The 115,343-nt window shown below is 54.4% G+C and carries 105 protein-coding genes, 2 tRNA genes, 4 pseudogenes and 1 other annotated feature (2 of these 112 cut by a window edge); of the genes and pseudogenes, 68 read left to right on the top strand and 43 right to left on the bottom strand.

Features of this window, described 5'->3' with window-relative positions:
• Both FFS28_RS03455 and FFS28_RS03450 read right to left on the bottom strand, forming a co-directional pair.
• On the bottom strand, positions 1–1,006 hold the 5' portion of the coding sequence (locus tag FFS28_RS03455; RefSeq protein ID WP_137848780.1) for a methyl-accepting chemotaxis protein. The gene continues 779 nt to the left of window position 1, outside the view; only the first 1,006 of its 1,785 coding nucleotides appear in the window; the start codon lies at positions 1,004–1,006; its stop codon lies beyond the left edge, outside the window.
• Positions 1,007–1,112: 106 nt separating this feature from the next.
• Positions 1,113–1,466, bottom strand: a complete 354-nt coding sequence (locus tag FFS28_RS03450) for a DsrE/DsrF/TusD sulfur relay family protein (protein ID WP_006175879.1) — start codon at positions 1,464–1,466, stop codon at positions 1,113–1,115.
• 72 nt (positions 1,467–1,538) lie between these two features.
• Between FFS28_RS03450 and nasR the strand changes: the two genes are divergently transcribed.
• From nasR to FFS28_RS03415, 7 genes are all read left to right on the top strand, one after another.
• Positions 1,539–2,723 carry a nitrate regulatory protein NasR gene (nasR, locus tag FFS28_RS03445; protein WP_137848779.1) on the top strand — a complete coding sequence of 395 codons (1,185 nt, stop codon included), beginning with the start codon at positions 1,539–1,541 and terminating at the stop codon, positions 2,721–2,723.
• 228 nt (positions 2,724–2,951) lie between these two features.
• The gene (locus FFS28_RS03440; protein WP_137848778.1) at positions 2,952–4,199 is read left to right on the top strand and encodes a CmpA/NrtA family ABC transporter substrate-binding protein; all 1,248 of its coding nucleotides are present in this window, start codon (positions 2,952–2,954) and stop codon (positions 4,197–4,199) included.
• Positions 4,200–4,201: 2 nt separating this feature from the next.
• On the top strand, positions 4,202–5,080 hold the full coding sequence (gene ntrB, locus FFS28_RS03435) for a nitrate ABC transporter permease (RefSeq protein WP_137848777.1): 879 nt from the start codon (positions 4,202–4,204) through the stop codon (positions 5,078–5,080).
• Between the two features lie 9 nt (positions 5,081–5,089).
• Positions 5,090–5,878, top strand: coding sequence for an ABC transporter ATP-binding protein (locus FFS28_RS03430; RefSeq protein WP_006175874.1), 789 nt, complete (start codon positions 5,090–5,092; stop codon positions 5,876–5,878).
• Positions 5,879–5,891: 13 nt separating this feature from the next.
• On the top strand, positions 5,892–9,881 hold the full coding sequence (gene nirB, locus FFS28_RS03425; RefSeq protein WP_137848776.1) for a nitrite reductase large subunit NirB: 3,990 nt from the start codon (positions 5,892–5,894) through the stop codon (positions 9,879–9,881).
• Positions 9,878–12,364, top strand: coding sequence for a nitrate reductase (locus FFS28_RS03420; protein ID WP_137848775.1), 2,487 nt, complete (start codon positions 9,878–9,880; stop codon positions 12,362–12,364). The genes nirB and FFS28_RS03420 overlap by 4 nt, the downstream gene beginning before the upstream one ends.
• A gap of 114 nt (positions 12,365–12,478) precedes the next feature.
• Positions 12,479–13,885 carry a YchO/YchP family invasin gene (locus FFS28_RS03415; protein ID WP_137848774.1) on the top strand — a complete coding sequence of 469 codons (1,407 nt, stop codon included), beginning with the start codon at positions 12,479–12,481 and terminating at the stop codon, positions 13,883–13,885.
• A gap of 2 nt (positions 13,886–13,887) precedes the next feature.
• On the opposite strand, the gene narL is transcribed toward FFS28_RS03415, so the two are convergent.
• Together narL and narX are read right to left on the bottom strand one after the other, a co-directional pair.
• Complete coding sequence (gene narL / locus FFS28_RS03410) at positions 13,888–14,538, bottom strand: two-component system response regulator NarL (RefSeq protein ID WP_003856701.1); 651 nt, start codon at positions 14,536–14,538, stop codon at positions 13,888–13,890.
• Positions 14,531–16,327 carry a nitrate/nitrite two-component system sensor histidine kinase NarX gene (gene narX, locus FFS28_RS03405; RefSeq protein ID WP_137848773.1) on the bottom strand — a complete coding sequence of 599 codons (1,797 nt, stop codon included), beginning with the start codon at positions 16,325–16,327 and terminating at the stop codon, positions 14,531–14,533. Before narX ends, narL begins: the two co-directional genes overlap by 8 nt.
• Before the next feature lie 309 nt (positions 16,328–16,636).
• Here narX and FFS28_RS03400 point away from each other — a divergent pair, with 309 nt between their 5' ends.
• The 15 genes from FFS28_RS03400 to FFS28_RS03325 all read left to right on the top strand — a co-directional run bounded on the left by FFS28_RS03400 (position 16,637) and on the right by FFS28_RS03325 (position 35,944).
• On the top strand, positions 16,637–18,034 hold the full coding sequence (locus tag FFS28_RS03400; protein ID WP_137848772.1) for a NarK family nitrate/nitrite MFS transporter: 1,398 nt from the start codon (positions 16,637–16,639) through the stop codon (positions 18,032–18,034).
• A gap of 380 nt (positions 18,035–18,414) precedes the next feature.
• On the top strand, positions 18,415–22,158 hold the full coding sequence (locus tag FFS28_RS03395; protein ID WP_137848771.1) for a nitrate reductase subunit alpha: 3,744 nt from the start codon (positions 18,415–18,417) through the stop codon (positions 22,156–22,158).
• Positions 22,155–23,690 carry a nitrate reductase subunit beta gene (gene narH, locus FFS28_RS03390; protein ID WP_058610246.1) on the top strand — a complete coding sequence of 512 codons (1,536 nt, stop codon included), beginning with the start codon at positions 22,155–22,157 and terminating at the stop codon, positions 23,688–23,690. The genes FFS28_RS03395 and narH overlap by 4 nt, the downstream gene beginning before the upstream one ends.
• The gene (gene narJ / locus FFS28_RS03385; protein WP_137848770.1) at positions 23,687–24,397 is read left to right on the top strand and encodes a nitrate reductase molybdenum cofactor assembly chaperone; all 711 of its coding nucleotides are present in this window, start codon (positions 23,687–23,689) and stop codon (positions 24,395–24,397) included. The genes narH and narJ overlap by 4 nt, the downstream gene beginning before the upstream one ends.
• On the top strand, positions 24,397–25,074 hold the full coding sequence (gene narI / locus FFS28_RS03380; RefSeq protein WP_006175857.1) for a respiratory nitrate reductase subunit gamma: 678 nt from the start codon (positions 24,397–24,399) through the stop codon (positions 25,072–25,074). The genes narJ and narI overlap by 1 nt, the downstream gene beginning before the upstream one ends.
• Before the next feature lie 110 nt (positions 25,075–25,184).
• Positions 25,185–26,192, top strand: coding sequence for a 3-oxoacyl-[acyl-carrier-protein] synthase III C-terminal domain-containing protein (locus FFS28_RS03375; protein WP_137848769.1), 1,008 nt, complete (start codon positions 25,185–25,187; stop codon positions 26,190–26,192).
• Entirely contained in the window at positions 26,189–27,205 is a 1,017-nt protein-coding gene (locus FFS28_RS03370) for an NAD-dependent epimerase/dehydratase family protein (protein ID WP_137848768.1), read from the top strand. Before FFS28_RS03375 ends, FFS28_RS03370 begins: the two co-directional genes overlap by 4 nt.
• Entirely contained in the window at positions 27,183–27,989 is an 807-nt protein-coding gene (locus FFS28_RS03365) for an MBL fold metallo-hydrolase (protein WP_137848767.1), read from the top strand. Before FFS28_RS03370 ends, FFS28_RS03365 begins: the two co-directional genes overlap by 23 nt.
• A gap of 8 nt (positions 27,990–27,997) precedes the next feature.
• Entirely contained in the window at positions 27,998–29,272 is a 1,275-nt protein-coding gene (locus FFS28_RS03360) for a F390 synthetase-related protein (RefSeq protein ID WP_474210461.1), read from the top strand.
• On the top strand, positions 29,269–29,886 hold the full coding sequence (locus tag FFS28_RS03355) for a phosphatase PAP2 family protein (protein WP_137848765.1): 618 nt from the start codon (positions 29,269–29,271) through the stop codon (positions 29,884–29,886). Before FFS28_RS03360 ends, FFS28_RS03355 begins: the two co-directional genes overlap by 4 nt.
• Positions 29,879–31,006 (top strand): sterol desaturase family protein, encoded by a 1,128-nt coding sequence (locus FFS28_RS03350; RefSeq protein ID WP_137848764.1) that lies wholly within the window; start codon positions 29,879–29,881, stop codon positions 31,004–31,006. The genes FFS28_RS03355 and FFS28_RS03350 overlap by 8 nt, the downstream gene beginning before the upstream one ends.
• The gene (locus FFS28_RS03345) at positions 30,993–32,105 is read left to right on the top strand and encodes a fatty acid desaturase family protein (RefSeq protein ID WP_137848763.1); all 1,113 of its coding nucleotides are present in this window, start codon (positions 30,993–30,995) and stop codon (positions 32,103–32,105) included. Before FFS28_RS03350 ends, FFS28_RS03345 begins: the two co-directional genes overlap by 14 nt.
• 5 nt (positions 32,106–32,110) lie before the next feature.
• The gene (locus FFS28_RS03340; protein WP_171007380.1) at positions 32,111–33,070 is read left to right on the top strand and encodes an NAD-dependent epimerase/dehydratase family protein; all 960 of its coding nucleotides are present in this window, start codon (positions 32,111–32,113) and stop codon (positions 33,068–33,070) included.
• Entirely contained in the window at positions 33,064–34,188 is a 1,125-nt protein-coding gene (locus FFS28_RS03335) for a glycosyltransferase (protein WP_137848761.1), read from the top strand. The genes FFS28_RS03340 and FFS28_RS03335 overlap by 7 nt, the downstream gene beginning before the upstream one ends.
• 565 nt (positions 34,189–34,753) lie before the next feature.
• Complete coding sequence (locus FFS28_RS03325; RefSeq protein WP_171007379.1) at positions 34,754–35,944, top strand: glycosyltransferase; 1,191 nt, start codon at positions 34,754–34,756, stop codon at positions 35,942–35,944.
• Between the two features lie 17 nt (positions 35,945–35,961).
• Here FFS28_RS03325 and FFS28_RS03320 read toward each other — a convergent pair whose 3' ends face one another.
• Positions 35,962–36,858: a DMT family transporter gene (locus tag FFS28_RS03320; RefSeq protein ID WP_137848758.1), complete on the bottom strand. Its 897-nt coding sequence runs from the start codon at positions 36,856–36,858 to the stop codon at positions 35,962–35,964.
• 106 nt (positions 36,859–36,964) lie between these two features.
• Here FFS28_RS03320 and FFS28_RS03315 point away from each other — a divergent pair, with 106 nt between their 5' ends.
• Complete coding sequence (locus tag FFS28_RS03315; RefSeq protein WP_058610256.1) at positions 36,965–37,408, top strand: Lrp/AsnC family transcriptional regulator; 444 nt, start codon at positions 36,965–36,967, stop codon at positions 37,406–37,408.
• Positions 37,409–37,474: 66 nt separating this feature from the next.
• On the opposite strand, the gene FFS28_RS03310 is transcribed toward FFS28_RS03315, so the two are convergent.
• The 4 genes from FFS28_RS03310 to FFS28_RS03295 all read right to left on the bottom strand — a co-directional run bounded on the left by FFS28_RS03310 (position 37,475) and on the right by FFS28_RS03295 (position 39,183).
• Positions 37,475–37,559 (bottom strand) — tRNA-Tyr (locus FFS28_RS03310).
• A gap of 34 nt (positions 37,560–37,593) precedes the next feature.
• Positions 37,594–37,678: transfer RNA gene (locus tag FFS28_RS03305), tRNA-Tyr, on the bottom strand.
• A gap of 156 nt (positions 37,679–37,834) precedes the next feature.
• Positions 37,835–38,677 (bottom strand): formyltetrahydrofolate deformylase, encoded by an 843-nt coding sequence (purU, locus tag FFS28_RS03300; protein ID WP_006175852.1) that lies wholly within the window; start codon positions 38,675–38,677, stop codon positions 37,835–37,837.
• A 47-nt stretch (positions 38,678–38,724) separates the two neighbouring features.
• Positions 38,725–39,183 carry a YchJ family protein gene (locus FFS28_RS03295; protein WP_137848757.1) on the bottom strand — a complete coding sequence of 153 codons (459 nt, stop codon included), beginning with the start codon at positions 39,181–39,183 and terminating at the stop codon, positions 38,725–38,727.
• A gap of 113 nt (positions 39,184–39,296) precedes the next feature.
• Here FFS28_RS03295 and rssA point away from each other — a divergent pair, with 113 nt between their 5' ends.
• The 3 genes from rssA (at position 39,297) to galU (ending at position 42,409) form a co-directional block, all read left to right on the top strand.
• A complete protein-coding gene (gene rssA, locus FFS28_RS03290) occupies positions 39,297–40,199 on the top strand; it encodes a patatin-like phospholipase RssA (RefSeq protein WP_137848756.1) in 903 nt (300 codons plus the stop codon).
• Between the two features lie 91 nt (positions 40,200–40,290).
• Positions 40,291–41,304: a two-component system response regulator RssB gene (rssB, locus tag FFS28_RS03285; protein WP_137848755.1), complete on the top strand. Its 1,014-nt coding sequence runs from the start codon at positions 40,291–40,293 to the stop codon at positions 41,302–41,304.
• 199 nt (positions 41,305–41,503) lie between these two features.
• Entirely contained in the window at positions 41,504–42,409 is a 906-nt protein-coding gene (gene galU / locus FFS28_RS03280) for a UTP--glucose-1-phosphate uridylyltransferase GalU (protein ID WP_137848754.1), read from the top strand.
• Positions 42,410–42,616: 207 nt separating this feature from the next.
• Here galU and hns read toward each other — a convergent pair whose 3' ends face one another.
• A complete protein-coding gene (gene hns, locus FFS28_RS03275; RefSeq protein WP_006175843.1) occupies positions 42,617–43,030 on the bottom strand; it encodes a histone-like nucleoid-structuring protein H-NS in 414 nt (137 codons plus the stop codon).
• A 548-nt stretch (positions 43,031–43,578) separates the two neighbouring features.
• On the opposite strand from hns, the gene tdk reads away from it, so the two are divergent.
• Positions 43,579–44,193, top strand: a complete 615-nt coding sequence (gene tdk / locus FFS28_RS03270; protein ID WP_006175839.1) for a thymidine kinase — start codon at positions 43,579–43,581, stop codon at positions 44,191–44,193.
• A gap of 71 nt (positions 44,194–44,264) precedes the next feature.
• On the opposite strand, the gene adhE is transcribed toward tdk, so the two are convergent.
• Positions 44,265–46,943 carry a bifunctional acetaldehyde-CoA/alcohol dehydrogenase gene (adhE, locus tag FFS28_RS03265; protein WP_137848753.1) on the bottom strand — a complete coding sequence of 893 codons (2,679 nt, stop codon included), beginning with the start codon at positions 46,941–46,943 and terminating at the stop codon, positions 44,265–44,267.
• A gap of 479 nt (positions 46,944–47,422) precedes the next feature.
• Between adhE and FFS28_RS03260 the strand changes: the two genes are divergently transcribed.
• The 7 genes from FFS28_RS03260 (at position 47,423) to FFS28_RS03230 (ending at position 55,307) form a co-directional block, all read left to right on the top strand.
• Entirely contained in the window at positions 47,423–48,070 is a 648-nt protein-coding gene (locus FFS28_RS03260; RefSeq protein WP_137848752.1) for a YchE family NAAT transporter, read from the top strand.
• Between the two features lie 772 nt (positions 48,071–48,842).
• Positions 48,843–50,474: an oligopeptide ABC transporter substrate-binding protein OppA gene (oppA, locus tag FFS28_RS03255; RefSeq protein ID WP_137848751.1), complete on the top strand. Its 1,632-nt coding sequence runs from the start codon at positions 48,843–48,845 to the stop codon at positions 50,472–50,474.
• A gap of 81 nt (positions 50,475–50,555) precedes the next feature.
• On the top strand, positions 50,556–51,476 hold the full coding sequence (gene oppB / locus FFS28_RS03250; protein WP_006175829.1) for an oligopeptide ABC transporter permease OppB: 921 nt from the start codon (positions 50,556–50,558) through the stop codon (positions 51,474–51,476).
• A gap of 12 nt (positions 51,477–51,488) precedes the next feature.
• Positions 51,489–52,397 (top strand): oligopeptide ABC transporter permease OppC, encoded by a 909-nt coding sequence (gene oppC, locus FFS28_RS03245; RefSeq protein ID WP_006175828.1) that lies wholly within the window; start codon positions 51,489–51,491, stop codon positions 52,395–52,397.
• A gap of 11 nt (positions 52,398–52,408) precedes the next feature.
• The gene (locus tag FFS28_RS03240) at positions 52,409–53,422 is read left to right on the top strand and encodes an ABC transporter ATP-binding protein (RefSeq protein ID WP_137848750.1); all 1,014 of its coding nucleotides are present in this window, start codon (positions 52,409–52,411) and stop codon (positions 53,420–53,422) included.
• A complete protein-coding gene (gene oppF, locus FFS28_RS03235; RefSeq protein ID WP_006175824.1) occupies positions 53,419–54,423 on the top strand; it encodes a murein tripeptide/oligopeptide ABC transporter ATP-binding protein OppF in 1,005 nt (334 codons plus the stop codon). Before FFS28_RS03240 ends, oppF begins: the two co-directional genes overlap by 4 nt.
• 14 nt (positions 54,424–54,437) lie before the next feature.
• Positions 54,438–55,307, top strand: a complete 870-nt coding sequence (locus tag FFS28_RS03230; protein ID WP_171007373.1) for an ion transporter — start codon at positions 54,438–54,440, stop codon at positions 55,305–55,307.
• 32 nt (positions 55,308–55,339) lie between these two features.
• Here FFS28_RS03230 and FFS28_RS03225 read toward each other — a convergent pair whose 3' ends face one another.
• Both FFS28_RS03225 and cls read right to left on the bottom strand, forming a co-directional pair.
• Entirely contained in the window at positions 55,340–55,669 is a 330-nt protein-coding gene (locus FFS28_RS03225; protein ID WP_137848748.1) for an HI1450 family dsDNA-mimic protein, read from the bottom strand.
• Positions 55,670–55,702: 33 nt separating this feature from the next.
• Complete coding sequence (gene cls / locus FFS28_RS03220; protein ID WP_137848747.1) at positions 55,703–57,163, bottom strand: cardiolipin synthase; 1,461 nt, start codon at positions 57,161–57,163, stop codon at positions 55,703–55,705.
• Between the two features lie 143 nt (positions 57,164–57,306).
• Between cls and FFS28_RS03215 the strand changes: the two genes are divergently transcribed.
• The 4 genes from FFS28_RS03215 (at position 57,307) to leuE (ending at position 58,852) form a co-directional block, all read left to right on the top strand.
• Positions 57,307–57,480: a YciY family protein gene (locus tag FFS28_RS03215; protein ID WP_137848746.1), complete on the top strand. Its 174-nt coding sequence runs from the start codon at positions 57,307–57,309 to the stop codon at positions 57,478–57,480.
• Between the two features lie 118 nt (positions 57,481–57,598).
• Entirely contained in the window at positions 57,599–57,727 is a 129-nt protein-coding gene (locus FFS28_RS21930; RefSeq protein ID WP_212743965.1) for a KPN_01571 family protein, read from the top strand.
• A gap of 12 nt (positions 57,728–57,739) precedes the next feature.
• The gene (locus tag FFS28_RS03210) at positions 57,740–58,150 is read left to right on the top strand and encodes an Exc2 family lipoprotein (RefSeq protein ID WP_137848745.1); all 411 of its coding nucleotides are present in this window, start codon (positions 57,740–57,742) and stop codon (positions 58,148–58,150) included.
• Positions 58,151–58,216: 66 nt separating this feature from the next.
• Positions 58,217–58,852 (top strand): leucine efflux protein LeuE, encoded by a 636-nt coding sequence (gene leuE / locus FFS28_RS03205; RefSeq protein ID WP_137848744.1) that lies wholly within the window; start codon positions 58,217–58,219, stop codon positions 58,850–58,852.
• A 44-nt stretch (positions 58,853–58,896) separates the two neighbouring features.
• Here leuE and FFS28_RS03200 read toward each other — a convergent pair whose 3' ends face one another.
• Complete coding sequence (locus tag FFS28_RS03200) at positions 58,897–59,193, bottom strand: YciI family protein (RefSeq protein WP_058610417.1); 297 nt, start codon at positions 59,191–59,193, stop codon at positions 58,897–58,899.
• Between the two features lie 222 nt (positions 59,194–59,415).
• Here FFS28_RS03200 and tonB point away from each other — a divergent pair, with 222 nt between their 5' ends.
• Complete coding sequence (gene tonB / locus FFS28_RS03195; RefSeq protein WP_058610418.1) at positions 59,416–60,141, top strand: TonB system transport protein TonB; 726 nt, start codon at positions 59,416–59,418, stop codon at positions 60,139–60,141.
• 41 nt (positions 60,142–60,182) lie between these two features.
• On the opposite strand, the gene yciA is transcribed toward tonB, so the two are convergent.
• From yciA to FFS28_RS03175, 4 genes and pseudogenes are all read right to left on the bottom strand, one after another.
• On the bottom strand, positions 60,183–60,578 hold the full coding sequence (yciA, locus tag FFS28_RS03190; RefSeq protein ID WP_006175758.1) for an acyl-CoA thioester hydrolase YciA: 396 nt from the start codon (positions 60,576–60,578) through the stop codon (positions 60,183–60,185).
• 102 nt (positions 60,579–60,680) lie between these two features.
• Complete coding sequence (locus FFS28_RS03185; RefSeq protein WP_006175757.1) at positions 60,681–61,220, bottom strand: septation protein A; 540 nt, start codon at positions 61,218–61,220, stop codon at positions 60,681–60,683.
• 57 nt (positions 61,221–61,277) lie between these two features.
• Positions 61,278–62,021: a YciC family protein gene (locus tag FFS28_RS03180; protein WP_137848743.1), complete on the bottom strand. Its 744-nt coding sequence runs from the start codon at positions 62,019–62,021 to the stop codon at positions 61,278–61,280.
• Positions 62,022–62,046: 25 nt separating this feature from the next.
• Positions 62,047–62,136 (bottom strand): annotated as a pseudogene (locus tag FFS28_RS03175) (YkgJ family cysteine cluster protein); the annotation flags it as partial.
• 252 nt (positions 62,137–62,388) lie between these two features.
• Between FFS28_RS03175 and ompW the strand changes: the two are divergent.
• From ompW to ymcF, 3 genes are all read left to right on the top strand, one after another.
• On the top strand, positions 62,389–63,021 hold the full coding sequence (gene ompW / locus FFS28_RS03170) for an outer membrane protein OmpW (RefSeq protein ID WP_137848742.1): 633 nt from the start codon (positions 62,389–62,391) through the stop codon (positions 63,019–63,021).
• A gap of 136 nt (positions 63,022–63,157) precedes the next feature.
• Entirely contained in the window at positions 63,158–63,313 is a 156-nt protein-coding gene (locus FFS28_RS21670; RefSeq protein ID WP_171007372.1) for a hypothetical protein, read from the top strand.
• A 271-nt stretch (positions 63,314–63,584) separates the two neighbouring features.
• Positions 63,585–63,779, top strand: a complete 195-nt coding sequence (gene ymcF, locus FFS28_RS21925; protein WP_502704962.1) for a cold shock small protein YmcF — start codon at positions 63,585–63,587, stop codon at positions 63,777–63,779.
• 35 nt (positions 63,780–63,814) lie between these two features.
• Here ymcF and yedF read toward each other — a convergent pair whose 3' ends face one another.
• The 3 genes from yedF to FFS28_RS03150 form a co-directional block, all read right to left on the bottom strand.
• A complete protein-coding gene (yedF, locus tag FFS28_RS03160; RefSeq protein WP_006175744.1) occupies positions 63,815–64,048 on the bottom strand; it encodes a sulfurtransferase-like selenium metabolism protein YedF in 234 nt (77 codons plus the stop codon).
• Positions 64,045–65,256 (bottom strand): selenium metabolism membrane protein YedE/FdhT, encoded by a 1,212-nt coding sequence (gene yedE / locus FFS28_RS03155; RefSeq protein ID WP_137848740.1) that lies wholly within the window; start codon positions 65,254–65,256, stop codon positions 64,045–64,047. Before yedE ends, yedF begins: the two co-directional genes overlap by 4 nt.
• Positions 65,257–65,472: 216 nt before the next feature.
• Complete coding sequence (locus tag FFS28_RS03150; protein WP_137848739.1) at positions 65,473–66,372, bottom strand: LysR family transcriptional regulator; 900 nt, start codon at positions 66,370–66,372, stop codon at positions 65,473–65,475.
• Between the two features lie 227 nt (positions 66,373–66,599).
• On the opposite strand from FFS28_RS03150, the gene FFS28_RS03145 reads away from it, so the two are divergent.
• From FFS28_RS03145 to FFS28_RS03125, 5 genes are all read left to right on the top strand, one after another.
• A complete protein-coding gene (locus tag FFS28_RS03145; RefSeq protein WP_137848738.1) occupies positions 66,600–66,950 on the top strand; it encodes a cyclophilin-like fold protein in 351 nt (116 codons plus the stop codon).
• A gap of 132 nt (positions 66,951–67,082) precedes the next feature.
• On the top strand, positions 67,083–68,300 hold the full coding sequence (locus FFS28_RS03140; protein WP_137848737.1) for an MFS transporter: 1,218 nt from the start codon (positions 67,083–67,085) through the stop codon (positions 68,298–68,300).
• A gap of 16 nt (positions 68,301–68,316) precedes the next feature.
• A complete protein-coding gene (locus FFS28_RS03135; protein ID WP_137848736.1) occupies positions 68,317–69,363 on the top strand; it encodes an NAD(P)-dependent alcohol dehydrogenase in 1,047 nt (348 codons plus the stop codon).
• Between the two features lie 16 nt (positions 69,364–69,379).
• Complete coding sequence (locus FFS28_RS03130) at positions 69,380–70,408, top strand: alpha/beta hydrolase (protein WP_137848735.1); 1,029 nt, start codon at positions 69,380–69,382, stop codon at positions 70,406–70,408.
• 25 nt (positions 70,409–70,433) lie between these two features.
• Positions 70,434–71,420 carry an aldo/keto reductase gene (locus tag FFS28_RS03125; protein WP_040171884.1) on the top strand — a complete coding sequence of 329 codons (987 nt, stop codon included), beginning with the start codon at positions 70,434–70,436 and terminating at the stop codon, positions 71,418–71,420.
• A gap of 205 nt (positions 71,421–71,625) precedes the next feature.
• Here the strand turns inward: FFS28_RS03125 and FFS28_RS03120 are convergent.
• From FFS28_RS03120 to ecpR, 7 genes and pseudogenes are all read right to left on the bottom strand, one after another.
• A pseudogene (locus FFS28_RS03120) lies at positions 71,626–71,873 on the bottom strand (NUDIX hydrolase); the annotation flags it as partial.
• A gap of 257 nt (positions 71,874–72,130) precedes the next feature.
• A complete protein-coding gene (locus FFS28_RS03115; protein WP_137848734.1) occupies positions 72,131–72,841 on the bottom strand; it encodes a fimbrial biogenesis chaperone in 711 nt (236 codons plus the stop codon).
• Positions 72,810–74,453, bottom strand: coding sequence for a fimbrial adhesin EcpD (gene ecpD, locus FFS28_RS03110; protein ID WP_137848733.1), 1,644 nt, complete (start codon positions 74,451–74,453; stop codon positions 72,810–72,812). The genes FFS28_RS03115 and ecpD overlap by 32 nt, the downstream gene beginning before the upstream one ends.
• Positions 74,443–76,968, bottom strand: coding sequence for a fimbrial biogenesis outer membrane usher protein (locus tag FFS28_RS03105; protein ID WP_137848732.1), 2,526 nt, complete (start codon positions 76,966–76,968; stop codon positions 74,443–74,445). Before FFS28_RS03105 ends, ecpD begins: the two co-directional genes overlap by 11 nt.
• Positions 76,969–76,993: 25 nt before the next feature.
• Entirely contained in the window at positions 76,994–77,662 is a 669-nt protein-coding gene (locus FFS28_RS03100) for an EcpB family pilus assembly chaperone (protein WP_137273305.1), read from the bottom strand.
• 57 nt (positions 77,663–77,719) lie between these two features.
• The gene (gene ecpA, locus FFS28_RS03095; protein ID WP_101737596.1) at positions 77,720–78,307 is read right to left on the bottom strand and encodes a common pilus major fimbrillin subunit EcpA; all 588 of its coding nucleotides are present in this window, start codon (positions 78,305–78,307) and stop codon (positions 77,720–77,722) included.
• 73 nt (positions 78,308–78,380) lie between these two features.
• Positions 78,381–78,920 (bottom strand): ECP biosynthesis operon DNA-binding transcriptional regulator EcpR, encoded by a 540-nt coding sequence (ecpR, locus tag FFS28_RS03090; protein ID WP_137848902.1) that lies wholly within the window; start codon positions 78,918–78,920, stop codon positions 78,381–78,383.
• Between the two features lie 937 nt (positions 78,921–79,857).
• On the opposite strand from ecpR, the gene FFS28_RS03085 reads away from it, so the two are divergent.
• The gene (locus FFS28_RS03085) at positions 79,858–80,619 is read left to right on the top strand and encodes an OBAP family protein (protein WP_137848731.1); all 762 of its coding nucleotides are present in this window, start codon (positions 79,858–79,860) and stop codon (positions 80,617–80,619) included.
• Positions 80,620–80,721: 102 nt separating this feature from the next.
• Here the strand turns inward: FFS28_RS03085 and FFS28_RS03080 are convergent, their stop codons facing one another.
• Together FFS28_RS03080 and FFS28_RS03075 are read right to left on the bottom strand one after the other, a co-directional pair.
• Positions 80,722–84,030, bottom strand: coding sequence for an autotransporter outer membrane beta-barrel domain-containing protein (locus tag FFS28_RS03080; RefSeq protein ID WP_249357419.1), 3,309 nt, complete (start codon positions 84,028–84,030; stop codon positions 80,722–80,724).
• Positions 84,031–84,854: 824 nt separating this feature from the next.
• Complete coding sequence (locus FFS28_RS03075) at positions 84,855–85,982, bottom strand: Bcr/CflA family efflux MFS transporter (protein ID WP_137848729.1); 1,128 nt, start codon at positions 85,980–85,982, stop codon at positions 84,855–84,857.
• Positions 85,983–86,084: 102 nt separating this feature from the next.
• On the opposite strand from FFS28_RS03075, the gene FFS28_RS03070 reads away from it, so the two are divergent.
• From FFS28_RS03070 to FFS28_RS03055, 4 genes and pseudogenes are all read left to right on the top strand, one after another.
• Complete coding sequence (locus tag FFS28_RS03070; RefSeq protein WP_137848901.1) at positions 86,085–86,879, top strand: helix-turn-helix domain-containing protein; 795 nt, start codon at positions 86,085–86,087, stop codon at positions 86,877–86,879.
• A 287-nt stretch (positions 86,880–87,166) separates the two neighbouring features.
• Positions 87,167–87,271 (top strand): annotated as a pseudogene (locus FFS28_RS03065) (integrase); the annotation flags it as partial.
• A 75-nt stretch (positions 87,272–87,346) separates the two neighbouring features.
• Positions 87,347–87,928 carry a TetR/AcrR family transcriptional regulator gene (locus FFS28_RS03060; protein ID WP_115239769.1) on the top strand — a complete coding sequence of 194 codons (582 nt, stop codon included), beginning with the start codon at positions 87,347–87,349 and terminating at the stop codon, positions 87,926–87,928.
• A 73-nt stretch (positions 87,929–88,001) separates the two neighbouring features.
• Positions 88,002–88,844, top strand: coding sequence for a nitroreductase family protein (locus FFS28_RS03055; protein WP_137848728.1), 843 nt, complete (start codon positions 88,002–88,004; stop codon positions 88,842–88,844).
• A 146-nt stretch (positions 88,845–88,990) separates the two neighbouring features.
• Here FFS28_RS03055 and FFS28_RS03050 read toward each other — a convergent pair.
• Both FFS28_RS03050 and FFS28_RS03045 read right to left on the bottom strand, forming a co-directional pair.
• Positions 88,991–89,227 (bottom strand): annotated as a pseudogene (locus tag FFS28_RS03050) (putative quinol monooxygenase); the annotation flags it as partial.
• 110 nt (positions 89,228–89,337) lie between these two features.
• Positions 89,338–89,736, bottom strand: a complete 399-nt coding sequence (locus tag FFS28_RS03045) for a RidA family protein (protein WP_137848727.1) — start codon at positions 89,734–89,736, stop codon at positions 89,338–89,340.
• A gap of 140 nt (positions 89,737–89,876) precedes the next feature.
• Between FFS28_RS03045 and FFS28_RS03040 the strand changes: the two genes are divergently transcribed.
• On the top strand, positions 89,877–90,479 hold the full coding sequence (locus FFS28_RS03040; RefSeq protein ID WP_137848726.1) for a TetR/AcrR family transcriptional regulator: 603 nt from the start codon (positions 89,877–89,879) through the stop codon (positions 90,477–90,479).
• Between the two features lie 73 nt (positions 90,480–90,552).
• Here FFS28_RS03040 and trpA read toward each other — a convergent pair whose 3' ends face one another.
• From trpA to trpL, 6 genes are all read right to left on the bottom strand, one after another.
• Entirely contained in the window at positions 90,553–91,362 is an 810-nt protein-coding gene (gene trpA, locus FFS28_RS03035) for a tryptophan synthase subunit alpha (RefSeq protein WP_058608661.1), read from the bottom strand.
• Positions 91,362–92,555 (bottom strand): tryptophan synthase subunit beta, encoded by a 1,194-nt coding sequence (trpB, locus tag FFS28_RS03030; RefSeq protein WP_137848725.1) that lies wholly within the window; start codon positions 92,553–92,555, stop codon positions 91,362–91,364. Before trpB ends, trpA begins: the two co-directional genes overlap by 1 nt.
• A 10-nt stretch (positions 92,556–92,565) precedes the next feature.
• The gene (trpCF, locus tag FFS28_RS03025) at positions 92,566–93,924 is read right to left on the bottom strand and encodes a bifunctional indole-3-glycerol-phosphate synthase TrpC/phosphoribosylanthranilate isomerase TrpF (protein WP_137848724.1); all 1,359 of its coding nucleotides are present in this window, start codon (positions 93,922–93,924) and stop codon (positions 92,566–92,568) included.
• Between the two features lie 3 nt (positions 93,925–93,927).
• Entirely contained in the window at positions 93,928–95,523 is a 1,596-nt protein-coding gene (gene trpD, locus FFS28_RS03020) for a bifunctional anthranilate synthase glutamate amidotransferase component TrpG/anthranilate phosphoribosyltransferase TrpD (RefSeq protein WP_006175694.1), read from the bottom strand.
• The gene (locus FFS28_RS03015; protein ID WP_137848723.1) at positions 95,523–97,085 is read right to left on the bottom strand and encodes an anthranilate synthase component 1; all 1,563 of its coding nucleotides are present in this window, start codon (positions 97,083–97,085) and stop codon (positions 95,523–95,525) included. Before FFS28_RS03015 ends, trpD begins: the two co-directional genes overlap by 1 nt.
• Positions 97,086–97,111: 26 nt before the next feature.
• Positions 97,112–97,206, bottom strand: a sequence feature (Trp leader region).
• Positions 97,183–97,227, bottom strand: a complete 45-nt coding sequence (gene trpL, locus FFS28_RS03010; RefSeq protein WP_071524153.1) for a trp operon leader peptide — start codon at positions 97,225–97,227, stop codon at positions 97,183–97,185. (Overlaps the previous feature by 24 nt.)
• Positions 97,228–97,366: 139 nt before the next feature.
• Between trpL and rnm the strand changes: the two genes are divergently transcribed.
• The 3 genes from rnm (at position 97,367) to rluB (ending at position 99,837) form a co-directional block, all read left to right on the top strand.
• Positions 97,367–98,248: an RNase RNM gene (gene rnm, locus FFS28_RS03005; RefSeq protein ID WP_137848722.1), complete on the top strand. Its 882-nt coding sequence runs from the start codon at positions 97,367–97,369 to the stop codon at positions 98,246–98,248.
• Positions 98,245–98,865: an L-threonylcarbamoyladenylate synthase gene (locus FFS28_RS03000; protein ID WP_006175691.1), complete on the top strand. Its 621-nt coding sequence runs from the start codon at positions 98,245–98,247 to the stop codon at positions 98,863–98,865. Before rnm ends, FFS28_RS03000 begins: the two co-directional genes overlap by 4 nt.
• Before the next feature lie 96 nt (positions 98,866–98,961).
• Positions 98,962–99,837: a 23S rRNA pseudouridine(2605) synthase RluB gene (gene rluB / locus FFS28_RS02995; RefSeq protein ID WP_006175690.1), complete on the top strand. Its 876-nt coding sequence runs from the start codon at positions 98,962–98,964 to the stop codon at positions 99,835–99,837.
• A gap of 36 nt (positions 99,838–99,873) precedes the next feature.
• Here the strand turns inward: rluB and cobO are convergent, their stop codons facing one another.
• Complete coding sequence (gene cobO / locus FFS28_RS02990) at positions 99,874–100,464, bottom strand: cob(I)yrinic acid a,c-diamide adenosyltransferase (RefSeq protein ID WP_058608666.1); 591 nt, start codon at positions 100,462–100,464, stop codon at positions 99,874–99,876.
• Complete coding sequence (locus tag FFS28_RS02985) at positions 100,461–101,222, bottom strand: YciK family oxidoreductase (RefSeq protein WP_058608667.1); 762 nt, start codon at positions 101,220–101,222, stop codon at positions 100,461–100,463. The genes cobO and FFS28_RS02985 overlap by 4 nt, the downstream gene beginning before the upstream one ends.
• A gap of 253 nt (positions 101,223–101,475) precedes the next feature.
• On the opposite strand from FFS28_RS02985, the gene sohB reads away from it, so the two are divergent.
• Positions 101,476–102,522 (top strand): protease SohB, encoded by a 1,047-nt coding sequence (sohB, locus tag FFS28_RS02980; protein ID WP_137848721.1) that lies wholly within the window; start codon positions 101,476–101,478, stop codon positions 102,520–102,522.
• Positions 102,523–102,556: 34 nt separating this feature from the next.
• Here the strand turns inward: sohB and FFS28_RS02975 are convergent, their stop codons facing one another.
• A complete protein-coding gene (locus FFS28_RS02975) occupies positions 102,557–102,808 on the bottom strand; it encodes a YciN family protein (RefSeq protein WP_006175686.1) in 252 nt (83 codons plus the stop codon).
• A 400-nt stretch (positions 102,809–103,208) separates the two neighbouring features.
• Here FFS28_RS02975 and topA point away from each other — a divergent pair, with 400 nt between their 5' ends.
• The 6 genes from topA (at position 103,209) to acnA (ending at position 110,691) form a co-directional block, all read left to right on the top strand.
• Complete coding sequence (topA, locus tag FFS28_RS02970) at positions 103,209–105,806, top strand: type I DNA topoisomerase (protein WP_058608669.1); 2,598 nt, start codon at positions 103,209–103,211, stop codon at positions 105,804–105,806.
• A 185-nt stretch (positions 105,807–105,991) separates the two neighbouring features.
• On the top strand, positions 105,992–106,966 hold the full coding sequence (gene cysB / locus FFS28_RS02965) for an HTH-type transcriptional regulator CysB (RefSeq protein WP_006175683.1): 975 nt from the start codon (positions 105,992–105,994) through the stop codon (positions 106,964–106,966).
• Between the two features lie 338 nt (positions 106,967–107,304).
• Complete coding sequence (locus tag FFS28_RS02960) at positions 107,305–107,445, top strand: YmiA family putative membrane protein (RefSeq protein WP_216647795.1); 141 nt, start codon at positions 107,305–107,307, stop codon at positions 107,443–107,445.
• Between the two features lie 2 nt (positions 107,446–107,447).
• Entirely contained in the window at positions 107,448–107,618 is a 171-nt protein-coding gene (locus FFS28_RS21920; RefSeq protein WP_042319929.1) for a YciX family protein, read from the top strand.
• Between the two features lie 136 nt (positions 107,619–107,754).
• Positions 107,755–107,853, top strand: a complete 99-nt coding sequence (gene ymiC, locus FFS28_RS21805) for a small membrane protein YmiC (protein ID WP_042320567.1) — start codon at positions 107,755–107,757, stop codon at positions 107,851–107,853.
• A 162-nt stretch (positions 107,854–108,015) separates the two neighbouring features.
• Positions 108,016–110,691 (top strand): aconitate hydratase AcnA, encoded by a 2,676-nt coding sequence (gene acnA, locus FFS28_RS02955; RefSeq protein ID WP_006175676.1) that lies wholly within the window; start codon positions 108,016–108,018, stop codon positions 110,689–110,691.
• Between the two features lie 36 nt (positions 110,692–110,727).
• On the opposite strand, the gene ribA is transcribed toward acnA, so the two are convergent.
• On the bottom strand, positions 110,728–111,318 hold the full coding sequence (ribA, locus tag FFS28_RS02950) for a GTP cyclohydrolase II (RefSeq protein WP_003856813.1): 591 nt from the start codon (positions 111,316–111,318) through the stop codon (positions 110,728–110,730).
• A gap of 198 nt (positions 111,319–111,516) precedes the next feature.
• Between ribA and pgpB the strand changes: the two genes are divergently transcribed.
• The 5 genes from pgpB to yciH all read left to right on the top strand — a co-directional run bounded on the left by pgpB (position 111,517) and on the right by yciH (position 115,165).
• Complete coding sequence (gene pgpB / locus FFS28_RS02945; RefSeq protein WP_137848720.1) at positions 111,517–112,284, top strand: phosphatidylglycerophosphatase B; 768 nt, start codon at positions 111,517–111,519, stop codon at positions 112,282–112,284.
• 148 nt (positions 112,285–112,432) lie between these two features.
• Positions 112,433–112,741 (top strand): LapA family protein, encoded by a 309-nt coding sequence (locus FFS28_RS02940; protein WP_006175670.1) that lies wholly within the window; start codon positions 112,433–112,435, stop codon positions 112,739–112,741.
• 6 nt (positions 112,742–112,747) lie between these two features.
• Positions 112,748–113,917: a lipopolysaccharide assembly protein LapB gene (gene lapB, locus FFS28_RS02935; RefSeq protein WP_137848719.1), complete on the top strand. Its 1,170-nt coding sequence runs from the start codon at positions 112,748–112,750 to the stop codon at positions 113,915–113,917.
• 184 nt (positions 113,918–114,101) lie between these two features.
• Positions 114,102–114,839 carry an orotidine-5'-phosphate decarboxylase gene (gene pyrF, locus FFS28_RS02930; protein WP_137848718.1) on the top strand — a complete coding sequence of 246 codons (738 nt, stop codon included), beginning with the start codon at positions 114,102–114,104 and terminating at the stop codon, positions 114,837–114,839.
• Positions 114,839–115,165, top strand: coding sequence for a stress response translation initiation inhibitor YciH (yciH, locus tag FFS28_RS02925; protein ID WP_058608675.1), 327 nt, complete (start codon positions 114,839–114,841; stop codon positions 115,163–115,165). The genes pyrF and yciH overlap by 1 nt, the downstream gene beginning before the upstream one ends.
• Positions 115,166–115,269: 104 nt before the next feature.
• On the opposite strand, the gene osmB is transcribed toward yciH, so the two are convergent.
• Positions 115,270–115,343, bottom strand: the 3' end of a protein-coding gene (gene osmB, locus FFS28_RS02920; protein ID WP_006175660.1) for an osmotically-inducible lipoprotein OsmB. 145 nt of this gene lie beyond the right edge of the window; the window shows 74 of its 219 coding nt (coding positions 146–219); the start codon falls outside the window, past its right edge — the gene reads right to left on this strand; it ends in the stop codon at positions 115,270–115,272.

Below are 115,343 nucleotides of genomic sequence, written 5' to 3'. Positions count from 1 at the left end.
AGGCGTTAAACGCTTGGGCGATTTGCGCTACCTCATCGTCGCCGTTGTCCGGCAGACGCTGGGACAGGTCATTGGTGCCGTTGGCGATGCTGTGCATCGCGTCGCGGATATCCGACAGCCTTTTCAGCAGACGGGCGATGGCAATGTGAACCACCGCGCCGCTCAGCAAGACCAGGATCACCAGCGACAGCGCAGAGGCCTTCAGCAGCGCGCGCATGCCGGAAGTGGCATCGTTGTTGTCCAGCGCTACAATCAGCATCCAGTGCGTGCCGGGAATGGCCGTCGCCACAAAGGTTTTCGCTATGCCGTTAAACGTGCCGTCGACGGGCGCACCGTTTTTCAGGGCGGCAAAATCAATCCCTTTAACGGATTCACCGAGCGGTTTGAGCGTGAGCGCCGCGTCGTTGGCGGCAATCACGGTGCCATCGCTGTCGACCAAAAGCCCGCTGCTCTCAGGCGTCGGATGAATGCCGCGCACGTTCGCCACCACGCTGTCCATGGCTACATCACCGGCAACAACCGCTTTCAGCACGCCATTCTCTTTCACCGGGACGGCAAACGTCACCACCAGCTTACCGGTGCCGGCGTCGACGTACGGGGCGGTAACCACAGGCGCGTCGGCGCTGACCACCTGCTGATACCACGGGCGGATGGTCGGGTCGTAATCCGCCGGAACCCCCGCAGGATCCGAGAACTTTGCCGTTTTGCTGGCATAGCCAACATAGACGTTTGTAAATCCACCCGCCTGCGCGAGCTGCTTAAAGGTCGGAACCGGATCGTCGCTCAGCGCCACGCTCTGCGCGGAAGCGATCACGGTCATTTTACCCTTTACCCACTCCGCAATGGCCATGTTATGGCTGGCGCTGGTGCTGGCGAGGATATCCCGCTGCGACTGCTGGTTATCCTGACGCGTGACCTGAAAGTTGATGATGGTGTTGAGAAGAAGGGCGACGACGAGACAACCCGTCGTCGCGGCGATAATGCGAGCGCGAATGGATCTGAACATAAGTGAAATACCTGCTGTGTTGTTTCCATGCCTATCGGCAATGTGGCAGGCAAACTTGATGCTGAAACCGCGTCCATTAGAAAATAATATTAAACCGGGTTTATTATTAAAAAGTTAATACTTTATCGGCGGACAGAGTCCAGTCTGCCAGCTCAACAAGCGTGCCAATTTCCACCCCGTCAATCAGCGGCAGCCCGGTGATGCCGCGCCCGTCGGTGCAGGTTTTACACAGCTTAACCGGCACGTTTTGCGCCGTCAGGATCTCGAGCATTTGCTGAATGTTGTACCCCTCGGCAGGTTTTTGCCCCTTCAGCCCGGCGGTGACCGCATCCGACATCAAAAAGAGGCGCAGTTCAGGGCGATGCTCTTTCTCGCACAGGGCGATTGCCAGGCGCAGGCTGTTAAAAAGGGATTCACTGCCGTAGGCCGCTCCGTTGGCGACAATCGTAATCTTCTGCATGGAAACTCCTGTTCGGTTAAAAGGCATGAATATTGCTTAGCTCTACGGGGAATAGGGAACCGGAGAGCGAGTATGACGATAAAGGCTGACAGTTTATCGGGCGCAAATGAATGGCTTCATCGTGCCACGGTGATGCGCCGCGAGCAGCTTAATACCCTGGCGGTTCTGGGGGCGCTGGTCAACGGCATCAGCCGACTGGTGCATATGCTACAGTGCGAGCGCGGGGCGTCAAACGTCTGGCTCTGCTCCCGGGGGCAGCTCTACGGCCCGGAATGTCGGGCCAGCAAGGCGCTGGTCGATGAAAATCTGACGGCGTTCAACCGTCAGCTTAACCTGCAAACGCCGATGCCCGGCAGCGCGGTGTGCGAACGCATTGCCGGTGCGCTGCACGCGCTGGCGTCGCTTCCGGCGCTGCGTGACGACGTCGAACGGCAAAACGTGACGGCCCCGCAGGCGATGGAACGCTACAGCCGGATACTTCGCCATCTGCTCAGTATCATTCCTCAGCTCAATGACAGCATTGACGATCCGCAAATCGCGGGCCGGTTTGTCGCACTTTATAGCCTGATGCAGGGCAAAGAGTGGGTAGGGCAGGAGCGTGCGCTGGGCGCAACGGGCTTCACGCAGGGCTTTTTTGATGATGAAACCCGCCAGCGGCTGGTGGACCGTATCGACGGGCAGCAGGCCTGCTTTGAGGTTTTTTTGTCTTACAGCCGGGCCGATGTGCAGGAGACGTTTGCGCTTAACTGTATGCCGGACCTCGAAACAGAGCAGCTCAGGCGCGTGGCCTGTACCCGTCAGCCGGCGGCGGACAAGGGAAACACTGCCCTGAGGTGGTTTGCGTTGCAGACGGCACGCCTGGAACACCTGCGCACGCTGGAGGAATTAGCCATCGCCGATCTCATGGCGATGGTGGATGAACGTATTCACGGGGCGGATGAACGCACGCTGCGGGTCTGCGAGGACAACGAGGCGTTTACCCATTTCCCGGATAAACCTCTGCTGCCGCTGGTGCGCGAGCAGGCACGTGAGATCGACAGTCTTTCCCGTCAGTTGGCCTCCCTGCGCGAAACGCTGGAGGAGCGCAAGACCATCGACAAAGCCAAAAGCATCCTGATGACGCATCACGCCATGAGCGAAGAGCAGGCGTGGACAACGCTGCGCAAAATGGCGATGGACAAAAATCAGCGCATGGTGGATATCGCCCATGCGCTGCTCACCGTGAAGAACCTCTGGCAGCCCGCGCCGAAGGCGTAGTTGCACAATCAGCGGGCATGTCATGCCTGATTGAGGTGCGCCGTGAGAGGGCAACGGGCGGGGAAGCCCTGAAAACAACAGCTTAAAACCTGGCATCCCCTTTGCATTATCAGATTAACAAAGATTGACGGTGCGCCAACGGCGGCGCATGCGTTTTCAGGATAAAGGCGTCCAGCGGTGCTCCGGCATCGACGGGCGCTTTTTTTTGGCTTTTTTTCGGGAGTGGTTATGGCGGATTTGTCGAGACGACGGTTTTTGCAGGCCAGCATGCTGGCGAGCGGCGCAATGCTGTTACCCGGCATCATGCAGGCCGCGTGGGCGGCGGGGTCGGACAGGCCGGAGCAGCAGACGGTGCGGATCGGGTTTATCCCGCTCACCGACTGCGCGCCGGTGGTTATCGCGGCGCTGAAGGGGTTTGATAAAAAGTACGGCATCACCATCGTGCCGACCAAAGAGGCGAGCTGGGCGGCTGTACGCGACAAACTGGTTGCCGGTGAACTGGATGCCGCACACATTCTTTACGGCCTGCTGTACGGGCTTGAGCTGGGCATCGCCGGCAAGCCGCAGGAGATGGCAAACCTGATGACCCTTAACCAGAACGGCCAGGCGATCACGCTCTCAAGCGATCTGGCAGAGAAGGGCGTGCGCGATCTCGACGGGCTGAAAAAGCGGGTCGCTCAGCAGCCTCCCGGCACTTACACCTTTGCCCACACCTTCCCGACGGGCACCCACGCCATGTGGCTGTACTATTGGCTGGCAAGCGCCGGGATCAATCCGTTTGACGATGTGCGTACCGTGGTGGTGCCGCCCCCGCAAATGGTGATGAACATGCGCATTGGCAACATGGTCGGTTTTTGCGTCGGTGAGCCGTGGAACGCGCGCGCCATTAATGACCGCATCGGGTTTACCGCCGCCACCTCCCAGTCCATCTGGGCCGATCACCCGGAAAAAATCCTCGGCACCCGCCGCGCCTGGGTGGAGAAGAACCCGCATACCGCACGGGCGCTGGTGAGCGCGGTGCTGGAAGCCGCCCGCTGGATAGACGCCTCGCCGGAAAACAAACGCGAAACCGCGCAGATCCTCTCCCGTCGGGCATGGCTTAACTGCAAAGAGCAGTATCTCACCGGGCGAATGCTGGGCGAGTACGACAACGGACTGGGGCAGCGCTGGCAGGATGACCACCCGATTCGCTTCTTCAATGACGGGGCCGTCAGCTACCCGTATCTCTCCGACGGCACCTGGTTCTTAACCCAGTTCCGCCGCTGGGGCTTGCTAAAGTCCGCCCCGGACTATAACGCCATCGCGCAACGCATCAACCAGACCGCGGTCTGGCAGGACGCGGCAACCGCCGTCGGCGGCATCTCCACGCCGTCATCACCGCTTCGCAGCAGCACGTTGATGGACGGTACCGTCTGGAACGGCACCGATCCGGACGGTTACGCCAACCGCTTCGCTATTCACCGTAAAGGGGCCTGATTATGTCGCATCTGCAAAATACACAGCCACAAGAGACGCCGGTCAGCGCTGAGGTGATCGCGCTGCCACCGGTGCCGGTTCGCCGCCGTGGACCGGGGTTTACGCGCCGGATGAATGACCTCCTGCAACGTGTTATCCCGGCATTTCTCGGTCTCGGGCTGATGGTGGTGCTCTGGCAGCTCGCCGCCATTAACAGTAAAGGCTTTCCGACGCCGCTCAGCACCCTGGATTCAGCGTTAACCCTGTTTGCCGATCCTTTCTACCGCGACGGACCGAATGATATGGGCATCGGCTGGAACGTGCTGGCCTCGCTCCAGCGCGTGGCCGTGGGCTTTGGCCTGGCGGCGATAGCCGGTATTCCGCTGGGCTTTCTGATTGGCCGCTTCACCTTTTTCTCGCGCATGTTCAACCCGCTGATTGCGCTGCTGCGCCCCGTCAGCCCGCTGGCCTGGCTGCCCATCGGCCTGCTGCTGTTCCAGAAAGCGGAGCCTGCCTCCAGCTGGACCATTTTCATCTGCTCCATCTGGCCGATGGTGATCAACACCGCCGAAGGGGTGCGCCGGATCCCGCAGGATTACCTTAACGTCGCCCGCGTGCTGCAGCTTTCCGAATGGACCATCCTGCGCCGCATTCTTTTCCCAGCGGTATTGCCTGCGGTACTGACCGGCGTGCGTCTGTCGATAGGGATCGCCTGGCTGGTGATTGTCGCCGCCGAAATGCTGTCCGGTGGTGTGGGGATCGGCTTCTGGATCTGGAACGAGTGGAACAACCTCAACGTTGAAAACATTCTCATCGCCATCGTCATCATTGGTGTGGTCGGGCTGATGCTGGAGCAGGGGCTGATGCTGATCGCCCGCCGTTTTAGCTGGCAGGAAAAATAAGGAGTGACTATGAAACCGTTAATTCAGGTGCAGGCCGTGAGCCAGCGCTTTTCCACCGCCAGCGGTGAGTTTCTGGCGCTGCAAAACGTCTCGTTTGATATCCATGAAGGGGAAACCGTCAGCCTGATTGGTCACTCCGGGTGCGGTAAATCCACGCTGCTGAACCTTATCGCGGGGATCGCATTGCCGACGGAGGGCGGGATTATCTGCGATAACCGTGAAATCGCCGGGCCGGGGCCAGAGCGGGCGGTGGTGTTTCAGAACCACTCGCTGCTGCCGTGGCTCACCTGCTTCGACAACGTGGCGCTGGCGGTGGACCAGGTGTTTCGCCGCACCATGAGTAAGGCCGAGCGCAGGGAGTGGATCGAACACAATCTCGATCGCGTGCAGATGGGCCATGCGCTGCACAAGCGTCCGTCGGAGATCTCCGGTGGGATGAAACAGCGCGTTGGTATCGCCCGCGCGCTGGCGATGAAGCCCAAAGTGTTGCTGATGGATGAGCCTTTCGGCGCGCTGGATGCCCTGACCCGCGCGCACCTTCAGGACTCGGTGATGAAAATTCAGCAGGCGCTGAACACCACCATCGTGCTTATCACCCATGATGTCGACGAGGCGGTGCTGCTCTCCGACCGTGTGCTGATGATGACCAACGGCCCGGCGGCCACCGTCGGGGAGATCCTCCAGGTTGACCTGCCGCGTCCGCGAAACCGGGTGCAGCTGGCTGACGACAGCCGCTATCACCACATGCGCCAGCAGATCCTGCATTTCCTCTATGAAAAACAGCCTAAGGCGGCGTAACGAGGAGGCCACGATGCGACTGGTGATTATCGGTAATGGAATGGCAGCAACGCGGCTGATTGCCTCCCTGACGGAGCGCGCGCCCGGTCGCTTTGCCATCACGGTCATTGGCGACGAGCCTGAGCACGCCTACAACCGCATCCAGCTTTCGCCGGTGCTTGGCGGGGAAAAACAGGCGGCGACCCTTCGCCTGCAGGACGATGACTGGTATCGCCAGCGCGGCGTCACCGTCCACAGAGGGGAAAAGGCAATTGCAGTGGACAGGGTGCGGCGGGAAGTGCACACCCGGCACCAGACCCTGCGTTGGGATGAACTGGTCTTTGCCACCGGGTCACAGCCCTTTGTGCCGCCGATACCCGGGCTTGAGGCGCCGCACGTCTTCACGTTTCGCACCCTTGAGGATACCCGCGCGATTCTCGCCACGGACGGTCCTTCGGTGGTGTTGGGCGGCGGCGTGCTGGGCGTCGAGGCGGCTGCCGCGCTGGCGCGAAACGGTGACAACGTCACGCTGGTGCATCGCGGGCCGTGGCTGATGGATCAGCAGCTTGACCAGCAGGCAGGGCTGTTGCTGGAAGAGGCGCTGGCGGCGCGCGGCGTTCGCTGCGAACTCTCAACCGGGATCGCAGCCGTGGCTGCCGACTCCGTCACGTTGCTTAACCAGCGGCGACTTGATGCCGCTCGCGTTGTTCTCGCCACCGGCGTTCAGCCCGACGTCGCCCTGGCAAAGGCCAGCGGTCTGCGCTGCGCCCGGGGCATTGTGGTTAACCATCAGATGCAAACCTCCGTCCCGCAGGTGAGCGCCATAGGCGAATGCTGCGAAATTGACGGGCAGACGTTTGGCCTGGTCGCCCCCTGTCTAGCCCAGGCGGATATCCTCGCCGCCCGGCTTGCCGGAGAGGTGGCGTCACCCTTTGCGCTGACCGACGGCGGCATGCGCCTCAAGGTTACCGGCGTGGAGTTGTTCACCGCCGGACGCGCGGCCATGCAGCCTGACGATGTGGTCTGGAGCACGTGGGACCCGCTGACCCGGCACTACCGGCGTTTACTGATCCATCGCGGCGCGCTGGCAGGGGTGCTGCTGATGGGGGACTGCCGCAGCGCGGCGACATTTACCGATTTACTGGCTACGGCTGCTCCCGCACGCGTGGACTGGCTGTTCGATCAATTCACGACGACGCAACCGCAGGTTGCAGGACACAACGCTATGACAAAACCTACGCTGGTGGTGGTTGGACACGGTATGGTCGGCCATCATTTCCTTGAAGAGTGCGTTAACCGTAACGTGCACACGGCTTATCAGATTGTGGTCTTTGGCGAAGAGCGCCATGCCGCTTACGACCGCGTCCACTTGTCAGAGTATTTTGGCGGGCGCAGCGCCGACTCCCTCTCGCTGGTTGAAGGCAATTTCTTTGCCGATAACGGCATTGAGCTGCGCCTGTCGCAGCAGGTGGTGGCTATCGATCGCGACGCGCGCGTAGTGCGAACCGCCAGCGGGCACGAAACCCACTGGGACAAACTGGTGCTCGCCACCGGCTCGTATCCGTTCGTCCCGCCGGTGCCGGGCAACGATCTGCCGGGCTGCTTTGTCTACCGCACCCTCGACGACCTCGATAGTATTGCCGCACGGGCTAAGCATGCGCGTCGTGGTGTGGTGATCGGCGGCGGCCTGCTGGGGCTGGAGGCCGCCAACGCCCTCAGGCAGCTTGGGCTTAAGACCGACGTGGTGGAGTTCGCGCCCAATCTGATGGCGGTGCAGCTCGATAACGACGGCGCGGCAATGCTGCGTAAGAAAATAGAGGCGCTCGGCGTAGGAGTCTACACCGGGAAAGCCACCACTGAGATTGCGCGCACCGATGACGGTCTGGCTCTGCGTTTCGCCGACGGTGGCACGCTTGAAACGGATATCGTGGTCTTTTCCGCCGGGATCCGCCCGCAGGATGCGCTGGCGCGCAGCAGCGGCCTGACGACAGGCGAGCGCGGAGGGATTGGCATTGATGACCAGTGCCGGACATCCGATCCCGATGTGTTCGCCGTCGGGGAGTGCGCGCTGTGGGAGGGTAAAATCTTCGGCCTGGTGGCACCGGGATACCAGATGGCGCGCGTCGCGGCGGCGGCGCTGGCAGGAGAAGAAACACAGTTTACGGGTGCCGACATGAGCACCAAACTGAAGCTGCTCGGCGTGGACGTGGCCTCGTTTGGCGATGCCCATGGCCGTACGTCGGGGGCGTTAAGCTACCAGTGGACCCACGGCCCGCAGCAAGTCTATAAAAAAATTGTGGTCAGCCACGACGGGAAAACCCTGCTCGGTGGCGTGCTGGTGGGCGATGCCGGTGAATATGCCACCCTGGTGCAGATGATGCTTAACGGGATTAGCCTGCCGAAAGAGCCGGAAACGCTGATTCTGCCTGCGTTGTCCGGCAGTGCGCCAAAAGCGCTGGGCGTCGCGGCGCTGCCGGAAAACGCGCAGATCTGTTCCTGCCATAACGTCAGCAAAGGTGATATCTGCCGGGCCGTGAGCGACGGCGCGATGGATATGGGAGCCATTAAACAGTGCACCAAAGCGGCTACGGGCTGCGGCGGCTGTAGTGCCCTGGTTAAACAGGTGATGGAGTTCCAGCTTGCCGGGCAGGGCGTGGAGGTGAAAAAGGATATCTGCGAACACTTCCCGTACTCGCGACAGGAGATCTACCACCTCGTTCGCGTGAATCATATACGCACCTTCGAACAACTGATTGGTCGCTATGGTCACGGGCACGGGTGTGAAATTTGCAAACCGCTGGTCGGCTCGGTGCTGGCCTCGTGCTGGAACGAGTATCTGCTTAAACCGGCACATCTGCCGCTGCAGGACACCAACGACCGCTACTTTGCCAACATCCAGAAAGACGGTACCTACTCCATCGTGCCGCGTATGCCTGCCGGGGAGGTCTCTGCCGACGGGCTGATTGCCATCGGCCAGATTGCGAAGCGCTACAGCCTGTACAGTAAGATCACCGGCGGGCAGCGTATCGACCTGTTTGGCGCGACGCTCGACCAGCTGCCGGCGATCTGGCAGGCGCTGGTGGAGGCCGGGTTTGAGACCGGGCACGCCTACGGTAAGTCGCTGCGCACGGTGAAATCCTGCGTGGGGTCCACCTGGTGTCGCTACGGCGTGCAGGACTCCACGGGTCTCGCGGTAAAACTGGAGCACCGCTACAAAGGCCTGCGGGCACCGCATAAGATAAAAATGGCGGTTTCCGGCTGTACCCGCGAGTGCGCCGAGGCGCAGAGCAAAGATGTCGGGGTGATCGCCACGGACAAAGGCTGGAATCTCTACCTTTGCGGCAACGGCGGGATGAAACCGCGCCACGCGGATCTCTTCGCCAGCGACCTGGATGAAGAGACGCTGATCCGCACCGTCGACCGCTTCCTGATGTTCTATATCCGCACGGCGGATCGCCTGCAGCGCACCAGCACCTGGATGGACAATCTTGAGGGCGGCCTCGACTATCTGCGCCAGGTCATTCTTGATGACAGCCTTGGCATTGCGCACGAACTGGAGCAGGAGATGGCCCGCGTGGTGGACACCTACCAGTGCGAATGGCAAACCACGCTCAGCGATCCAAACCGCCTGGCGCTGTTCCGCACCGAAGTGAACAGTCAGCCCACGGATGAAAACAAACGCTGGCAGGCGATCTGCGGACTGGAGGATATTCCCGAGCAGGCGGGGATCGGCGCGCGCCTGGGGCGGAAATCGATCGCGCTGTTCCGCTTTGGTCAGTCGGTTTATGCCCTTGATGACCGCGAGCCGGGCAGCCGCGCCAACGTGCTCTCGCGCGGTATTCTGGGCGATGCGGGCGGCGAACCCGTGGTGATCTCGCCCCTGTATAAGCTGCGTATTCGCCTGCGCGACGGGCGTCAGTTTGACAGCGGCGAGCCTGCCGTGCGCGCGTGGCCGGTAAAAATTGAGAACGGCAAAGTGTGGGTGGGCAACGAAGAGCTGGTTATGCGCGCGGAGGCATCATGAACGAGACCCGGACCACGTGCCCCTACTGCGGGGTGGGCTGCGGGGTGATTGCCCGAACGGAAGGTGAAAAGGTTACCGTGCGCGGCGACGAGCGCCATCCCGCCAACTATGGCAGGCTCTGCGTGAAAGGCTCGGCGTTAGGGGAAACCACCGGCCTGCAGGGGCGCTTATTGCGGCCCGTCGTCGACGGCCAGGAGGCCGACTGGCCGCAGGCGGTGCACAACGCGGGCGAGCGGTTGCGGGACATTATCGACCGCTATGGCCCTCAGGCGGTGGCCTTTTACGCCTCCGGCCAGTTGCTCACCGAAGATTACTACGCGGCCAACAAGCTGATGAAGGGGTTTATCGGCGCGGCCAATATCGATACCAACTCCCGCCTGTGTATGTCCTCCGCCGTCGTGGGCTACAAGCGGGCGTTTGGCGAAGACGTGGTGCCGTGCAGTTACGAGGACATCGAAAACAGCGATCTGGTGGTGCTGGTCGGGTCGAACGCGGCCTGGACGCATCCGGTGCTGTATCAGCGGCTGGTGCAGGCGCGCCAGAGTCATCCGGCGATGAGGGTGGTGGTGATCGATCCGCGTAAAACCGCCACCTGCGATATCGCCGACCTGCATCTGGCGCTCAGACCCGGCAGCGACGCCGGGCTGTTCGTCGGCCTGCTCAATCGCATCCAGGGAACCGCTGACTGGCCGGCTGAGCGGGTAGCGGAATTTTGCGATCTTTCAGCCGCAGCGATTAACCAGTTTTACGACATGTTTATCACCGCACCCCGCGTCATCACGCTTTACACCATGGGGATCAACCAGTCGGCCAGCGGCAGTGATAAATGTAACGCCATCATTAACGTGCATCTCGCCAGCGGCAAATTCGCCCGGCAGGGCTGCGGCCCGTTTTCTCTGACCGGTCAGCCAAATGCCATGGGGGGCCGGGAAGTGGGCGGGCTGGCGAATCAACTGGCGGCACATATGCATTTCGAATCGGACGATCTCGCGCGGGTCGCCCGCTTCTGGGGAACGGAACGGCTGGCGCAAACGCCGGGGCTGATGGCGGTGGAGTTATTCGACGCCATCGCGCGAGGGGAGGTGAAAGCGGTGTGGATCATGGGCACCAACCCTGCGGTGTCGATGCCGGACAGCCACGCCGTGTGTCAGGCGCTGGCAGCCTGCCCGCTGGTAATCGTTTCTGAGGTCATGCAGGAGACAGATACCAGCCGGTTCGCCCACATTCGCTTCCCGGCGCTGGGATGGGGAGAGAAAAACGGAACGGTGACCAACTCGGAGCGTCGCATCTCGCGCCAGCGTTCCTTTCTGCCCGCACCCGGCGAGGCGAAAGCAGACTGGTGGATTATCGCGCAGGTGGCCACGGCCCTCGGCCACGGCGCGGCGTTTGGCTGGGAACATCCCCATGAGATTTTTTGCGAGCATGCCGCGCTGACCGCCTTTGAGAACAACGGCAAGCGGGCGCTAAACCTGCAGGCGCTTGTCGCCCTGACGCGCGAGGCGTGGGATGACCTGGAACCGTACCAGTGGCCGACAGGGGCGTTCCCGCGCCGGGACATCGTACCGGTAGAGCCTCAGCCACACGGCGCAACGCCGGATGTGCTCTATCCGCTGGTGCTGAACACCGGACGCATCCGCGATCAGTGGCATACCATGACCCGCACGGGCCACGTCCCCAGGCTGATGCAGCACATTGCCGAGCCGCAGGTTGAGGTGTGTCCGACCGACGCGTTGCGTTTTGCCCTGCACGACGGCGGGCTGGCGCGGATCAGCTCGCCGCGCGGTGTGATGGTCGCCAGAGTGTGCATCACTACCCACCCGCGCGAAGGGGAACTGTTTGCCCCGATGCACTGGAACAACCAGTTTGCCCGGCAGGGCAAGGTGAACGCCCTTATTGCCGGGCGTTGCGACCCGTTATCCGGCCAGCCGGAGAGCAAGCAAACCGCCGTGCGGATCGCGCCCTGGCAGCCCGCCTGGCAGGGCGAGTTGTATGCCCGCGAAATGCCCGCGCTGCCGCCTTTCGTACACGGGTGGCGCAAGGCAACACGGCTGACGGTCGCGGGAGATAAGCCGCTGCTGGCGTGGGCTATTGATTACAGCACCGCGCAGGGCTGGCAGGTACAAATTGCCCGTGCCGGTGAGCGGGGGAGCGTACTGGCCTGGCACGACGGGGCACTGATGCTCGGCTTCTGGGAAAGCACCCGTTTACCGGAACTGGCGCACGGGTTTATCGAAGAGGCGTTCCGCGCCGCCCCCGTTCAGCTGGCGGAACGTCATGCGTTGCTCCACGGCCAGCCGCCCGGCGCACGCCTGGATCCGGGGCGCATCATCTGTAGCTGTTTTAACGTCGGCGAAAACACCATTCGCGAGGCGATTGCTGGTGGCTGCGATTCCGCTGCGGCGCTGGGGGTAAAGCTGCGCTGTGGGACCAACTGCGGATCCTGCGTGCCGGAGCTGAAAGGCTTCTTTGGGGTGAAGGCGTAAAGGCGGTGGGCGTTTCAGGTTATTCCTGAAATTCGCGTTCAGGCTGTATTTCTTCGCCCGGGACGTTAAGCTATAACCGTCTTCTTACTCAAACAGGCGCTTATCACGACGTTGATGGTTGTATCGCCCCGCATTCGTTCGCTGTTTTTCCTTCCTCTCCTGTCGGCCGGAGCCGTTTACGGTGCGCCGAATTCCTTTGTCCAGCAGGCGCAAAATCCGTTTGATAACAACGGAGATTCGCTGCCGGACCTCGGACTTGCCAAACCCACCTCAGAAGGCGAAAAGCACCTCGCCGAAATGGCAAAGGCGTTTGGCGAGGCCAGCATGACCGATAACGGCTTGACGACGAGCGAGCAGGCCCGGCAGTTTGCGTTTGGCAAGGTGCGTGATGCGGTGAGCGGCGAGGTGAATGAGCAGATTGAATCCTGGCTTTCGCCCTGGGGCAACGCCAGCGTCAATGTGCGGGTGGACGATAACGGAACCTTCAACGGCAGCAGCGGGAGCTGGTTTATCCCCTGGAACGATAACAACCGCTATCTGAGCTGGAGTCAGCTTGGCCTGACGCAGCAAACCGACGGGCTGGTAAGCAACGCCGGGGTCGGCCAGCGCTGGGTCGCCGGAAACTGGCTGCTGGGCTACAACACCTTTTATGACAACCTGCTGGACGAAAATCTTCAGCGCGCCGGGCTGGGGGCAGAGGCCTGGGGGCAAAACCTGCGGCTTTCCGCCAACTACTATCAGCCGTTTGCCGGCTGGCGAGACGATTCAGACGTGCAGGAGCAGCGTATGGCCCGCGGGTACGACGTCACGGCCAAAGCCTGGCTGCCGTGGTTCCATCATCTGAATACCAGCGTCAGCTTCGAGCAGTATTTTGGCGACAGCGTGGATCTCTTTAACAGCGGAACCGGCTATCACAATCCGATGGCGGTCAATCTGGGGCTGGACTACACCCCCGTGCCGCTGGTGACAATCTCTGCCGCCCACAAGCAGGGGGAGAGCGGGGTCAGCCAGAACAACCTTGGGCTGAAGCTCAACTATCGGTTTGGCGTACCGCTGGCGAAGCAGTTGTCTGCCGGAGAGGTGGCGGCAACGCGATCGCTTCGGGGCAGCCGCTATGATCCTGCCGAACGTAACAGCCTGCCGGTAATGGAGTTCCGCCAGCGCAAAACGCTGTCGGTCTACCTGGCGACGCCGCCGTGGGATTTAAAAGGTGGCGAAACGGTGATGCTCAAGCTGCAGATCCGCAGCACGCACGGTATTCGTCAGCTTCACTGGCAGGGAGATACGCAGGCGCTGAGCCTGACGTCGCCGGCCAACAGTACCAGCAGCGACGGCTGGAGCATTATTATCCCGGCATGGGACGCGCGCGAAGGGGCGACCAACCGCTGGCGGCTGTCGGTAGTGGCGGAAGATAAAGACGGGCAGCGCGTCTCTTCCAATGAGATCACGCTAACGGTGGTGCAGCCGCTTGTGGTCATGCCTGACGACGACCCGCGGTGGAAGCTGCTGCCGGATGACTGAAATTAAAAAATACGCTCCTGATGAACCCACACGGCGGCTTCAACGCGGGATTTTAACTTCATTTTTTTCAGCATGTGCTTCACATGCACTTTAACCGTGCTTTCGGTGATGTCGAGGCGACGAGCGATCATCTTGTTCGGCAGCCCCTGGGCAATCAGCTTGAGGATGTCGCGCTCGCGCGGGGTAAGCTGGCTGACGTCGCGGTCAGAGGTGGCGCGGTTCGCGCGTAAGCTGGCGGCCAGCACCGGGGTTAACGCTTCGCTCAGAACCATTTCACCGGCGGCGGCCTGCTGCAGCGCCTTGAGCAGATCTTCTGGCTCCATATCTTTCAGCAGATAACCGTCCGCGCCGCGCTTCAGCGCCGTGACCACGTCTTCTTCATGGTTCGACACGCTGAACACCACCACGCGCCCGGAAAGCGATTTTTCACGCAGCTTGTCGAGCGTCTCCAGGCCGTTCATGCCTGGCATATTAAGATCGAGCAGGATCAAATCAGGATCGAGCGATTCGGCAAGCTCAATACCCTGTTCGCCGTTGCTGGCTTCGCCGACGACGGTAATATCCGGTGCCATGCTGACGAGCTGTTTCACGCCGGTACGCAGCATCGGATGATCGTCGATCAACAGGATAGAGGCCGGTTCCTGATTAGTCATGGTTTTCTCCTTGAGAAGTGATAAGGGACTTTTCGGGTATAAAAGTGACCACTACTTCGGTACCACCAGACTCTCCCCGGCGAACCTGGCAATCACCGCGCAGGCTTTGCGCGCGGTCTCGCATGATGATTAAACCATAGTGGTTAGTTCTCTCGGCATTTTCCGGCACGCCGCAGCCGTTATCCTGAACCGTGAGCCTGACCTGATTATCATGCGGGCTGACGGTGACGGTGACCGCCGTCGCGTTAGCATGTTTGAGCACGTTGCTCAGCGCTTCACGGGCGATTTGCAGTAAATGGATGGCCTGATGGGATGGCACAAACCGCGGCGGCAGCTGGTAATCCAGTTTCACCGGAAACCCCAGTCGGGCGCTAAATTCCTGGCAGCTGGACTCCAGCGCGGGGCGCAGGCCAGGCTCGGTGAGTTGCAGGCGGAACGTGGTAAGCAGTTCTCGCAACTGCACCCAGGAGGTGTTCAGCTCGTTGCGGATCTGGCTCAGGAGCTGTTTGTTGCTCTCGGGCATCCCGGTGTCCTGCATCTGCAGACAGCTTACCTGCATTTTCATGCAGGAGAGAGACTGGGCGATAGAGTCGTGCAGCTCGCGGGCGATGGTGGCACGCTCCTCCATTACGATCAGCTGCTGCTGTTTTTCCTGATGCCGGTCAAGCGCCAGGGTGGCCGTCAGCTGTTCCACCAGCGTATCAACCAGCTGCTGCTGATCGTGGCTGAGATGTCGGCCTGCCGGCAGCGTAGCCAGTAAGATCCCGTATTGCGTATGGCTGTCGGTCAGACGCCACTTCAGCGTGGTCCCGCTGGTGGAGAGCGGCGGCAGACCGCGCGGGCAGAGGTGACACCCTTTCTCATCGCAGGAGAGATCGGACTGGCAGGTGAACTCCTGATGGTTTTCTTCGTCTTCCACGTCGTAAACGCGCAGTTCGAGGTCGTGGAGCATCGTCAGGTTTTGCAGGCCGTTAAGCACCGGCGAGAGCCGCTCGCACAGCGGAACCTGCATATGCAGGCGACGGTTTGCCTGCCACAGAAACGAGAGGATTTCGTTTTTCTGCTCAAGCCCGGCTGTTTTTTCCTGCACGCGCTGCTCCAGCACGGCGTAACTCTCGGACAGCTCCTCGGACATGGTGTTGAGGGCCTGTCCCAGCATCGCCATTTCGTTACGGCCACTGATGTGGGCGCGCTGGGAAAAATCGCGCTCGGCAACCGCCCGGGCCATCGCCAGCAGCTGTTTCCAGGGATTCAGCAGGCGCGCGCGCAGCCAGACGATGGTGAAGATCAGCAGCAGGCCCATAAATGCCGCCATCGCCCGGTGGACCATGACCACCCGGTCAATACGCAGTTCGGTCGTTTGATCAAAAGAGGAGACCAGCTTATCAATGCGTGAGACAAAACCGGCCACGTCCTGGGCCACGGTTTCGGGGCTTTTTGCCCGCTTTAACCCTGGCTCCAGCTGGGAGTGCCAGTAGTGTTGTAAGGATTTCAGCTGCGGCTCTTGCCCGTCGCGGATCGCGGCTTTTTCCAGTTCAGGGCTAAAGGCCGTGCGCTCCATGTCGTCGATCAGCGTCTGGTGCGCAGGCTTCAGCGGCACCGAGGCCAGCAGACGGTAACTCTGCATGCGTAGCGAGCCTGCCTCGTTGATGGCATGCGCATTACCCTGTACCCCCTGTACCAGCCAGCCAGAGATAGCCATGCCGGTCACGCCAATGGCGGTAGACAGCAAAACGATAAGCGCAAGCTGGTTGACCAGCGTCAGCGGGGATAAACATCTTTTTAACATAGGCTTGCCGGGCTCCTGACGTGACCTGACTGCAGGAATGGCGCTATTCTGTTCCATACCCTGGAGTATACCCATACCAATAAAGGATTACCCCTAAATTGCCAACGGAGTAAGGGCAGGGAGGAGGGGATGAACGTAAAACGTCATTACCGTGAAAAACCACACCTTTTTTGCCGAAAACCTCTACTCACTAAGGGTAATGACTTTTTTTTCGCCGCAAATCCACCCACTTTTCCTTTGATTTATATCAACTTACCGCCGCCCTAAAACCCTAATGTTTGCAGCATCATTCGAGAATCAGAGGTGTCTATGAGTCACTCATCCGCTCCCGAAAGGGAAACCGGTGCCGTCATTACTGAATGGCGTCCGGAGGATCCGGCGTTCTGGCAACAGCGCGGCCATCGTATTGCAAGCCGAAATCTGTGGATTTCCGTTCCGTGTCTGCTGTTAGCATTTTGCGTATGGATGTTGTTCAGTGCTGTGGCGGTTAACCTGCCGAAAGTCGGCTTTACGTTTACCACCGATCAGCTGTTTATGTTAACCGCGCTGCCGTCGCTCTCAGGCGCATTGCTGCGTGTGCCTTACGCCTTTATGGTTCCTGTTTTTGGCGGTCGTCGCTGGACGGCATTCAGCACCGGCATCATGATCGTTCCCTGCGTCTGGCTCGGCTTTGCGGTGCAGGACACGTCCACGCCGTTTAGCGTCTTCGTGGTAATCTCTCTGCTGTGCGGCTTTGCTGGCGCAAACTTTGCTTCCAGTATGGCAAACATCAGCTTCTTCTTCCCGAAAGCGAAGCAGGGCGGCGCGCTGGGTATTAACGGCGGTCTGGGCAACATGGGCGTGAGCGTCATGCAGCTGATCGCGCCGCTGGCGATCTCCGTTTCCATCTTCGCGGCCTTCGGCGGCGGTGGCGTAACGCAGCCGGACGGCTCATCGCTGTTCCTGCAGAACGCGGCCTGGATCTGGGTACCGTTCCTGGTGATCTTCACCCTGGCGGCCTGGTTCTTTATGAACGATCTGTCCGCGTCTAAAGCATCGCTGAGCGAGCAGCTGCCGGTGCTGAAGCGCGGCCACCTGTGGGTGATGGCGCTGCTGTATCTGGCAACCTTCGGTTCATTCATCGGTTTCTCCGCGGGCTTTGCGATGCTGTCCAAGACCCAGTTCCCGGATATTCAGATCCTGCAGTTCGCCTTCTTCGGTCCGTTCGTTGGTGCCCTGGCACGTTCTGTCGGTGGGATGATTTCCGACCGTCTGGGCGGGACGCGCGTGACGCTGGTGAACTTTGTGGTGATGGCTGTCTTCTGTGCGCTGTTGTTCCTGACGCTGCCAGCTGATGGTCAGGGCGGGAACTTCACTGCCTTCTTCGGCGTGTTCATGGTGCTGTTCCTGACGGCCGGGCTGGGCAGTGCGTCCACCTTCCAGATGATCTCCGTTATCTTCCGTAAGCTGACGATGGATCGTGTGAAAGCGCAGGGCGGAAGCGAAGAGCAGGCCATGCGTGAAGCCGCAACCGACACCGCTGCCGCGCTGGGCTTTATCTCTGCGATTGGCGCGATTGGTGGCTTCTTCATTCCGAAGGCGTTCGGTATCTCTCTGGACCTGACCGGGTCGCCAGCGGGCGCAATGAAAGTATTCCTCGTATTCTATATCGCCTGCGTGGCTATCACGTGGCTGGTATACGGCCGTAATACTAAGAAAAATAAGTAAGTTTGATTATCCGTTAACGCGGCCAGCGTGCCGCGTTTTTTTTGACCACTCATTAGTTACAACATACTTATCAGGTCTCATTGATACGCCCAGGGTAATACCGCGATCGCCATCACTTTGCAGGAGTGTCTACCCCCTAATACCTAAGATGTTAAAAAATGCCAAGTGAAGCAGAGGATAAAAGTATTTTTATCTTAATAATCAGTTACATAAAAAATAAAAAATCCTACCGCTTTGGTGGTAGTTGGTCTAATACCACCCCCGGAAGACCCCGCCTGCCTTGATCGTTATCAATTCTTGTCATCTATCAGAGCGTTACCTTCGCTGCAAATCAGCAATGTCGATTTAGAGAGCCACAGGCTCCACACAGGAGATACCCGATGAGCAAATTTTTGGACCGGTTTCGCTACTTCAAACAGAAGGGTGAAACTTTTGCCGATGGGCACGGCCAGGTTCTGGAGACTAACCGGGACTGGGAAGACGGTTACCGTCAGCGCTGGCAGCATGACAAAGTCGTGCGTTCTACCCACGGCGTAAACTGCACAGGTTCATGTAGCTGGAAGATTTTCGTCAAAAATGGTCTGGTGACCTGGGAAGTTCAGCAAACCGATTATCCACGCACGCGTCCTGACCTGCCGAACCATGAACCGCGCGGCTGTCCACGTGGTGCCAGCTACTCCTGGTACCTCTACAGCGCTAACCGCCTGAAATACCCGCTGATGCGTAAACGCCTGATGAAAATGTGGCGTGAGGCGAAGGTTCAGCATAGCGATCCCGTTGCGGCGTGGGCGTCCATTATTGAAGACGCAGATAAAGCGAGAAGCTTTAAGCAGGCGCGTGGTCGCGGCGGCTTCGTGCGTTCCTCCTGGAAAGAAGTCAACGAGCTGATTGCCGCCTCTAACGTCTATACCGTTAAGACCTACGGCCCGGACCGCGTGGCAGGCTTCTCGCCGATCCCGGCGATGTCGATGGTCTCTTATGCGTCCGGTGCGCGCTATCTCTCCCTGATTGGCGGTACCTGTCTGAGCTTCTACGACTGGTATTGCGATTTACCGCCAGCGTCTCCGCAGACCTGGGGTGAGCAGACTGACGTTCCTGAATCTGCAGACTGGTATAACTCCAGCTACATCCTCGCCTGGGGTTCAAACGTACCGCAGACCCGTACCCCGGATGCCCACTTCTTTACCGAAGTGCGTTACAAAGGCACCAAAACCGTTGCCATCACCCCGGACTACGCTGAAATCGCCAAGCTGTGCGACCTGTGGCTGGCACCGAAGCAGGGTACCGATGCCGCGATGGCGCTGGCGATGGGCCACGTCATGCTGCGTGAGTTCCACCTCGATAAACCGAGCCAGTACTTCACCGACTACGTGCGTCGCTACACCGATTTCCCGATGCTGGTCATGCTCGAAGAGCGTGATGGCTACTATGCCGCGGGCCGCATGCTGCGCGCCGCCGATCTGGTGGATGCTCTCGGTCAGGAAAATAACCCTGAGTGGAAAACCGTTGCCTGTAACAGCAATGGCGAGCTGGTTGCGCCAAACGGCTCTATCGGCTTCCGCTGGGGCGAAAAAGGCAAGTGGAACCTGGAGCAGCGCGACGGCACGTCTGGTGAAGAAACCGAGCTGCGTCTCAGCATGCTGGGTAGCCAGGATGAGATCGCTGACGTTGGCTTCCCGTACTTCGGCGGCGAAGGCACCGAGCACTTCAACAAGGTTGCGCTGCAGGACGTGCTGATGCACAAACTGCCGGTGAAACGCCTGCAGCTGGCGGATGGCTCCACCGCGCTGGTCACGACCGTATACGACCTGACCATGGCGAACTACGGTCTGGAACGCGGTCTGAACGATGAAAACTGCGCAACCAGCTATGACGACGTGAAAGCGTACACCCCGGCCTGGGCTGAGCAGATCACCGGCGTTCCGCGCGCGCAAATCACCCGCATCGCCCGTGAGTTTGCGGAGAATGCGGATAAGACCCACGGTCGTTCAATGATTATCGTTGGCGCAGGTCTGAACCACTGGTACCACCTCGATATGAACTATCGTGGTCTTATCAACATGCTGATCTTCTGTGGCTGTGTAGGCCAGAGCGGCGGCGGTTGGGCACACTATGTTGGTCAGGAAAAACTGCGTCCGCAGACCGGATGGCAGCCGCTGGCGTTTGCGCTTGACTGGCAGCGTCCGGCTCGCCACATGAACAGCACCTCCTACTTCTATAACCACTCCAGCCAGTGGCGCTACGAGACGGTGACCGCACAGGAACTGCTGTCGCCAATGGCGGATAAATCCCGCTACAGCGGCCATCTGATTGACTTCAACGTGCGCGCCGAGCGTATGGGCTGGCTGCCGTCTGCGCCACAGCTGGGTACCAACCCGCTGCGTATCGCAGAAGAGGCGAAAAAAGCGGGCATGTCGCCGGTAGATTACACCGTCAAATCCCTGAAGGAAGGCTCCATTCGCTTCGCGGCGGAACAGCCTGAAAACGGTAAAAACCATCCGCGTAACCTGTTTATCTGGCGCTCCAACCTGCTGGGCTCTTCCGGTAAAGGTCACGAGTTCATGCTGAAATACCTGCTCGGTACCGACCACGGTATCCAGGGCAAGGATCTCGGCAAGCAGGGCGGCGTGAAGCCTGAAGAAGTTGAATGGAAAGATAACGGTCTGGACGGCAAACTGGATCTGGTGGTGACGCTGGACTTCCGTCTGTCGAGCACCTGCCTGTATTCCGATATCGTTCTGCCAACCGCGACCTGGTACGAAAAAGACGACATGAATACGTCGGATATGCATCCGTTTATTCATCCGCTGTCTGCCGCCGTTGACCCGGCATGGGAATCGAAAAGCGACTGGGAAATCTACAAAGGCATCGCCGAGAAGTTCTCTGAAGTGTGCGTGGGTCACCTGGGTAAAGAGACCGACGTGGTTACGCTGCCAATTCAGCACGACTCCGCAGCCGAACTGGCGCAGCCGCTGGACGTGAAGGACTGGAAAAAAGGCGAGTGTGACCTGATCCCGGGCGTCACCGCGCCGCACATCATTCCGGTTGAACGTGACTACCCGGCTACCTACGAACGCTTTACCTCTATCGGCCCGCTGATGGAGAAAATCGGTAACGGCGGGAAAGGGATCGCCTGGAACACCCAGAGCGAAATGGATCTGCTGCGTAAGCTCAATTACACCAAAGCAGACGGCCCGGCCAAAGGCCAGCCAATGTTGAACACTGCCATTGATGCCGCAGAGATGATCCTGACGCTGGCACCGGAAACGAACGGTCAGGTTGCCGTGAAGGCCTGGGCTGCGCTCAGCGAGTTCACCGGTCGTGACCATAAGCACCTGGCGCTGAACAAAGAAGACGAAAAAATCCGCTTCCGCGATATTCAGGCCCAGCCGCGCAAAATCATCTCCAGCCCGACCTGGTCAGGCCTTGAAGATGAGCATGTTTCTTACAACGCGGGTTACACCAACGTTCACGAGCTGATCCCATGGCGCACCCTGACCGGACGTCAGTCCCTGTATCAGGATCACCAGTGGATGCGCGACTTCGGTGAAAGCCTGCTGGTGTACCGTCCGCCAATCGACACCCGTTCGGTGAAAGCGGTGATGGGTGAGAAATCCAACGGTAACCCTGAGAAAGCGCTGAACTTCCTGACGCCGCACCAGAAATGGGGTATCCACTCCACCTACAGCGACAACCTGCTGATGCTGACGCTGGGTCGTGGTGGGCCAATTGTGTGGATGAGCGAAGCGGATGCCAAAGATCTGGGTATTAAAGATAACGACTGGATCGAAGTGTTCAACAGCAACGGTTCATTAACCGCCCGTGCGGTAGTGAGCCAGCGTGTACCCGCAGGTATGACCATGATGTACCACGCGCAGGAACGTATCGTGAACATTCCTGGCTCAGAAATAACCGAGCAGCGCGGCGGTATTCATAACTCCGTCACCCGTATTACGCCGAAGCCAACCCACATGATCGGTGGCTATGCGCAGCTGGCCTACGGCTTTAACTACTACGGCACGGTAGGGTCTAACCGCGATGAGTTCGTGGTGGTTCGTAAGATGAAGAATATTAACTGGTTAGATGGCGAAGGTAATGACCAGGTACAGGAGAGCGTAAAATGAAAATTCGTTCACAAGTCGGCATGGTGCTGAATCTGGATAAATGCATCGGCTGTCATACCTGCTCAGTCACCTGTAAAAACGTCTGGACCAGCCGTGAAGGTACGGAATATGCCTGGTTCAACAACGTTGAAACCAAGCCAGGCACCGGTTTCCCGACCAACTGGGAAGACCAGGAAAAATACAAGGGCGGCTGGATCCGCAAAATCAACGGCAAAATTCAGCCGCGCATGGGTAACCGTGCCATGCTGCTGGGTAAAATCTTCGCTAACCCGCATCTGCCGGGCATCGACGATTACTACGAGCCGTTTGATTTTGACTATCAGAACCTGCATAACGCCGCAGAAGGTAAACATCAGCCGATTGCGCGCCCTCGCTCCCTCATCACCGGGCAGCGCATGGATAAGATCGAGAAAGGCCCGAACTGGGAAGACGATCTGGGCGGTGAGTTCGAGAAGCTGTCGAAAGACAAAAACTTCGAGAACATGCAGAAGGCGATGTACGGCCAGTTTGAAAACACCTTCATGATGTACCTGCCGCGTCTGTGCGAACACTGCCTGAACCCGGCATGTGTGGCGACCTGTCCGAGCGGTGCTATCTACAAGCGTGAAGAAGACGGCATCGTGCTGATTGACCAGGACAAGTGCCGCGGCTGGCGTATGTGTATCACCGGTTGCCCGTACAAAAAAATCTACTTCAACTGGAAGAGCGGTAAGTCCGAGAAGTGCATCTTCTGCTATCCGCGTATTGAAGCCGGTATGCCGACGGTCTGTTCCGAAAGCTGCGTGGGCCGTATCCGTTACCTCGGCGTGCTGTTGTACGACGCGGACGCGATTGAAACCGCAGCCAGCACCGAAAACGAAAAAGATCTGTATCAGCGCCAGCTGGACGTGTTCCTCGATCCGAACGATCCGAAAGTGATCGAGCAAGCGCTGAAAGACGGCGTACCGCAGAGCGTGATCGACGCGGCGCAGCAGTCTCCGGTGTACAAAATGGCGATGGACTGGAAGCTGGCACTGCCGCTGCATCCGGAATACCGCACGCTGCCGATGGTCTGGTATGTGCCACCTCTGTCTCCGATTCAGTCTGCGGCTGACGCAGGTGAACTGGGCAGCAATGGCATCCTGCCGGACGTGGAAAGCCTGCGTATCCCGGTTCAGTACCTGGCGAACCTGCTCACCGCAGGGGATACCCAGCCGGTCCTGCTGGCGCTGAAACGTATGCTGGCGATGCGTCACTTCAAACGCGCTGAAACCGTTGACGGCGTAACGGATACCCGTGCGCTGGAAGAGGTGGGTCTGACGGAAGCGCAGGCGCAGGAGATGTACCGCTATCTGGCGATTGCGAACTACGAAGACCGTTTCGTGGTACCAAGCAGCCACCGTGAGCAGGCTCGCGAAGCCTTCCCGGAAAAAAGCGGATGTGGCTTTACCTTTGGCGACGGTTGCCACGGGTCTGACACCAAATTCAACCTGTTCAACAGCCGCCGCATCGATGCTATGGATGTGACCAGCAAAACGGAGCCGCACCAATGATTGAACTCGTCATTGTTTCGCGTCTGCTCGAGTACCCGGATGCTGCGCTTGCGCAGCATCAACAGGAACTCTTTGATGCACTCGCGTCATCTGAAAACCTGGATAAAGAGGATGCCCAGAAGCTGGGCGTTTTCCTGCGCGATCTGCTTGCGCGCGATCTGCTTGATGCGCAGGCAGACTACAGCCAGTTGTTCGACCGTGGCCGCGCAACGTCGCTGCTGCTGTTCGAACACGTACACGGTGAATCCCGCGACCGCGGTCAGGCGATGGTAGACCTGATGGCGCAGTACGAGCAGCATGGCCTGCAGCTCGACAGCCGCGAGCTGCCGGATCATCTGCCGCTGTATCTGGAGTATCTGGCGCAGCTGCCAAAGGAAGAGGCGCTGGGCGGCCTGCAGGATATCGCCCCGATTCTGGCGCTGCTGAACGCGCGTCTGCAACAGCGTGAAAGCGCGTATGCCATTCTGTTCGAACTGCTGGTGAAACTGGCAAAAGCGGCAATCGACACGGAAAAAGTGGCGGAAAAAATCGCGGAAGAAGCCCGCGATGACACCCCACAGGCGCTGGATGCCGTCTGGGAAGAAGAGCAGGTGAAATTCTTTGCTGACCAGAGCTGCGGTGAGTCAGAAATTTCTGCTCACCAGCGTCGTTTCGCCGGAGCAGTTGCCCCGCAATATTTGAATATCTCTAACGGAGGACGGCAATAATGCACTTCCTGAATATGTTCTTCTTTGACATTTACCCGTACATTGCGGGCACCGTGTTCCTGGTGGGAAGCTGGCTGCGCTATGACTATGGTCAGTACACCTGGCGTGCGGCCTCCAGCCAGATGCTGGATCGCAAGGGAATGAACCTGGCCTCGAACCTGTTCCACATCGGTATTCTCGGGGTGATCGCCGGGCATGCCTTCGGGATGCTGACGCCACACTGGGTGTATGAATCCTGGCTGCCGCTGGACGTGAAACAGAAGATGGCGATGTTTGGTGGCGGTGCTGCGGGCCTGATGTGCCTGGTGGGCGGCTTGCTGCTGCTGAAACGCCGCCTCTTCAGCCCGCGCATCCGTGCGACGACAACCGCAGCCGATATTCTGGTGATGTCAGTGCTGGTTATCCAGTGCGCGCTGGGCCTGATGACCATTCCGTTCTCTGCGCAGCACATGGACGGCAGCGAGATGATGAAGCTGGTCGGCTGGGCGCAGTCTGTGGTGACCTTCCACGGCGGTGCGTCTGAGCATCTCGACGGCGTAGCGTTTATCTTCCGCATGCACCTGGTGCTGGGGATGACCCTGTTTGTGCTGTTCCCGTTCTCCCGCCTGGTCCATATCTGGAGCGTGCCGGTAGAGTACCTGACGCGCAAATACCAGGTTGTCCGCGCGCGTCGCTAATTGACTGAAAACAGACACGGGAGCAACACGCTCCCGTTATTTTCAGATTGTGTAAAGAAGGGGCTCCTATATCATTAGCGGCTGGAATAGCTAGTGAAGGGAGCACTGGTGTGGGTCAATCAACAGAGCCGGAAATTTCGGCCGCAATAAAAATAATCTCAACAGGCATTGCCTTGCCTGCTGAAAGACTGACGTCCAGCGAACTGGATTCATGGTTGGGAAAACCGCCTGGCTACGTTGAAAAACGGTCCGGTATTCTTACCCGCTACCACGCTTCTCATACCGCCAGTCAAGCCGAGTTGGCCGCACAGGCGCTACATAACGCGCTAAATTCCGGGACGATATCACCTGCTTCCATAGACCTTTTGATATGTGCATCGGCTGTTGCCATACAGGCGCTTCCCTGCAGTGCCGTACATATTATCAAGGCGGCTGGAATGCCCGCTGGTATAGCGGGTTTCGATATTAATAGCAGTTGTGTCAGCTTTATTTCCGCTTTAGAAGTTGCTGCAGGTTTACTGAATACTGGCACATATCGTCGCATCGCTATTGTTTCTGCTGATTTAGCATCGCGGGGCATTGACTGGAGCCACGAAGAATCTTCGTTGATTTTCGGGGATGGTGCGGCGTGTGCGATCGTGGAACGTGGTGACGGCAACAGCGGGATTATAACCAGTCTGATCGAGATGTACCCGGATGGCAGCGAACTTTGTGAAATCCGTGCGGGAGGAACGCGTCGCAACCCCAGAGCGGGCTTGAACGACAGTGATTTTATGTTCCATATGCAGGGAAAGGCGCTGTTCCGGTACGCCTCCTCGCTGATTGATGACTACTTCGCGCGACTGCTGGGAAAATGCGGTCTGCACCTGTCGGAGATTGGTACCGTCATTCCACATCAGGCCAGCCATCTTTCTCTTGAACACATGCGTAAGCGGTTGGGCGTCCCTGAGTCCATCTTAATTGACATTTACCGTCACTACGGCAATCAGGTTGCCGCCTCCATCCCCACGGCGCTGCATGAAGCGGTAAGCCGTGGCCGTTTCACACCGGGTAAACCTGCGATGCTTATCGGTACTGCCGCAGGTCTTACGCTTGCAGGCATGGTACTTATGCCATGAAAATTCTGGTTACAGGGGCAACCAGCGGGCTGGGGCGTAACGCTGTTCACTATTTGCTGGAACGTGGCTTTAGCGTAGTGGCGACGGGGCGCAATCACGTCGAAGGTGAACATTTAAAGCATGTGGGCGCGACCTTTATCTCTCTCGACTTGTCCCTGGCGTCTCTGGACCAATGCGCCAGGCTCATGGAAGGATGCGACGCAGTGTGGCATTGCGCAGCGAAATCTTCTCCCTGGGGTGATCGGGACGCTTTCTGGCGGGCCAACGTCATTGCAACAAAAAAACTGGCGATGGCTGCGGGCAATGCGGGTATTTCGCGCTTTGTCCATATTTCTACCCCTGCGGTCTACTTTGATTTTGAACATCACTATGATCTTCCTGAAACCTACCTGGCGAACACATTTTCCAGCCACTACGCCAGCAGCAAACGGGCAGCCGAACGCATCATTGAAGATGCGGCGGCAAGTTACAGTTCGACAACTTTCATCATTTTGCGTCCGCGTGGGCTTTTCGGTCCCCATGATAAAGTGATCGTACCTCGCCTGCTGCGTCAGTTACATCAGGACGGCGGGATACTGCGCCTGCCCAGGGGAGGAGAAGCTCTTCTCGATTTGACCTTTGTACAAAACGTGGTCTTTGCCATGGAACGTGCGACCTGTGGTCAGCATCTTTTTTCCGGCAGCATCTATAACGTGACCAATCACCAGCCGCAGCGGCTAGTCGATATGCTTGACGCGCTGTTGCGTCAGGAACTTGGGTTACGCTATCAGATCCGGTCAATACCCTGGCCGATGTTGTCACTGGCCGCGCGTGGCATGGAATTAATAGGAAAGTGTATCAACAAGGAACCTCCCGTCACCCGTTACAGTGCGGGAACGGTTTGTTTCGATATGACACTGAGCGCTAAAAAAGCCGTAGAGGAGTTGGGCTATACCCCTCGTTTTTCTATGGCAGAAGGCATCGCGATAACGGGAGAATGGCTGAGGACGAATGGCAAAGATTATCGCGTTTGAAACAGGATATTGCACCCATATCGGCTGCATGGCTCTAAAAGGCGCTGGTCTCAGAGTGTGCAAATTTCCCTCCCGAGCCTGGCTTCTGGAGGTCGGTTCACACCGGTGGCTATGGGATACTGGGTACTCCTCCTGGTTTGAACACTACACGCGCTCGGGCATTTTTCGCATTTACCGGCAAGTCACGCCGGTTTATTTCGACGCCAAACAATCTCTGGCTCAACAGCTTTACGCGGCAGGCCTGGCCGGGGGCGATATCGATGCGATTATCTTGTCGCATTTCCATGCCGATCACGTAGCAGGGCTGCGTGATTTCCCCGATGTTAGCTGTATTTGTTCTGGTGAGGGCTGGCAGCAGGTGAGAGCGCTAAGAGGATTTGCCGCCCTGCGTCAGGCATTTGTGCCTGGACTTTTCCCCTCCGATTTTGAGTCGTCGTTACGTTTCATAGAAGGTTTTGAAGCCCTGAGGCTGCCCGATGCGCTGGCTCCGTTTGAGTGGGGTTATGTTTTGCCAGACAGTCAGGGAGAAATTATTTTGATCCCACTTGCGGGCCATGCTGCCGGACACTTCGGTGCATTCGTACTGACAGAGGACGGCTGGACACTGTTGGCTGCAGATGCGGCCTGGTCTCCTGACAACTACCGGGAGATGCGCGGACCTTCGCGGCTTGCCAATCTGGTGATGTCTGATCCTTCTGCTTATTACCAGACGCTCCAGCGACTCAATCAGCTCTGGAAAAACGGTAAAGTGGATATCCATCTGTGTCATGAGGGCGATTTGTGAACATCCTTATGCTGATGTGGCGCTATTTCTGCACCCGCAGACGGCGTTTTACCGAACGTGAAAAACTGGAGAAATGGCAGGAAAAAAAACTGTATCGCTTCAGGCGGAACGTGTTATCGAAAAGCCCATGGTTTCAGCGCTTTCTCGCGGTGCCATTCGAACAGTGGCCGCTGATGAACAAGGCGCTGATGATGACGCATTTCGATGAAATGAATACTGAAGGTCTTAAGCGTGACGAGCTTATGGCTTGCGCGCTTGAAAGTGAGCAGAGCCGGGACTTCAGTTCGAAAATAGGCCGATTTAGCGTTGGCCTGTCATCTGGCACTTCCGGCAGACGTGGGTTATTTGTTGTCAGTCCGAAGGAGCAGCAAATTTGGGCTGCGGGTATGCTTGCCAGGGCCCTACCGGACGGTCTTTTTGCTCGAGAACGGGTTGCACTGTTTCTGCGGGCAAACAATAACCTTTACCAGAGTGTAAACAGCCGCTGGTTATGCCTGGAGTTTTACGATTTACTGGCACCGTTTCCGCAGCAATTACTCCACGCAGAACAATTTTCTCCAACGATCATTGTTGCCCCCTCACAGGTATTACGTGCGCTGGCGCTGGCGGTAATGGAAGGAAAACTGCAGTTGAATGTCAAAAAGGTGATTTCTGTCGCCGAAGTTCTGGAGGAACAGGACAGGGCACTTATCCACCAGGTTTTTGGTAGCGTGGGCGAAATCTATCAGGCAACAGAGGGGTTTTTAGCCTCAACCTGTTCCTTTGGTACGTTACATCTGAACGAGGAATTTATTCACGTTGAGCCCCAATGGCTGGATGAGCGGCGTTTTACTCCTGTTATCACTGATTTCACCCGCAGCACGCAGCCCATCGTCCGTTATCGCCTTGATGACATACTGGTTGCCCGCGATACGCGATGCCCCTGCGGGAGTGCGACGCGCGCGATTGAGCGTATTGAGGGGCGACAGGACGATCAGCTTCTTCTCCCTGATTGCACGGGCAAACCTCAGGTTATTTTTGCCGACCCCTGCAGTCGCGTGCTGGCCGTCACACTCCCCCTTACCGCAGACTATCGCCTGGTACAAACAGAAGCAGAGAAACTGTGTCTTACAGCGGATTGCGACGCAGAAATACTTCATCACTGCCGCGACGCGCTGAATGATCTGTTTACATTACAGGGCATAGATACTTCCCGGCTGGTCTGGGTGCTACTGTCCCGAAACGTATCACCGAACTTTGACGCAAAACGGCGACGCATTGTTCGCGAATGGGGAAAAGGATGAGTGAGTTTCTGCAACGCCTCTGGCAGATGCTGTTGGGGTGGGGAGCAGTCGGGGTCGTTTATTCGCTTTGCGACAGGTTACAGGGTGAAGGTTATCGTTTAACGCCATTACGGGTTGACGCGTTAATTCCCTTTTCGCCTGATGCGGTGTGGCTCTACTTGTCCTTTTTCTTGATTGTCCCGTTGGGATATTTATTAACCCCGTATGACCGAGTGCGGTGGCTTGCCCGGTCCATGCAATTTTCGGCGCTGGGGGCGGGCGTCATATATCTGTTATGGCCGACCACCATGGTGTATCCCACGCTGGCAGGAGAGGGGATTTCTTCAAAAGTATTAGAATGGCTGGTCTATGTCGATTCCAGCCAAAATTGTTTTCCTTCTTTGCACGCTGCGCTGACGGCGCTCGCCGTCTGGGCGATAGCGGCAGCGCGTTTACGCTGGATGGCGGTTGCAAGCGTCATTTGGGCGTGTGCTATTGCCTTTTCGATCCTTCAACTGAGAAGGCATCTGTTCATTGATTTAATTGCTGGCGTTTTGCTGGCCGGGGCCAGTGTGTGGCTGGCAGGGCAACTGGACGTGCGCAGACAAAAATATAAAGGAATATCCTGTGAGTGAACTCCTGTTTCCCATTCTTTTCATGTTGTTTTTCGTTTGTGCAGAAGCTTGTGTTCTTCAGTTCACCCGGCGGCAAAATGTTGATTGGCTCGATATCATTTTCAACCTCAATTCCGGGCACATTATACTGTGGTCTTTCCGGTGCCTGGAGGTGCTTTGCTACGGATTTGTGCTGAAACACTATAGCCTGAATCTTTTGGAGGATTGGTCTGTAGTCGGATTATGGCTCTTCACATTGTTAATATGGGACTTCGGTTTCTATTGGCTTCATCGTCTCCATCACCAGTTTCGGCTACTGTGGGCTGTTCACGTTGTTCATCATCAGGGGGAGAACTATAACCTGTCGCTGGGGATGCGAAATTCATGGTACTCATCATTAACGTCTATCCCTTTCTTTTGGGTTTTAGCCCTGGCTGGCGTACCGCTGAGTGTCTTTCTGACGGTTTCCATCGTGCATTACAGCATTCAGTTTTTTAACCATAACGCGTTAACGCCAAAGCTGGGGTGGCTTGAAAAGGTATTTGTTACCCCGACGCATCACCGCGTTCATCATCTTAATAACAAGCGCTATGCCGACACCAACTACGGTGGCACTTTTATTTTCTGGGATAAATTATTCGGCACGTTCTGCGAGACGCCCTCGCAGGAGAAGTCGACCTATGGGGTAAAAGGCAGAAAGCCCTCGTTAAACCCTATGCAGGAAAGTAATCTTCCTTTTTTGCAAATGGCAGGTATTTTAAAAACGGTTCGTCTCCGACCTCGCCAGTCTGACTGCCCGATATTCATGACAGGTGTCGGGGCTATTTTGTTGTTTGCGGTCGTTTTGTGCTACATCCAGCGCTACGGATATAGCATAGATAACGTGGACGCTGCGCAGTCCATGCTATTTATCTTGTTGGCAGCCGGCTCTGTCGCATTGGGAGGGATCAGCGAGGGTCAGCGCTGGGGAGTGATGGTGTGGTGTCTGGTCACACTGTCTTTACCGCTCCTTTTCTTAGGCTTGTGGGGCTGGAATCACGCGTATTGGGTTGCTGTTATGGCGGCACTGGCCGTGCACGGTATTTTACTCACCTATGGCCTTGGGCGCAGGATAAAAAGGGGGATAAGTGAACCCGTTTAATCCTGAAAGGCGGTTGACCTTTCCTGCCGATTCACCCCGGCTGGTTACAGCGCTTCACAGCGAAACACGCACGCTCTTAACAGAACGGGGCGATCATCGCTATGCCGATGGGCGAATGCTGGTTAAAACAGTGATGCTGGCTGGCGCCTTTATTGCAAGTTATGTGTTAGCGCTTCATCAGAGCGTCCTGTCCCTTTATTTTTCATGGTATTTTGCCGCCATCGTTTTCGCGATGTTGCTTGCTGTGAACGTCGTGCATGATGCGTCTCATAATGCCTTTCTAAAAAGTAAAAAAGCTAACGCATGGTTAAACCGTATTGCCGCTATCCCCCTCGGCCTGGATCCCGATTGCTGGCGCGTTCGCCATGTCAGATTTCATCATGGATTCACCAATATAGAATGTTACGATCCGGACACCGCAGAAAATGGTTTTATCCGTCAGACGCCCTGGCAGCGTTGGCGACCTTTTATGCGGATGCAGCGTTACTACTGGCCATTGGTCGCCGCATTGACCTTTCCTTGGTATATCTGGTTTATTGACTGGATCGACAGAGGAGGATATACACCGGTGGCACCTCATCTGGCGCAGCAGGGTATTATCGGCTGGACGCTCTTTTTAACGGGTAAAGCGTTGCACATAGCGTTCAGCCTCGTGTTACCCATGTGGTTGTTGGCCGACAGATTTAGTACAGGCTCAATTTTGCTGACCTATATACTCTGTCAGATGATCTCTTCTCTAATATTCGTCATGCTCATCATCGGGACGCACTGGGCAAAGGGCTGCGCTCAACTCCCCCCCGAAGGGGGCAAAATGGCTCAAGGCAGGCTTTTCCATACCTTTGCAACGACCTTTGACTGGTCGACACGTCCCGCCTTCATTGGCTACTGGCTGGGTGGCCTCAATCTTCATCTGACCCACCATCTTTTCCCGCACTGGAGTCATCGCCATTATTCTCAGTTGAGTCGGATCATTGAGGATGTCGCCGCGCGAGAAGGGCTGGATTATCGTCGACTCACCTTCGCCGAATTAATGTCTCTCCAGCAGCGTTTTCTCAGGCGCATGGGTGAACGCCCTGAGCGTCAGGGAGAGTTGCCGTGAAGATTATGGTAACCGGAGCATCGGGTTTCATTGGCGGGGCTTTTATCCGGCGTTTTGCCGAGGCTGACGGCGTTTCGCTGTGTGGCGTCGGGCGCCGTGTAAATGTCGATTTACCCGCATCCGTTGAGTATTACGCAATGGGGTTAGACCAACTCGATACGCTCGATTTAGTACCCGATGTGGTTATTCATGCGGCAGGAAGGACATCGCCCTGGGGTACTGAGCATGATTATTACCGGGATAATGTTGAGACGACCCGGCACGTTATCGATTTTTGCCGTCATCGTGGCTTCCCACGACTCATATTTATTTCAAGCGCTGCGGTTTACTACCGTTTTGCGCACCAGCCTGGACTGCGTGAATGTGATGCTATTGGCCCCGAATTTAGCAGCATATATGGGCGCACAAAACGTCAGGCTGAGTGCCTTGTTGAGACGTATCAGGGGGAGAAAACCATTTTTCGCCCTTGTGCCGTATTTGGTGAGGGTGATCGCTTGCTATTACCGCCTTTGTTGGCTGCGGCTAAAAAAGGAAAGCTGCCCTCTATCCTTAGCCGTGGTGTAAAAGTGCATGCCGACATTATGCACGTCAATGTGCTATGTGATTACCTGATGCGCGCAGTGAGACGCAGTCATCTCAGTCCATGCTATAACATCTCCGCCAGCCAAACTGTCGAAACCCATCGACTGTTATCTGAAGTTTTGCAACAGCTTGGCTTGCCTCAACCGCATAAAACCGTGCGCCTGGAAACGGCACTGTGTTTTGCTGGCATACTCGAGGGGCTGTGGCGCTGGCTACCGTTACCGGGAGAACCGCCGATTACCCGTTTTGGCGTAGCCGTCTTTGGCTACACTAATACCCTGAATGTTACGCGTATGCTGGATGACTTTGGTCCACCATCAATGGATTTTGACGCCAGCCTGCGTACGTTTTTACAACAAATCAAGGAAGAGCGCCTGTGTTGATTATCGCAATGGTATGGCTGGCCATTCTGCTTTTCAAAGTCGGCATGACGCTGAAAATGCTTACAGCCCCAAGGGATGATAGTTCCTGCACTTTCAACGACATTACGGTCATGCAACCCATACTCAGCGGTGACCCTGCGCTGGAGACGGTGCTGGCCGCGAATCTACGGAATTTGCCTGGTGCAACCTTTCTTTGGCTGACTGACGTGGACGACGCTAAGGCCGCCAGGGTAACGCAGCGGTTACAGGCGCGTTACCCTCAGAGCACCATTCGTATCTGCGCATATCCTGAAGCGCCGGAAGGGATTAATCCAAAGTTATATAAGCTTGAGCAGGGTAGAGAGCTGGTTAAGACCCTGACAGTCCTGATTTTAGATGACGATGCGGTACTGACGGCGTCATCGCTGGGTACGATGCTTGCCGCGCTCGATGATAATTCGCTTGTCACCGCGCTGCCCAGGTATGTGGCGACCGACAACTTACCGTCACGATTGCTGGCACAATTTGTTAATGACAACTCAGCGCTGACGTATCTGCCGTTGTTGCCTTTTGTCAGACCGTTAACGCTAAATGGCATGTGCTATCTGTTACCTTTGCGTGTGCTGGAAAATATAGGGGGATTTTCGCCCATCCTTAGACATCTAACAGATGATCTCGCGCTGGCAACGCTTCTTACTCAGCAAGGGGTGAACATTGTACAGTCTGTCGCGCCGGTGAGCGTGCAAACCAGCGTGCCTGACTTCAGACGATATTTCCGTCAGATGCACCGCTGGTTTTTGTTTGCCACATTGTTAATGCGTGAGAAGCCTGCCGGTACGAATCTGGCAATCGTTCTTCTTCAGGGTATACACCCGTTACTGCTTTGGACGATGGTGTTGCTTGCATTCAATGGAGGGATAAATAGCGTATTACTGGCGGTGGTCCTGCTCGTTCGCCACGTTGCCTTGCGCCGTATACAGCGTTTAGTGTCAGAGACTATTTCCGCAAGGCCGATGATGTCGGTTTTATCAGAACTATTACAGCCTGTGCATTTGATCCACGCCTTGCTCAACCGAAATATTCACTGGCGTTCGCGTCGTTATCGCGTTTTCAGTAATGACCGCTTCAGCTCATTGTGACTGGTATGCAACTTAACATCGCTTTTATCACGGGAAGAAGTCGTCCCGGCAATCTTGCGCTCAGCCCGGTGCAGAGTGTGTTCCTACAGTCTTTGCAGACGGAGGGGATCATACCTGTCACAGAAAATTTCCCGTGGATACCCCAAACCCGGTCATGGTGTGATACTGGTTTATTGCGGGCAAGTTGCAGCAACGCGCGAGACTATCTCACTTCTCGCAGAGCAGCATTTGGCGAGCGCCATCAAAATATTGCGATAGCGTTGCTGGAATCGGCGGATCACACGCTATTACTATCCGGAAGTTGTGGATTGGAACTCTTTAATAATCTTCACCTGCCGTCCTCAGTCCTGTCTCGCGTGAGTCTTTTTGCGTACGGACCCGTGGCTCGCCGGCGTCCTGACTGTCATCATCTTTTGGTTCAGGGGCAGCAAGACTGGATTTCTCGCCTTTGGTTTCACCAGGTGGATGAGCTCATACCCTGCGGTCATATGGACTATCTCTCACGACCGGAGCTGGTCTGTTTATGTCAGCGATTTATAAATCAAATACGGAAATAGATTCTGATATGCAACGTTTGTTTGATTTGATTCCTGACAATGTCACGCGAATTGATTTGCTGGCCCCGCCATTTTCCGGACATTTGCATCCCGTACTGGCAATGGGAAGAGCGCTTTCAGCGCATTATCAGGTCCGGATTATCAGTACTCGCGGTGCCAGTGCGCGGATTGCGGCGTCCGGTCTGCAAGGACTCATTCTTGACGGTGAGTTCGATACACCGTTAGTGTCGATCGCCAATCCAAAATATGCTGTACAGTCCCATCCTGTGAGGCTTTATCGTCAGTTTCGTTCAGTCGTGGGGCTGCTTAAAAGTTTTGCTGATGAACTGGAGAGTGCGTGGCACCGAGAAGGTGTGCCGGATTTAGCCATCGCTGACTTTACGCTTCCCGTCGTGGGGCCAGTATGTACCCGAATGAACGTTCTCTGGTGGAGTAGCTTGCCGTCGCCGTGCGTGCTTGAAGCGCTGGACGGTCCACCAGCTTATTGTGGTGGGCTGATGCCGGCCATCTCTATGTGGGAAAGGATAAGTCACCTGATCCACAGGAAAAAAGTCAGGTTGTTCAAGAGCCTTGTTTTTTGGCTTTTTCGCGGTGCGATTCGTCAGACGGGTATAACCCGACTTTATCGGTCTGATGGCAGGGAATTCGCATATTCACCTTTGCGTATTCTCGCTTTGGGCGAAAAAAAGATGGAATTTGAGCGGACCTGGCCTGAGTCGGTAGTATTTATTGGGCCTGCGCTATACACACCGCCCGCAGATGGAGAAAAACCGATCTTCATTGATGGAAAGCGTCATGTCTTGATTACGCTCGGCACACATCTGGACTGGCATAAAGATGACGTAGCGAAAGCAGCAATAGCTCTGGCGAAAACAATGCCAGACTGGGAGTTCCATTTCACGGATGGCAGCATCGAAGGCACGGAATGTGAACGGACAGGGAATTTCTGGCGTATGCCGTGGGTTGATTATGATTCATGTTTGTCTCGTTACGATGTCGTGATACACCATGGCGGGGCGGGGATTATGTGGCACTGTATTCAGAAAGGCATCCCAGCCCTGGTTTACCCGGTCGACTATGATCAGTTCGATCATGCTGCCAGGGTCGAATTTTTCAGAAAAGGTATCTGGCTGCGCGGAGGACTCAGGCAACTTGAACAGGCACGCGAACAACTCCTCACATTAATCCGCAAGGATTAGTCAGTTCGCGTGTGACGCTAATTTGCTGATTTTATCCCAACCCCGCACCCGCGGGGCTTTTTCTCGCCCCATCCCAGATTATTACCTGCCGCCGCAAACAGTATCAATGCACCACCCGCCAGTTGCGTAATGTTCAGCGAGTGTCCGAACACCACGGTATCGACAATTATGGCCACCACTGGATAGATAAAAGACAGAGAACCGGTAATGGGCGTCGGGAGCTTCTGGATCGCGCTATACAGCAACTGATACATGATTCCGGTGTGGACAACACCTAACGTCAGTAACATCGGCCATGGAAAATCAGCTGAAAATGCCGGCTGGTTGACGAAAGGTAAAAGCATGATCACGCCAGTCACTACCTGAATAAAGGCGATATGCTGGGGCGCAACTGATTTAAGTCTGCGGGCGATTATGGCTGTGAGTGCGTAGAAGAAAGCGGCCCCCATTGCCAGACCGATTCCTGCAAGCCAGCCTTCTCCATGTTCGCCGTCTAGTTCGCTGGAGAGCAAAATGACCACGCCCGCAAAGGCAAGAAGCAGCCAGCCCCATTTCACCAGGCTGACGCGTTCTCCTAAAAGCATCCCCATCATTACCAGCATGAACGGCTGAGTGTTATACACCACGGTCGACAGGCCGATTGAGATGCGCGTATAGGCCGCGAAAAGCAGTAACCAGTTCACCACCAGGGCAACCCCGCCGATCACCGCCAGCGCCAGCGAGGCCCGGGAAAGCGCGCTGAACGGCTTTTTGCTGAACCGAATAAAAGTAAAGAGCGTAACGGCGCCGATTGCGCAGCGCCAGAAAACGACATCCGTCACCGGCAGGCCTGAAAGCAGCACAAACGCCCCGATGGAGCCTGAAATGAGCATCGCCAGACCCATCTGCCAGACGCCTTTATGAATATCTTGCATCGCACACCTCCTGAATGAGGCTCTATTGTCGAAAAAGTCTGATATGTTTTACAGAGAGGAAATAAGGCGAATCAGGTTAAATGCTTTTTTAAATAAGGTGAAAATGATGGAAAGCCTTCTTGATGAAATCGATCGGCAAATACTGGCTTGTCTTGTTGAAGATGCCCGCATGTCGTTGAAGGTGCTCAGCAGTCGGGTTGGTCTGACATCGCCCAGCACGGCCGAGCGACTGAAGCGGCTGGAAGAGCGTGGCGTGATTCAGGGTTATGGTGCGCGCGTGGATCTCGCGGCGTTAGGGTATACCTTGCAGGCGCTGGTGCGCGTGCGGCCGCTGCCAGGGTTGCTGCACAAGGTCGATAAGTATATTCAGGCCATGCCTGAGTGCATTGAAAGCGATAAGGTCACGGGGGAGGATTGCTTTGTGATCAGACTGGTGGTGCGCTCTATCGGGCAGCTGGATACGCTGCTGGACGGTCTGGCAGAACATGCCCAGTGCAACACGTCGATTGTAAAGAGTTCGCCGGTGACGCGAAGATTGCCGCCGATGTAGGTTTCTGTCGCCGGGTGGCGGCTGCGCCTTACCCGGCCTACAAAGGCTGGATTGGCTTTAAGGTGATGGTGGTGGGGGAAGGATTCGAACCTTCGAAGTCGATGACGGCAGATTTACAGTCTGCTCCCTTTGGCCGCTCGGGAACCCCACCAGGGGTAATACTGTTTTGAGGTACAACGTGAAGATGGTGGTGGGGGAAGGATTCGAACCTTCGAAGTCGATGACGGCAGATTTACAGTCTGCTCCCTTTGGCCGCTCGGGAACCCCACCACGGGGTAATGCTATTACTGGCCTGCTTCCTGTTGGAAGCGGGGCGCATCATATCAAATGAGACGCCCCTGTAAAGCATTCCTTTAGGTAAATGACGCTGTTTGGCTGCTTTTTATCCGTAAAGGTGCAAAGCTAATCAATTCATTTTCCGAAGGATTAAAGAATAATCGTTCTGTTACCGTAGACAAACACGCGCTGCGCCAGCACCTGATACAGCGCACGGCTTAAAACGTTTTTCTCTACGTCGCGTCCGGCACGCATCATATCTTCTGCCGTGTAGGTGTGATCCACATGGATGACGTCCTGCATGATGATTGGGCCTTCATCCAGGTTATCGTTCACATAGTGCGCGGTCGCACCGATGATCTTCACGCCACGTTCATACGCCTGATGATACGGACGTGCGCCGATGAAGGCTGGCAGGAACGAGTGGTGAATATTGATGATCTTGTTCGGGAAGCGCGACACGAAGGATGGTGTCAGTACGCGCATGTATTTAGCCAGCACCACGTAATCCGGGTTATGCGCTTCAATGGCCTGTGCCATCAGATTATCGTGCTCCTCGCGGGTGTGACCTTCATGGCTGACCAGCTCAAACGGAATATCAAAACGCTCAACCAGCGTACGCAGCGTGTCGTGGTTGCCAATGACGGCGGCGATCTCAACGTCCAGTCCGCCATAGTTGGCTTTCATCAGTAAATCGCCCAGGCAGTGGGCCTCTTTAGTGACCAGAATAACGATGCGGCGGCGACCCGCAGGCGTTAACTCACGCACAGAACCGTCGGGCAGGGCGCTATCAAGATCGGCCAGCAGGGTCGTATCGTTGAAAATACCTTCAAGCTCAGTGCGCATAAAGAAGCGGCCCGTACGGTGATCGACGAACTCGTTGTTCTGCACGATATTCAGTTCATGCTTGTAGCAAATGTTGGTAATTCGTGCGATTAGCCCTTTCTGGTCGGGACAAATGGTGCGCAGAACTTTACGTTGGAGTGATTGCATCGCCGGAAATCCTGTTTGTGTATTTGCGAAGTCTCGGTTGTCAGGCGTTACTGCCCGCAACACTTTTTAAATTTTTTACCTGAACCGCAGGGGCAGGGATCGTTACGACCGAATTGAGGGCGTGTTCCGTCAATATAATACCATTGCCCGCTTTCTTTTAAGAACCGGGAAAGCTCGATAATCGCGCCGGGTTTGCCTTGCTCTGTAAAACGCGCCACAAAGCTGACGTAACCTTCGTTATCATCACGGCCTGGTGCGGCGTCATTAACGGTCAGGCCGAGCCACTGAGTGTGAGCAAAGCCCGTTTCTATATCCTGGCGAAATTCAGCTGCATGACAGGACGGATGCCAGGTCCTGATAAGATAGTCTGCGTCTTTGATCACAAAAGCAGTATACCGCGAACGCATTAGGTGTGACGGGTCTGGTGCAACCTGCTCGCCAGAAAGATATCGCTGGCAACATAGGCTATACTCCAGAGCGCTACCGCAGGGGCAGAGTTGAGACACGATTCTCTTCCTGGAAAAAAATTAAGGGCGTAAAACGCTTAGGGTAGCACCATGTTAACTGAGCAGTTGCGTTGACGCTATGTCGGGAATCCAGGGGAAGTAAAACAGGGCTAATGAGAAAGGTAAAAATTGGACTGGCGTTGGGCTCAGGTGCCGCCCGGGGCTGGTCGCATATCGGTGTCATCAATGCGTTAAAAAAGATGGGGATAGACATCGATATTGTTGCAGGATGTTCAATTGGTTCGCTGGTTGGGGCGGCCTGTGCCTGCGATAAGTTGCCGGAGCTGGAAGGGTGGGTTCGTTCCTTCAGCTACTGGGATGTACTGCGCCTGATGGACCTCTCCTGGCAACGAGGCGGATTGCTGCGCGGCGAACGCGTATTTAATCAGTTCCGCCAGATAATGCCACTCAACGACTTTAGCCACTGCAAGATGCCTTTTGGTGCCGTCGCGACGAACCTCAGCACGGGGCGAGAGCTATGGCTGACCGAAGGCGACCTCCACCTCGCCGTGCGCGCCTCGTGCAGTATGCCGGGATTAATGGCACCCGTACCGCATAACGGCTACTGGCTGGTCGATGGCGGCGTGGTGAACCCGGTCCCCATCTCGCTGACCCGTGCAATGGGAGCCGACATTGTGATCGCCGTGGATTTACAACACGACGCCCACCTGATGCAGCACGACCTTATGCCTGTTAATCTTCACAGCGATGATGCGAAAGGTGAGAAGCTCGCCTGGCATGCGCGTTTACGCGGCAAAATAGGGCGTATCGCCGCGCGTCGCTCGGTTGCGGCACCTACTGCCATGGAGATCATGACCACCTCAATACAGGTGCTTGAGAACCGCCTGAAACGCAACCGCATGGCCGGTGATCCACCGGATATTTTGATCCAACCGTATTGCCCACAAATTTCGACCCTCGATTTCCATCGGGCAGACGCCGCTATTGCAGCAGGCTCGTTAGCCGTCGAAAAGAAAATAGATGAACTGTTACCTTTTGTGCGAACAGCACATTGAGAACCTTTTTAAGCACACTTCAGCAAAATCTGACAGGCGATAGTGTCGATACCATGCCACTATTTAGTCATTGTCAGCCAGGGGAGGAACCATGACGCAGCCATTGGCCGGAAAACACATTTTAATCGTTGAAGACGAGCCCGTTTTCCGCTCGCTGCTGGATTCCTGGTTATCTTCACTAGGAGCAGCCACTTCACTCGCTCAAGACGGCGTTGATGCTATTGAGAAAATGGCATCTGCCACACCGGATCTGATGATCTGCGATCTCGAAATGCCCCGAATGAATGGCCTGAAGCTGGTCGAGCATTTGCGCAATGAGGGCAACCAAACCCCCATTCTGGTGATTTCAGCGACCGAAAACATGGCGGATATCGCTAAAGCGCTGCGTCTCGGCGTCCAGGATATCTTGCTGAAACCCGTAAAAGATCTGAACCGGCTGCGTGAAACGGTGCTGGCCTGCCTCTATCCCAATATGTTCAATTCCCGCGTGGAAGAGGAAGAGCGTTTATTCCAGGACTGGGATGCGTTAGTCAGCAACCCGCTTGCCGCGGCAAAATTGCTTCAGGAGCTTCAGCCGCCGGTGCAACAATCCATTTCACATTGTCGCGTCAATTATCGTCAGCTCGTTGCGGCCGATCAGCCGGGTTTAGTGCTGGATATTGCGCCTCTCTCTGATGCCGATCTCGCATTTTATTGTCTGGATGTTACACGCGCAGGGGATAATGGTGTTTTAGCCGCGTTATTACTTCGTGCGCTTTTTAATGGGCTGCTTCAGGAACAGTTATCACATCAGGGGCAACGTTTGCCGGAGTTAGGCAGTTTACTTAAACAAGTGAATCAACTTTTCCGTCAGGCCAATTTACCGGGTCAGTTCCCGCTTTTGGTTGGATATTATCACAGCGGCTTGAACAATCTTATCCTGGTATCCGCAGGGTTAAATGCCACGTTGAATACCGGTGAGCATCATATACAGGTGAGCAACGGTGTCCCGCTGGGCACATTAGGAACAGCTTACCTTAATCAAATTAGCCACCGTTGCTCCTCCTGGCAGTGCCAAATTTGGGGAAGCGGGGGACGGCTGCGTTTAATGTTGTCCACGGAATAAGCAGTTGGATTTTAAACGACACATTGCTTTACCTGTGTTTTGCAGGCGGTGCTACTATCACTGCCAGAATCATACGTATTAATCCTAATTGATCGGCAACGCGCGCTTTTCGGACCCGCCCTTCAGGATGTGGCTGATATACTTAACGCGTTAATTAATGCATAAAAGTTCAAAACTTGAACAGTTCAGGAGAATTTCAATGGCTGCCCTAAATTCGAAAGTGAGAAAGGCCGTTATCCCGGTAGCGGGATTGGGGACCAGGATGTTGCCAGCGACAAAGGCAATCCCTAAAGAGATGCTGCCTTTGGTTGATAAGCCATTAATCCAGTATGTCGTCAATGAATGCATTGCTGCAGGAATTACGGAAATTGTGCTGGTCACGCATTCCTCAAAAAACTCTATCGAAAACCATTTCGATACAAGTTTTGAACTCGAAGCGATGCTGGAAAAACGTGTTAAGCGTCAGCTGCTGGCCGAGGTTCAGTCTATTTGTCCACCGCACGTGACTATTATGCAGGTGCGTCAGGGTCTGGCTAAAGGTCTGGGTCATGCCGTTCTGTGCGCGCATCCTGTTGTGGGGAATGAACCTGTTGCCGTTATCCTGCCTGACGTTATTCTGGATGAATACGAATCCGATCTTTCCCAGGACAACCTGGCTGAGATGATTAAGCGCTTCGACGACACCGGCAGCAGCCAGATTATGGTTGAGCCTGTTGAAGACGTTACCGCCTACGGCGTTGTTGACTGCAAGGGCGTTAACCTTGAGCCGGGCGAAAGCGTGCCTATGGTAGGCGTCGTTGAGAAGCCTAAAGCGGATAGCGCGCCTTCAAACCTCGCTGTCGTAGGCCGTTATGTCCTGAGCGCAGAGATTTGGCCGCTGCTGGCAAAAACGCCTCCAGGTGCGGGGGATGAGATCCAGTTGACTGACGCCATCGACATGCTGATCGAGAAAGAAACGGTTGAAGCCTACCACATGAAAGGCAAGAGCCATGACTGCGGCAATAAGCTCGGTTATATGCAGGCATTTGTCGAATATGGCATTCGTCATAATACGTTGGGTGAAGAATTTAAAGGCTGGCTCAAAGAAAGCATGGGTATTAAGTAATATTCTGAATTTCATGCGAACAAAACCGGTGAGGCAATGCCCACCGGTTTTTTTATACCGCAAAAACAACCCTGCCGGGAAAAGGGTTTGTCAGATAGCTTAAATAAGCTTCTGTCGCGATATGACAGTCTGTAAGGGGATGTTTGTGGGGAATTACAGGCATAAAAAATCCCGCATATAGCGGGATTTTTGAAACAGGGAACAAGATTAATCCTTGATCAGGAAGTCATCCAGTTGTTTACCCTGCTCGTCCATCGCTTTCTTGATTACAGCTGGAGTACGGCCCTGGCCGGTCCAGGTTTTAGATTCGCCGTTTTCATCAATGTAGCTGTATTTAGCAGGACGCGCAGCGCGTTTAGCTTTGGTACCAGTTTTTGCTGCAGCCATGCTGTTCAGCAATTCATTTGGATCGATACCATCAGCAATCAGCATTTCACGGTATTGCTGCAGTTTACGCGTGCGTTCTTCGATTTCAGCAGCAGCTACGCTTTCTTCTTCACGACGTTCGTTAACTACAACTTCTAATTTTTCCAGCATTTCTTCAAGCGTTTCAAGGGTGCATTCTCTTGCCTGCGCACGAAGAGTACGGATGTTGTTCAGAATTTTAAGTGCTTCGCTCATTGTAGTAATCTCAAACTTATAATGGGGGTGGTTTGTTGTCCTAATAATAGAGCGATAAATTGAGTTGTGCAATAGGTGGGAATGTAAGGAATTCAAAAAATACTAAATACTTGCCGCTATTATTAATAGCGCTAACTTAAATTCCACAGCGTATCTGGCTGACGCGTTATCACACCCAGGCGGCAAAAACGGCCCGTTGCGTCTTTTTTTGTGACATTTCCCTCAGGAATTATAGTTGCGGCGGATAAATATCAGCCTTTTGTATTACTTTGCAATAGAGAGGATAAGGCAAAAATAGTTAATAATTAGTGAATGTTAATGTCCGTTCATTCCAGTATAAAAAGAAGTGTTATGCCTGCTCAGGGGCCTCTCATAATGAGGGGGTTAAACGTGTTTACTCTCTGTTTTAACGTATTATTTTTGCAACGAGACCGTGCCTGGCCTTCCTTCTGGCTCCCGGGTCAGCGAGGTGTATCGCTGATGATAAGGCAAAATATGGTACAATGACTCATCGGGAATATTACACATTGATTAGGGTTTAACGGCCAATGGCACAGCTTTATTTCTACTATTCGGCAATGAATGCAGGGAAATCCACAGCGTTACTGCAGTCCTCTTACAATTATCAGGAACGGGGCATGCGAACCGTTGTTTATACTGCCGAGATCGACGACAGATTTGGTGCCGGTAAGGTCAGCTCGAGAATCGGCCTCTCGTCGCCTGCCAGGCTCTACAACCCCGAGACGGACCTGCTGGAAGATATTCGCTCAGAACACGCTAAAAAGCCCATACACTGCGTGCTGGTGGACGAAAGTCAGTTTCTCACCCGCGAACAGGTTCATGCGTTATCTGAGGTTGTAGACAATCTGGATATCCCGGTCCTTTGCTACGGACTGCGTACTGATTTTCGGGGCGAGCTCTTTGCCGGCAGCCAATATTTACTCGCCTGGTCAGATAAGCTTGTCGAACTGAAAACAATTTGTTTCTGTGGCCGTAAAGCCAGCATGGTGCTTCGTCTCGATCAGTCCGGAAAACCTTTCGCAGACGGCGAACAGGTGGTGATAGGGGGCAATGAGCGCTATGTCTCCGTGTGCCGTAAACATTATAAAGAAGCGCTTGCCCTGGGGTCTCTGGCCGTGCTCCAGGATGAAAACCGCAAATAGCCTTGCTTAGTGTTCAAAACCATCAGACATAAAAAAACCCGCCAATGGCGGGTTTTTTCTTAGGCTGTCAATCAGGCGTGTTTCTTCGCTTTTTTGTCAGCTTTTACCACCGGCGCTGCAACTTGTGCAGTATCAGCTTCACCTTCTTTGTACTCACGTCCGTAGAAGGTATCCAGCAGGATCTGTTTCAGCTCGGCAATCAGTGGGTAGCGTGGGTTAGCACCGGTACACTGGTCATCGAAGGCATCTTCAGACAGCTTATCTACGTGAGCGAGGAAGTCAGCTTCCTGAACGCCTGCTTCGCGGATAGATTTAGGAATACCCAGCTCAGCTTTGATGCTGTCCAGCCATGCCAGCAGTTTCTCAATCTTCGCCGCAGTGCGATCGCCCGGTGCGGACAGACCCAGGTGGTCAGCGATTTCAGCATAACGACGACGCGCTTGCGGACGGTCGTACTGGCTGAAAGCAGTCTGCTTGGTTGGGTTGTCGTTGGCGTTATAGCGGATAACGTTGCTGATCAACAGGGCGTTCGCCAGACCGTGAGGAATGTGGAACTGGGAGCCCAGTTTGTGCGCCATTGAGTGACACACGCCCAGGAAGGCGTTCGCAAACGCGATGCCCGCGATGGTCGCAGCACTGTGTACACGCTCACGCGCTACCGGGTTTTTAGACCCTTCGTTGTAAGATGCTGGCAGGTTTTCTTTAAGCAGCTTCAGCGCCTGCAGAGCCTGACCGTCGGAGAACTCAGATGCCAGTACGGAAACGTAAGCTTCCAGGGCGTGAGTGACCGCATCAAGACCACCGAACGCGCACAGTGACTTCGGCATATCCATGACCAGGTTGGCATCAACGATAGCCATGTCCGGCGTCAGCGCGTAGTCAGCCAGCGGGTATTTCTGACCGGTTGCATCGTCAGTTACAACAGCAAACGGCGTCACTTCTGAACCGGTACCGGAAGTGGTGGTAACCGCGATCATTTTCGCTTTTACGCCCATTTTCGGGAACTTGTAGATACGTTTACGGATGTCCATAAAGCGCAGCGCCAGTTCTTCAAAGTGAGTTTCAGGATGTTCGTACATCACCCACATGATTTTCGCGGCATCCATTGGGGAACCACCGCCCAGTGCGATAATCACATCTGGTTTGAAGGAGTTTGCCAGCTCGGCACCTTTGCGAACCACGCTCAGCGTTGGATCAGCTTCAACTTCAAAGAAGACTTCAGTTTCTACACCAGACGCTTTCAGAACAGAGGTAATCTGGTCTGCATAGCCGTTGTTGAACAGGAAACGGTCAGTCACGATGAGCGCACGTTTGTGGCCATCAGTAATCACTTCATCCAGCGCGATTGGCAGTGAGCCGCGGCGGAAGTAGATAGATTTCGGAAGTTTGTGCCACAACATGTTTTCAGCTCGCTTAGCAACGGTTTTCTTGTTGATCAGGTGTTTTGGACCAACGTTTTCAGAGATGGAGTTACCACCCCAGGAACCACAACCCAGAGTCAGGGAAGGTGCGAGTTTGAAGTTATACAGGTCGCCGATACCACCCTGAGAAGCAGGGGTGTTGATCAGAATACGGGCGGTTTTCATCATCTGACCGAAGTGGGCAACACGTTCTGGCTGGTTATCCTGGTCGGTGTACAGGCAAGAGGTGTGACCGATACCGCCCATCGCGACCAGTTTTTCCGCTTTTTCTACCGCGTCTTCGAAATCTTTCGCGCGGTACATTGCAAGCGTAGGAGACAGTTTTTCGTGTGCAAACGGTTCGCTTTCGTCAACAACAGTGACTTCACCGATCAGGATCTTGGTGCTTGCCGGCACGGTAAAGCCTGCGAGTTCAGCGATTTTGTAAGCTGGCTGACCTACGATAGCGGCGTTCAGCGCGCCATTTTTCAGGATGATGTTCTGAACCGCTTTCAGTTCCTGGCCCTGCAGCATGTAGCCGCCATGGCTGGCGAAACGTTCACGAACGGCATCATATACGGAATCCACCACAACAACAGACTGCTCAGATGCACAGATAACGCCGTTATCGAAGGTTTTGGACATCAGTACGGAAGCCACAGCACGTTTGATATCTGCGGTTTCATCGATAACAACAGGGGTGTTGCCTGCGCCAACGCCGATGGCTGGTTTACCGGAGCTGTATGCCGCTTTAACCATGCCAGGACCACCGGTCGCCAGAATCAGGTTAATGTCCGGGTGATGCATCAGCGCGTTGGACAGTTCAACGGAAGGTTGGTCAATCCAGCCAATAAGATCTTTTGGCGCACCCGCCGCGATTGCAGCCTGCAGGACGATGTCAGCTGCTTTGTTGGTGGCATCTTTCGCACGTGGGTGCGGGGAGAAGATGATTGCGTTACGGGTCTTCAGGCTGATAAGGGATTTGAAGATTGCGGTGGACGTTGGGTTGGTGGTTGGAACGATACCGCAAATGATGCCGATAGGTTCTGCGATGGTGATGGTACCGAAGGTGTCGTCTTCAGACAGCACGCCGCAGGTTTTCTCATCTTTATAGGCGTTGTAGATATACTCAGAAGCAAAGTGGTTTTTGATCACTTTATCTTCAACGATACCCATGCCGGATTCGGCAACGGCCATTTTAGCGAGAGGGATTCGAGCATCTGCAGCAGCCAGAGCGGCCGCGCGGAAGATTTTATCAACCTGTTCTTGGGTGAAATTGGCATATTCACGCTGGGCTTTTTTCACGCGCTCGACGAGGGCGTTCAGTTCAGCGATATTGGTAACAGCCATAATGCTCTCCTGATAATGTTTAAACTCTTTTAGTAAACCAGCGCTCGATACGTCACACAGTATAGTCAGAGCCGTACATGCTTGCGTAACACACAATAAAACAAAGGGTTACTGACCGCCTGAACGCACTAATTTACTAAAAGAGCCTTACCTTAGCATCATCCCTTTTTGATAGGTGATATCCCTGGGGGCGTAACCAAGATTACTCACTTCTGAGTATGAAAATTATGATCTGCGTCAATTTTTCCATAAGCTGATACCTTTCAGCAGGGTTATTTTGTAGACATTATTCTACTGTTAAATAATTAAGTAACTATTGAAAGCGAAGCTGTCATAGGTAATACAAATAATTAACATCATGAAATGCTACTATTTTGCCGCAGATTTCTGATGAAGAATGCGTTTAAAAAGCGTATCTTCAGCGCGGTTTTATCAGGATCCTTTTTCAGCCCAGGCCATGCGCATTAGCGGAGCACCTCGTGATTCATACGCTCTTTGATTTCCCTACATATTTTAAGTTTTTTATTGGTTTGTTTGCCCTCGTGAACCCGGTGGGTATCATTCCTGTCTTCATTAGCATGACCAGCTACCAGACGGCGGCCGCCAGAAATAAGACTAACCTCACTGCAAACCTGTCGGTTGCCATTATTTTGCTGACCTCCCTTTATCTGGGTGACGCCATTCTGCAGCTGTTTGGTATCTCGATTGATTCCTTCAGAATTGCAGGCGGGATCCTGGTCGTTACCATCGCCATGTCGATGATCAGCGGTAAGCTCGGTGAAGATAAACAGAATAAACAGGAGAAATCAGAGACTGCCATTCGCGAAAGCATCGGCGTGGTGCCGCTGGCGCTGCCTTTGATGGCCGGACCGGGTGCAATCAGCTCAACGATCGTATGGGGTACGCGCTACCACAACGTGATGCACCTGATTGGGTTTTCGGTGGCGATAGCCCTGTTTGCGCTTTGCTGCTGGGGCTTATTCCGTATGGCACCGTGGCTGGTTCGTCTGCTTGGCCAGACGGGCATTAACGTCATTACGCGTATTATGGGTCTTTTGCTGATGGCGCTGGGCATTGAGTTTATCGTCACCGGCATTAAAAGCATTTTCCCCGGATTGTTGCATTAACGGTTTCATATGAAAGAACGGTGCCAGTGGCGCCGTTTTTTTTACGTTATTATCAGTAAAAAATATTAATAAAGTTGAAATGCGCACACGTCATAATAAATTCTACTAATAATCCCCGCTTTATACATTTCAATGGGTTAGATATTCGCTCTCACAACCTCTGCACATAAATCCTGCAATCGATCTGTTATTTTTCTTACATGATACTCTGGGGCTTGCTGAGAGATAACCGAAATGATATTAGTAATTTCAACGTTCCCCCAGAGGAATGTGCTAAATAATAATCAATTGTTAATTTTTTGTACAAAACCAGTCGAACGAAGCGCAGCGACGCGCTCGCAGAAGTATTTTTCTGTATCGTATTGAATAGCAGGGCATTTCCCTGATGTTTGATCTCAGGCAAGGCAGCCCCCTAAAAGACGGTCTCTACCGTAAAAGAGAATTGCTTAACAAATTTGCAAAATGTATTGGCGAGAGCTGACGCCATTTGGTACTTTCCGGCCTTATATTTTGCAGCAGTAAAGAAGTAGATGAGAATTATTTTCAAATAGTTTTCTTCTCAAATATCTCAGGCACGTCGCGGACAGGGCGGCGTACCCGGAATCGACGCAAGACCGCCACACGAGCGGTCAGTAATAAAGAAGTCGGTGATAGCAAGAAGTAAAAAAGAACCTGACAGCAGCAAAAAAAAACTCCTGCGCTGTACAGGCCCCAGAAGGGGATTACACAACTGGCGAAGGCCGGTCATTATAATGAGTGGAGTACCAACACAATGTCCATCATCACAAAAAAAAGTCTGGTCGCGGCGGGAATTTTAACTGCGCTAATCGCGGGCAACGCTGCAATGGCAGCAGACGTGCCGGCAGGGGTTCAACTCGCCGAGAAGCAAACGCTGGTTCGTAATAACGGCGCTGAAGTTCAGTCTCTCGATCCGCATAAAATCGAAGGTGTTCCTGAGTCAAACGTTAACCGCGACCTGTTTGAAGGTCTGCTGGTGACCGACGTTGACGGCCACCCGGCGCCGGGTGTTGCTGAGAAATGGGAAAATAAAGATTTCAAAGTCTGGACCTTCCATCTGCGTAAAGATGCAAAATGGTCCGACGGTACACCGGTTACCGCTGAAGATTTCGTTTATAGCTGGCAGCGTCTGGCAAATCCTAATACCGCCTCTCCGTATGCGAGCTATCTGCAGTATGGTCACATCGCCAATATCGATGACATCATCACGGGTAAAAAACCGGTGACTGACCTTGGCGTAAAAGCCATTGATGCAAACACATTTGAAGTGACGTTGAGCGAGCCTGTTCCGTACTTCTACAAACTGCTGGTTCACCCGTCCGTCTCCCCGGTTCCAAAAGCGGCCATCGAGAAGTTCGGTGAAAAATGGACCCAGCCTGCGAATATCGTGACCAACGGCGCTTATAAGCTGAAAGACTGGGTGGTCAACGAGCGTATGGTGCTGGAGCGTAACACCAACTACTGGGATAACGCGAAGACCGTCATTAACCAGGTGACCTATCTGCCAATCGCTTCTGAAGTGACGGACGTTAACCGCTACCGCAGCGGTGAAATCGACATGACCTATAACAACATGCCGATTGAACTGTTCCAGAAGCTGAAAAAAGAAATTCCGAAAGAAGTGCATGTCGATCCTTACCTCTGCACTTACTACTATGAAATCAACAACCAGAAAGCACCGTTTACCGACGTGCGCGTTCGTACCGCGCTTAAGCTGGCGCTGGACCGCGATATCATCGTTAACAAAGTGAAAAACCAGGGCGATCTTCCGGCCTACAGCTACACCCCACCTTATACCGACGGCATGAAGCTGGATAAACCAGAGTGGTTTGGCTGGACGCAGGAAAAACGTAACGAAGAGGCGAAAAAGCTGCTGGCCGAAGCGGGTTATACTTCAGACAAGCCGCTGACCTTCAGCCTGCTGTACAACACCTCCGATCTGCATAAAAAACTGGCTATCGCCGTCGCATCCATCTGGAAGAAGAACCTGGGCGCAAACGTGAAGCTGGAAAATCAGGAGTGGAAGACCTTCCTCGACACGCGTCACCAGGGCACCTTTGACGTTGCGCGCGCAGGCTGGTGTGCGGACTATAACGAACCGACGTCCTTCCTGAATACCATGCTGAGCGACAGCTCCAACAACACCGCGCACTATAAGAGCCCGGCGTTTGACAAGCTGATCGGCGATACGCTGAAAACCACTGACGACGCGCAGCGCGCTGAACTCTATTCAAAAGCGGAGCAGCAGCTGGATAAAGATTCCGCGATCGTGCCGGTTTACTACTACGTGAACGCCCGTCTGGTTAAGCCATGGGTTGGGGGTTACACAGGTAAAGACCCGATGGATAATATCTCTGTCAAAAACTTGTATATTATCAAGCATTAATGGCAATGAGTGGGGCGGGTATACTCGCCCCACGGTGTCTAATCATCATCACATAAAGGCACACGCCAGAAGGTACGGGCAATGTTGAAATTCATCCTGCGTCGCTGTTTAGAAGCGATTCCAACGCTATTTATTCTTATTACAATTTCCTTCTTTATGATGCGTTTGGCCCCGGGCAGTCCTTTTACCGGTGAGCGCACGCTGCCGCCAGAAGTCATGGCCAACATCGAAGCGAAATATCATTTAAACGATCCTATCACCACCCAATACTTCAATTATCTGAAGCAGCTGGCGCACGGGGATTTTGGGCCGTCATTCAAATATAAAGACTATTCCGTTAACGACCTGGTGGCCTCCAGCTTCCCGGTATCGGCGAAATTAGGCGCGGCGGCATTTATTCTGGCCGTGGTTCTCGGCGTCACGGCGGGCGTTATCGCCGCGTTGAAACAAAATACCCGATGGGATTATGCCGTGATGGGGGTGGCAATGACCGGGGTGGTCATACCCAGCTTCGTAGTCGCGCCATTACTGGTCATGATATTCGCGATCACGCTGAAATGGCTGCCCGGGGGCGGCTGGAACGGTGGGGCAATACAATTTATGATTTTGCCGATGGTGGCGCTCTCGCTGGCCTACATCGCCAGCATCGCGCGTATCACCCGTGGTTCGATGATTGAAGTATTGCACTCAAACTTCATCCGTACCGCGCGCGCAAAAGGTCTGCCGATGCGCCGCATCATCTTCCGCCATGCGCTTAAGCCTGCGCTGTTACCGGTGCTGTCGTACATGGGCCCGGCCTTCGTGGGGATCATCACCGGTTCAATGGTTATAGAAACCATTTATGGCTTGCCGGGTATTGGTCAGCTGTTTGTTAACGGTGCACTTAACCGTGACTATTCACTCGTTCTCAGCCTCACCATCCTTGTGGGGGCACTGACCATTCTCTTTAATGCCGTTGTCGATGTGCTGTATGCCGTTATCGACCCGAAAATCCGTTACTAACTGGAGCTCGCCATGATGTTGAGTAAGAAAAACAGCGAGGCGCTGGAAAACTTCAGTGAAAAACTGGAAGTCGAAGGTCGTAGCCTCTGGCAGGACGCCCGGCGGCGTTTTATGCATAACCGTGCAGCGGTTGCCAGCCTGATTGTGCTGGTGATTATTGCACTGTTTGTCACCCTGGCACCTATGCTGTCGCAGTTCAGCTATTTCGATACTGACTGGGGCATGATGTCGAGCGCGCCGGATATGGAATCCGGCCACTATTTCGGTACCGACTCCTCAGGGCGTGACCTGCTGGTCCGCGTGGCTATCGGTGGGCGCATTTCGCTGATGGTCGGGATCGCCGCCGCGCTGGTGGCCGTGATCCTGGGCACGCTCTACGGTTCGCTTTCCGGCTACCTGGGCGGCAAAGTGGATTCCGTGATGATGCGTCTGCTTGAGATCCTCAACTCCTTCCCGTTCATGTTCTTCGTTATTCTGCTGGTGACCTTCTTTGGTCAGAATATCCTGCTGATCTTCGTGGCCATTGGGATGGTCTCCTGGCTGGACATGGCGCGTATTGTGCGTGGGCAAACGCTTAGCCTGAAGCGAAAAGAGTTTATCGAAGCCGCCCAGGTGGGTGGGGTTTCCACCGGGAACATCGTTGTTCGCCACATCGTTCCAAACGTGCTGGGCGTCGTTGTGGTCTATGCCTCGCTGCTGGTGCCAAGCATGATCTTGTTTGAATCTTTCCTGAGCTTCCTGGGACTGGGTACGCAAGAGCCACTGAGCAGCTGGGGTGCGCTGCTGAGCGATGGGGCAAACTCAATGGAAGTCTCTCCATGGCTGCTGCTGTATCCGGCGGGCTTCCTGGTTGTCACCCTGTTCTGTTTCAACTTTATCGGCGATGGCCTGCGTGATGCCCTCGACCCGAAAGACCGTTAAGGAGCGCCGTCATGACAATTATTGAAACGGCATCTGTGCCGCAGGCGCAACAGCAGGAAAGCATTCTGCTGGACGTCAAAGATCTCCGCGTGACGTTTAACACGCCAGACGGCGATGTTACCGCTGTAAACGATCTGAACTTCAGCCTGCGGGCCGGTGAAACCCTCGGTATTGTGGGCGAGTCCGGTTCAGGTAAATCGCAAACGGCGTTTGCGCTGATGGGCCTGCTGGCGCAAAACGGGCGTATCGGAGGGTCTGCCACCTTCAACGGAAAAGAGATCCTCAACCTGCCGGAGCATCAGCTGAACAGGCTGCGCGCCGAGCAAATCTCAATGATTTTCCAGGACCCAATGACCTCCCTGAACCCGTATATGCGCGTGGGCGAGCAACTGATGGAAGTGCTGATGCTGCATAAAGGGCTGGGTAAAGCGGAAGCGTTTGAGGAGTCCGTAAAAATGCTCGATGCGGTAAAAATGCCGGAAGCGCGCAAGCGCATGCGCATGTTCCCGCACGAGTTCTCCGGCGGCATGCGCCAGCGCGTAATGATCGCCATGGCGCTGCTGTGCAGGCCCAAGCTGCTGATTGCCGATGAGCCCACTACCGCGCTGGACGTGACCGTTCAGGCGCAGATCATGACCCTGCTGAATGAGCTTAAGCGCGAATTTAACACCGCCATTATCATGATCACCCACGATTTGGGCGTCGTCGCGGGCATCTGCGATAAAGTGCTGGTGATGTACGCCGGGCGGACTATGGAGTATGGCAAGGCGCGAGACGTGTTCTACCAGCCTGCCCATCCGTATTCGATTGGCCTGCTGAACGCCGTTCCGCGTCTTGATGCGGAAGGGGAGTCTCTGCTGACCATTCCAGGCAACCCGCCGAACCTGCTGCGTTTACCGAAAGGTTGTCCGTTCCAGCCGCGCTGCCCGCACGCAATGGAAATCTGTAACAGCGCGCCGCCGCTGGAAGCGTTTGCCCCGGGCCGACTGCGCGCCTGCTATAAGCCGCTGGAGGAACTGGTATGAACGCCATAGATGAAAAAAGAAACGTGCTGCTCGAAATCGCCGATCTCAAGGTTCATTTCGATATCAAAGATGGCAAACAGTGGTTCTGGCAGCCCTCTAAAACCCTTAAGGCGGTTGATGGCGTAACGCTTCGTCTCTATGAAGGGGAAACGCTGGGCGTGGTGGGTGAGTCCGGCTGCGGCAAATCCACCTTTGCGCGCGCGATTATCGGCCTGGTGAAAGCGACAGACGGCAAAGTAGCGTGGCTGGGCAAAGATCTGCTGGGCATGAAGCCGGATGAATGGCGCGCGGTACGCAGCGACATCCAGATGATTTTCCAGGATCCGCTGGCATCGCTGAACCCGCGTATGACCATCGGGGAGATCATCGCCGAGCCGCTGCGCACTTACCATCCTAAGATGTCGCGTCAGGAAGCGCGCGACCGCGTCAAGGCAATGATGATGAAGGTGGGTCTGCTGCCTAACCTCATCAACCGCTATCCGCACGAGTTCTCCGGCGGCCAGTGCCAGCGTATCGGCATTGCGCGTGCGCTGATCCTCGAACCGAAGCTGATTATCTGCGATGAGCCTGTCTCCGCGCTGGACGTGTCCATCCAGGCACAGGTGGTGAACCTGCTGCAAAAGCTGCAGCGTGAAATGGGCCTGTCGCTGATTTTCATCGCGCATGACCTGGCGGTCGTGAAGCACATCTCCGACCGCGTACTGGTGATGTACCTGGGTCATGCCGTTGAGCTAGGCACGTACGATGAGGTGTACCATAACCCGTTGCACCCGTACACCAAAGCGCTGATGTCCGCGGTGCCTGTTCCGGATCCCGATCTGGAAAAGAATAAAACCATCCAGCTTCTGGAGGGTGAACTGCCGTCGCCCATTAACCCGCCATCGGGCTGCGTTTTCCGTACGCGCTGTCCTATTGCCGGGCCGGAATGTGCAAAAACGAGACCGGTTCTGGAAGGCAGTTTCCGACATGCGGTTTCCTGCCTGAAAGTAGACCCGTTATAATCGCAAGGGCTGACATGATGTCAGCCCTTATTATTTGCGAGGTTAATGTGTCGCGATTATTCACGTCGGCCCGTCAGCGGCTGTATCACCTGTTATTCGATCCCCATACGGTGTCCGGGCGGCGCTTTGAGGGGCTGTGCGGATTATTTGCGCTGATAAGCGTGATCATTATCTTTGTCGAATCCGGCGCCGGAACGCAATATCACCTGACCTTTGATGAATGGCACGTCTTTGTCTGGCTGGAACTGATCGTCACCCTGGTCTTTACCCTTGAGTTTATTTTACGCGTCGCCTGCTGGCCTAATCCGGCAAAATACGTTTTCAGCTTCTGGGGCTTTATTGATTTAGCCACCATCCTGCCACTGTACGTTATGTGGCTCTGGCCGGAAATCAGCCTGAACTATGTGTTTGCCTGGCGAGCCATGCGCGCCATTCGCGTGCTGCGTATTTTAAAACTGCTGCGGTTTATGCCGTCGCTGAGGGTATTTTGGGTGGCGATCGTCAGCGCGCGACATCAGCTCATTCTCTTTTATTCGTTTATTGCGATCGTGATGATTGTCTTTGGATCGCTGATGTATTTAATTGAGGGGCCAAAATACGGCTTCACCACGTTGAATGCGTCGGTGTATTGGGCCATCGTGACGGTCACCACCGTGGGTTACGGCGATATTACCCCGCACACGCCGCTGGGGCGCATTGTGGCATCGGTGCTTATTCTGATTGGCTATTCGGTGATTGCGATCCCGACGGGGCTTATTACCACGCACATGAGCAGCGCATTTCAAAGTCGCCAGCAGCAGAGGAAATGCCCGAATTGTCAGCAGGGGAATCATGAACACAGCGCACGGTATTGTCACCGCTGTGGAAGTCACTTACCGGAGTAAATAAAAAAGGCTGCCAATTGCAGCCTTTTTTATCACTCGCGCCACAAAATATGGCACAGCTTGTGGTCTTTCTCGCGACAGAGCAGTACGCGGGCGAAGATATCGTTAATTTCACCGCCATCTTCATCGGCAAGACCAATCACCACCTCGGCGAAGAAATCCGGATTGAGATCGAAATCAACATGTTCCGCCCAGTCTTCGGCCGGGTCGAACAACTCGGCGCCGCCGCGCTCTTCAAACTGCAGATTAAAGAGGATCACGTCGGCCGGGTCGAGATTAGCCACCGCCAGTTCGAGAAAAATGTCATAGGCCTGCTCGAGCGTTTCGTCTTCGGTCAGGCGATTATTCAGATCCATTTCCATGATGACTACCTGTTTAACATCGTTGGGCACGTTTTACAGCAACGGACTAAAGAAGTAAAACAGTCGTTCGGCAATTCGCTGCCACAACGGACGTTTCACCCACAGCCTGGCGTCCAGCAGGCGCGAGCGCGAGATGTAATCATCCTGAACCGCCGCCAGATCGCCGCCAAAACCGGCGTCATCAATCACCAGAGTGATCTCAAAGTTGAGCCACAGGCTGCGCATATCGAGGTTCACGGTTCCCACGAGACTCAGTTCGCCATCAACCAGCACGCTCTTGGTATGTAACAATCCGCCTTCAAACTGATAGATTTTCACGCCTGCGGCAAGCAGTTCGCTGAAGAACGCGCGGCTTGCCCAGCCCACCAGCAGCGAGTCATTCTTTCGCGGCATAATAATGCTGACGTCCACGCCACGCTGCGCGGCGGTACAGATTGCATGCAGCAGATCGTCACTCGGGACGAAGTAGGGGGTCGTCATGATCAAATACTCACGTGCGGAATAGGCCGCGGTGAGCAGCGCCTGATGGATCAGATCCTCCGGAAAACCCGGGCCAGACGCGATGGTGTGGATGGTGTGGCCGCTGGCCTCTTCGAACGGCATGATATTGCCGTCTGGCGGTGGCGGCAGGATGCGTTTGCCGGTCTCAATTTCCCAGTCACAGGAGTAAACGATGCCCATCGACGTCGCCACCGGGCCTTCCATACGCGCCATCAGGTCGATCCACTGTCCGACCCCGGAATCTTGTTTGAAGAAGCGGGGGTCAACCATGTTCATGCTGCCGGTATAGGCAATATAGTTATCAATCAGGATCATCTTACGGTGCTGGCGCAGATCCATGCGTCGCAGGAAAACACGCAGCAGGTTAACCTTGAGCGCCTCCACCACTTCGATACCCGCATTGCGCATCATACCGGCCCAGGGGCTGCGGAAAAACGCGACGCTCCCTGCGGAGTCGAGCATAAGGCGGCAGTGGATCCCACGACGCGCGGCCGCCATCAGCGACTCGGCAACCTGGTCCGCCATCCCGCCCGGCTGCCAGATGTAAAACACCATCTCGATGTTGTGGCGCGCAAGCTGAATGTCACGGATCAGCGCCTGCATCACATCATCGGAGGTGGTCATCAGCTGCAGCTGGTTTCCCTTTACACCGCCGATCCCCTGACGCCGCTCGCACAGCTGAAACAGCGATGCCGCGACGCTGCTATTTTCTTCCGCAAAGATATGTTTGCAGGCTTTGAGATCGTTTAGCCACTTTGCTGTCGATGGCCACATCGCGCGGGCGCGCTCTGCACGCCGTTTACCCAAATGGAGTTCGCCAAAAGAGAGATAGGCGATGATGCCCACCAGCGGCAGAATATAGATAATCAGAAGCCAGGCCATGGCAGAGGGTACGGCTCTGCGCTTCATCAGGATACGTAATGTCACCCCCGCGATTAACAGCCAGTATCCCAGAATGACCAGCCAACTCACCACGGTGTAGAAGGTTGTCATAGTTAAAAAATCCTTTTGAAAGCGTATTGTTATGAGTGTACGCATCAGGATTCATCTGGCAAATAAAAACGGCAGATAAAAGCGCTGGTTTGCCGCCAGGTTGGGTTTATAATGGCCTTTCTTATAAAGAAAGAGTTGTAGACATGAAGCGCAGTAGAAATGAAGTAGGGCGCTGGCGCATGTTGCGACAGGTGAGTCGTCGTAAGGCTCGTTGGCTGGAAGCACAATCCCGCCGCAATATGCGTATTCACGCCATCAGGAAATGTGGGCTTAGCCGACACCGTAATGCATTAGTGTTCGCGGTCCAGGACATCTGATCCCCACAGGGCACCGTCACGGTGCCCACAATGCCGCCAAAATCTATCATTATTTGCAGTCCCCGACAGAGCGCTTCAGCGGTATACTTTGCGCGCCTAATCTTATGAAATTACCAGAATGAATCCCTATTTGTGGGTCTTTATTGTGCTTTTAGCGCTGGACGCGTTCAGGGAAGAATTACAGCTGCCGACATTCTCTTCGCTGGCAGTATATATATACGCCTGGGCCACGCAGTGGATTGTTTAAAAGGAAAATGGAATGAACGGAAAACATATCGCGTTATTTCTCGGGATTGCGCTACTCGGCGGGTGTGCGAATACAAAAACGTCACCCGAACGCCATGCGTATTATTTCGTCTCGCATAAATCCAGTTTTGTCGGGGGCAACTACACCTCGAGCGTTTCACAAAATTACCGACTGAACGTACCACAGTTCCGTGAACTGTATGCCCGCGGCAAAGCGGACCGCGCCGCAGGCCGGACACAGGAGGAAGCGGCTGCCTATGCGCAGAGTATCCGCGACCAGCTTAAACAAGATGCGAGCACCGATCACTCGTTCAACGGCAACGCCAGTGACAAATGGACCTCCGGGATGGAGGAAAAAGACGCCATACTGTTCGGCAATGAACTGGCCGCGTCTTATCTTGATGGCTATAACGGCGTACAATAGCCGGGCGTTTTGGGAATATCGTCGTTGCAGCGATATTCTCGTCATTTTAAGCAAAAGGAGGGAGAGGTGTTTGCGGAGTTTGGTGTACTGAATTTTTGGACGTACGTGGTCGGCGCTTTTTTTATTGTTCTGGTTCCAGGTCCGAATACCTTGTTTGTGCTGAAAACAGGGATTGGCCACGGTGTTAAAAAAGGTTATCTGGCCGCCACCGGCGTATTTGTCGGCGACGCGGTACTGATGTTCCTGGCCTGGGCAGGCGTCGCTGCGCTTATCCAGACGACGCCGGTGTTATTCAATATTGTTCGTTATCTGGGCGCATTTTATCTGTTGTGGCTCGGGGGAAAAATACTCTGGTCAGTGGCTACCCGGAAAAATGACGGCGAACAGAGCGGTACAGAACCCGCCAGCATGATCATGAAACGCTCGCTGGTGTTAAGCCTGACGAACCCAAAAGCGATTCTGTTCTACGTCTCGTTTTTTGTGCAGTTCATTGATGTGCGGGCTGAAAACACAGGCACCTCTTTCCTGATCCTTGCTACAACGCTCGAGCTTATCAGCTTTATGTATATGAGCTTCCTGATCTTCTCCGGCGCGTTTGTCACGCGCTACCTGAAAACCAAAAAGAAACTGGCGACGCTGGGAAATGGTTTGATAGGGCTGCTGTTTGTGGGCTTTGCGGCGAGGCTGGCATCACTACACTGAGTAAAATCAGTCGAAAAAAGGCTCCTGATGGAGCCTTTCTTATATCAAAATACTTTCTTGTATGGCCGCACGGTCACCTTTGCATACACGCCCGCCGCGACATACGGATCCGCGTCTGCCCAGGCCTGCGCGGCTTCCAGTGATTCGAATTCAGCAATGACCGTCGAGCCTGAAAAACCCGCCGCACCCGGATCGTTGCTGTCTACGGCAGGCATTGGGCCTGCGGTCAATAATTTGCCTTCATCCTGAAGCAGCTGCAGCCGCGCCAGGTGCGCAGGACGTACAGAAAGGCGTTTTTCCAGGGAGTCGGCGTTATCTTCGGCGTAAATCACATAAAGCACGGGGGTAGCTCCTTAACCAGTAAAAGTGTCAATTACGTTATGTGAAAGGGCAACTGACTGCAATGTAAAGATAAAAACAATGTTAATACCCTGATCTGAGTGCGCTTTTTTTAGGGTTTCTTGCGCTTAAATGGCCCCGCATCAAAGTGACTTGTTGAATATGATTGCTATTTGCATTTAAAATCGAGGTCCGGTTTTTAAACGTTGATGATTATGACTTCGATGACCCTAGATTTACCTCGCCGCTTTCCATGGCCGACGCTGCTTTCCGTGGTTATCCACGGCGCTGTCGTGGCGGGTCTGCTCTATACCTCGGTTCATCAGGTTATTGAAATGCCAGCGCCCGCGCAGCCTATTTCTGTGACCATGGTATCGCCTGCGGATCTTGAGCCGCCGCAGGTTGCGCCACCGCCACAGCCCGTCGCTGAGCCAGAACCGGAGCCAGAGCCTGAACCCGTTCCGGAGCCGCCGAAAGAAGCGCCCGTGGTGATCCACAAGCCGGAGCCAAAACCCAAACCTAAACCGAAGCCAAAGCCGGTGAAGAAGGTGGAAGAGCGGCCGAAACGTGAAACGCGTCCGGTTGAGCCACGCGCAACGCAGACGGTCGAAAACGCTGCGCCGTCGCGACCGCTAATGAATAGCGCGCCTGCAGCGGCAAAACCAACGGTATCCGCGCCTGCGGGGCCTCGCGCCCTCAGCCGTAACCAACCGCAATATCCGGCGCGCGCGCAGGCCCTGCGTATTGAAGGGCGTGTGCGGGTCAAATTTGACGTAACCTCTGATGGCCGCGTCGAGAACGTAGAGGTCCTGTCTGCACAGCCTTCTAATATGTTCGAGCGTGAGGTGAAGTCAGCCATGAGAAAATGGCGTTATGAAGCCGGCAAGCCGGGTCGTGGGTTGATTGTGAATATTGTGTTCCGCCTGAACGGCGGGGCACAGATGGAATAAAAGAAAAAGCCTCCGGACCGGAGGCTTTTTTTGTCTGAATATCAGGCCTGCGGCAGTGGACGGGGTTTGCCCGCGTTATCTACCGCCACGTAGATAAACAGCGCTTCCGTCGCCTTATAACGCTGCCCAATCGGCTCAGAAGAGACTTTTTTCACCCACACTTCAATATTGATAGAAATAGACGTATTGCCGCGCTTAACACAGCGCGCGTAACAGCAGACAACGTCACCCACAGCCACTGGTCGAAGGAAGGTCATGCCGTCTACCCGGACGGTTACAACCCGCCCGTGTGCAATCTCTTTTGCCAGAATCGCGCCGCCCATATCCATTTGCGACATAAGCCAGCCGCCAAAAATATCGCCGTTAGCATTGGTGTCTGCGGGCATTGCCAGCGTGCGCAATACCAGTTCGCCCTGAGGGGCGTCATTTTTTGTCATTGTTTTTACTCGTAACTGAAGACTTCAGGCGGGATGCTACTATGATTTCGGGCTGGAGAGAATAGACCGGAGCGCATGTAATTTGCGCTCCGGTAATGTTTATCAGTGCTTCTCGTCCTGAGGCATATGACGATAGATATACACCCCGCTTAACAGGGTGAAGATCAGCGTTAACGCCGTCAGGCCAAAGACCTTGAAATTGACCCAAATATTCTGTGGCAGCCAGAAGGCGATATAGATATTGGCGAGGCCACATAAAATAAAGAACACCGCCCAGGCGATATTCAGGCGGGACCAGACGTGCTGCGGCAGCGTCAGCTCTTTACCCAGCATACGCTGGATCAGCGGCTTTTTCATAATCCACTGGCTAATCAGCAATGCACCAGCGAACAGGCCATAAATGACGGTCACCTTCCATTTGATAAACTCATCATTATGGAAGAACAGGGTTAATCCGCCAAAGACCGCGACCAGGACAAACGTCACCAGCGCCATTTTTTCAACTTTGCGATAGCGAACCCAGCTGTAAATCAGCACGATGGCTGTGGCGATAATCAGTGCCGTGGTGGCAGCATAGATGTCGTACAGCTTATAAAAGGCAAAAAAGACAACCAGCGGTAAAAAATCCAGAAACTGCTTCATTCTACAATCCCATCCTCTGAGTGGGGCCAGACACAGCGATGTGCCCGGCCATCAGGACTACTGACGAATTAACATATACAGGCGGAACAGGTAGACCAGCAGCACGGCTGAAATCAGGTTGCTCAGCGTATTAGCGACTACCGCACCCACATTGGGCGTTAATACGGCAAAGTTCGGCGCAAACAGCAGTAACAGCGTTTTAGCAAGCAGCCAGCCGATAACGGCCGGTGCGACCAGGCGCATATTCGACCAGGCCAGTCGGATGCTGCTGCGCATCGCGGTGAAGATCCCCATTTTGTCCTGGACCACCATCACCGGCGCGAAGGAGAGCACGATAGCCAGCAGCACGCCCGGTACCACGATCAGCATAATCCCCATCTGTACCAGCAGGGTGGTCAGAAAAATAAGGATAAACAGTTTCGGAAGAACAGGGGCGCTGGCACCGATGGCGCGCAGGGCGCTGATGCGTTGTCCGGCTGACACCAGCTGGATCATCAGCAGCACACCACCTGCGAGGATAGCATTGCCAATCAGGCCCGAGAAGGTGGACGCAGCCGATGCCCGCAGCAGGATTTGCTGCTGTTCAGGCGTCATGTTCTGCACCAGGTCAAACAGCCCTACGCTCCCTGCAAGGTTATCCCCCTGGCTGAGGCTGGCAATTTGTTCATCACTGGGTGAGAACGCATGACCCAGCACCACCGTGATAAAAGCGCACAACAACGCAATCAGTAAAAAGGTAATGAACTGATAGCGGAAAAAATTTCCCGTGTCACGGTAGACAGACTTCGCCGTGATAGACATGCACTCTCCTTGAGTATTGCAGGTGTTAATTAGCCGGCAATTGTACACCGGATAACGCCGCTGTGGCAGCATCAAGGGGTGTATGGAAAAGCATATCTTTGTAAAGCAGCGGTAAGAGTCAACTTTCCCGTCTTCAACGCCAGAATCTGCTCCCTCTCGTTTAGCGATGCTTAATGACATTTACCTGACCTGCAAATCCTTGAAATTTGATGTAGATACGCATTTACCCTCCAGAATTGCCCTTAAAAATTAACCCAGATCAATGAATGTTAAAGTATTGGTTTTAATGTGATCTGTGTTAGATCACTTATTACTTATTTGTGAGTATATTCACCACCGCTATGAAAACCACAACGATGGAGCGGATATGAAAAAATTAGCGGTGGCAGCCCTTATCTTAAGCAGTCTCTCTGGCGGCGCGTACGCGCACGAAGCAGGCGAATTCTTTATACGAGCCGGTTCAGCAACGGCCCGTCCAACCGAAGGATCGGATAACGTTCTGGGTCTGGGGGGCTTTAACGTCAGCAACAACACCCAGCTGGGCTTAACGTTCACCTATATGGCAACGGATAACATTGGCGTTGAATTACTGGCGGCCACGCCTTTCCGCCATCGCGTGGGGACGGGGCCAACCGGGGATATCGCTACGGTGCACCATTTGCCGCCTACGCTGATGGCGCAGTGGTATTTTGGTGACTCAAACAGCAAGGTGCGCCCGTATATCGGGGCAGGCGTGAACTACACCACCTTCTTTGATGAGAAATTTAACGATACCGGGAAAGCGGCAGGGCTTTCCGATCTCAGCCTGAAGGATTCCTGGGGCGTGGCGGGGCAGGTGGGGCTTGATTATCTGATTAACCGCGACTGGCTGATTAACGCCTCGGTCTGGTATATGGATATCGATACCGATGTTCGTTTCAAGGCCGGGGGTGAACAGCAGAGCATCAGCACTCGCCTCGATCCATGGGTGTTTATGTTCTCGGCGGGTTATCGCTTCTGATGCACGCGTTCAGCTGGCCGCGGCGCGGCCAGCCTCTTCAGAATGAGGGATAGACGGGTCGTTCATCCAGCTTAGCGCAGCGTTTAAGGCGCGTTTCGCCGTCATATAAATAGCTGAATGCATCGCTGGAGATGGAATGGAACAGAATATCACCGTTCGCAAACGGAATAATTTCGGTATCGCCGGAGCGCTTGTGACCAGCCCCGGTTTCAAAATTTCCCTGCCATTTTTCCTGCGTATGATCATAGACATGGAGGATAACCTCGACCAGCCCCCTGTCCGGGCAATTTAGACGTAAAAGCGTGGAAGAGAAATTGAGAGACGAAGCGTGACATGACACAAATAAAGAAATAAACAAAAGCGTTCTAAAAAACATTAACCCATTAAAGCCTTACTCAAACCAGACTTAAGATTTTACTTAAGTCAAGCCACTTAACTTTGCCCTCGATCAACAAGACTTAATTTTCAACGTGATAGCGATTGTCACTGGCGGATGGCGTTTGAAAAAAGACGATATATCCCTGTTGCCCCGATAATTCATGTAGTCTGGTTACTCCACATAGCTGGCTGGAGGGGATATCCCCGACATAAAATTTGAATGTCCGGTTTGTGCGGGTAAACGCTTTTATTTTACCAGGTTTAACCCGTCAGAAAACCAACCTCACGGTGCAGTCTGTTCCGTTTGCTCGACGCGACTCACCACGCATTCATGCCTACCTAAGCTCAAACGACGGCGCTGGCCTAAGCCCGTTAGCTGAATAAAGGCCTCGCCGAGGCCTTTTTAGATTGTGGTTTATTTCTGAATTAAATAACGAATAGTCGGACCATCCTGCTGAATATCCAGTACGGTATACCCGTGGTTTTTGGCATCCAGAGGGATGTTATTGATCGACTGAGGACAATCGCTTACCACTTCCAGAATCTCACCTTTTTTGAGCTGTGGCAGCGCTTCGAGTGTGGCGACGGCCGGATAAGGGCAAGGCTCGCCGACCATATCGAGGCGATAGTCAGGCACGATATCCTTCATGCGATATTCTCCTGTGTTTTAGTGCTGACAGAGCTGCGGCGGAAGAAGCGTTTTTCCTGCGCCACGACGAGTAAAAATGCGATTAACAGCAGGGCGTAGGTCACTAACAGGCCGCCGAGCGGGCCAAACGTCGCGAGCAGATTAACCTTATCCCAGTTGGTCGCCAGCACCGGGGAGAGGTCATCCCAGAAATACGCCAGAATCGTTGAGCCAATCACGTTACCCAGACCGACCCACCAGTAATGCACCTGACCTTCCACAGCCCGGTACATCCAGCCCGTTTCGCAGCCCCCGGCCAGCACAATACCAAAGCCAAACAGCAGGCCGCCAATCACGGCGTTTGGACCTGCCCACATGATTTTTGGCTCAACGCCAAGCTGCACATAGCTGAAGATGCCAATGGCGCTCACCGCCATCCCGGCGATAATCGCTTTTGCCATCATCGTGCGACCAGTGATCCACATATCGCGAAACGCGCTGGTAAAGCAGATCTGAGCGCGTTCAATCAGCAGCCCAAAGCCGACGCCGAACAGCATTGCCAGCCCCAGTTTCGGCTGGTTTAACGCGGTGCAAAGTGCCCATGCAACCATCGCGAAAAAGACCAACATCCCAAGGCGGAAGCGACGACGGGCCTGGGCGGGCTTTTGCGTCAGCGGCGATGCCGCGCCCACTTTGACCATCTTCACGGGAATACGAAACAGCGGGAGCAGGGTGAATTTAGCGCCAAAGTACGAGCCTATGGCCGTCGCCACGGCAAAGAACCAGGCGTGCAGAGAAAACTGAGGAATACCGGTAAAGAACGCGGCAAGATTACAGCCCATCGCCAGCCGTGCGCCAAACCCGGCAATGATCCCGCCGATAACGGCCTGCATAATACGAATGCGGCTTTTTGGCATGCGGATCTTAACGTTGTTTGCCCACAGCGCTGCCGCAAAACAGCCGCCGAACATACCGATAATCATCATCCCGTCGATGCGGGTCAGCGGCGTGCCGTCCAGATGAATCAGTTTGAAGTAGCCCCACTCTTCGGCATGCACCCCGGCCAGCTGTAACAGCTGTCCACCCCAGCGGGTAAACTCGCCAGTGACTGCCCAGAAGGTGCCGGTAATGCCAAAATAGTAAGTCGAAAGGATACCGGCTGCGATAACTGCCGGAACGGGTGACCAGAACTTAACCAGGTAAGTCTGCTTGAATTGCTGCCATGTCATGAAGATGCCTCTGAACTCAGAAGGTGTATGTGAAAACAACGGCCCGGAATATATACCTTTTTTCCTTTGTCCAAAACCTCTGCAAAACGTTCCTCAACTATTCCTCGCTTTTTTATGACCTTCATCATTAATCCGCGCTGATGATGTCCTGGTCCGCTTTGTGCCAAAAGCGGACGTTCACGTCCGTTCTTGAAATATTGACCCGATAATTCAGCGTTAAATTCTCCGGTTAATACGCAACGCATCCACAACGAGTGAAAACGCTGGGGAAGGCTGTTTACGGCTGGGATAATAAAGATAGTAGCCGGGAAAAGGACGGCACCATTCTTCAAGCACGCGGATCAGTTTTCCTTCCTGCAGATGTGTGCCGAACTCCTCTTCAGGTAAAAAGGCAATGCCCAGTCCGGCAAGAGCTGCGTCAACGACGTGTTCCGATGTGTTAAACGTCAGTTGCCCTTCAACCCGAACGTGAAATTTACCGTTTTCCTGCTCAAACTCCCAGGCGTAAATTTTCCCCGATTGAACCATGCGCTCATTAATACAGCAGTGTTGCATCAGATCGCGTGGCGTCTGAGGGGCGGCGCACCGGGCGAAATACTCAGGGGAAGCTACAGCCGCCATGCGCAGTTTCGGGCCAATGGGTACGGCTATCATATCTTTGTCGATAGTGTCTCCGAGCCGCACGCCGGCATCAAAACGATCCGCAACGATATCCCGGAACCCGTGGTTGGCATCAAACTCAATATGAATATCAGGATATTCGCGTAAAAGTGGTGTCAGCTTTGGCAGCAGCGTGGTCTTCAGAACATTAGGTCCACATGTAATACGGACGGTCCCCGCAGGTTTATCACGCAGTGCCGTCAGCATGTCCAGCTCGGCTTCAATCTCATCAATACGATGTCCCACAGACTGCAGCAGTCGTTCCCCGGCAGCCGTCACTGACACACTGCGCGTGGTCCTTGTCAGCAGGCGGATTTGCATCCGTTCTTCCAGCCCGGAAATCGCCTGGCTCAGTGCGGGCTGGGTCACGCCGAGCTGGGCGGCAGCGCGCGTAAAGCTGCCCTCACGCGCCACGGTGACGAAAGAGAGTAAGTCGTTGAGATTGCGTCTGGCCATGCTCGTTTCCGGTCCATTTATAAATTTTACTTATAAGGGTATTAAGTATTCATTAGCTAGTTAACCCGCTGCATATTGGTAACAATAATGCGATGAAAAAGTCAACGCTAACCCTTATGCAAAACGCTTACTGCAGAACATCACTGCTGCTCATTGCCGGCCTGCTTTTCATCACGCAGTCCGCTATGGCGGGTGACAACGACCGGAGAGTGGCGCAGGAGACGCTTATGAAAATTGAGATCATTGTGGAGGGAGAAACCGCCATCGCCACCCTCTTTGATACGCCGACAGGCCGGGACTTTGCGTCTTTGCTTCCCCTCAGCCTGACGCTGGAAGACTATGCCGATATTGAGCGTATAAGCGACCTGCCGCGCAGGCTTTCCACAGTGCAGGCTCCGGACGGTATGACGCCGGAAGCCGGAGATATCACTTACTACGCACCCTGGGGCAACCTGGCGATTTTTGCCCGGGGCAGGGATTACGCCCGTTCACTGATCCCGTTAGGGAAGGTGGATTCCGGACTGCCGGTCCTGCAGCGCCACGGACCTCTTGCGGTGCAGATCAGGGTCGCCAACTGACCCACAGCATCTTCCGCACCGCGATTATCCCTCTTATCACCGTCCCGCCCCGTATGCCGTTTCAGCTCTTCCTGCAGTGCTGAAGGCTTCGCGGCGCAGACTTCATGTTATCTACTGAAAAGAAATCCCTGAATGAGTAATAAGACCGACGAGAACAGAAAAAAAACCACCGGAAGCGGGAAACAGCCTGCGCACTGGAGTGGTGTCTTTGCCATGACGCTGTGCGTCTTCGCCCTGATCGCCTCCGAATTTATGCCGGTCAGCCTGCTGACACCGATGGCGCAGACCCTTCGTGTCACCGAAGGCATGGCCGGACAGGGCATCGCCATTTCCGGGGCATTTGCAGTGGTAACCAGCCTGTTTATTTCCGTGCTGGCAGGCACGCTTAACCGGAAAACGCTGCTGCTCGGCCTGACCTGCATTATGGCAATTTCCGGTGCCGTTATTGCGATGGCACCCAATTACCTGACCTATATGGCGGGCAGAGCCCTGATTGGCATTGTGGTCGGCGGGTTCTGGTCAATGTCGGCCGCGACGGCAATGCGTCTGGTCCCGGTGCATCGTGTTCCGCTGGCGCTGGCTATTTTCAACAGCGGCAATGCTCTCGCTACCGTCGTGGCTGCCCCTCTGGGCAGCTGGCTCGGATCGGTTGTTGGCTGGCGGGGCGCCTTCTTCTGCCTGGTGCCGGTCGCCATCATAGCGTTTGTCTGGCAATTACTCAGTCTGCCTTCCATGTCGGTCACCCGTCAGGCGGCGGCTTCCCGCAACGTTTTCACGCTGTTTCGTCGCCGGGTGGTCACGCTGGGCATGCTGGGTGTGGGGATCTTCTTTATGGGGCAATTCACGCTATTTACCTACATCAGGCCTTTCCTTGAGACGGTGACGCGGGTGGATGACGCAACGGTGACCCTGGTCCTGCTGGTTATTGGTGTCGCGGGTTTCATCGGCACTACGCTGATTGGCCGGGTGTTAAAACGCGGGTTCTACCCGACCCTGATGGCCATCCCGGTACTGATGGCCATCACCGCGCTGGCACTGATTGCCTTCGGCAGTCAGGTAGCCATCGTGACGGCGCTGCTTGGGCTGTGGGGGCTGATTTCCACTGCCGCACCGGTGGGATGGTGGGCATGGGTTCCGCGTACCTTCCCGCAGAATGCCGAAGCGGGCGGCGGACTGATGGTGGCGATGGTGCAGCTGTCCATTGCTCTCGGTTCGACGGTGGGCGGCCTGCTTTTCGACCATCACGGCTACCAGAGCACCTTCCTGGCCAGCGCCGCGATGCTGATTATCGCAACCGTACTGATCTTTCTGACCTCGCGGTCAGACACTTCTGCCGCAGACCATTCATAAACCCAGGAGTAACGCCATGACAGTTAAAGCTTACGGTGCCCATGCGGGCACACTGCCGCTGGAGCCGATGGATATCACCCGTCGCGCCCCCGGTGCCCATGATGTGCAGATTGATATCGCGTACTGCGGTGTCTGCCATTCGGATATCCACCAGGTACGCGCTGAATGGGCCGGGACGCTCTATCCGTGCGTGCCGGGACATGAAATTGTCGGTCGTGTAGTGGCCGTTGGCGATCACGTCTCCGGTTTTTGTGCAGGGGACCTGGTGGGGGTCGGCTGCATTGTCGACAGCTGCCGCCACTGCAGTGACTGTGACGACGGACTGGAGAACTACTGCGACCATATGACGGGGACATATAATTTCCCGACGCCGGATGCGCCGGGCCACACGCTGGGCGGATATTCGCAGCAGATTGTGGTGCATGAACGCTACGTCCTGCGCGTTACTCACCCGGAAGCGCAGCTGGCCGCCGTGGCACCGCTGCTGTGCGCGGGGATCACAACGTACTCACCGCTGCGTCACTGGCAGGCGGGCCCCGGCAAAAAGGTCGGAGTGGTCGGTATCGGTGGACTGGGGCATATGGGGATCAAGCTTGCGCACGCCATGGGCGCGCATGTCGTGGCCTTTACCACGTCTGAGTCAAAACGTGACGCCGCCAGAGCGCTTGGTGCAGATGAGGTGGTGGTCTCCCGTCATGCCAGCGAAATGGAAGCCCATGCAAAGAGCTTCGATTTTATCCTCAACACCGTTGCTGCGCCGCATAACCTCGACGTGTTCACTGCGCTGCTGAAACGCGATGGCACGATGACCCTGGTGGGTGCGCCGGCCACGCCGCATGGCTCGCCAGAAGTGTTCAGCCTTATCATGAAGCGCAGATCGATTGCCGGGTCGATGATTGGCGGCATTCCTGAAACGCAGGAGATGCTCGATTTCTGCGCCCAACACGGCATTGTCGCCGACATTGAGCTTATCTGCGCCGACCAGATTAACGATGCCTATGAGCGCATGCTCAGGGGCGATGTGCATTACCGGTTTGTCATTGATAACGCCACCCTGGCTTAATGATAAGGAGACCATCATGAAAAAATTTACGTTAGCGCTGGGGCTGTTGATCAGTGCATTTGCTTCCTCTGCGGCGGATATGTCCCGTGGGGCCGATAATTTTTATAAAAGCGATAAGGTGACGCAGCAAAAAGTCACCTTTAAAAACCAGTATCAGATGGCCGTGGTCGGCAACCTGTTTATCCCGAAAAAGATGAACCAGAATACCCGACACCCGGCGATCGTCGTTGGTCACCCGATGGGAGCCGTAAAGGAACAGAGTTCGAATCTCTATGCGCAGAAGCTGGCGGAGCAGGGGTTTGTCACGCTGGCTATCGATCTCTCTTTCTGGGGAGAAAGCGAGGGCAAACCGGGGCACCTGATTTCACCGGAAATCTACACAGATGATTTCAGCGCTGCGGTTGATTATCTGAGCACACAGCCGTTTGTCGATCCGGATAACGTCGGTGTGCTGGGTATCTGCGGCAGCGGAAGTTTTGTTATCAGTGCCGCCAAGATTGACCCGCGTATGAAAGCCATTGCCACCGTCAGCATGTATGACATGGGGGCTGCATTTCGCAACGGCCTCAACCATTCCCAGACGCCGGAACAACGAAAGGCCTTTATCCGGTCAGCCACAGAGCAGCGTTTAGCAGAGTTTCAGGGAGGCGAGACGGCCTACATTCCCGGTACCGTGAATACACTGGACGCTTCAACGCCTGATATTCAGCGCGAGTTCTTTGATTTCTACCGCACCGAACGCGGCGGCTACACCCCACAGGGTCAGAAAGAAGAACTGACGACGAAACCGATGCTGAGCAGTATTGGCAAGTTTATGAACTTCTATCCGTTCAACGATATTGAAACCATCTCTCCGCGCCCGATGCTGTTTATTACCGGCGATCAGGCACATTCAAAAGAGTTCAGCGAGGACGCTTTCAAACGCGCCGGTCAGTCTAAAGAACTGTACATCGTACCGGGCGCAGGGCATGTCGATCTGTATGACCGTACCGACGTAATCCCTTTTGGCAAGCTGACAGACTTTTTCCGTAAGAATCTGCAATAACACGTTCAGTTAAGGAGCATTTGACATGAACTACAAACATCTGGGGCGTACCGGTCTGCGGGTGAGCCGCATCGGTCTCGGTACCATGAATTTCGGTGAGCTGACGGATGAGTCGGCCAGCTTCAGGATCATGGATGAAGCCGTGGATGCAGGTATCAACTTTTTCGATACCGCTGACGTCTATGGCGGGCCGCAGTCGCCGGATATGGCAAAGGGTTACGGAACATCCGAAGAAATCATCGGTAACTGGTTAGCGCGCAGTGGTCAGCGTGACCGGGTAGTGCTGGCCACGAAAGTTTACCAGCCGATGGACACGGGTCCGAACGACAAATACCTGTCTGCCTACCATATCCGCCGGGCCTGTGAGGCCAGCCTGAAAAGGCTGAAAACGGACCATATCGATCTCTATCAGATGCACCATATCGATCGGAACACGCCCTGGGAGGAGATCTGGCAGGCGATGGAACAGCTCATCCGTGAGGGTAAAATCAGCTACGTGGGCAGCAGTAACTTTGCTGGCTGGGATATTGCCACTGCACAGTGCAAGGCTGACGCGCGCAACCTGCTGGGGCTGGCATCGGAACAGAGCCTGTACAATCTGACCCAGCGCACAGTTGAGCTGGAGGTCATTCCGGCGCTGCGTCATTACGGCATTGGCCTGATCCCGTGGAGCCCGGTCGGGATGGGGATGCTGGGTGGCGTGCTGAAAAAAATTGCCGGTGGCCGCCGGGCATCACCGCAGTTGCAGGCACAAATCAACCGCCTGCGGCCACAACTGGAGGCCTGGGAAACACTGTGTGATGAGCTGGGGGAAACACCATCAGACGTCGCGCTGGCCTGGCTGCTGCAGAACCCTGTGGTTAGCGCCGTGCTCAGTGGTCCGCGTACAGTTGAACAGCTCCGCCAGAATCTCAATGCCCTGACGCTGTCTCTTTCAGACGATACGCTCAAAAGGCTGGATACCATCTGGCCGGGGCCAGGCGGAGAGGCACCTGAAGCTTACGCGTGGTAAAAGGTTATCAGTGTTAACAATTACCGGCCTTCGGGTCGGTAATTACATTATTTCGGCGAAATTTATTTATTACCTGAAGATGTTGTACTTTTCATCAATTCTTGGATGACCGCTTTTCGCTCATAGCAGACGTTTAGCCCGGTTAGCTTGTCCGCTGCGTACCAGGAGCGGACATTTAAGCCCGTTCCGTGAATGAGGTGCTGAGTCAGTCTTCAAGTAGGTTAATTATCAAATCGAGTGGGAAGATGATTTCATTGGTTTGTCTGAGCTATTCTACGCTCCACCAGTAGCGATCGCGCATAACTGCTTTTCGTGGTTACTCCAACCTGAGCGGTCAATATCTGACTTATCTGCATTTATAATAAAGAAACGTTCTTCAGCAAGAATATTCTCACCACTGGGCAGCATCATCGGGAAGGTTCTTGAGGCTATTTGTGGGCCTACCGTTTTTCTTGCATCTGTATGTCTAACCCAGAGAGGCACATCAACGCCTTGCATCGCCTCAGTCGTTTACGAATCCAGATAAATTTCTCAATATTCTGCGTATAGCGTGCGGCTCTTAGCCAGAGTCTGCAAGCATAGAAATAGTCACCATTACACTCATAGCTTGATGCCAATTCTATATTTATGTCATCTCTTTCCATACTCGGCCTGTGCATGCTCATTAATCAGCACGCCAGTGTCATGCTGATTATTAATTGATATAAGGGTCAGTCCGCTGGTCGGGGCTCCGCCGGGCAGGTATCGCTGATCTTTATAAATTTGTCGTTATAGATCAGATAATGATGACCCGACAGACGCAGCGCCGGCTGACGAACCACATCACCGGGACGCAGATACCAAGCGTCGCCCTCATCTTCAGTCGAATCACATCCCGGTTTGATCAGCAATTTAAACCAGGTGTTACCGGTATTGCTCACCGTCCCGGCCACCTTGTCGAAGGTCCATTGAAACTGAACCTGACGCGGGCGAACGACCAGAATGGTATCCATCACCACCACCGGCTCCATGCTGACCTCACCGCCTGTCGGGCTCTGCCTCGTCAGGTTGCGGGTGGGGATCTCGCGAAATGAAACCCGGTAGTAGCGTTCGCGGTTATCTCGGGGGCCATGATAATAAAATTTGAAATACTCGCTTTCTCCGGCCTGTAACGTGAGCTGGCGGGGGGCGAATAACAGTTCGCCATCCACCGGTCGGGAGCGCACTTCACCGCCGCCAGGGCGATCGATGGCGCTAACAGCAATGCGGTACAGCCGCGCGCTTTTGTTGTTGTTCACTACCCGTTTGCTGGCGAAATCCATCTCGGCCGGGAGGGAGAAGGTGAGGTTACCGACCGAAATAGCCTGTGTCTGAGAAGCAGCCAGAAGGAAGCCCAGGGCCAGCATGGCCTTAGTTAATGTTACGCCACGTCGCCTGAACATGAATCTCTCCTGAAGCGCTGACTTCGCCAAACCAGCCATTATCGTCTACCGTACGCAGTGAAATGGTGTTATCCATCGGAATCGAAAATTTCACCGTCGTTTTATCCAACTGCCCGACTTCGCCGGAGATATCGGTCCAGGGCGTAGTCAGCCAAAGCGCCTCGGACATATCCCGCCAGCTGTCATCGCACCCGGCATCGTAGGACTGCTCCGTCCCGCTGCGGGTAATAAATGAGAGCGTGGCCGGAAACGGCACTTTTGCGGTACCGTCATCGGAGCTGAAGAGACAGTAGGAACGCCCGCCAATCACCTGTGACGGTCCGGTCACCTTGATGAGTACTTCGTCGGCGGCCGTTTTACCGCTGGTGGTGACAATGTAGCCGAAATCAAGTGACGGTTCGTCGCTGCCAACAAATCCCTCCCGTGATGGCGACGACGTATATTCGTCGGAGATAATGCTGATGCTAAAATCACGGGGCTTGATAATCAGCGTATTGGAGGTGGAAAACTCGTACCATCCCGACTCCGGCGAGGTGATGTTCTGGAAGCGAAAGTTAAACAGATCCTTGGTGTTAATATCGCTGATCCCGAGATTAACCATCTGCTTAAAAAAGTTGCTTGAAAAGAAAACATAGATCGAATCTGCGCTCTTCATCTCGTTGAAGTTATAGAAATAGGCAGTATTGCTTACTGGCTTCCACGAACTGCCATTCAGGCTGAATTGCATATCATATATACCGACGGCAGAGGCAAGCGACGAGTTGGCAATTGCCGGGAAAATACGGATCGAGGTGTTACTTAACCCGTTTGTCTGCAAGGTATAGCTGACCATTTTGCAGCTTAATCCTGATAAGCTGCCGATGGTTTGCGTCCGGCAGTCGGCATTTCCCTCACCCAGAGTCGGTACACCGTCACTGTTGATAAATACCTCCGCCAGGGAATTGGTATTGATCAACCGCAGATTTGCGGCTTTGGTATGGGTGACGTTGCGGACATACCAGTTGCCGGAGGACTGATCCTTACAGCGGGCACCGCTGCTGGCGTCATAGGTCGCAGAGGTCTGGCAGGCATTGATGGTCATCGTAAAGCTGCCGCCGACGGGCATCTGCTGCAGATACTGATAGAACGCGTCGGACATCATGCCATGCATCCACTTTGCGCCCCCGCTGGTCACTGTTGCGCCATAAAATCCGCTGGCATCGGTGGTTTGCGGCAGGATTAGGCTGGTAGCCATATCGCAACCGGCGTACCAGTTGATGCAGCGAAGGCCGGTCAAGGGGTGCGACACCGGCGAATTTTCAAGCCACATATCAAACTTCCAGTTGGCATTAAGCACGGTGTTGTAGCCGTTATCGATATAGCCGAGGCTCTGCTGATAAATGGTGCCTGAGCCTGTGTATTTCAAACCGGTCCAGCGGTTGGCACCTGTCAGGCGTGGGTCCAGTACCCCGCCCGGTGTGACGAAAAAGTTATCGTCGGAGTTGTTTTCAACGAACACAAACTCACGCGCCGGTGCATCCGGCCACGTGGTTTTGGTCACGGCGGCCCTGAGCACAGTCACTGGCCAGAGTAGCGCGAGGATCGCCAGCGCTATCAGTGGGTTAACTTTCATTCTTATCTCCTGTCTGTTGTACTGCCGCCCATGATGAGAGGCCGCTACAGACCACATCCCCAACCCAGACGGCACCACGCGCGTTACTGAGATCCAGCGCTACTTCGCAGGTCTTATTGCCGCCATAGCTAAAATCGATAGTGGGATAACTCTTGTCCACGTCCATGACAAATTCGCCGCTTTCATCGGTTCGGGTCCGGCCGATATGGTTGTTAATTCGTGCATTAGCCATCACCGTGCCGTCTTCCGCGCGGATACGACCTGAGACGGTGACCATTTGTTTCACCTCAGGCTCAATCACTGCGACGTTGCCGGGATAGAGCGTCAGATGACTCTTGCGTCCGCTGACGATGTCGTAGCTGTCGAGCGAATTTTTACTGTTCTGCAGTTCCACCTCATACCTGCCATAGGGAGAGAGGGGCAGATAGTTACGCTTGCCGCTGAGTGGAAAAATTCGCCCGTTTACTTTGGCGCTTATCTGCCCGTCATCATCCAGTCCGGTGTTGAATATCACACCGGCGTTGCCGTCGGTGCGTCCGCTGGCGGCGAGGTTTTTGCCCTGCCAGCCGATACTGCCGCTGGCAGTCAGGTTGGTATTAACGTAGCCGTCCGCTGCGCTGTTGACGTTAAGGGTTCCACTGGCGTAGCGGGCATCAAACTGGGCATAGGCTCCGCCGCTGAGTGTCTTGTCATCCCCGGTATCCCCGGAGATGGCCCGCGACAGATTGGTGCCGATGGTGCGAATTGTTCCTTCATCAAACTGTTTACGCGCCGACAGGTTAGCCATGGTGTAGCCGTTCTGATGGGTCATCCCGGCACTGAACCAGTTCCCTAAAGGCAGCGAAAGGTCGAGGGCAATATATTTCCCTGTATTGGCGCTGCTGTTGCCATTGTTAAAGCGCTGGATCCCCGCCCGCAGGCCAAGAGAGCCAAAGGTGCCACTGTAGACCGTCTGATAATAATCCGCCGTGTAGTAATGGCTGTTGTAGCGCCGGTCATCGTTGTAGCTGATGCTAAAGGTGCCCAGCTTCGACCATAATGCGTTGAGGTTTAAGGTACCGCCGATGGCCCGGTTGTCAGCATCGCTGCGCCGTAATTGATCGCCAATGCGTGTTTTCTCCTGGTTGACCCAAAGCGAACTGAAGCCCCCAGGCAACGTGGCGCTGATACTACCGACGCCACTCCATGAGCTATCGCTGGCCAGCATACTTTGCAGATTAACGTTGACCGACTCACCCAGTGGCAGTGTCAGACGGGTTTCGCCCACCGCCTGATTGTCATAGCCGTATCCGGTTGCAGCCCAACTCAACGTGTCGAGCGAGCCGGACGCCGAGAGGCCGGCCAGCCAGCTCTCTTTTGCCGGTCGCGTCTTTTTCCCGTTTTCTGACCAGCGATCCATATGAAAGCTGCCGCCCCATACCTGCCACGCCAGTGGCGCACCCACGCCGCGTCCCCGGCTGAACAGCTTATTGACTCGCTGAGTGCGTTTACTGACCACGCGACCGTTGACGATCACTTCCACTTCCACATCATAAATACCGTACGGTAGTCCGCGGGTATCCACTTCATAGCTACCCATAGCGAAGTTCTGAACGCTCAGCAGTCGCCCGTCACGGATAAGATGCACTTCTCCCGCTGCGGGTAAAAAAGCGATCACTGGCGTAGTCGACTGACTGCTGTCGAAAATGGTGGAGCTGGCCTGATTTCCCCAGGAAAGACCGTAAATCTTCCCGGCCGAAATGGCGGTCATTGGTCCCAGCGACTGCAGGTTCCAGGTATCAAGCATCCCGCCCGCAAAACGGTGGCCGGCGAAATCGCGTTCATACATTGCCTTATATAATTCGCTGTCTTGTTGACCGCTGCCGATACCGTACAGCGAGCCATCCAGCGCCACATGGTGCTCCCGAAGGGCGGTGACGTTGTTCAGCGACAGGTAACTGGAGGTATTGCTTCCTCCATCACGCATCTGGTTGTTATAGACGCCGAGGTTATAGGTCAGGTTGCTGCTAACGGCGTTGACGCTGGACTGGCCAATATCATCGCTGCGCGCGCGCAGCACAGTACCCAGCGCCTCGCGTTTGACCACCAGCTGCAGCAGCAACTGGCGCAGGCTAAGATCCAGTTGTGCATTGTCTGTCAGGGTAATGGTGAGTGCCTCGCTGAACGGGACGTCGGCGAGGCTGTTCAGCTGCTGCCGGGTCTTCTCGCTCACGCTGGCGTTATCCTCTCTCTCTTCCAGCTGGATCTGCCTTATACGCAGTTGGTTACCATCCAGCCAGATAAAGGCACTGCCGATCCGCTGGTCGTCCCGCGTATCCTGGCTGCCGGCGAGATGAATATAGAGCGGGACGCTCATGCCGTCCTGCAACGCCTGACTGAAGGCCTGCGGAATCATCACGCCGCCAATCTGCTGCGCACCGATGCCAGCAGCGTTTGCATCAGGCTGAACGAACAAAAATAGTATGCTGAAGGCAAACCGCGTCTTCAGTTCTTGGGAAATCCGTCGTAGAGGCATCGTCGTTATCCATCTGCACAGCTGTCTATTTCACAGGAACAAACTGCTCACCCTGCCAAAGCGCAACACGTCCTTTTTTATCCGCCGTATCCACACGCGTAAAACGACGTGATTTACCCGGCATCAGGTAGTAATTCTCCTTACACTCCTTACCGTTGGCAGCCTTAATGCAGGGGCCATAGGCAAGGATCCGCAGCGTTGCATTCCCGGAATTAGTAAGCTCGCCGTTGGCGTACTGAAAGCGGTAGTTCACCTGACGGGGTGCCACTACCAGGATGGTGCCGATGCGTGCAGAGGCGGTAGCCACCGCGCTGCGGTTGGCTTTATCCCGCTGGAGGTCACTGAGAGCCTGATCGAACCAGACAATGCGGTAATAGCGCTCTTTGTCATCTGATGGCCCTTTGTAGAAGAAACGAATTACATCGCTGGCCTGGGCGGGCAGCAGCAGGCTGGCAGGGGTGAGCAGCACCTCATCGGGTTTGTCCATTGGGATAACCTTCCCGTCATCCAGCGGTGAGGAGAGTCGTTCGAGATGAATATTGATCAGGCGGCCGCTGTCGGTGCTATTTTTGATCGTCTTGCTCAGCGTGCTGCTGCCGCTGTTCATAAATGAGGAAATATCGCCGACATCCAGCGCCTGCGCCGGCGCCCCCCCGATGAGCAGCAGCCCGAGTGCCAGAAGGCGTTTTTTCATAACAATTCCGTCCGTGAATAAAAGCAGGGGAGGGCCCCTGCTTGTGCATCAAGTGGTTCAGCTGGTCCAGGTGGCGTCAAACTGTACGCTGACGTCGCCGCTCCAGACCCCTTCCGGCAGGGTGCTGAAATCGGTCACTGCGGTCGTACCGTCGGTAGTGCCACTGATGATGGAGAAGGTGAATCCATCCTGCGCGGTGGTACGGCCGCTGGCGTTGTAGCCGTTAGCGAGCGCACTGAGGTTGCCGCCCAGTACACCGTTTGCGGTATCGATCATTACGGTATCGGCAGCTTTTTCGACTGCCGCACCGTTGTAATCCACGCCCACGCTCAGTGTGGAGCCGGAGGTATCCAACTGCGTTAAGGTATTGGTGATAAGACGCGAGGTCAGCTTAAAGGCGGTAGCCGTTGAGTCACCCTCAATCGCCACGTCAAACAGCCCTTTTTGCGAGTTAAAACCTTTGACGCCTTCGGCATACTGGAACGCCAGGCTACCCAGGGGGGTCACCACAAGCTTGCTGGTCGTGTCCTTTTTGGCAGTCGCAGACCAGGTCGCTACAGCCTGAGCTGTTACGTCAGCAGCCTGAGCCACACCCATACCGGTAAACGCCGTTACCAGAGCTATTGCCAAGACCTTTTTTTTCATCGCTTTTCATCCTGAGTTAAATTAAGGACATGATGTCCCGGTGAATCATCTTAAAAACGTTATTCGACGGTTATTAAACCAGCTTATATATTTTGGAATACAGTTTTGCCTCAGCATTACGCCGATGGGTATATACTGTCTTCACGCTGCAATTTTCTATTCTTGCGATCGATTTGGGTTGCATACCCTGGGCTGTTAAACGAATTATTTTCATTTCCCGGTCAGTGATTTTATCTTTTTTAATATCTTTGCGGAGAAATCTGCCATTGATCGCATAGGCCAGCTCTTTACGAATGTCACGACACAAAGCAACGTATACAATGCCCCTGACATTGCTATTGTAATACCAGTAATTCGCCAGGGCTTCTGACTTTCTGGCCGCAATCAATATGACCTGCTTCCCCTTAACTGCAGTCAGCCACTCGCTATCGCGCCTGATAAATTCGGTTAAAGAAGCCGTATTAAGATTGATGAACACAAAATCTTTTTTTATTTTCTCCAGCGACAGATAAATTAATTCATCGATATCCGCAATCAGTTCGTATAGCCCTTTATAGAAGAAGGAGTCATGGGCAGACCAAATGTATTTATCGGAGCAGCATTTACATTCCATATGGTTTCGCACCTCATAGTCCTTGAAGTTATCATTTTTGTAACGTCATTGTTTGTCAGGGCTGTAAAACTACAGGGGTATTAGGTTGCTTGAATTATTCTCCATCAAATAAGACTCTTTTTGCCCACCAAAATTGGACGGGCAAGTTTAATTTTTAATAATTATTTTGCTTGGGAGTGAATTTAAGTTTTTTCCTAATGAGTGTCAACGCGAGCGAAGAAAAGAGATTCTGCGTCTGGAGCAATATTTACACAAAATTAAAATATTGATTTTTTGAGGTGAGGAAAAAGGCATTTATTTTCATAGGGTTATTTATAATGTGGCATTAAATTCTTAACGGTGCTTTATATTAACCAGGATCTTCACCCAACTGTGTTAGGAATAGTCTCAGCGATAGGTGTGGGGAATTTGTCAAATAACCTAAAAATAATAATAAAAATAGATAATTAAACCAAATTAAAAAGAAAATAAGGGTGATTTGCCTGCCTGTAAGGTAAATATTCGGTTTTATATGCCGCACAAAATAGTTATGCGTATGTTAATAATGCTGGGTAATGGAAACAGAGCAATGGTATATACATATCCACTCGGGAATACAGGTTCCAATAGCTACATTAACCAGCTACTGCCGAAGTTATCCTGCATTTACAGGCACCCATTTCTATTTCTTTCCGGGAAGCTTAGCTGTTTTTTTGCACTTGACCAGCGGCCAGCCAGGTCTTGCCTTCGTTTCTTTAAGTACTTTCTTAAGAACATTATTTGTATGGAGTGCGGTAACAAGCCTGACGCTGCCGTTCCTGAAGTGGAGAGAAAGGGGCATGGACGTGGTGTGTAAACGGAAGGTATGCCACTTTGCCCGATGGTTTAGTAAAAATTCTCCTGGCGGGTCTGCGCGAATGTACTATTTTCAGTAAAGTGACGATTACAGGGAGGGCCAATGAAACCACTATCGCTTTTATTATTGTCGAGCCTGACTTTAGTGGGGTGCGGCGCGAACAATACCCCTTCAAATACTCCTGTTCCGGGTGTTAAAACCTCCGCTAGCATGAGCACGCTGGAAGCCGGTGCTCAGCTTATCCAGTCCCGTCCGCCCATTGATGCAATTAGCGCCTATCTTGACGGTTTCCATTTTTATAGCGGTGATAAAAATGGCCAGATGGAAGCCCATCATTATGTAACAGTGTTGAATGATGAGGTGATGCAGGCGGTGATCTACGACGGTAACACCAAAGATGCCCGTTTAATGGGCGTTGAGTACATCATTAGTGAGCGTTTGTTTAACAAACTGCCGCCGGAAGAAAAAAAATTGTGGCATAGCCATCAATATGAAGTGAAATCCGGCAGTCTGATTGCCCCGGGTTTACCTGCAGTGGCAGACAAAGCGTTGATGAGCAAAATTGTGAATACCTACGGGAAGACCTGGCATACCTGGCACACCGACCGCGATAAGACGCTGCCGCTCGGCATTCCGACACTGATGATGGGCTTTACCGGGGAAGGGCAGTTAGACCCCAAACTGCTGGCGGACAGAGATCAACGCTTTAACGTCAGCACGCAGGCTATAAAACAAGAACGTAAAGATATTGTGGCGCGCCCGGTTGCTAAAGGCGCTGATGCCTGGCAGCGTGGAGAGGTGATTCAGCTTAAGCGGGTTGAAGGTTCAGGTGCGCATGGTCACGGAGACACAAGCCATTTCTGATACCATAAAAAGTGAATGTAACCTGTCGGAATCCCCCGGCAACGCCGGGGGGAACGGTGAATTAATTTACGATCAGCCGTATTCTTTTCTCGTTCTCAGACATCAGAAACGCCAGGTAGCTGAAAGATTACCTGCGATCGCGTTATAGCCAGAACGAAACATTTCGCTTTCAACCCCGATGCCCAATTCGACATCAGTGTTGATTTTATAGCGCATTCCCGCCTTAACACCCAGAGTGTCACGACCAGCCACCTGATTCCTGGAACTAAACGATGTGCTGCGATAGTTGGCGAAAGAGGCTTGTTGCTCTACATTGCCATCCAGAAGTTCATGATCCCAGGTAAGCTGCAAATCAGCTGCGATAGACGCCCCTGAAGCGAGCGGTACATTCCAGTTACCATTCACCCCGATACTTGATCTCAGAGAATCGAAGGTCTCCGAATCCAGTATCAGTCGGCTGCCGTCATTGCCGCTTTCCTTCACGCCAGGTCGATGTAATGTGGTGTAATTTAATGACGTTACCGGTCCGGCGCTTACATTATCATTCAGCGCCCATCGATAGCCCCCGCCAGCCGTAACAGAGCCTGTCAGTCCGGTCCAGGTGGCATGGTGGTTTGCTCCGTAAGTTTCTACATGAATGTTTCTATCCATCCAGCTGTCTTCAATACCCAATCGGCCTGTGCCGAATAAATACATCCCTTCGGACCTTTCAGCGCCGTAACGGGCATGAATACCCAGATCGAAAGCAGTGGTTTTCCCGGTCGCGGTTTCTGGTGATTTCACCGTCACCGACTGGCCGCTGACCGCACCATGAAAGCCATAAATCCAGTTGTGATTCCGATCGTTTTGTTTTTCAGCACCGAACACCATGCCATAACTGCTGGCGTCGTACCCTACACTGTCCCCCTGGCGCTGTTGCCAGAAGCCGCCGCCAAAGGGGATAGCAAAGCTGCGCCATTCGCCTTCCGCCAGTTGTTTCGACATTACAGCAGGATGAGGCCCGCCAATGATCCGCGCTATCTGTTGTTCACGTTGAAGGGAACTTGCGAACATGGCGCTGTAGGCGCCCGCAGACAGCTGCGGCAGGGCATGGCTGATACTCCCGCCATCAGCGGCTGAGAAATCCAGAGTACGGTACAGCGGTTGTATATCCGACTTAGCATCTGCCACAATTTTATCCAGCGCTTGCCCTACCTGCCGCGCATTGGCGTCTTGCGCATACTGGCTGTACGCGTTTGAAGCGCGCAGCATTGAGAGTTGCCAGCCATTATTTCCCTGAGGCGTTGTCTGCAGCGTTAGCGTGGGAGAGCGGAGCACGCTGTTCACCGCACTGAACTTACCGCTGTAAGAGTCTGTTTTTAGCAAATCTTGCGAATTCACACGCCAGTTTGTCGCGTACCAGTCCGGTTGCGGCGCAAACGTCAGCTGACCGTTAAATTGTGCGTGACCGTCCACTCGCAAAGTATCATGCCTGCCGCGCCCGTCGACTTCCAACACCAACTGCCCGCTATCCCCCTGTTGATAAGCACCTGAGATAGTGATTTGCCCAAGTGAATTACCCGGCGCAAGGATCCCGTTATTTACAAAGCGGCCTTCCTCATTAAGGGTGTAGCTGCCGTTGCCGGATAGGGTAGCACCTGGCGCGATATTCATGCTGTAAATCTGAAAATCGCCATTTAGCGAGGTTTTCCCTCCGTGCGCGTCCAGTGCCAGATTATTAATACCTTCAATGTTTCCGCGGTAAGCAAAGCTAAAATCAGAATCAGCAGCTTCCGTCGCCTGCCCATACGCATTGGCCTTCCGACCGAAGGTAAACTGTGTTAACCGCTGTTGGCCATAGGCGTCCTGCTCGGCGTAGTCCGAATAAATATCACCTTCCAGCCGGGCACCCGATAATATATTTATATTACCGACCAGCGCATTCGGTGAAATATAAATCGCCGCGCCTTTCCCGGCAACCCGCCCGCTGATGTCGGCATTATCCACCAGGGCTCCCTGCAGCTCGGGTAATAATGCATCGTAATATCCGTCCACGATATGAAGCCAGGATCCACGATAGTCCACTTCGTTACCCAGAAGGTTATTGCCAAAATCAAAACTAATAGCGACGCCACTGGTGCCCAGTGCCTGAACATCACCGCGTTGAATAAGGTTGTGCTCTTTACCGTAGGCAAACATCACCCCTCGGCCATTTACGCCATCGGCGTATACCCGTATTCCGGGCTCGATGCTCAGGGTGTTATTTTGCCCATCTATACGGATACCCGCGCCGCCAGCCCCTGATGTCAACAGGTCCGCTTGCTGAAAGATATGGTTATTACTGCCATATACATGCAGGCCAACCCCCAGATTAGCGGTATTATATTGCCCGGCCAGATAGCCATCTGCCTGCTGATTACGCTGAAAATATCCATTGCGGTTAACAAGAGTTTGCCCGTTGCCATACAGCGAAAAACCGAAAAAGTTACGTCGGTCAATCTGGTATCCCATGTCCTGCAACAACGCCAGTTCCGCCTCCATAAACGTTGTGTAATTACGGTAGTTCTGATGGCTCATCATGCTGTTCTTCAACTCGATATGGCTCATGTAGTTATCATCGACCGAACCGTCGTCTGCTAACATTTTCACCGGCACGCCAGGCATGGCACCTGCAAGCACTTCATTTACGTGCTCGCCGGTGAAATAGCCTTTATCGAGCCGTACATCAAAGCCTTGCGGATCCCATCTGTTATTGCATCCATTACACAATATGACTTGCCCTGGCCGGGCAGGATTGCCACGGTCATCGCGCAGATGGCTGGTCCAGGATCCAAAAGGCCCGTTATCGAAAGCGGGCGTGAATGTGCCACTTCCGTGCAGGTCGGTAACCATATTAGATATTCCCAGGCCATGGGCCAGCTCATGAATAGCGACGCTGACCAGATCTGCCTTTCCGGTGCGCGGCAATTGCGCAGGCACATAGGGAACGTTGTCAAAATCCAGTTTGCCCATGATGAACTGGGCATGAGAGCCGAAGGTCAGCTCTCCGGTATCAATGCCGTTCAACGCTCCCTGCAACTGCGTCAGACTGATAATGCCATCAGTAACTGAATCGCTGGAACCCGCAGCATTCTCGTCATTAAACGTCCCCACATTGATAATGGCGGGCAGTTCCCCTGGTATGGGGGTGATGACTTCAGCCCAGTAACGCATGGCATCAAGTATTTTTTCTTTTTGTTGCTGACCAAGATCCCAGGTTGATTCAGACGCGCTCGGCCAGCCCGGCATAAAGGGACCGTCGCCAACATTAAAGAAACGCACTTCAAATACCGCAATATTTTGTGGGTTATAGACCAGATAGCTTTCTCCTGCATACGAATTATTACTGACAAATAAACCCGTTAGTGCAGCCGTGATAAAAAACCTTTTCATATTAACCATCCTTGTGTAAAAAAGTTATTGCCTGCGTCCGAGACTATAAGTTCACACCTGAGCTCAATAAATCATCAACAAATATAATAATTATCGATATGACTTGATAATTTATAACAAAGGGCAGCCTTGCCCTGTGACAGGCTCATCTTTCAGAATTTTATAAAGGGGGGAGCGTCTAATGATGGTCGCCGTTTATTGTGGAAACCCTGAAAAAGGGACCGGTGGTTTTAGCTTACCGAGGCGTTTTCCCTGCTACCGGGGCGTACCGATACGGGGCGCGATTTGGATATCGAAAATTATGGTGCGTAAAGCTGAATTTTGACCCTCTGGGCTGAGCCATGTGCTTAGTGAAAACGTTTGAGCTTATCCACATTATCAGTGCGGTATTACGGACATTCTTCTTTGCTATTTAATTCCTTCATAGCCATCCATGTATGTATCTGTTATTACTTCTCTCATTGCCTTCCGTTCTTTTTGTATAGCCTGACGTAAAGGTTCACAACAGACAATGCTGTGCCAGGCGTTGACGGGACGTGTAATGAGGAGTTCCTCATGAGGCGTGACGCAGAGTTCGGTTTATAACATCACTGTTATGTTTGATATGGTAGCACCAGGCTGTCATCGTGATTTTCCGCCCATAGCGACCTTTCCACTCATGCATGTCTGCTTTGTGCCAGGAGCGGACATTACTAGCTCTACAAAGCAATAAATGCAGAGAGCAGCTCACAACTCATCGGGCTGCAGCAGGCGTAAACCATTTTAAATTGTACCGGGAACCCATACTATAATAGGCTCCCGGGTAAATATTAAAAACAACAAGCTTAGCGCCGTGACAGGCTGCAAAAGTAGGCTATTACCGCACAAGCGGTAAGTACCAATCCCAGCTGTTGCACGATACCGGCAAGTCCCAGCATCATTCCCAGCAATAAATAGTAGACTAATCCAAACAGCGCTCCGGCAGCTCCGGCCTGTTCACGATATTGGCTAAGGGCCTGGCTCAGCACGTTTGGAATCGCAATGCCATAGGCAATCACCACCCCGGCTACTGGCATAAGTATCCATACAGATTGCTGCAAGAACCATGCTGTGACACCCGATAATAGGGCCAGCAGGCAGGCATTTTTCACCAGTTGTTCTGGCGACAAACCCATAGACAGCAGTTTCCGGTTCCATAAGCTGCCCGATAGAGAAGCAAAAGCCAGTAAAATCCCCGTCCATCCGAAAGCCCTGGGACTCCAGCCTAATTGACCGAAAAGAAACGGTGCAAGGCTGTAGTAGCTGAAAAGCATTGTATTCAGCAGTGCAACAAGCATTGCATTTTTCCAAAGCCTTCCATCCCCTGACATCCGACAAACTAGCCCGCCAAATCGGGGGCCGGAAGTATTTTCCGAACGTGTTTCAGGCAGTAAGAATGCGGTCATTGTGAGCAGCACCAGTGCCATCGTGACCAGAGCAATAAACACGCCGGTATGTCCGTACAGGCTGACCAGCCACCCTCCGCTTACAAGACCAAAAACGGGACTGATTGCCAACGCTGCCCCCATCACGGAGAAGACGCGGGCTAATGCCGTTGATTCGTAGCAATCACGCAGCATCGTCTGAACAACAACGGACCCTGCAGCTGCACCTACGGCTGCTACCATGCGAGCCAGGAGCAAAACGCTAAAGTCTGTAGCCACAAGTGCCAGTGCGGAACCGGTCCCGTAGCACAGAAGCCCGGCCATCATTGCAGGTCGCCGACCCACGCGGTCGCTTAACCAGCCCCAGAGCGCAACGCCGATGGCAAACGCGACGAAATAGACTGAAAGCGTCTGGGCGGCACGTTCACTGCCTACCTGAAAAGCACGGGCAATGTCTGGCAAAGCTGGGCTGTATATTGTTTCCACCAGTTGTGGAAACATAATCAGTAATGTCAGTAGCCACAACGGTGGTTGTTTACTGATATTCATAACAACAATCCTTAGATAAACAGAGTATGCGACTATTATTGCGGAAGTTGTCATGTCGGTTTACCATGATAAAGACTATTTATATTTAAAATCGGACATATGATGAAAATTAACCCAGAAGATTCTTTCGATCCGGACACGTTCGAAGAGTGGGTTGTCGGAATTGCATCCGATATGGGGGTACACGATTCAGGGATGCATAGTCACCTTCGTCATCAGTTGCTTTTTTCGGCGGCGGGAAGTATCACGATTGAGCTGGAAAATACCCTTTGCCTGCTTCCGCCCCGGCGGGCAGCGTGGATACCGGCCGGCACGGTTCATCGCGCCATTATGAATGGCTCAATGGCCTATCGTTCTCTTTACTTTTCAAGCGATTTACCCTTATCGGCGTTGCCCCTGCAGATTATTGAGGTTAATCCCTTATTCTTTGAGGTGATCGAACGGATGGCATTCTGGCAATGGGGAATGCCTGAAGAGCAACAAAGCAGTCTCATTACCGTGTTTTGTGAAGAAATCAAAAATGCCCAAAGCGAAAACTGGACGTTGCGGTTTCCCTCAGATATTCGCCTGAGTACCTGGCTGGACAGAGTCCGTGGGGGCGAATTACCCCCACGTCTGGGGCAGTTAGCCCAAAAAGTCGGTGCATGTGAACGCACAATAAGCCGTATATTTATCCGGGATACGGGGATGAATTATCAGAGTTGGAGGCAACAGTGGAGGCTACTGAAAGCGATGGAGAAGCTGTGTGACGGATACCAGCTCAGTCAGGTGGCGCAGGACCTTGATTTTGTCAGTGACAGTGCCTTCATTGTTTTCTTTCGTCAATATACGGGCACAACACCGACCCGCTATCTCCGCCATTCAATCGCAGAACATCAGGACATATCTTTGGTTTAAAAGTTGGTAAAACCCTTTTTTAATCAGGTCACCATTGTGTTCAGCCATATTGGGTTGATGTGCGAGTGCATATGGTTAACCGAAAGTTGACCGTGAAATGTGCCTTAGATATTTAGAGCAGTTATAGCGTTCTGAAAGCAATGTCTCGGAGATTCTTCAGGAAGGAGGTTTTTTAAGATTCAGGCTGAGTTGATTTTATCAAACTCGGGCGTCAATTCTGCGATCGTCCGTTTCTCGCTCATATGGGACAACCATAATCACATCTCCTAACCCAAAGGAGATTGAGCATGACAATATCCCCCTGGAACAAGGGCCGTATTATTGGCCAGAAACGGCCTCTTCAGATCTCTCATATCTGGGGAATCCGTATCAGACTTGAACTGGAAGGAAAATGAGGTTAACGCAATTCTTGACTGAGCATTCCATAATTGCTAAGGTGATTACCGTCTTTACTACGGGAGAGCCTAATGGCAGGCAGACCGAGAGAATTTGATGATCAACTCGTTATTCAGGCGGCTATGGATGCGTTCTGGCGAAACGGCTTTGAAGCGACCTCCGCTCAGGAACTCGTTGAGAGTACAGGGCTTGGCCGTGGAAGTCTGTATGCGGCTTTTGGTAATAAAGAAAATCTCTACCATGAAGCCCTGCGCCGTTACCATAGCTCAAGCATTGAGTTTCATGAGGCTGTATTCAGCCAGGCCGGTAGCGTTAAGGACAGGCTACGCAGCCTGCTGAAAAAAGGTATTGAACTGGATTTCAGCAACATCGAGCGAAACGGCTGCATGGCAATCTTCTCTCCCTTAGAAAGAGCTGCAAAAGATAAAACCGTTGAAGATCTTAGCCGCCGTTATATCAAAAAGCTTGAGGCAATGTTCACCAGGCTTTTCGCTGCCGGGATTGCTTCCGGGGAGTTTCAGGCGGAACGGCAGCCTGAAGTTATGGCTAAGGCATTCATGTGTGCCTATTTCGGTTTCCGGGTGTTCGGCAGGATTGTGCATGAGCCAGAATTTCAACGTGATGCAATCGAAGCGTTAATAATGAACATTTAGTTAGGAAGGCCATCAGGCCTTTTTATTTACTTAATTCTTGAATGAACATTACAGTATTGTCTGGAGAAAGTTAATGTCTGAAGATTTAAACAAAGTTCAGTTGATTACTGCCCGGTACGGTGAGAAAGACCGACCAAAAAATATCATCTGGAATTCGCAGATTGAAAATCTGCTCAGCCATCGTTCCGTCAGAAATTTTTCACAGCAAGCCTTGCCGGAATACTGGTTTGAAACGCTTGTAGCGGCCGCTCAGTCTGCCTCAACATCCTCAAATCTTCAGCAATGGAGCATGGTGGCCGTTACCGATCCTGCACTCAAGGCGCAGGTCAGAAAGCTCGCTGCGGGAGATAAAGGTGTGGCGAATGGATACATCGAGGAGGCTCCTGCGATACTTCTCTGGATTGCAGACCTGTCACGAAATCACGATATGACCGTCTCAGACGGCCTTACTCCGGGTGTGCATGATTACCTTGATTCATTTGTCATGGCGACAGTTGATGCCGCACTGGCTTCGCAAAATGCAACGGTAGCAGCAGAGTCAATCGGGCTGGGTACGGTTTATATTGGTGCGACACGCAACAAGGCTAAAGAGCTGGCTGAACTTATTCAGCTACCGGCCCACAGCTATGTTGTATGCGGCCTGGTGGTCGGATGGCCTGCAACTGACAGCGATGCAGCTATCCGCCCGCGCCTGCCGCAAAGCGTGGTGGCTCATCACAATCTCTACAGCGCTTGTGACCTTGACGCTCACGTCAGAAGTTATGAAGAGGCATTCCATGCATTCCGGGAAGGTCTGGGAATGAAAGATAAAACATGGAAACAGGCGGTTCAGAGCGCAGCAACCAGTCTCGCTTATATGGATGGTCGCCAAAATCTACGGACCACTCTTGAAGAGCGCGGTTTCGGTTTTAAGTAGGGCAGTTCAGGCGGTTGGGTATTCATGCGCAGCCGCAAAATCATCAACTTTCTCGTCTTCCAGCCCCATGCTTTAAAACGTCCGCTCCTCGCTCAAAGCAGGCCTGCAAGTGAGTTAGTCTGGCTGCTCCGAATCATGAGCGGACACTATCTCTGCGCATCAACCTTCGCATCCATCAGGATGTACTGCGCCGCTTTACGCGTGTATTGGTCAACCAAAGGAACAAGCCGGGTGAAATGTTCGCTGGTGCAGTGGGCATCAAGTTCTGCCCGGTCTGGCCACTCGTCAATGAAAATGAAATGCCCCGGATCCTTTTTATCCCGGTTCAAATCATAAGCAATACACAGCAGCTCATTCTGTATTGCCGCGACGAGTTCCCGGTAAAAAGATTACGGTTAGTACAGACCTGATGTCTATTTCACGATAAATCAAACATAGCCGTGCGATTTCACACACAGATATCGCTCCCTGATATCTGTGTACGACGTCGTTATTACTGATGTTCAGGAATTCGGGCGATAACCTTTATCTCAAAATCAAAGCCTGCTAGCCAGTTCACGCCTACAGCTGTCCAGTTCGGATACGGGGGCTTCGGGAAAACGGTTTGTTTCACCTGCATAATGGTTGGAAACTGATTCTCGGGAGCGGTATGAAAGGTTGTCACATCAATAAGATCGTCGAACGTACAGCCTGCAGCATTAAGCGTGGCCTTGAGATTATCGAAGGCACGTTCTACCTGCGCGGCAAAGTCGGGCTCGGGTGTGCCATCTTCCCGGCTCCCCACCTGCCCGGAAACAAACAACAAATCACCAGAGCGGATCGCTGCAGAATAACCATGCTTTTCATAGAGCGCGTGGCGATTTGCAGGGAAAACGGGTTTCGGTTGGTTCATAACGTATCCTTTATTGGGGTGGGCGACAGCGGATGCGCGGCATAGATAAATGACTTAATATACGCGGCGTATGTAAAATTAATCACACATACGCCGCGTATGTCAAATTTCCTGCGCGGCGTTTATTGCAAGGAGTCCGTATGGCTGCCAAACGCCGCGCCGAAACGATGGAAGAAACCCGCATAAAGTTGATTGCTGCTGCACGAAATGCCTTCGCCGAAAAAGGGTTTGCCGCAGCATCAATGGATGATTTGACCGCCAGCGTCGGCCTGACGCGTGGGGCCCTGTACCACCATTTTGGGGACAAAAAAGGGTTACTTGCTGCTGTGGTTACTCAGGTGGATTCTGAAATGGCGCAAAGTGCCAAAGATGCCGCGGCACATTACGGTGATGACCAGCAAAAGCTTCTGGCTGAAGGGATTGCCTATATCAGGATGGCGCTGGATGAAGAGGTCCGGCGCATCGTTCTGCTTGATGGCCCGGCTTTTCTCGGGGACCCTACAAAATGGCCGAGTCAGAATAACTGCCTCGATGCCACGCGCGAGCGCATTTCAGATCTGATTGAACGCGGCTTAATCAAGCCGGTAGATGTCGATGCCACCGCCTGGCTGCTAAACGGGGCCGCACTGAATGCCGCGCAGTGGGTGGCTGCAAGCGAAAATCCGCAGGATGCATTACCAAAAGCGATTCAGGTTTTTACCCTGTTGGTAAATGGCCTACTGGAGGGTGCCACGCTTTCATAACGCCGAAAATATCATTGCCTTTTTCACAGGGAAAAGAGGAACCGTCTGGCCCAGTGACCAGACGGTGGCAGGATCAGGCTTTGCGGGTTGCCGCTTTCATTTCGCTAACGAACGTTTTCAGCTCAGCCAGCATCTGGTCGGGCTTATCAAGATTTTTCTCGATGATTTTAACAATCGCAGAGCCGGAAATCGCGCCCGCGGCTTTTGCATCTATTGCCGCTGCAACCTGATCCGGTGAAGAGATACCAAAGCCCTGCAACGGCGGAGCCGCATGATATTCAGCGAGTTTTTCCACCAGATGATGCAGAGGCAGCGCCGCTTTGTTTTCAGCGCCGGTCACACCCGCACGGGAGAGCAGGTAGGTATACCCGCGTCCGTAAGAAGCAATCTGACGCAGCAGTTCGTCATCTGCGTTTGGCGGACAGATGAAAATCGGTGCAACGTTGTGACGCATCGCCGCCTGGCGGAACGGTGCAGACTCTTCAACCGGTACATCGGCCACCAGCACAGAGTCAACGCCGACGCGAGCGCACTCGGCATAAAACTCATCAATGCCGCGGTTAAAGACCAGGTTGGCGTACATCAGCAGGCCAATCGGGATGGTCGGGTGTTTCTGACGGATTGCCGCCAGCATCTCGAAACATTGAGTTGGGGTAACGCCGGAGGCAAAAGCGCGCAGGGTGGCGTCCTGAATGGTTGGGCCATCCGCCAGTGGGTCAGAGAAAGGGATGCCCAACTCCAGCGCATCCGCACCGCCTTCAATCAGGGCGTCGATAATTTTAAGCGACTGCTCAGGACCCGGATCGCCCAGGGTGACGAAGGGGACGAACGCGCCTTCCTGGCGGGCCTTCAGCTGTGCAAATGCGTTATCATAGCGTTCCATCAGATTTCCCCTCGTGCTTTCAGAATATCGTGAACGGTGAAGATATCTTTGTCACCGCGACCGGAAAGGTTGACCACCAGCAGCTGCTCTTTCTCCGGGTTTTCTTTGATCATTTTCAGGGCGTGCGCCAGGGCGTGGGAAGATTCCAGCGCCGGGATGATCCCTTCGTTACGACACAGGGTCTTGAACGCCTCCAGTGCTTCGTCATCGGTAATCGAGACGTAGTCAGCGCGCCCGATGCTGTTCAGGTGAGCGTGCTGAGGCCCCACAGACGGGAAGTCCAGTCCGGCGGAGATGGAGTAAGACTCTTCAATCTGGCCTTCATCGGTCTGCATCATAGGAGACTTCATACCGAAGTAGATCCCAACCCGACCATGCTTCAGCGGCGCACCGTGTTCACCCGATTCGATTCCGTGACCGGCAGGCTCTACACCAATCAGACCAACGCGAGGTTCATCGATAAAATCAGCGAACATCCCGATGGCGTTCGAGCCGCCGCCCACGCAGGCGATAACTGCATCCGGCAGACGCCCCTCTTTTTCGAGGATCTGCGCTTTCGTCTCTTCCCCGATCATGCGCTGGAATTCACGCACGATGGTCGGGAACGGATGCGGACCTGCGGCGGTGCCAAGCATATAGTGCGCGGTGTCGTAGCTGCCGGACCAGTCGCGCAGCGCTTCGTTACAGGCATCTTTCAGCGTGGCGGATCCGCTGTGAACCGGGATCACCTCAGCCCCCATCAGGCGCATACGGAAGACGTTTGGCGACTGACGCTCGACATCTTTTGCGCCCATGTAAATACGGCATTTCAGGCCGAGCAGGGCGCTGGCGAGGGCGGATGCCACACCGTGCTGGCCTGCACCGGTCTCGGCGATGATTTCGGTTTTGCCCATGCGTTTTGCGAGCAGGGCCTGGCCAAGGACCTGGTTGGTTTTATGCGCACCGCCGTGGAGCAAATCTTCACGCTTGAGATACAGCGTGGTTTTGCTGCCTTCGGTCAGGTTGCGGCATTTTGTCAGGGCCGTAGGACGCCCCGCGTAGTTTTTCAGCAGATCGGTAAACTCGGCCTGGAACGCCGGGTCTTTTTGCGCGCTGACAAAGGCTTCTTCCAGCTGGCGCAGAGCGGGCATCAGGATCTGTGGCACGTACATACCACCGAACTCACCAAAATACGGGTTTAGTAATGTCGTCATTATTTATTCCTTAATATGCACGCAGAGTTTTAAATACCGAGGCCAGCTTGCTGGCATCTTTTATGCCCGGCTGGGACTCTACGCCTGAATTGAAATCGAGACCGGCGCAGCCGGCTTTGGCCGCTTCTACACAGTTATCCGGGCTGAGACCGCCCGCGAGCAGGACATTGTCCAGCGCTTCGTCTTTCAGCAAGGACCAGTCAAAGCGCTGGCCCGAGCCGCCCTGGCCGTTGTCGAGCACGTATTTATCGACATGATTCAGATTACGCGGCGGTAACGTGTCGCCCACGCTTTGCGCTTTCCAGATTTGCACCCGAGGCGCCAGCGCGGCGCGCAGCGCATCGATATAAGCCTGATCTTCGTTGCCGTGCAGTTGTACCGCACGCAGGGATAACGCCTCGGCTTTTGCTGCTACGTCGGCAATATCGGCATTGCGGAACACGCCCACGTAGCTGAGCGGGGCCGCCGCAATAACGTTACGGGCCTGGTCTTCACTCACCGCCCGGGGCGATGAGTCCACGAAAATCAGCCCGCCATAAATAGCGCCCGCTTCATACGCGGCCTTGGCATCCTGCTCGCGCGTTAATCCACACACTTTGTTTTCACCCAGCAACACGCGGCGGACCGCCGCGTTGAGATCGTCATGTTCCATCATCGCGGAGCCGATCAGGAAACCGTTGGCAAAGTGGCTCAGTTCACGCACCTGGGCGTAGCTGTTGATGCCGGATTCGCTGATGACCGTCACGCCCGCCCCCAGGCGTGGTGCAAGCTGGCGCGTACGGTTAAGGTCGATTGACAGGTCGCGCAGGTCGCGGTTGTTAATGCCAACCACTTTTGCCTCAAGGGCGATGGCGCGCTCCAGCTCCTCTTCGTTGCTCACTTCGGTCAGCACGCCCATGTTCAGGCTGTGGGCCACCGCAGAGAGCTGGCGGTACTGCTCGTCATCGAGCACCGAGAGCATCAGCAGGCAGGCGTCAGCCTGGTAGAAACGCGCGAGCCAGATCTGATACGGGTCGATAATAAAGTCTTTGCAGAGGATCGGCTGCGGCGCAATGCCGCTGACGATGGGCAGGAAATCAAAGCTGCCCTGAAAATATTTCTCATCCGTCAGCACCGAGATGGCGGACGCATGGTGTTTGTAAATTCCGGCAATGCGCGCCGGGTCGAAATCGTCACGGATCACGCCTTTGGACGGAGACGCCTTTTTGCACTCCAGAATAAACGCGGTGCGCGCGCCCTGCAGGGCATCATAAAAGCGGCGCGTGCTGGGCACGACGTCATTCTGGAAGCTGGCGAGCGGCTGCTGCGCCTTGTGTGCTTCAACCCAGATGGCCTTATCGGCGACGATTTTCGCTAAAACGGTCTGCATTCTTTACCCTCTTGCCGCAAGTGCGGTAACGCGATCGTAAGCTGCACCGGAGCGCAGTACGTCCAGAACTTTTTGCGCGTTGGCCTTCAGATCTTCCTCACCGTGCAAACGCATCAGCATGGCGACGTTGGCAGCAACGGCGGCCTCATGAGCGACTTCACCTTTACCTTGTAATAAGCGCGTGAGAATGTCACGGTTTTCTTCCGGCGTGCCGCCTGCCAGCGCCTCCTGATGGTACGGCGTTAAACCGAAGTCAGCCGCGTCGAGCTGATAGCTCAGAATTTCACCGTTGCGCAGTTCAGCGACAAGCGTTGGCGCGTGTAACGAAACCTCATCCATACCACCGCTATGAACGACAGCGGCACGCTGATAACCCAGCACGCGCAGCGTCTCGGCAATCGGCAATACCAGCTCAGGGCTGTAGACGCCAATCAGCGCCAGCGGCGGATGGGCCGGGTTAATCAACGGGCCTAAAACGTTAAACAGCGTGCGCGTTTTGAGCTGCTGACGAACCGGCATCGCGTGGCGGAAACCGGTGTGGTATTTCGGCGCGAACAGGAAGCAAACGCCGAGGTCGTCCAGCGCTTCACGCGAGCGTTCGGCCTGCATGTCGAGGTTAATCCCAAATGCCGCCAGCAGGTCGGATGAACCGGACCGGCTGGACACGCTGCGGTTGCCATGTTTTGCCACTTTCAAACCACAGGCAGCCGCCACGAAGGCGCTGGCGGTGGATATATTAATGCTGTTGCTGCCGTCACCGCCGGTACCGACGATATCGGCAAACTGATAGTCGGGACGCGGGAACGGGGCGGCGTTTTCCAGCAGGGCCGTTGCCGCACCGGCAATCTCCTGCGGGCTTTCGCCGCGCACCTTCATGCTGACCAGCGCGGCCGCCAGTTGCTCAGGTTTCAGCTCGCCACGCACCACCGCGGAGAAGAGCTGGTGGCTCTCCTGCTGGCTCAGGGTTTGCGCCTGGTACAGTTTCTCAAGGATCGGCTGCAGCGTGTTGGTCTGCTCCAGCTTCTGCAGCGCCCAGTTCAGCGTTTGCTCAAGCAGGCGCGCGCCGTTAGAGGTCAAAATCGATTCTGGGTGGAACTGCAGTCCGCATACGCGGTCCGCATCGTGACGCACGGCCATCACCATACCTTCAAACGAGGCGTTGATGGTCAAACCGGCCGGGATATTGCTGCCGACCAGCGAGTGATAGCGCGCCACCGGCAGCGGATTTGGCAGCCCGGCAAACATGGCCTGGCCGTCGTGTTCAATGCTGGATGCTTTACCGTGCAGAATTTCACCCGCCTGGCCGACGTAACCGCCGTACGCTTCCACAATCGCCTGGTGACCCAGGCAGATGCCGACGATCGGCAGCTTGCCGCGCATCCGGGTCAGCAGTTCAGGCATGCAGCCCGCTTCGCTCGGTGCGCCGGGCCCCGGAGAGAGCATCAGCACCGGGTTTTGCATGGTACCCAGACGGTCAATCAGCGTTTGCGCCGGAACATGGTTACGGTAGATAACGACGTTATGACCGTTTGCACGCAGCTGATCTGCCAGGTTGTAGGTAAAGGAGTCGATATTATCGAGCAGCAGAATGTCAGCCATCAGAAAATCTCCTGTGCATGATGGGCGGTCGCAATGGCGCGCAGTACCGCACGGGCCTTACTGCGCGTTTCGTCAGCCTCAGACTGCGGAACAGAATCAAGAACAATCCCTGCGCCTGCCTGAACGGTGGCGATCCCGTCCTCGACATACGCGGAGCGGATCACGATGCAGGTGTCCAGGTCACCGTGCGCGGTGAAATACCCCACCGCGCCGCCGTAGCTGCCGCGTCGACGGCCTTCGGCTTCGGCGATCAACTGCATCGCACGGACTTTCGGCGCGCCGCTCAGGGTGCCCATGTTCATGCAGGCGCGATAGGCGTGCAGCACGTCGAGGTCGCTACGCAGTTCGCCAACCACGCGGGAGACGAGGTGCATCACAAACGAGTAGCGGTCAACTTTGGTCAGGTCTGCCACGTAGCGGCTGCCGGGGGTGCAGATACGTGCCAGATCGTTGCGCGCCAGGTCTACGAGCATCAGGTGCTCGGACAGCTCTTTGTGATCGGTGCGCATCTCCAGCTCGATACGGCTGTCGAGATCGCGATCGAGCGTGCCATCAGCACGGCGTCCACGCGGGCGCGTGCCGGCAATCGGGTAGATCTCAATCTGGCGGCTGGTGGCATCGTATTTCAGGGAGCTTTCCGGCGACGCGCCGAACAGCGTGAAATCATTGTCCTGCATAAAGAACATGTACGGACTTGGGTTGCTCTTTTTCAGCACGTCATAGGCCGCCAGCGGCGACGGGCAGGGCAGTGAGAAGCGGCGAGACGGCACCACCTGAAAAATTTCCCCGGCGCGGATCGCTTTCTGCATCTGACGAACCACTGCACCGTATTGATCGTCGGTCTGGTTTACGTCACAGGCCATTTTTTCCACGCGCTGCACCGGCAGTGCAGGTGGCTCTTGTGTCATCTGCTGTTGCAACTGAGCGATGCGGTGCTCAAGGCGGTTTCTCTCTGCGGCAGAGGGTGTAAACAGGCTGGCCTGTATACGGGTGTATTTTTTCTGATGGTCGATCACCAGCAAGGTTTCGGCCAGATAGAAGCAGTAGTCCGGGCAACGGTTGCCTTGCTCGGTTTCCGGCAGCGCTTCAAAACCGGCGACCAGATCGTAGGCAAACAGTCCGCCGAAGAACATGGCTTCACGCTCGTCTTCCGGCACCGAGACCAGATTCTGCAGCAGGCGGAAAGCATCAAATACGGACAGGGAGCAAAGGCGTGCATCTTCGTCCAGCAGCTGGCTGACCGGCGGGAAGCGCAGAATGCGCATATCCGGATGGCGTTCGTTGTCGATGCCTGACGGCAGAGCCGCGTCCAGCAAGGGCAGCAGCGAGGCGCCATTTTCTGATAAGGCCTTAATAGTGACGACGTCACCTAATGCAGTAATGCGCAGCGCGCTGTCGACCAGCAGCAGGCTTTTCAAATCGTCTTTGCTGTCGATATCCGCCGATTCAAGCAGCAGAGTGGCCGGGCGCGCGCCGCACACCTGGTGAAACAGCGCGGTCGGATTATGGCGATAGGCCGCCTCGCAGGTCAGCAGTTCGAGGTTGGATTTGGCTGTTTGCATGGTTGTGTTCTCATCATATTTTGTTCAAAAAAAAGCCCGCTTGGGAGCGGGCCGGGTATCTGTTTGCTTGTCGCAGACGCGTGACACCGCCCGATAATCAGGAAGTGCGCCACCAACCGTGCAAAGCGAAATGTGCTGTCATTTTCAGATACCTTTCTCGTGTGAACTTGCGTACTAGTTAACTAGTTCGATGGCATATTGTCAACCCTTGATTTCATAATTTCACGCAAGGCCGTTATCATAGGGTTTTAGAAGGTTTCCAACCTGTAACGGGAAGTGCTTTGAGCGATACCACATACGCCATAATTTACGATTTACACAGTCATACTCAGGCCTCTGATGGCCTGCTGACGCCCGAGGCGTTGGTCCATCGCGCCGCAGAAATGCGCGTCGGCACCCTGGCGATAACCGATCACGATACCACCGATGCGATCCCGGCGGCGCGCGCCGAAATTGCCCGCAGCGGATTAGCGCTCAACCTGATTGCCGGCGTCGAAATTTCGACCCTCTGGGAAAACCATGAAATTCATATCGTTGGCCTGAACATCGACATAGACCATCAGGCAATGCGCGCGTTTTTGCAAGAACAAAAAGTCCGCCGCAACCAGCGTGCCGAGATGATTGGCGAGCGGCTGGAAAAGGCACATATTCCCGGGGCGCTGGAAGGCGCGCAAAAACTGGCGAAGGGCGGGGCGGTGACACGCGGTCATTTTGCCCGTTTTCTGGTTGAGGCGGGCAAGGCCACGACGATGGCCGACGTCTTTAAAAAATATCTGGCGCGTGGGAAAACAGGATACGTTCCGCCACAGTGGTGTACAATAAAACAAGCTATTGATGTCATTCATCATTCTGGCGGTAAGGCGGTGCTGGCCCATCCCGGGCGGTATAATCTTTCTGCTAAATGGCTGAAAAGACTGCTGGCACACTTTGCCGAAAGCGGCGGTGAGGCGATGGAAGTTGCCCAGTGCCAGCAGGCGCCCAATGAGCGATCCCAGCTCGCGACCTATGCACAACAGTTTGGCCTTCTTGGCTCACAGGGCTCTGATTTTCATCAACCCTGCGCGTGGATTGAACTGGGGCGTAAGCTCTGGCTTCCTGCAGGCGTGGAGCCTGTCTGGACGCTCTGGGAACAGCCACAGCATATTGAAGAGAGGGAAGTATGAGTCAGTTTTTCTATATTCATCCGGATAACCCGCAGGCGCGTCTGATTAATCAGGCCGTTGAGATTGTTCGTAAGGGCGGCGTGATCGTCTACCCGACCGATTCGGGCTACGCGCTGGGCTGCAAAATTGAAGACAAAGGCGCAATGGAGCGCATCTGCCGCATTCGCCAGCTCCCGGACGGGCATAACTTTACCCTGATGTGTCGGGATCTGTCTGAACTGTCGACCTATGCCTACGTCGACAACGTGGCGTTTCGCCTGATCAAGAACAACACGCCCGGCAATTACACCTTCATCCTGAAAGGGACTAAAGAGGTGCCGCGCCGTCTGTTGCAGGAAAAACGCAAAACCATTGGGATGCGCGTACCTTCTAACCCGATTGCGCAGGCGCTGCTGGAAACCCTGGGCGAGCCAATGCTCTCAACGTCGCTGATGCTGCCTGGCAGCGAATTTACCGAGTCCGATCCGGAAGAGATCAAAGATCGCCTGGAGAAGGTGGTGGAGCTGATCATTCATGGCGGCTACCTCGGCCAGCAGCCGACAACGGTGATAGATCTTACCGAAGATGCGCCGGAAGTGATTCGTGAGGGCGTAGGTGACGTTAAACCTTTCTTGTAAAGGTGTAAGCAGCTATACTACGCGGCCATCAAAATTGGGCGCAGCTCCGTTTTGACCTGATTCGACGCCTGTGAAGGCGACACCTGAGGAAGCTCAATGAGCGAGAAGTTACAGAAAGTGCTGGCGCGCGCCGGCCACGGCTCACGCCGTGAAATTGAAGCCATTATTGAAGCGGGCCGCGTGAGTGTGGACGGTAAAATCGCCACGCTGGGTGACCGCGTTGAAATCGTGCCGGGGTTGAAGATCCGTATTGACGGTCATCTTATCTCGGTTAAAGAGTCCGCTGAACAAATTTGTCGCGTGCTGGCTTACTACAAGCCAGAGGGCGAGCTGTGTACCCGTAATGACCCGGAAGGGCGACCAACGGTCTTCGACCGTTTGCCTAAACTGCGTGGCGCTCGCTGGATTGCCGTAGGGCGTCTGGACGTGAACACCTGCGGTCTGCTGCTGTTCACCACCGATGGTGAGCTGGCAAACCGTCTGATGCACCCAAGCCGTGAAGTGGAACGCGAATACGCCGTGCGCGTTTTCGGCCAGGTTGATGAGAACAAACTGCGCGATCTGTCGCGTGGCGTACAGCTTGAAGACGGTCCTGCGGCGTTCAAAACCATCAAGTTTACCGGTGGCGAAGGGATCAACCAGTGGTACAACGTTACCCTGACCGAAGGCCGTAACCGCGAGGTTCGTCGTTTGTGGGAAGCGGTGGGCGTGCAGGTTAGCCGTCTGATCCGCGTACGCTACGGCGATATCCTGCTGCCGAAAGGCCTGCCGCGCGGCGGGTATACCGAGCTGGACCTGGCGCAAACCAACTACCTGCGTGAACTGGTTGAACTCACCCCGGAAACCTCCTCTAAAGTGGCCGTGGAGAAAGATCGCCGTCGCATGAAGGCGAACCAGATCCGTCGTGCGGTGAAGCGTCACAGCCAGGTGAGCAGCAATCGCCGCTCTGGCAGCCGTAACAACAACGGTTAAAACGAAAAGCCCGGTTAACGCAACCGGGCTTTTTTCTTAGTAATCAATGCCAATTTGCGCTTTGATACCGGCATCAAAGGCGTGCTTAACCGGCCGCAACTCGCTGACCGTATCCGCCAGGTCCAGAATATCCCGATGACAGCCACGCCCCGTGACGATCACCGTCTGGTGCGCAGGGCGATTCTTCAATGCGTCCAGCACGCTTTCCAGCGACAGATAGTCATAAGCCACCATATAGGTTATCTCATCCAGCACCACCATGTTCAGCGTCGGGTCAGCCAGCATCCGTTTGGCATGCTCCCAAACGGCAAGGCAGGCAGCGGTGTCCGTTTCCCGGTTTTGGGTATCCCAGGTGAAGCCGGTTGCCATAACCTGAAACTCCACGCCGTGAGGCTCCAGTAAATTACGCTCGCCGTTGGGCCATTCGCCTTTGATAAACTGAATGACACCCACTTTATGCCCGTGCCCGACGGCACGGGTGACGGTGCCAAAAGCGGCGGTGGTTTTACCTTTGCCGTTGCCGGTAAACACAATAATGATACCGCGCTCTTCCTGGGCCGCTGCCACCCGGGCGTCGACCTGGTCTTTAAGACGCTGCTGGCGCTGCTGATGACGTTCGTCACTCATTGTGAAATTCCCGGTTTACGGCCCGGCTGGGCATCAAAGGTCATGCCCGTTTTGCGACGGCTGTCGTCGCCCATCAGCCAAAGGTACAGCGGCATGATATCCGCCGGGGTTTTGAGCTTGTGCGGATCTTCCGTCGGGAAGGCGCTGGCGCGCATTTTGGTACGCGTACCGCCAGGGTTAATACAGTTTACGCGCAGATGGCGGTTCTGATACTCCTCCGCCAGCACCTGCATCATCCCTTCGGTGGCGAATTTCGACGCCGCATAGGCACCCCAGTTTGCCCGCCCTTCACGGCCCACGCTGGAGGAGGTAAAGACCAGCGAGCCAGAATCCGAATTAAGTAATAAAGGAAGCAGTGCCTGAGTCAGGAAGAAGGTGCCGTTGACGTTTACCTGCATCACCTGCTGCCAGATGTCGGGGTCCTGCTCGTCCATCGGACGGACTTCACCCAGCAGCCCCGCGTTGTGCAATACGCCGTCCAGGCGCGGGTAATGGGCGGAAATACGCTGGGCAAGTTCCTTACACGTTGCCGGCGTACAGGTCAGCAGATCGAGCGTATACCAGGGCGTGGACGTGCCGCCAGCACGTTCAATTTCCTGCGCCACGGCTTTAAGTTTCTCCTCGTTACGGCCCACGAGGATGACGCTTGCGCCGTATTCTGAATAGGTGAGTGCGGCCTCGCGGCCGATCCCGTCGCTGGCACCGGTGACAAGAATAATTCGGTTTTGCAGCAGATTTTTTTGCGGTTGATAGTGCACGGTGACTCCTCGGGCGCACAGAGCGTTAAACGCGCCCTCTTTATATGACTTTTCGGCTTTATGCCCGAAACAGCATGAGAATTCAATCAGTCTACAGGACAGAATGCTGAGAAATTAACAATTTGCAACTATTTAAAGAGAAACGCGGGAATTCCTGAAGGCGACTCGCAGAGGTCTTGTCACAGGCGAGACGCCCGCGCCGCGCTGATGTACACTGGCGTGGAAGAATCGTGGTCAAATCAAGGTGGAACGCGTGGAATTACTTTCTCAATATGGGCTGTTTTTGGCAAAAATCGCAACGGTGGTGATTGCTATTGCGGTGATAGCCGTTTTGATTGTCAACCTGACGCAGCGCAAACGTCAGCGTGGTGAGTTACGCATTACCCGCCTGAGTGAGCAATATAAAGAGATGCAGGAAGACATGTCGCTGTCCCTGCTCGATAGCCATCAACAGAAGTTGTGGCACAAGGCGCAGAAGAAAAAGCACAAGCAGGAGGCAAAAGCGGCAAAAGCCAAAGCAAAATTGAACCTCCCTCAGGATGCAGGCAAACCGCGGGTTTACGTACTGGATTTTAAAGGCAGTATGGATGCCCATGAAGTCTCTTCCCTGCGCGAAGAGGTAACAGCCGTTCTGGCCGTCGCGAAACCGCAGGATCAGGTAGTCGTTCGTCTGGAGAGCCCTGGCGGTGTGGTACATGGCTATGGTCTGGCGGCCTCCCAGCTACAGCGTCTGCGCGAAAAACAGATCCCGCTGACTGTGGCGGTCGACAAGGTTGCGGCGAGCGGAGGCTATATGATGGCCTGCGTGGCGGATAAAATTGTTGCTGCGCCGTTCTCCATCATTGGGTCCATCGGCGTCGTGGCGCAAATTCCTAACTTTAACCGCTTCCTGAAAAACAAAGAGATCGACATTGAGCTGCATACCGCAGGCCAGTACAAGCGTACCCTGACGCTGCTGGGTGAAAACACGGAAGAAGGGCGTCAGAAATTCCGCGAAGATCTCAACGAAACGCACCACCTGTTTAAAGACTTTGTCTATCGCATGCGTCCAACGCTTGATATTGATAGCGTCGCGACGGGCGAGCACTGGTACGGCATTCAGGCACAGGAGAAGGGGCTGGTGGATGACGTGGGGACCAGCGACGATCTGCTGCTGAACCTGATGGAGGGGCACGAGCTGGTGGGCGTGCGCTTTACCCAGCGTAAGCGTCTGCTTGACCGCTTCACCAACAGCGCAGCGGAAAGCGCCGATCGCCTGCTGTTACGCTGGCTGCAGCGCGGACAGAAACCGCTGCTGTAAAGTAAAACGCGAGGCCTTTGCCTCGCGTTTTACTTTAGTCGACCAGGTGATAGCGCTCTGAGAGCGTGTGCGCCAGGTATTTAAACATGTTAAATACCGCTGTGCTCTTCGGCGTAGGTAACCCCTGTTCATCAAGGAAGTATTCGCCGCTAAAGACTAACACGCCGTTCCGTTGCTCCACGCCCGTCGCTTCAATGCCCGCCAGAGTATCTTCATGTTCGCGAATAAGCCGGTTTGCTTCGATAAGCAGAGAGGCTCGGTCGATAGGTTGGGTCGTATTCTGCATATTCTACTCCTTAAAACAGTGGCAGTAGTTTACGCCGAGGGGGCGTCAGGGGCAAATTTTCCCTGTTATCTGAGGGGGTAAGCACACCGGCCCCGGCTGGCGCAATCTGTTATTGCATGCTAATAAAGTTGCGTAACGAATTTTATCAGGTACAGTGTGCGCTTTCGTCATTCTGGCAACAGAATTGCTTGACATTCAACCGGGAATTCGTCACGAATTGTCCTTGATGTGAGAAAAATACCCGAAAACTCAATGGCCTGGATGTCGCCTTTCTGACGTTCGGTAAGACTAAGGGGTTGATATCCCCTGGCGCAGTCGCAATATCATTGGCTCGTCGTCAGCGGAAGGGATATCAACGTGCGGCGTATTCCTGGAAGAATTAAATTAGGTAAAGGTGAATATGGGTAAAGCTCTCGTCATCGTTGAGTCCCCGGCAAAAGCCAAAACGATCAATAAGTATCTGGGTAATGACTACGTGGTTAAGTCCAGCGTTGGTCATATCCGCGATTTGCCGACCAGTGGCTCAGCCAGCAAAAAGAGCGCAGACTCTACCTCCACCAAAGGGGCTAAAAAGCCTAAAAAGGATGAACGTAGCGCGCTTGTCAACCGCATGGGTGTTAACCCGTGGCATAACTGGGATGCACAATATGAAGTGCTGCCCGGCAAAGAAAAAGTCGTTAACGAGCTGAAGCAGCTTGCTGAAAAAGCAGACCACATCTATCTCGCAACCGACCTTGACCGCGAAGGGGAGGCCATTGCATGGCACCTGCGGGAAGTGATCGGGGGGGACGACAAACGCTACAGCCGTGTAGTGTTTAACGAAATTACCAAGAATGCGATTCGCCAGGCATTTGAAAAGCCGGGTGAACTGAATATCGACCGTGTAAACGCTCAGCAGGCGCGCCGCTTTATGGACCGCGTAGTGGGCTATATGGTCTCGCCACTGCTGTGGAAAAAAATTGCCCGCGGCCTGTCTGCCGGTCGAGTGCAGTCGGTTGCGGTCCGTCTCGTGGTTGAGCGTGAGCGTGAAATCAAAGCGTTCGTACCGGAAGAATTCTGGGAAGTGGATGCTAATGTCACCACGCCAGGCGGCGATGCGTTGCCATTGCAGGTGAGCCACCAGAACGACAAGCCGTTCCGTCCCGTTAACCGTGACCAGACCATGGCGGCAGTGGCGCTGCTGGAGAAGGCGCGTTATCAGGTTCTGGATCGCGAAGACAAACCGACCAGCAGCAAGCCTGGCGCACCGTTTATTACTTCCACGCTGCAACAGGCGGCAAGCACGCGTCTGGGTTACGGCGTGAAAAAAACCATGATGATGGCGCAGCGCTTGTATGAAGCGGGCTATATCACTTATATGCGTACTGACTCAACCAACCTGAGCCAGGACGCGGTAAACATGGTTCGCGGCTATATCAGCGACAATTTCGGCAAGAAATATCTGCCGGAAAATGCCAATCAGTACACCAGCAAAGAGAACTCGCAGGAAGCGCACGAAGCGATTCGTCCTTCCGATGTCTCTGTACTGGCCGAGTCGCTGAAAGACATGGAAGCGGATGCACAAAAACTGTATCAGCTGATCTGGCGCCAGTTTGTGGCCTGCCAGATGACGCCTGCGAAGTATGATTCCACGACCCTGACGGTCGGCGCAGGTGATTTCCGTCTCAAAGCACGTGGGCGTATTCTGCGCTTCGACGGCTGGACTAAAGTGATGCCTGCGTTGCGTAAAGGCGACGAAGACAAAACACTGCCTGCGGTGAATAAGGGTGATGAACTGTCGCTGGTGGATCTGGTTCCGGCTCAGCACTTCACCAAGCCACCGGCACGTTTCAGCGAAGCTTCGCTGGTGAAAGAGCTTGAAAAACGCGGTATCGGTCGCCCGTCGACCTATGCGTCGATCATCTCGACAATTCAGGATCGTGGTTACGTTCGTGCTGAAAACCGTCGTTTCTATGCTGAGAAAATGGGTGAAATTGTTACCGACCGTCTGGAAGCTAACTTCCGCGAGTTGATGAACTACGATTTCACCGCGCAGATGGAAGACAGCCTCGATCAGGTTGCCAGCCATCAGGCAGAATGGAAAAAAGTGCTTGATAGCTTCTTCAGTGACTTTACCAACCAGCTTGAAAAAGCGGAGAAAGATCCTGAAGAGGGCGGCATGCTGCCAAACCAGATGGTGTTGACCAGCATCGACTGCCCAACCTGTGGGCGCAAAATGGGGATCCGTACCGCCACAACGGGCGTCTTCCTCGGCTGTTCCGGCTATGCGCTGTCGCCAAAAGAGCGCTGCAAAACCACCATCAACCTGGTACCGGAGAACGAAGTTCTCAATGTGCTGGAAGGTGATGATGCAGAGACCAATGCCCTGCGTGCGAAACGCCGCTGCCAGAAATGCGGCACGGCGATGGACAGCTACCTGATCGATCCGAAACGTAAGCTGCATGTCTGTGGTAATAACCCGACCTGCGATGGCTACGAGATCGAAGAGGGTGAGTTCCGTATTAAAGGCTATGACGGCCCGATCGTTGAATGCGAGAAATGTGGTTCTGAAATGCACCTTAAGATGGGGCGCTTCGGCAAGTACATGGCCTGCACCAACGACGAGTGTAAGAACACGCGTAAAATTCTGCGCAATGGCGAAGTGGCGCCGCCGAAGGAAGATCCGGTCCCGCTGCCAGAACTGCCGTGTGAGAAGTCTGATGCTTACTTCGTGCTGCGTGATGGTGCGGCTGGCGTGTTCCTCGCGGCCAACACCTTCCCGAAATCTCGCGAAACCCGTGCGCCGCTGGTGGAAGAGCTGTATCGCTTCCGCGATCGCCTCCCGGAGAAACTGCGTTATCTGGCCGATGCGCCTCAGCAGGATCCCGAAGGCAACAAAACCGTTGTGCGTTTCAGTCGTAAAACGAAGCAGCAGTACGTTGCTGCGGAGAAAGAGGGCAAAGCGACCGGCTGGTCCGCCTTCTTTGTTGACGGGAAATGGGTTGAAGGCAAGAAATAACCCTCGCAACGCGTAGCTTTCCTGTTTAAGGGCCGGTTCTCCGGCCCTTTTTATTACGTCGTTATTATTTTTTGTTCCGTACTATACAGTCATGCTATAAATGATATAGTGGTTATAGTTAACCCGTTTCTTATTATTAAATCGTCTTAAGCGATTGACCCGTGCGCTAAATCGGATGGTCTGGCATGAAATTACAGCAGCTTCGCTATATTGTTGAGGTCGTCAATCATAACCTCAACGTCTCCTCGACCGCAGAAGGACTCTACACCTCGCAACCCGGCATCAGTAAGCAGGTCCGTATGCTGGAGGACGAATTAGGTATTCAGATTTTTGCCCGCAGCGGTAAACACCTGACACAGGTCACGCCTGCGGGGCAGGAGATCATTCGCATTGCCCGGGAAGTGCTTTCGAAAGTCGACGCCATTAAATCGGTCGCCGGAGAACATACCTGGCCGGATAAAGGCTCGCTCTATATAGCCACGACGCACACCCAGGCGCGTTACGCCCTGCCAGGCGTCATTAAAGGGTTTATCGAGCGTTATCCGCGCGTTTCCCTGCATATGCACCAGGGGTCCCCGACGCAGATTGCTGAAGCCGTTTCCAAGGGCAACGCGGACTTTGCCATTGCGACAGAAGCGCTTCACCTGTATGACGATCTGGTGATGCTGCCTTGCTACCACTGGAACCGCTCAATTGTCGTTACGCCAGACCACCCGCTTGCGGGGAAAGGCTCGGTGACCATAGAAGAATTGGCCCAGTATCCCCTGGTGACTTATACCTTCGGCTTTACGGGCCGTTCAGAGCTGGATACGGCGTTTAACCGTGCGGGACTCACACCACGCATTGTCTTCACCGCAACGGACGCGGACGTCATTAAGACCTACGTGCGTTTAGGGCTGGGCGTTGGGGTGATTGCCAGCATGGCGGTTGACCCAGTTTCTGACCCGGATCTGGTTCGTCTTGATGCCCATGACATCTTCAGCCACAGCACGACTAAAATTGGCTTCCGTCGTAGCACCTTCCTGCGCAGCTATATGTATGATTTCATTCAGCGCTTTGCCCCGCATCTCACGCGTGACGTAGTAGATACCGCCGTGGCATTACGCTCCAATGAAGATATTGAAGAGATGTTTAAAGACATTAAGCTGCCTGCCAAATAATCACTTCCGGTATCTTTCCCCGGCGGAAAGATACCGATTAATCTTCTTAAAACTAAATCAGAATTATCATCATCTGCACTTAGCGACCATATAAAGCCCTAATCCATTTTATTTGTGGGGTTTTACTGTCGCGAAATTGCGATAAAAGTAGAAAGTAATTTACCGCTACGCAAATAATTCCTTTCAAATATTTATTTCTGGTCAAAAGAATGAATATTTCCCATGCCTGGATACGTAAATTCACTGGCTTTTCAGCTAAAGTTTCTTTAGGATTTATCTCAACCGATGATTAATTGTACCAATTGTTTGGTCTCAAAATGATAAGCGATATCGATTGTATGAGGTTAGCAATGCCTGCAGGAAGTGAAGAACCGCAAAGGGATCCCGCGCTTAAGCGTAAAGCCTGGCTGGCGGTCTTTCTGGTCTCAGCCCTGTTCTGGCTGGTCGTTGCTCTCCTTGCCTGGAAATATTGGGGTTGAATATGGCAGTGACGGTACGTACAGAAACGGTTAAACAGATGTGTCAACATCGTGACAGTAGCCACAAGGGCCGTAAAGCGCCGGCTACCAGTGTGCCAGCATCCTGGCGGCTGACGCCGCAGCAGCAGGCTTTTATTGATGTGTTCGCAGAAGACGAACCCAGAAAACAATAATTTACTTTTTGCGTAGCAATGCAAATAGACTGAATAAAGTCTCTGCGCTTTTGTACTCTTTAATAAATACACATCGGCAATATAGAACTGAGGGCAAACCTCGGAACCTTAATTAATAAAGCCTGGTGTCCCTATGATGAATAACATGACAACGCTCAAATACTGGTCATGGATCGGCGTTTTCTCCGTGTCGATTCTGTTCTGGTGCCAGCTCCTCTGGCTGGCCGTCAACTGATCCAAAACCTCGCTTCGGCGGGGTTTTTCATTTTCCGCACCTGATGGACCATTCCTAAATTTATCAATTTGGGTTGTTATCAAAACGTTACGACATCTTTGTGTTATCTTTAATTACAGCCCTGATGATTGTCAGGACATCTCTGGAATTAAGGAGGAGCTTATGTCGTTAACCCTACGCGAAGCCAGTAAGGACACGTTACAGGCAGAAAATAAAACCTGGAATTACTATAGCTTACCGCTGGCAGCCAGGACCCTTGGGGACATTTCGCGGTTACCCAAGTCGTTGAAAGTGTTGATGGAAAACCTCTTACGCTGGCAGGATGGTGATTCTGTTACCGAGGAGGATATACAGGCGCTGGCGGGGTGGCTTAAGCATGCTCATGCTGACAGAGAAATCGCCTACCGCCCGGCGAGGGTGCTGATGCAAGATTTTACCGGCGTGCCTGCCGTGGTCGATCTGGCCGCCATGCGCGAAGCCGTCAAGCGGCTCGGCGGCGATACGGCAAAAGTTAACCCGCTGTCACCTGTAGACCTTGTTATTGACCACTCCGTGACCGTTGACCACTTCGGTGACGATGATGCCTTCGGCGAAAACGTGCGCCTTGAGATGGAGCGCAACCACGAACGCTACGTGTTCCTGAAATGGGGCCAACAGGCGTTCAGCCGGTTTAGCGTTGTGCCGCCAGGCACCGGTATTTGCCACCAGGTAAACCTGGAATATCTCGGTAAAGCCGTCTGGAGCGAGCTTCAGGATAAAGAGTGGCTGGCCTACCCGGATACGCTCGTGGGAACCGATTCCCATACCACCATGATTAACGGTCTGGGCGTGCTGGGCTGGGGCGTGGGCGGCATAGAAGCGGAAGCCGCAATGCTCGGCCAGCCGGTCTCTATGCTGATCCCTGATGTTGTCGGCTTTAAGCTTACCGGAAAACTCTCTGAAGGCATTACGGCTACTGACCTGGTACTGACCGTGACCCAAATGCTGCGTAAGCATGGCGTGGTGGGTAAATTCGTCGAGTTCTACGGTGACGGGCTGGATTCATTGCCGCTGGCGGATCGTGCAACCATTGCCAATATGGCGCCCGAATATGGCGCAACCTGCGGCTTTTTCCCGATTGATGGCGTAACGCTGGAGTATATGCGTCTCAGCGGACGCAGCGAAGAACAGGTCGCGCTGGTAGAGGCCTACACCAAAGCGCAGGGCATGTGGCGCAATCCCGGTGATGAACCCGTGTTTACCAGCACGCTAGAGCTGGATATGGGCACCGTTGAGGCCAGCCTCGCCGGTCCAAAACGTCCTCAGGATCGCGTCGCGCTGAACAACGTGCCAAAAGCCTTTGCCGCCAGCAACGAGCTGGAAGTTAATGCTTCGCAAAAAGATCGTCACGCGGTGGATTACGTCATGAATGGCCACCCGTACTCGCTGCCGGACGGTGCCGTGGTCATCGCCGCGATCACCTCCTGTACCAATACCTCGAACCCCAGCGTTCTGATGGCAGCCGGTCTGTTGGCGAAAAAAGCGGTGGAGCTGGGCCTCAAGCCTCAGCCGTGGGTAAAAGCCTCTCTGGCGCCCGGCTCGAAGGTGGTCTCCGATTATCTCGCTCAGGCAAGGCTGACGCCGTACCTTGATGAACTTGGATTTAACCTGGTCGGCTATGGCTGTACGACCTGTATCGGCAACTCCGGTCCGCTTCCTGAGCCGATTGAGGTGGCGATTAAGCAGGGCGATCTGACCGTTGGTGCCGTGCTTTCCGGTAACCGAAACTTTGAGGGGCGTATTCATCCGCTGGTGAAAACCAACTGGCTGGCGTCACCGCCGCTGGTCGTGGCCTATGCGCTGGCCGGAAACATGAATATCAACCTCGTGACCGACCCGATTGGTCACGATCGCAAGAATGAACCTGTTTATCTCAAAGACATTTGGCCCTCGTCGCGTGAAATCGCCCGGGCGGTGGAAAAGGTCTCCACCGAGATGTTCCGGAAAGAGTACGCCGAGGTCTTCGAAGGGACGCCGGAATGGAAGGAGATCAACGTCGTCGGCTCGGATACCTACGCGTGGCAGAATGACTCTACCTATATTCGTCTTTCACCTTTCTTTGATGAGATGCAGGCTCAGCCCGATCCGCTTAAGGATATCCACGGCGCCCGCATTCTGGCGATGCTGGGCGATTCGGTCACCACGGACCATATCTCCCCGGCGGGCAGCATTAAGGCCGACAGCCCGGCCGGACGTTATCTGCAGGGGCGTGGCGTCGAGCGTCGCGACTTTAACTCCTACGGTTCACGCCGTGGTAACCATGAAGTGATGATGCGCGGTACATTTGCCAACATCCGCATTCGTAACGAAATGGTGCCCGGCGTGGAAGGGGGCATGACGCGCCATCTGCCGGGTACCGAAGTGGTGTCGATTTACGATGCTGCCGTTAAATATCAGCAGGAAGGTACGCCGCTGGCGGTCATTGCCGGGAAAGAGTACGGTTCTGGCTCAAGTCGTGACTGGGCTGCGAAGGGACCGCGACTGCTGGGCGTTCGCGTGGTGATTGCCGAATCCTTTGAACGTATTCACCGTTCGAATCTGATTGGGATGGGGATCCTGCCGCTTGAGTTCCCGCAGGGTGTGACCCGCAAAACGCTGGGCCTGACCGGGGAAGAGAAAATCGACATCAGCGGCCTGCAAAACCTGGAGCCCGGGAAAACCGTGCCGGTAAAATTAACGCGCAGCGACGGTAAAACGGAAATCCTTGACTGCCGGTGTCGCATTGATACCGCCACGGAGCTGACCTATTACCAGAACGACGGCATCCTGCACTATGTGATCCGTAAGATGTTGAACTGACGGGTTATGCCCGGCTAAATGCCGGGCATACGCGGATTATTCGCTCAGCAGATGGCCCATTTTGGCCGCTTTGGTATCGAGGTAGTGCGCATTTTTCGGGTTGCGGCCGACGATCAGCGGCACGCGCTCGACGATATTGATCCCGGCTTCGGTCAAAATTTCGACTTTTTTCGGGTTGTTGGTCAGCAGACGCACTTCGTCCACGCCTAGCAGCTTGAACATATCCGCGCAGAGGGTGAAGTCGCGCTCGTCAGCGGCAAAGCCGAGCTGGTGGTTGGCCTCAACGGTATCGTACCCCTGATCCTGCAGCGCGTAGGCGCGGATTTTATTCAGCAGGCCGATGTTACGACCCTCCTGACGGTGATAAAGCAGCACGCCGCGGCCTTCTTCGGCAATGTGGCTCAGGGCCGCTTCCAGCTGGAAGCCGCAGTCGCAGCGCAGGCTGAACAGAGCATCGCCGGTCAGACACTCGGAATGCACGCGAGAGAGCACCGGCGTCTGTCCTGAAATGTCTCCAAACACCAGGGCGACGTGATCTTGCCCGGTTGCCAGTTCTTCAAATCCCACCATCAGGAAATCGCCCCATGGGGTTGGCAGTTTGGCTTCTGCCACACGTTTAAGCTGCATGTGATTCTCCAGAGTAGGCTGACACGTTTCGTGCCTTACGCCTGTTTGGCTTTCTGTATGAGGTTATTTTGCCACAAGCTCAGCGCGTTCGCCTAATGGCCGCCATGCTATACGAACGTTAAACGCACGATCCGACATATCCACCTTTCGGATGGAATTCAGTTATGATTGTGACGCTTAGCGAAAAAAGGAGACGAAATGCTTTCAATCGCCAGACGTACGGCAGCAGGTGCGGCCATTCTGTTGATCATGCCCGTGGCCGTGTGGATCTCCGGCTGGATGTGGGAGCCAGGTCATCACACCGCTTGGCTGAAAAGCCTGTACTGGGTCACGGAGACGGTTACGCAGCCGTGGGGGATCATCACCCACATCCTGATTTTTGGCTGGTTTCTCTGGTGCCTGCGCTTTCGTTTGCGCCCGGCAATCATGCTATTTGCGATCCTTGGCGCGGCCATTCTGCTTGGGCAGGGCGTAAAGTCCTGGGTAAAAGATCGTGTACAGGAGCCGCGGCCTTTCGTGGTGTGGCTGGAAAAAACGCACCATGTTCCGGTGGATGAGTTCTACACTTTAAAGCGTAAAGATCGCGCCGCACTGGTGAAAGAGCAGTTGGTGGAACAACAGGATATCCCTGCATTTTTGCGTAAACACTGGCAGAAAGAGACGGGATTTGCGTTTCCTTCCGGGCATACCATGTTTGCCGCCAGTTGGGCACTGCTTGGTGTAGGGCTGCTGTGGCCGCGCCGGCGGACGCTAACCATTGCGATTTTACTGGTCTGGGCCACCGGTGTGATGGGCAGTCGATTACTGCTAGGCATGCACTGGCCGCGGGATCTGGTGGTGGCGACGCTTATCTCGTGGTTGCTGGTGACGTTGGCCACCTGGCTTGCCCAACGCTTCTGCGGGCCGCTTACGCCACCGCCGCAAGAGAAGCAAGAAATCGCCGAAAGGGAGCAAAGCGGGGTCTGAAGCTTGATATTACCCCTTTTGCCCATAAATCCATGAAGGGCGCGTCACTTTTTCCGTTTCGCGCCCGTCACTAAAATGGTAGTTTATAAGGCTGATTGCGGTGAGTTGAACATACTTTATTCGCTTGAACCACATAACGGGAAGTCATGTGAAATATTTACTCATTTTCTTACTGGTGTTGGCGATTTTTGTCATTTCAGTCACATTGGGTGCACAAAACGATCAGCAGGTTACCTTCAACTATCTGCTGGCGCAGGGCGAGTACCGCGTATCAAGCCTGCTGGCCGTGCTATTCGCCGCAGGTTTCTTCATCGGCTGGCTGGTGTGTGGCCTGTTCTGGCTCAAAGTTCGTGTTTCTCTGGCGCGCGCTGAACGTAAAATTAAACGACTTGAACATCAAATCGCGCCCATGACCGACATTCCGGAAAGCGCGGGTGTGCCGGTCGTCAAGGAATAATCGAATATGCTGGAGTTGTTGTTTCTGCTTTTGCCTGTAGCCGCAGCCTATGGCTGGTATATGGGCCGCAGAAGTGCGCAACAAACAAAACAGGATGAAGCAAACCGACTCTCCCGCGACTACGTTGCGGGGGTGAACTTCCTGCTGAGCAATCAACAGGACAAAGCGGTAGATCTGTTCCTCGATATGCTCAAAGAGGATACCGGCACCGTAGAAGCGCATCTCACCCTGGGTAACCTTTTCCGCTCTCGCGGGGAAGTAGACCGTGCTATTCGTATTCACCAGACCTTAATGGAAAGCGCCTCGCTGACCTATGACCAGCGTTTGCTGGCGGTTCAGCAGTTAGGCCGGGACTACATGGCGGCAGGGTTGTACGATCGTGCCGAAGACATGTTTATGCAGCTGGTGGACGAAACCGATTTTCGCATCAGCGCGCTTCAACAGCTGCTGCAGATTTATCAGTCCACCAGCGACTGGCAGAAAGCCATCGACACCGCCGAGCGTCTGGTTAAGCTGGGTAAAGACAAGCAGCGCGTTGAAATCGCCCATTTCTATTGCGAGCTTGCGCTCCAGCAGATGGGTAACGACGACATGGATAAAGCCATGGCGTTGCTGAAGAAAGGCGCGGCAGCGGATCGCAACAGCGCGCGTATCTCCATCATGATGGGCCGCGTGTTTATGGCGAGCGGCGATTACGCCAAAGCCGTGGAGAGCCTGCTGCGGGTGATCGATCAGGATAAAGAACTCGTCAGCGAAACGCTTGAAATGCTCCAGACATGCTACCAGCAGTTGGGCAAGCAGGATGAATGGGTGACCTTCCTGCGTCGCTGCGTGGAGGAAAATACCGGGGCGACGGCGGAGCTGATGCTTTCCGATATCGTCGAGCAGCATGAGGGCAGCGATACCGCGCAGGTGTACATCACGCGTCAGTTACAGCGCCATCCAACCATGCGCGTCTTCCACAAGTTGATGGACTACCACCTCAATGACGCAGAAGAAGGGCGCGCGAAAGAGAGCCTGATGGTGCTGCGTGACATGGTTGGCGAGCAGGTGCGCAGTAAACCGCGCTATCGCTGTCAGAAATGCGGGTTTACCGCCTACACACTCTACTGGCATTGTCCTTCCTGCCGGGCCTGGTCAACCATCAAACCGATTCGCGGTCTTGACGGGCAGTAATTTTTAAAAAGGCCATATTTTAGTTACAACATACTAATGGCTTTTACACCCATTCAGGTAACAGTGCGGTCTGTGTTCGGGCAGGGTAAAAATCGCTCCTGTCATTTTTGGCCGCTGGCAGGTAGAATGCTCGCCGTTTATCTGTCCCGCGCCGCTGGGCGCCCATAGACGAAAAGGGCTGGTCATGACGTCTGTTAGTTCCTCTACTTCCCGCGTAGTTACTGATTCTCCTGTTGTAGTTGCCCTGGATTACAACAACCGTGATGCCGCGCTGGCCTTTGTCGACGGTATCGATCCCCGCGACTGTCGCCTTAAAGTCGGCAAAGAAATGTTTACGCTGTTTGGCCCGCAAATTGTGCGAGACCTGCAACAGCGCGGCTTCGATATCTTCCTCGACCTGAAATTCCATGATATCCCGAACACAACTGCCCACGCCGTAGCCGCTGCCGCTGAACTGGGCGTATGGATGGTGAATGTCCATGCATCAGGCGGGGCGCGGATGATGACGGCTGCACGCGAAGCGCTGGTCCCGTTTGGCAAAGACGCGCCGCTGCTGATTGCCGTAACCGTACTGACCAGTATGGACGCATCAGACCTGGGTGACCTGGGTGTGACGTTGTCACCTGCTGAGCATGCGGAACGCCTTGCGCGCCTGACGCAACGCTGTGGGCTTGATGGCGTCGTGTGCTCGGCGCAGGAAGCCGTGCGCTTTAAATCCGAGCTGGGACGTGAATTTAAGCTGGTTACACCGGGTATCCGTCCTGCGGGAAGTGAGGCAGGGGATCAGCGCCGCATCATGACGCCTGAACAGGCGCAGGCCGCAGGCGTAGACTATATGGTTATTGGTCGCCCGGTTACGCAGTCAGCGGATCCGGCGCAGACGCTGAAAGCCATCAACGCATCGTTAAAAAAGGGGGCGTAATGAGCGATTCCAACAGCCGCCTGGTCTATTCCACCGACACGGGTCGCATTGATGAGCCACGCGAGAAAGCCGAGCGCCCGAAGGGGGATGGCATTGTGCGTATCCAGCGCCAGACCAGCGGACGCAAGGGAAAGGGCGTATGTCTGGTGACAGGTATTGATCTCGACGATGCCGAACTGGCAAAACTCGCTGCAGAATTAAAAAAGAAATGCGGTTGTGGTGGCGCGGTGAAAGACGGGGTTATCGAAATCCAGGGCGATAAACGCGATTTAATTAAAACATTGCTCGAAGCCAAAGGCATGAAAGTCAAACTGGCGGGGGGCTAAAATAATTGAGCCACGGCGAAAACCGTGGCTCTTTTTTTAGGTGCGTAAGTCAGACCTGAAATGTACAGAATATATAATTATACGGGTAGAAGCCGTTATGGTGATTATTTGCCTACCTGGTGACCAATGACACCGCCGACAGCAGCGCCACCTAAAGTACCCAGCGTGCTACCATCCG

It is taken from the genome of Enterobacter sp. 2VL (assembly GCF_005503595.1).
In the GTDB taxonomy this organism is placed as follows: domain Bacteria; phylum Pseudomonadota; class Gammaproteobacteria; order Enterobacterales; family Enterobacteriaceae; genus Enterobacter; species Enterobacter cancerogenus.
Note: the sequence above shows the minus strand (reverse complement) of the source record. Positions and strands in the feature narration are given on the sequence as shown.

Coding starts and splice junctions, on each gene's coding strand:
- topA (WP_058608669.1), top strand. CDS start 103,209: ATGGGTAAAGCTCTCGTCATCGTTGAGTCCCCGGCAAAAGCCAAAACG.
- cobO (WP_058608666.1), bottom strand. CDS start 100,464: ATGAGTGACGAACGTCATCAGCAGCGCCAGCAGCGTCTTAAAGACCAG.
- FFS28_RS03400 (WP_137848772.1), top strand. CDS start 16,637: ATGAGTCACTCATCCGCTCCCGAAAGGGAAACCGGTGCCGTCATTACT.
- FFS28_RS03325 (WP_171007379.1), top strand. CDS start 34,754: ATGCAACGTTTGTTTGATTTGATTCCTGACAATGTCACGCGAATTGAT.
- ompW (WP_137848742.1), top strand. CDS start 62,389: ATGAAAAAATTAGCGGTGGCAGCCCTTATCTTAAGCAGTCTCTCTGGC.
- FFS28_RS03340 (WP_171007380.1), top strand. CDS start 32,111: ATGGTAACCGGAGCATCGGGTTTCATTGGCGGGGCTTTTATCCGGCGT.
- FFS28_RS03085 (WP_137848731.1), top strand. CDS start 79,858: ATGAAACCACTATCGCTTTTATTATTGTCGAGCCTGACTTTAGTGGGG.
- FFS28_RS02960 (WP_216647795.1), top strand. CDS start 107,305: ATGAGGTTAGCAATGCCTGCAGGAAGTGAAGAACCGCAAAGGGATCCC.
- FFS28_RS03045 (WP_137848727.1), bottom strand. CDS start 89,736: ATGAACCAACCGAAACCCGTTTTCCCTGCAAATCGCCACGCGCTCTAT.
- FFS28_RS03060 (WP_115239769.1), top strand. CDS start 87,347: ATGGCAGGCAGACCGAGAGAATTTGATGATCAACTCGTTATTCAGGCG.
- FFS28_RS03210 (WP_137848745.1), top strand. CDS start 57,740: ATGAACGGAAAACATATCGCGTTATTTCTCGGGATTGCGCTACTCGGC.
- FFS28_RS03115 (WP_137848734.1), bottom strand. CDS start 72,841: ATGTTCAGGCGACGTGGCGTAACATTAACTAAGGCCATGCTGGCCCTG.
- FFS28_RS03225 (WP_137848748.1), bottom strand. CDS start 55,669: ATGGAAATGGATCTGAATAATCGCCTGACCGAAGACGAAACGCTCGAG.
- ymiC (WP_042320567.1), top strand. CDS start 107,755: ATGAATAACATGACAACGCTCAAATACTGGTCATGGATCGGCGTTTTC.
- FFS28_RS03180 (WP_137848743.1), bottom strand. CDS start 62,021: ATGTCTATCACGGCGAAGTCTGTCTACCGTGACACGGGAAATTTTTTC.
- FFS28_RS03070 (WP_137848901.1), top strand. CDS start 86,085: ATGAAAATTAACCCAGAAGATTCTTTCGATCCGGACACGTTCGAAGAG.
- FFS28_RS03185 (WP_006175757.1), bottom strand. CDS start 61,220: ATGAAGCAGTTTCTGGATTTTTTACCGCTGGTTGTCTTTTTTGCCTTT.
- trpCF (WP_137848724.1), bottom strand. CDS start 93,924: ATGCAGACCGTTTTAGCGAAAATCGTCGCCGATAAGGCCATCTGGGTT.
- pyrF (WP_137848718.1), top strand. CDS start 114,102: ATGACGTCTGTTAGTTCCTCTACTTCCCGCGTAGTTACTGATTCTCCT.
- cls (WP_137848747.1), bottom strand. CDS start 57,163: ATGACAACCTTCTACACCGTGGTGAGTTGGCTGGTCATTCTGGGATAC.
- yciA (WP_006175758.1), bottom strand. CDS start 60,578: ATGACAAAAAATGACGCCCCTCAGGGCGAACTGGTATTGCGCACGCTG.
- galU (WP_137848754.1), top strand. CDS start 41,504: ATGGCTGCCCTAAATTCGAAAGTGAGAAAGGCCGTTATCCCGGTAGCG.
- trpA (WP_058608661.1), bottom strand. CDS start 91,362: ATGGAACGCTATGATAACGCATTTGCACAGCTGAAGGCCCGCCAGGAA.
- FFS28_RS03150 (WP_137848739.1), bottom strand. CDS start 66,372: ATGGCCAGACGCAATCTCAACGACTTACTCTCTTTCGTCACCGTGGCG.
- FFS28_RS03370 (WP_137848768.1), top strand. CDS start 26,189: ATGAAAATTCTGGTTACAGGGGCAACCAGCGGGCTGGGGCGTAACGCT.
- trpB (WP_137848725.1), bottom strand. CDS start 92,555: ATGACGACATTACTAAACCCGTATTTTGGTGAGTTCGGTGGTATGTAC.
- acnA (WP_006175676.1), top strand. CDS start 108,016: ATGTCGTTAACCCTACGCGAAGCCAGTAAGGACACGTTACAGGCAGAA.
- FFS28_RS03240 (WP_137848750.1), top strand. CDS start 52,409: ATGACAATTATTGAAACGGCATCTGTGCCGCAGGCGCAACAGCAGGAA.
- ribA (WP_003856813.1), bottom strand. CDS start 111,318: ATGCAGCTTAAACGTGTGGCAGAAGCCAAACTGCCAACCCCATGGGGC.
- nirB (WP_137848776.1), top strand. CDS start 5,892: ATGCGACTGGTGATTATCGGTAATGGAATGGCAGCAACGCGGCTGATT.
- pgpB (WP_137848720.1), top strand. CDS start 111,517: ATGCTTTCAATCGCCAGACGTACGGCAGCAGGTGCGGCCATTCTGTTG.
- FFS28_RS03075 (WP_137848729.1), bottom strand. CDS start 85,982: ATGAATATCAGTAAACAACCACCGTTGTGGCTACTGACATTACTGATT.
- FFS28_RS03125 (WP_040171884.1), top strand. CDS start 70,434: ATGAACTACAAACATCTGGGGCGTACCGGTCTGCGGGTGAGCCGCATC.
- oppA (WP_137848751.1), top strand. CDS start 48,843: ATGTCCATCATCACAAAAAAAAGTCTGGTCGCGGCGGGAATTTTAACT.
- FFS28_RS03055 (WP_137848728.1), top strand. CDS start 88,002: ATGTCTGAAGATTTAAACAAAGTTCAGTTGATTACTGCCCGGTACGGT.
- FFS28_RS03315 (WP_058610256.1), top strand. CDS start 36,965: ATGGAAAGCCTTCTTGATGAAATCGATCGGCAAATACTGGCTTGTCTT.
- narJ (WP_137848770.1), top strand. CDS start 23,687: ATGATTGAACTCGTCATTGTTTCGCGTCTGCTCGAGTACCCGGATGCT.
- FFS28_RS03215 (WP_137848746.1), top strand. CDS start 57,307: ATGAAGCGCAGTAGAAATGAAGTAGGGCGCTGGCGCATGTTGCGACAG.
- FFS28_RS03440 (WP_137848778.1), top strand. CDS start 2,952: ATGGCGGATTTGTCGAGACGACGGTTTTTGCAGGCCAGCATGCTGGCG.
- yedF (WP_006175744.1), bottom strand. CDS start 64,048: ATGAAGGATATCGTGCCTGACTATCGCCTCGATATGGTCGGCGAGCCT.
- FFS28_RS03450 (WP_006175879.1), bottom strand. CDS start 1,466: ATGCAGAAGATTACGATTGTCGCCAACGGAGCGGCCTACGGCAGTGAA.
- adhE (WP_137848753.1), bottom strand. CDS start 46,943: ATGGCTGTTACCAATATCGCTGAACTGAACGCCCTCGTCGAGCGCGTG.
- narL (WP_003856701.1), bottom strand. CDS start 14,538: ATGACTAATCAGGAACCGGCCTCTATCCTGTTGATCGACGATCATCCG.
- FFS28_RS03355 (WP_137848765.1), top strand. CDS start 29,269: ATGAGTGAGTTTCTGCAACGCCTCTGGCAGATGCTGTTGGGGTGGGGA.
- ecpR (WP_137848902.1), bottom strand. CDS start 78,920: ATGGAATGTAAATGCTGCTCCGATAAATACATTTGGTCTGCCCATGAC.
- FFS28_RS03105 (WP_137848732.1), bottom strand. CDS start 76,968: ATGCCTCTACGACGGATTTCCCAAGAACTGAAGACGCGGTTTGCCTTC.
- narH (WP_058610246.1), top strand. CDS start 22,155: ATGAAAATTCGTTCACAAGTCGGCATGGTGCTGAATCTGGATAAATGC.
- FFS28_RS03420 (WP_137848775.1), top strand. CDS start 9,878: ATGAACGAGACCCGGACCACGTGCCCCTACTGCGGGGTGGGCTGCGGG.
- FFS28_RS21930 (WP_212743965.1), top strand. CDS start 57,599: ATGAATCCCTATTTGTGGGTCTTTATTGTGCTTTTAGCGCTGGACGCG.
- FFS28_RS03395 (WP_137848771.1), top strand. CDS start 18,415: ATGAGCAAATTTTTGGACCGGTTTCGCTACTTCAAACAGAAGGGTGAA.
- FFS28_RS03415 (WP_137848774.1), top strand. CDS start 12,479: ATGGTTGTATCGCCCCGCATTCGTTCGCTGTTTTTCCTTCCTCTCCTG.
- nasR (WP_137848779.1), top strand. CDS start 1,539: ATGACGATAAAGGCTGACAGTTTATCGGGCGCAAATGAATGGCTTCAT.
- FFS28_RS03000 (WP_006175691.1), top strand. CDS start 98,245: ATGAGTCAGTTTTTCTATATTCATCCGGATAACCCGCAGGCGCGTCTG.
- rluB (WP_006175690.1), top strand. CDS start 98,962: ATGAGCGAGAAGTTACAGAAAGTGCTGGCGCGCGCCGGCCACGGCTCA.
- FFS28_RS03135 (WP_137848736.1), top strand. CDS start 68,317: ATGACAGTTAAAGCTTACGGTGCCCATGCGGGCACACTGCCGCTGGAG.
- FFS28_RS21670 (WP_171007372.1), top strand. CDS start 63,158: ATGGAACAGAATATCACCGTTCGCAAACGGAATAATTTCGGTATCGCC.
- FFS28_RS03100 (WP_137273305.1), bottom strand. CDS start 77,662: ATGAAAAAACGCCTTCTGGCACTCGGGCTGCTGCTCATCGGGGGGGCG.
- ecpD (WP_137848733.1), bottom strand. CDS start 74,453: ATGAAAGTTAACCCACTGATAGCGCTGGCGATCCTCGCGCTACTCTGG.
- FFS28_RS03015 (WP_137848723.1), bottom strand. CDS start 97,085: ATGCAAACAGCCAAATCCAACCTCGAACTGCTGACCTGCGAGGCGGCC.
- cysB (WP_006175683.1), top strand. CDS start 105,992: ATGAAATTACAGCAGCTTCGCTATATTGTTGAGGTCGTCAATCATAAC.
- oppF (WP_006175824.1), top strand. CDS start 53,419: ATGAACGCCATAGATGAAAAAAGAAACGTGCTGCTCGAAATCGCCGAT.
- FFS28_RS21920 (WP_042319929.1), top strand. CDS start 107,448: ATGGCAGTGACGGTACGTACAGAAACGGTTAAACAGATGTGTCAACAT.
- FFS28_RS03080 (WP_249357419.1), bottom strand. CDS start 84,030: ATGAAAAGGTTTTTTATCACGGCTGCACTAACGGGTTTATTTGTCAGT.
- FFS28_RS03430 (WP_006175874.1), top strand. CDS start 5,090: ATGAAACCGTTAATTCAGGTGCAGGCCGTGAGCCAGCGCTTTTCCACC.
- oppC (WP_006175828.1), top strand. CDS start 51,489: ATGATGTTGAGTAAGAAAAACAGCGAGGCGCTGGAAAACTTCAGTGAA.
- FFS28_RS03365 (WP_137848767.1), top strand. CDS start 27,183: ATGGCAAAGATTATCGCGTTTGAAACAGGATATTGCACCCATATCGGC.
- tonB (WP_058610418.1), top strand. CDS start 59,416: ATGACCCTAGATTTACCTCGCCGCTTTCCATGGCCGACGCTGCTTTCC.
- FFS28_RS03230 (WP_171007373.1), top strand. CDS start 54,438: ATGATGTCAGCCCTTATTATTTGCGAGGTTAATGTGTCGCGATTATTC.
- rssB (WP_137848755.1), top strand. CDS start 40,291: ATGACGCAGCCATTGGCCGGAAAACACATTTTAATCGTTGAAGACGAG.
- narI (WP_006175857.1), top strand. CDS start 24,397: ATGCACTTCCTGAATATGTTCTTCTTTGACATTTACCCGTACATTGCG.
- FFS28_RS02975 (WP_006175686.1), bottom strand. CDS start 102,808: ATGCAGAATACGACCCAACCTATCGACCGAGCCTCTCTGCTTATCGAA.
- rssA (WP_137848756.1), top strand. CDS start 39,297: ATGAGAAAGGTAAAAATTGGACTGGCGTTGGGCTCAGGTGCCGCCCGG.
- hns (WP_006175843.1), bottom strand. CDS start 43,030: ATGAGCGAAGCACTTAAAATTCTGAACAACATCCGTACTCTTCGTGCG.
- FFS28_RS03040 (WP_137848726.1), top strand. CDS start 89,877: ATGGCTGCCAAACGCCGCGCCGAAACGATGGAAGAAACCCGCATAAAG.
- lapB (WP_137848719.1), top strand. CDS start 112,748: ATGCTGGAGTTGTTGTTTCTGCTTTTGCCTGTAGCCGCAGCCTATGGC.
- FFS28_RS03130 (WP_137848735.1), top strand. CDS start 69,380: ATGAAAAAATTTACGTTAGCGCTGGGGCTGTTGATCAGTGCATTTGCT.
- FFS28_RS03140 (WP_137848737.1), top strand. CDS start 67,083: ATGAGTAATAAGACCGACGAGAACAGAAAAAAAACCACCGGAAGCGGG.
- FFS28_RS03145 (WP_137848738.1), top strand. CDS start 66,600: ATGAAAATTGAGATCATTGTGGAGGGAGAAACCGCCATCGCCACCCTC.
- FFS28_RS03360 (WP_474210461.1), top strand. CDS start 27,998: ATGCTGATGTGGCGCTATTTCTGCACCCGCAGACGGCGTTTTACCGAA.
- purU (WP_006175852.1), bottom strand. CDS start 38,677: ATGCAATCACTCCAACGTAAAGTTCTGCGCACCATTTGTCCCGACCAG.
- trpD (WP_006175694.1), bottom strand. CDS start 95,523: ATGGCTGACATTCTGCTGCTCGATAATATCGACTCCTTTACCTACAAC.
- ecpA (WP_101737596.1), bottom strand. CDS start 78,307: ATGAAAAAAAAGGTCTTGGCAATAGCTCTGGTAACGGCGTTTACCGGT.
- tdk (WP_006175839.1), top strand. CDS start 43,579: ATGGCACAGCTTTATTTCTACTATTCGGCAATGAATGCAGGGAAATCC.
- ntrB (WP_137848777.1), top strand. CDS start 4,202: ATGTCGCATCTGCAAAATACACAGCCACAAGAGACGCCGGTCAGCGCT.
- yedE (WP_137848740.1), bottom strand. CDS start 65,256: ATGACATGGCAGCAATTCAAGCAGACTTACCTGGTTAAGTTCTGGTCA.
- narX (WP_137848773.1), bottom strand. CDS start 16,327: ATGTTAAAAAGATGTTTATCCCCGCTGACGCTGGTCAACCAGCTTGCG.
- yciH (WP_058608675.1), top strand. CDS start 114,839: ATGAGCGATTCCAACAGCCGCCTGGTCTATTCCACCGACACGGGTCGC.
- oppB (WP_006175829.1), top strand. CDS start 50,556: ATGTTGAAATTCATCCTGCGTCGCTGTTTAGAAGCGATTCCAACGCTA.
- FFS28_RS03320 (WP_137848758.1), bottom strand. CDS start 36,858: ATGCAAGATATTCATAAAGGCGTCTGGCAGATGGGTCTGGCGATGCTC.